Source organism: Desulfatiferula olefinivorans (assembly GCF_054657895.1).
This window is the reverse complement of sequence record NZ_BAAHXV010000008.1, coordinates 57,672-154,956: the sequence shown is the minus strand read 5'-3', so window position 1 is coordinate 154,956 and position 97,285 is coordinate 57,672. Positions and strand designations below refer to the sequence as shown.

Annotated in this window: 78 protein-coding genes and 3 riboswitches (1 of these 81 running past the window's edge); of the genes, 44 read left to right on the top strand and 34 right to left on the bottom strand. The window is 58.3% G+C overall.

The features are described 5' to 3' along the window. Nucleotides 1-435 precede the first annotated feature (435 nt). From rfbD to ACYQ11_RS08300, 5 genes are all read right to left on the bottom strand, one after another. Entirely contained in the window at nucleotides 436-1,326 is an 891-nt protein-coding gene (rfbD, locus tag ACYQ11_RS08320; RefSeq protein WP_459923314.1) for a dTDP-4-dehydrorhamnose reductase, read from the bottom strand. A 28-nt stretch (nucleotides 1,327-1,354) separates the two neighbouring features. After that, on the bottom strand, nucleotides 1,355-1,915 hold the full coding sequence (gene rfbC / locus ACYQ11_RS08315) for a dTDP-4-dehydrorhamnose 3,5-epimerase (protein WP_459923313.1): 561 nt from the start codon (nucleotides 1,913-1,915) through the stop codon (nucleotides 1,355-1,357). Further along, a complete protein-coding gene (gene rfbA / locus ACYQ11_RS08310; RefSeq protein WP_459923312.1) occupies nucleotides 1,912-2,793 on the bottom strand; it encodes a glucose-1-phosphate thymidylyltransferase RfbA in 882 nt (293 codons plus the stop codon). Before rfbA ends, rfbC begins: the two co-directional genes overlap by 4 nt. Then, nucleotides 2,790-3,869: a dTDP-glucose 4,6-dehydratase gene (gene rfbB / locus ACYQ11_RS08305; protein ID WP_459923311.1), complete on the bottom strand. Its 1,080-nt coding sequence runs from the start codon at nucleotides 3,867-3,869 to the stop codon at nucleotides 2,790-2,792. The genes rfbA and rfbB overlap by 4 nt, the downstream gene beginning before the upstream one ends. A 137-nt stretch (nucleotides 3,870-4,006) precedes the next feature. Beyond that, entirely contained in the window at nucleotides 4,007-5,572 is a 1,566-nt protein-coding gene (locus tag ACYQ11_RS08300; RefSeq protein ID WP_459923310.1) for a sigma-54 interaction domain-containing protein, read from the bottom strand. A 246-nt stretch (nucleotides 5,573-5,818) separates the two neighbouring features. Between ACYQ11_RS08300 and ACYQ11_RS08295 the strand changes: the two genes are divergently transcribed. The 3 genes from ACYQ11_RS08295 to ACYQ11_RS08285 all read left to right on the top strand — a co-directional run bounded on the left by ACYQ11_RS08295 (nucleotide 5,819) and on the right by ACYQ11_RS08285 (nucleotide 9,690). Beyond that, on the top strand, nucleotides 5,819-7,624 hold the full coding sequence (locus ACYQ11_RS08295) for an acyl-CoA dehydrogenase family protein (RefSeq protein ID WP_459923309.1): 1,806 nt from the start codon (nucleotides 5,819-5,821) through the stop codon (nucleotides 7,622-7,624). A 262-nt stretch (nucleotides 7,625-7,886) separates the two neighbouring features. Next, nucleotides 7,887-8,630 (top strand): enoyl-CoA hydratase/isomerase family protein, encoded by a 744-nt coding sequence (locus tag ACYQ11_RS08290; RefSeq protein WP_459923308.1) that lies wholly within the window; start codon nucleotides 7,887-7,889, stop codon nucleotides 8,628-8,630. A 79-nt stretch (nucleotides 8,631-8,709) separates the two neighbouring features. Then, nucleotides 8,710-9,690 carry a YheT family hydrolase gene (locus ACYQ11_RS08285; protein WP_459923307.1) on the top strand — a complete coding sequence of 327 codons (981 nt, stop codon included), beginning with the start codon at nucleotides 8,710-8,712 and terminating at the stop codon, nucleotides 9,688-9,690. Nucleotides 9,691-9,721: 31 nt separating this feature from the next. Here ACYQ11_RS08285 and ACYQ11_RS08280 read toward each other — a convergent pair whose 3' ends face one another. From ACYQ11_RS08280 to ACYQ11_RS08265, 4 genes are all read right to left on the bottom strand, one after another. Next, on the bottom strand, nucleotides 9,722-12,025 hold the full coding sequence (locus ACYQ11_RS08280) for an ATP-binding protein (RefSeq protein ID WP_459923306.1): 2,304 nt from the start codon (nucleotides 12,023-12,025) through the stop codon (nucleotides 9,722-9,724). Nucleotides 12,026-12,679: 654 nt separating this feature from the next. Further along, nucleotides 12,680-13,024, bottom strand: coding sequence for a DsrE family protein (locus ACYQ11_RS08275; RefSeq protein WP_459923305.1), 345 nt, complete (start codon nucleotides 13,022-13,024; stop codon nucleotides 12,680-12,682). A gap of 59 nt (nucleotides 13,025-13,083) precedes the next feature. Next, a complete protein-coding gene (locus ACYQ11_RS08270) occupies nucleotides 13,084-13,467 on the bottom strand; it encodes a type II toxin-antitoxin system VapC family toxin (protein ID WP_459923304.1) in 384 nt (127 codons plus the stop codon). After that, on the bottom strand, nucleotides 13,464-13,706 hold the full coding sequence (locus tag ACYQ11_RS08265; RefSeq protein ID WP_459923303.1) for a type II toxin-antitoxin system Phd/YefM family antitoxin: 243 nt from the start codon (nucleotides 13,704-13,706) through the stop codon (nucleotides 13,464-13,466). The genes ACYQ11_RS08270 and ACYQ11_RS08265 overlap by 4 nt, the downstream gene beginning before the upstream one ends. Nucleotides 13,707-14,152: 446 nt before the next feature. Between ACYQ11_RS08265 and ACYQ11_RS08260 the strand changes: the two genes are divergently transcribed. Both ACYQ11_RS08260 and ACYQ11_RS08255 read left to right on the top strand, forming a co-directional pair. Then, nucleotides 14,153-15,322, top strand: coding sequence for an exo-beta-N-acetylmuramidase NamZ family protein (locus tag ACYQ11_RS08260; RefSeq protein ID WP_459923302.1), 1,170 nt, complete (start codon nucleotides 14,153-14,155; stop codon nucleotides 15,320-15,322). After that, on the top strand, nucleotides 15,315-16,010 hold the full coding sequence (locus ACYQ11_RS08255) for a ribonuclease HI (RefSeq protein ID WP_459923301.1): 696 nt from the start codon (nucleotides 15,315-15,317) through the stop codon (nucleotides 16,008-16,010). The genes ACYQ11_RS08260 and ACYQ11_RS08255 overlap by 8 nt, the downstream gene beginning before the upstream one ends. A gap of 76 nt (nucleotides 16,011-16,086) precedes the next feature. On the opposite strand, the gene ACYQ11_RS08250 is transcribed toward ACYQ11_RS08255, so the two are convergent. Beyond that, complete coding sequence (locus tag ACYQ11_RS08250) at nucleotides 16,087-16,305, bottom strand: hypothetical protein (RefSeq protein ID WP_459923300.1); 219 nt, start codon at nucleotides 16,303-16,305, stop codon at nucleotides 16,087-16,089. Between the two features lie 488 nt (nucleotides 16,306-16,793). Here ACYQ11_RS08250 and ACYQ11_RS08245 point away from each other — a divergent pair, with 488 nt between their 5' ends. The 17 genes from ACYQ11_RS08245 to ACYQ11_RS08165 all read left to right on the top strand — a co-directional run bounded on the left by ACYQ11_RS08245 (nucleotide 16,794) and on the right by ACYQ11_RS08165 (nucleotide 39,154). Beyond that, a complete protein-coding gene (locus tag ACYQ11_RS08245) occupies nucleotides 16,794-19,433 on the top strand; it encodes a 1-acyl-sn-glycerol-3-phosphate acyltransferase (RefSeq protein ID WP_459923299.1) in 2,640 nt (879 codons plus the stop codon). Nucleotides 19,434-19,440: 7 nt separating this feature from the next. Next, on the top strand, nucleotides 19,441-21,171 hold the full coding sequence (locus ACYQ11_RS08240) for a sugar phosphate nucleotidyltransferase (protein ID WP_459923298.1): 1,731 nt from the start codon (nucleotides 19,441-19,443) through the stop codon (nucleotides 21,169-21,171). Beyond that, nucleotides 21,168-21,998 (top strand): dihydrodipicolinate reductase, encoded by an 831-nt coding sequence (dapB, locus tag ACYQ11_RS08235; protein WP_459923297.1) that lies wholly within the window; start codon nucleotides 21,168-21,170, stop codon nucleotides 21,996-21,998. Before ACYQ11_RS08240 ends, dapB begins: the two co-directional genes overlap by 4 nt. A gap of 196 nt (nucleotides 21,999-22,194) precedes the next feature. After that, complete coding sequence (locus ACYQ11_RS08230; RefSeq protein WP_459923296.1) at nucleotides 22,195-23,958, top strand: extracellular solute-binding protein; 1,764 nt, start codon at nucleotides 22,195-22,197, stop codon at nucleotides 23,956-23,958. A gap of 250 nt (nucleotides 23,959-24,208) precedes the next feature. Next, nucleotides 24,209-25,414, top strand: a complete 1,206-nt coding sequence (locus ACYQ11_RS08225) for a thiolase family protein (RefSeq protein ID WP_459923295.1) — start codon at nucleotides 24,209-24,211, stop codon at nucleotides 25,412-25,414. 337 nt (nucleotides 25,415-25,751) lie between these two features. After that, entirely contained in the window at nucleotides 25,752-25,958 is a 207-nt protein-coding gene (locus ACYQ11_RS08220) for a hypothetical protein (RefSeq protein WP_459923294.1), read from the top strand. After that, complete coding sequence (locus tag ACYQ11_RS08215; protein ID WP_459923293.1) at nucleotides 25,955-26,224, top strand: type II toxin-antitoxin system RelE family toxin; 270 nt, start codon at nucleotides 25,955-25,957, stop codon at nucleotides 26,222-26,224. Before ACYQ11_RS08220 ends, ACYQ11_RS08215 begins: the two co-directional genes overlap by 4 nt. Nucleotides 26,225-26,411: 187 nt before the next feature. Further along, nucleotides 26,412-27,059, top strand: a complete 648-nt coding sequence (locus tag ACYQ11_RS08210; protein WP_459923292.1) for a BPTI/Kunitz domain-containing protein — start codon at nucleotides 26,412-26,414, stop codon at nucleotides 27,057-27,059. Between the two features lie 123 nt (nucleotides 27,060-27,182). Further along, complete coding sequence (locus tag ACYQ11_RS08205; RefSeq protein WP_459923291.1) at nucleotides 27,183-28,370, top strand: cation diffusion facilitator family transporter; 1,188 nt, start codon at nucleotides 27,183-27,185, stop codon at nucleotides 28,368-28,370. A 13-nt stretch (nucleotides 28,371-28,383) separates the two neighbouring features. Beyond that, the gene (gene pepF / locus ACYQ11_RS08200; protein WP_459923290.1) at nucleotides 28,384-30,192 is read left to right on the top strand and encodes an oligoendopeptidase F; all 1,809 of its coding nucleotides are present in this window, start codon (nucleotides 28,384-28,386) and stop codon (nucleotides 30,190-30,192) included. Further along, nucleotides 30,189-30,893, top strand: a complete 705-nt coding sequence (gene tsaA / locus ACYQ11_RS08195) for a tRNA (N6-threonylcarbamoyladenosine(37)-N6)-methyltransferase TrmO (protein ID WP_459923289.1) — start codon at nucleotides 30,189-30,191, stop codon at nucleotides 30,891-30,893. The genes pepF and tsaA overlap by 4 nt, the downstream gene beginning before the upstream one ends. Nucleotides 30,894-30,900: 7 nt before the next feature. Continuing rightward, complete coding sequence (locus ACYQ11_RS08190) at nucleotides 30,901-31,518, top strand: RecX family transcriptional regulator (RefSeq protein ID WP_459923288.1); 618 nt, start codon at nucleotides 30,901-30,903, stop codon at nucleotides 31,516-31,518. 284 nt (nucleotides 31,519-31,802) lie between these two features. Beyond that, the gene (gene ilvD, locus ACYQ11_RS08185) at nucleotides 31,803-33,470 is read left to right on the top strand and encodes a dihydroxy-acid dehydratase (RefSeq protein WP_459923287.1); all 1,668 of its coding nucleotides are present in this window, start codon (nucleotides 31,803-31,805) and stop codon (nucleotides 33,468-33,470) included. A gap of 41 nt (nucleotides 33,471-33,511) precedes the next feature. After that, entirely contained in the window at nucleotides 33,512-35,206 is a 1,695-nt protein-coding gene (gene ilvB / locus ACYQ11_RS08180) for a biosynthetic-type acetolactate synthase large subunit (protein ID WP_459923286.1), read from the top strand. A 29-nt stretch (nucleotides 35,207-35,235) separates the two neighbouring features. Then, nucleotides 35,236-35,718 (top strand): acetolactate synthase small subunit, encoded by a 483-nt coding sequence (gene ilvN / locus ACYQ11_RS08175; protein WP_459923285.1) that lies wholly within the window; start codon nucleotides 35,236-35,238, stop codon nucleotides 35,716-35,718. A 286-nt stretch (nucleotides 35,719-36,004) separates the two neighbouring features. After that, nucleotides 36,005-37,597, top strand: coding sequence for a citramalate synthase (gene cimA, locus ACYQ11_RS08170; protein WP_459923284.1), 1,593 nt, complete (start codon nucleotides 36,005-36,007; stop codon nucleotides 37,595-37,597). An 18-nt stretch (nucleotides 37,598-37,615) separates the two neighbouring features. After that, entirely contained in the window at nucleotides 37,616-39,154 is a 1,539-nt protein-coding gene (locus ACYQ11_RS08165) for a 2-isopropylmalate synthase (protein ID WP_459923283.1), read from the top strand. A gap of 95 nt (nucleotides 39,155-39,249) precedes the next feature. On the opposite strand, the gene ACYQ11_RS08160 is transcribed toward ACYQ11_RS08165, so the two are convergent. Both ACYQ11_RS08160 and ACYQ11_RS08155 read right to left on the bottom strand, forming a co-directional pair. Further along, the gene (locus ACYQ11_RS08160; protein ID WP_459923282.1) at nucleotides 39,250-39,795 is read right to left on the bottom strand and encodes a chalcone isomerase family protein; all 546 of its coding nucleotides are present in this window, start codon (nucleotides 39,793-39,795) and stop codon (nucleotides 39,250-39,252) included. A 239-nt stretch (nucleotides 39,796-40,034) separates the two neighbouring features. Continuing rightward, on the bottom strand, nucleotides 40,035-40,955 hold the full coding sequence (locus ACYQ11_RS08155; RefSeq protein ID WP_459923281.1) for a dihydroorotate dehydrogenase: 921 nt from the start codon (nucleotides 40,953-40,955) through the stop codon (nucleotides 40,035-40,037). Between the two features lie 176 nt (nucleotides 40,956-41,131). On the opposite strand from ACYQ11_RS08155, the gene trhA reads away from it, so the two are divergent. Beyond that, nucleotides 41,132-41,785 (top strand): PAQR family membrane homeostasis protein TrhA, encoded by a 654-nt coding sequence (gene trhA / locus ACYQ11_RS08150; protein WP_459923280.1) that lies wholly within the window; start codon nucleotides 41,132-41,134, stop codon nucleotides 41,783-41,785. A gap of 31 nt (nucleotides 41,786-41,816) precedes the next feature. Here trhA and ACYQ11_RS08145 read toward each other — a convergent pair whose 3' ends face one another. After that, nucleotides 41,817-42,806, bottom strand: a complete 990-nt coding sequence (locus ACYQ11_RS08145; RefSeq protein WP_459923279.1) for a calcium/sodium antiporter — start codon at nucleotides 42,804-42,806, stop codon at nucleotides 41,817-41,819. A 72-nt stretch (nucleotides 42,807-42,878) separates the two neighbouring features. Beyond that, nucleotides 42,879-43,175, bottom strand: a complete 297-nt coding sequence (locus ACYQ11_RS08140) for a transcriptional regulator (RefSeq protein ID WP_459923278.1) — start codon at nucleotides 43,173-43,175, stop codon at nucleotides 42,879-42,881. A gap of 143 nt (nucleotides 43,176-43,318) precedes the next feature. Between ACYQ11_RS08140 and ACYQ11_RS08135 the strand changes: the two genes are divergently transcribed. From ACYQ11_RS08135 to ACYQ11_RS08110, 6 genes are all read left to right on the top strand, one after another. Then, nucleotides 43,319-43,717 (top strand): TA system antitoxin ParD family protein, encoded by a 399-nt coding sequence (locus ACYQ11_RS08135; protein ID WP_459923277.1) that lies wholly within the window; start codon nucleotides 43,319-43,321, stop codon nucleotides 43,715-43,717. Then, nucleotides 43,714-44,307: an ATPase gene (locus ACYQ11_RS08130; RefSeq protein WP_459923276.1), complete on the top strand. Its 594-nt coding sequence runs from the start codon at nucleotides 43,714-43,716 to the stop codon at nucleotides 44,305-44,307. The genes ACYQ11_RS08135 and ACYQ11_RS08130 overlap by 4 nt, the downstream gene beginning before the upstream one ends. A gap of 503 nt (nucleotides 44,308-44,810) precedes the next feature. Next, entirely contained in the window at nucleotides 44,811-45,920 is a 1,110-nt protein-coding gene (locus ACYQ11_RS08125; RefSeq protein WP_459923275.1) for an ABC transporter ATP-binding protein, read from the top strand. Further along, entirely contained in the window at nucleotides 45,917-46,765 is an 849-nt protein-coding gene (locus ACYQ11_RS08120) for an ABC transporter permease (protein WP_459923274.1), read from the top strand. The genes ACYQ11_RS08125 and ACYQ11_RS08120 overlap by 4 nt, the downstream gene beginning before the upstream one ends. A gap of 1 nt (nucleotide 46,766) precedes the next feature. Further along, nucleotides 46,767-47,564, top strand: coding sequence for an ABC transporter permease (locus ACYQ11_RS08115; protein ID WP_459923273.1), 798 nt, complete (start codon nucleotides 46,767-46,769; stop codon nucleotides 47,562-47,564). A gap of 44 nt (nucleotides 47,565-47,608) precedes the next feature. Continuing rightward, a complete protein-coding gene (locus ACYQ11_RS08110; protein ID WP_459923272.1) occupies nucleotides 47,609-48,631 on the top strand; it encodes an extracellular solute-binding protein in 1,023 nt (340 codons plus the stop codon). A 100-nt stretch (nucleotides 48,632-48,731) separates the two neighbouring features. On the opposite strand, the gene proA is transcribed toward ACYQ11_RS08110, so the two are convergent. Both proA and ACYQ11_RS08100 read right to left on the bottom strand, forming a co-directional pair. Beyond that, nucleotides 48,732-54,707, bottom strand: a complete 5,976-nt coding sequence (gene proA, locus ACYQ11_RS08105) for an anti-phage protein ProA (RefSeq protein ID WP_459923271.1) — start codon at nucleotides 54,705-54,707, stop codon at nucleotides 48,732-48,734. Between the two features lie 644 nt (nucleotides 54,708-55,351). After that, the gene (locus ACYQ11_RS08100; RefSeq protein WP_459923270.1) at nucleotides 55,352-55,897 is read right to left on the bottom strand and encodes a DUF6160 family protein; all 546 of its coding nucleotides are present in this window, start codon (nucleotides 55,895-55,897) and stop codon (nucleotides 55,352-55,354) included. A 189-nt stretch (nucleotides 55,898-56,086) separates the two neighbouring features. On the opposite strand from ACYQ11_RS08100, the gene ACYQ11_RS08095 reads away from it, so the two are divergent. Further along, on the top strand, nucleotides 56,087-58,456 hold the full coding sequence (locus ACYQ11_RS08095; protein ID WP_459923269.1) for a tetratricopeptide repeat protein: 2,370 nt from the start codon (nucleotides 56,087-56,089) through the stop codon (nucleotides 58,454-58,456). Here the strand turns inward: ACYQ11_RS08095 and ACYQ11_RS08090 are convergent. The 5 genes from ACYQ11_RS08090 to ACYQ11_RS08070 all read right to left on the bottom strand — a co-directional run bounded on the left by ACYQ11_RS08090 (nucleotide 58,416) and on the right by ACYQ11_RS08070 (nucleotide 64,732). After that, the gene (locus ACYQ11_RS08090) at nucleotides 58,416-60,824 is read right to left on the bottom strand and encodes a tetratricopeptide repeat protein (protein ID WP_459923268.1); all 2,409 of its coding nucleotides are present in this window, start codon (nucleotides 60,822-60,824) and stop codon (nucleotides 58,416-58,418) included. The genes ACYQ11_RS08095 and ACYQ11_RS08090 overlap by 41 nt on opposite strands. A gap of 98 nt (nucleotides 60,825-60,922) precedes the next feature. Further along, a complete protein-coding gene (locus ACYQ11_RS08085; RefSeq protein ID WP_459923267.1) occupies nucleotides 60,923-61,993 on the bottom strand; it encodes a hypothetical protein in 1,071 nt (356 codons plus the stop codon). A gap of 8 nt (nucleotides 61,994-62,001) precedes the next feature. Continuing rightward, nucleotides 62,002-63,312: a hypothetical protein gene (locus ACYQ11_RS08080; RefSeq protein WP_459923266.1), complete on the bottom strand. Its 1,311-nt coding sequence runs from the start codon at nucleotides 63,310-63,312 to the stop codon at nucleotides 62,002-62,004. 190 nt (nucleotides 63,313-63,502) lie between these two features. Further along, on the bottom strand, nucleotides 63,503-64,003 hold the full coding sequence (locus tag ACYQ11_RS08075) for a DUF6160 family protein (protein WP_459923265.1): 501 nt from the start codon (nucleotides 64,001-64,003) through the stop codon (nucleotides 63,503-63,505). A 180-nt stretch (nucleotides 64,004-64,183) separates the two neighbouring features. Continuing rightward, nucleotides 64,184-64,732 carry a hypothetical protein gene (locus ACYQ11_RS08070; protein ID WP_459923264.1) on the bottom strand — a complete coding sequence of 183 codons (549 nt, stop codon included), beginning with the start codon at nucleotides 64,730-64,732 and terminating at the stop codon, nucleotides 64,184-64,186. Nucleotides 64,733-65,240: 508 nt separating this feature from the next. Between ACYQ11_RS08070 and ACYQ11_RS08065 the strand changes: the two genes are divergently transcribed. From ACYQ11_RS08065 to ACYQ11_RS08015, 11 genes are all read left to right on the top strand, one after another. After that, entirely contained in the window at nucleotides 65,241-65,867 is a 627-nt protein-coding gene (locus ACYQ11_RS08065; protein ID WP_459923263.1) for a TetR/AcrR family transcriptional regulator, read from the top strand. 210 nt (nucleotides 65,868-66,077) lie between these two features. Next, entirely contained in the window at nucleotides 66,078-67,058 is a 981-nt protein-coding gene (locus tag ACYQ11_RS08060; RefSeq protein ID WP_459923262.1) for a hypothetical protein, read from the top strand. A 248-nt stretch (nucleotides 67,059-67,306) separates the two neighbouring features. Beyond that, nucleotides 67,307-68,104, top strand: coding sequence for a C39 family peptidase (locus tag ACYQ11_RS08055; RefSeq protein WP_459923261.1), 798 nt, complete (start codon nucleotides 67,307-67,309; stop codon nucleotides 68,102-68,104). A 69-nt stretch (nucleotides 68,105-68,173) separates the two neighbouring features. Then, nucleotides 68,174-69,262: a transporter gene (locus tag ACYQ11_RS08050; protein ID WP_459923260.1), complete on the top strand. Its 1,089-nt coding sequence runs from the start codon at nucleotides 68,174-68,176 to the stop codon at nucleotides 69,260-69,262. A 20-nt stretch (nucleotides 69,263-69,282) separates the two neighbouring features. Continuing rightward, nucleotides 69,283-71,016: an OmpP1/FadL family transporter gene (locus ACYQ11_RS08045; protein WP_459923259.1), complete on the top strand. Its 1,734-nt coding sequence runs from the start codon at nucleotides 69,283-69,285 to the stop codon at nucleotides 71,014-71,016. A gap of 80 nt (nucleotides 71,017-71,096) precedes the next feature. Beyond that, entirely contained in the window at nucleotides 71,097-72,620 is a 1,524-nt protein-coding gene (locus ACYQ11_RS08040; RefSeq protein WP_459923258.1) for a WD40 repeat domain-containing protein, read from the top strand. A 211-nt stretch (nucleotides 72,621-72,831) separates the two neighbouring features. Continuing rightward, a riboswitch (cyclic di-GMP riboswitch) is annotated at nucleotides 72,832-72,912 on the top strand. Then, nucleotides 72,913-72,989: riboswitch (cyclic di-GMP riboswitch) on the top strand. It abuts the riboswitch before it with no gap. A gap of 105 nt (nucleotides 72,990-73,094) precedes the next feature. Continuing rightward, nucleotides 73,095-73,175: riboswitch (cyclic di-GMP riboswitch) on the top strand. 26 nt (nucleotides 73,176-73,201) lie between these two features. Then, a complete protein-coding gene (locus ACYQ11_RS08035) occupies nucleotides 73,202-73,663 on the top strand; it encodes a hypothetical protein (RefSeq protein ID WP_459923257.1) in 462 nt (153 codons plus the stop codon). Between the two features lie 614 nt (nucleotides 73,664-74,277). After that, complete coding sequence (locus ACYQ11_RS08030) at nucleotides 74,278-76,386, top strand: chemotaxis protein CheA (protein WP_459923256.1); 2,109 nt, start codon at nucleotides 74,278-74,280, stop codon at nucleotides 76,384-76,386. Between the two features lie 49 nt (nucleotides 76,387-76,435). Beyond that, a complete protein-coding gene (locus tag ACYQ11_RS08025) occupies nucleotides 76,436-76,888 on the top strand; it encodes a YqaA family protein (protein ID WP_459923255.1) in 453 nt (150 codons plus the stop codon). A 178-nt stretch (nucleotides 76,889-77,066) separates the two neighbouring features. Then, complete coding sequence (locus tag ACYQ11_RS08020) at nucleotides 77,067-78,503, top strand: glycosyltransferase (protein WP_459923254.1); 1,437 nt, start codon at nucleotides 77,067-77,069, stop codon at nucleotides 78,501-78,503. A gap of 5 nt (nucleotides 78,504-78,508) precedes the next feature. Continuing rightward, nucleotides 78,509-79,378 carry an FkbM family methyltransferase gene (locus ACYQ11_RS08015; RefSeq protein WP_459923253.1) on the top strand — a complete coding sequence of 290 codons (870 nt, stop codon included), beginning with the start codon at nucleotides 78,509-78,511 and terminating at the stop codon, nucleotides 79,376-79,378. A gap of 388 nt (nucleotides 79,379-79,766) precedes the next feature. On the opposite strand, the gene ACYQ11_RS08010 is transcribed toward ACYQ11_RS08015, so the two are convergent. Next, entirely contained in the window at nucleotides 79,767-81,020 is a 1,254-nt protein-coding gene (locus ACYQ11_RS08010) for a CinA family nicotinamide mononucleotide deamidase-related protein (RefSeq protein WP_459923252.1), read from the bottom strand. A gap of 137 nt (nucleotides 81,021-81,157) precedes the next feature. Between ACYQ11_RS08010 and ACYQ11_RS08005 the strand changes: the two genes are divergently transcribed. From ACYQ11_RS08005 to ACYQ11_RS07995, 3 genes are all read left to right on the top strand, one after another. After that, on the top strand, nucleotides 81,158-81,568 hold the full coding sequence (locus tag ACYQ11_RS08005) for a hypothetical protein (protein ID WP_459923251.1): 411 nt from the start codon (nucleotides 81,158-81,160) through the stop codon (nucleotides 81,566-81,568). A gap of 121 nt (nucleotides 81,569-81,689) precedes the next feature. Beyond that, nucleotides 81,690-81,929, top strand: coding sequence for a hypothetical protein (locus tag ACYQ11_RS08000; protein ID WP_459923250.1), 240 nt, complete (start codon nucleotides 81,690-81,692; stop codon nucleotides 81,927-81,929). After that, a complete protein-coding gene (locus tag ACYQ11_RS07995; RefSeq protein WP_459923249.1) occupies nucleotides 81,916-82,296 on the top strand; it encodes a type II toxin-antitoxin system VapC family toxin in 381 nt (126 codons plus the stop codon). Before ACYQ11_RS08000 ends, ACYQ11_RS07995 begins: the two co-directional genes overlap by 14 nt. Before the next feature lie 6 nt (nucleotides 82,297-82,302). Here the strand turns inward: ACYQ11_RS07995 and ACYQ11_RS07990 are convergent, their stop codons facing one another. The 12 genes from ACYQ11_RS07990 to ACYQ11_RS07935 all read right to left on the bottom strand — a co-directional run. Continuing rightward, a complete protein-coding gene (locus ACYQ11_RS07990; RefSeq protein ID WP_459923248.1) occupies nucleotides 82,303-83,571 on the bottom strand; it encodes a Y-family DNA polymerase in 1,269 nt (422 codons plus the stop codon). Then, nucleotides 83,568-84,215 carry an HAD-IB family phosphatase gene (locus ACYQ11_RS07985; RefSeq protein ID WP_459923247.1) on the bottom strand — a complete coding sequence of 216 codons (648 nt, stop codon included), beginning with the start codon at nucleotides 84,213-84,215 and terminating at the stop codon, nucleotides 83,568-83,570. The genes ACYQ11_RS07990 and ACYQ11_RS07985 overlap by 4 nt, the downstream gene beginning before the upstream one ends. A gap of 253 nt (nucleotides 84,216-84,468) precedes the next feature. Then, entirely contained in the window at nucleotides 84,469-85,425 is a 957-nt protein-coding gene (locus ACYQ11_RS07980; protein WP_459923246.1) for a receptor L domain-containing protein, read from the bottom strand. A 37-nt stretch (nucleotides 85,426-85,462) separates the two neighbouring features. Next, complete coding sequence (locus ACYQ11_RS07975; protein ID WP_459923245.1) at nucleotides 85,463-86,245, bottom strand: substrate-binding periplasmic protein; 783 nt, start codon at nucleotides 86,243-86,245, stop codon at nucleotides 85,463-85,465. Nucleotides 86,246-86,601: 356 nt separating this feature from the next. Then, a complete protein-coding gene (locus ACYQ11_RS07970) occupies nucleotides 86,602-87,504 on the bottom strand; it encodes an EFR1 family ferrodoxin (protein ID WP_459923244.1) in 903 nt (300 codons plus the stop codon). Nucleotides 87,505-87,796: 292 nt separating this feature from the next. Beyond that, nucleotides 87,797-88,747 (bottom strand): SH3 domain-containing protein, encoded by a 951-nt coding sequence (locus ACYQ11_RS07965; RefSeq protein WP_459923243.1) that lies wholly within the window; start codon nucleotides 88,745-88,747, stop codon nucleotides 87,797-87,799. A 234-nt stretch (nucleotides 88,748-88,981) separates the two neighbouring features. Further along, a complete protein-coding gene (locus tag ACYQ11_RS07960) occupies nucleotides 88,982-90,196 on the bottom strand; it encodes a glycosyltransferase (protein WP_459923242.1) in 1,215 nt (404 codons plus the stop codon). A gap of 1 nt (nucleotide 90,197) precedes the next feature. After that, entirely contained in the window at nucleotides 90,198-91,211 is a 1,014-nt protein-coding gene (locus tag ACYQ11_RS07955; protein ID WP_459923241.1) for a hypothetical protein, read from the bottom strand. Between the two features lie 196 nt (nucleotides 91,212-91,407). Beyond that, nucleotides 91,408-92,652, bottom strand: a complete 1,245-nt coding sequence (locus tag ACYQ11_RS07950; RefSeq protein ID WP_459923240.1) for a hypothetical protein — start codon at nucleotides 92,650-92,652, stop codon at nucleotides 91,408-91,410. 182 nt (nucleotides 92,653-92,834) lie between these two features. Further along, nucleotides 92,835-93,860: a phage tail protein gene (locus ACYQ11_RS07945; protein ID WP_459923239.1), complete on the bottom strand. Its 1,026-nt coding sequence runs from the start codon at nucleotides 93,858-93,860 to the stop codon at nucleotides 92,835-92,837. Then, nucleotides 93,853-94,779, bottom strand: a complete 927-nt coding sequence (locus ACYQ11_RS07940) for a baseplate J/gp47 family protein (protein WP_459923238.1) — start codon at nucleotides 94,777-94,779, stop codon at nucleotides 93,853-93,855. The genes ACYQ11_RS07945 and ACYQ11_RS07940 overlap by 8 nt, the downstream gene beginning before the upstream one ends. Before the next feature lie 30 nt (nucleotides 94,780-94,809). After that, a protein-coding gene (locus tag ACYQ11_RS07935) for a putative baseplate assembly protein (RefSeq protein ID WP_459923237.1) crosses the window boundary here: on the bottom strand, nucleotides 94,810-97,285 show its 3' portion. The gene runs 1,052 nt beyond the window's last position; only the last 2,476 of its 3,528 coding nucleotides appear in the window; its start codon lies beyond the right edge, outside the window — the gene reads right to left on this strand; its stop codon occupies nucleotides 94,810-94,812.

Sequence of the window (97,285 nt, the reverse complement as noted above, 5' to 3'; positions counted from 1 at the left end):
GCGCCCCGGCTTTCGTTCGGAATTTACCGCTGTCGATTGCCGGGATGCTTGTCATTGTGGGTTTTACGTTCACCCCGATCAGCAACAAGCCTGGGTGTTATACTTGTGCGGCCTCCCCTTGTCAACACATAAATTCAGGCCAAAACAGATTTTGTTTTGGCTTGAGCCCATGCCTGTCTTATGGTATCGTCTAACCAAATGTTTTATTGAATTATTCTTCAATCTATCACCGTGGTTTCGTTATGACTGTAAAACGCGATCGATTCGATTTTGACATCGGACACATCACCAAGAGCCCCTGTCTCACGTGTCCTTCCCGGTTCAAGTTCCCCAAGTGCCTGGACCGCTGTGAAATTCTGGATGAACTCAGAACCATTCTGGCACGCGGGGTCTCCAGTTCCTATTCATCGTGTGACCCTTAATATATATAGGATCCTATCCATTACCCCTGAGCAGCTCATCGAGCATCAGGTCAAGACTTTGTTGCCAGGGCGTTGGCCTGATCCCGAAGGCCCGGTTGATTTTTTCACAGTCCAGAGCCGAGTAGACCGGGCGCTTCGCCCGGGTCGGATAGTCCGCCGTTGTGATGGCCGTAAGTTCTCTGAGTTTCAATGGGATGTACGTTTCGGCACGTTCAAAAACGGCCCGTGCGAAACCGTACCAGCTCGTCACCCCGTCTCCACAATAATGATAGGTCCCCCACGGGACATCCCTCTGTTCGAGAATTCTGAGGACCATGACGGCGAGGGCCCGGGCCAGATCCCTGGCCCAGGTGGGGCACCCGTACTGATCATCGACCACACGAATCGTCGGGTTCTCTTTGCCGAGGCGCAGCATGGTTTTGACGAAGTTCTGACCATGAACCCCGTATACCCAGGATGTCCGCACGATGAGATGACGATCAAGATAGGTCCGGACCTCATTCTCTCCTTGTGCCTTGCTCAATCCGTATACCCCGATGGGCCGGATCGGATCCTCTTCGACGTAAGGCCGCCTTGAGGTTCCATCGAACACGTAATCCGTCGACACATGAACCAGAGGGATCCCCGCTGACGCACAGGCCTGGGCCAATCGCGAGGGGCCCTCTCGATTGACATTGAACGCGGCTTCCTGTTGGGTTTCGGCCTGATCGACCGCCGTAAACGCCGATGCGTTGATCACCGCCGACGGTGTTTCCCGGTCGATGATCTCGCTGATCCGGCGGGCATCACACACATCATGATGCGGAAGATCAAGGCCCAGGGCTGAAATACCGTGAGCCTTAAAAACCCTGGTCAGCTCCCAACCCAGCTGCCCCGCCGAACCGTAAATCAAAAGCGTGGTCATGGATATCTCCTTGTGAGCATGACGCCTGTCATTTCACTGAATAGACGGGCAGAGATTCTATCCCAATGGCCTTTAAGACAGGGGCGATCCGATCTTTGTCCGACAAAATCGGTTTTTCTTCGGGCCAGGCGATGCCAAGGTCCGGATCCGACCAGAGCAGGCTGTACTCATCCCCGGGGGCATAATAGTCGCTGCATTTGTAATGAAACAAAGCCGTTTCACTTGTAACGACAAAGCCGTGGGCGAATCCTTGGGGAATGTAGAGCTGGCGGCGGTTTTCTTCGGATAACATCACACCGGCCCAGCACCCGAACTGCGGCGAACCCCTACGGATATCCACCGCCACGTCAAACACTTCCCCTTTGAGGACCTGAACCAGTTTGGCCTGGGGATGATCAAGCTGATAATGAAGCCCCCGCAGAATACCCCGCCTGGAGAGGGACACATTGTCCTGAACGAATGCAACGGAGATGCCCAGATCGCTGTATCGTTTCCTGCTGTAGCTTTCCATAAAAAAGCCGCGATGGTCCCCGAACACATCCGGTTCGATGATCAGAACACCGTCAAGATCGGTTGTCACAATCTTCATAGAGGCATTTTCCCATAGTTCAGAATGTCCATCAGATACTTGCCGTATCCGTTTTTCATCAATGGCCGGGCCAATTTTTCGAGCTGGTCCGCGTCGATGTAATTTTTGGAATAGGCGATTTCCTCGATGCACGCCACCTTGAGCCCCTGACGTTCCTCGATGGTTTCGATGAAATTGGAGGCCTGCATCAGACTGGCATGGGTGCCGGTGTCCAGCCAGGCCGTTCCGCGACCGAGCTTTTCCACATAAAGCTCACCCCGGGCCAGATAGGCCGTGTTGATATCGGTGATCTCATATTCTCCGCGCCGTGAGGGTTTGAGGCCGGCCGCGATGTCCAGCACCGCGTTGTCGTAAAAGTACAGACCGGTGACCGCCCAGTTCGATCGGGGCGACTGGGGCTTCTCCTCGATATCCACGGCCCGGCCGTCCGCATCGAAGGTGACGACGCCATAGCGTTCCGGGTCCTTGACCCAGTACCCGAACACCGTGGCCCCCGAAGGCCTCAGTGCCGCGTGTTCGATCTGACTGGTCAGACCGTGACCGTAAAAAATGTTGTCGCCGAGAATCAGGCAGACCGAATCGCTGCCCACAAACTCCCGGCCCAGGGTAAACGCCTGGGCCAACCCTTCGGGCCTCGGCTGTTCGCAATAAGAAAACGACAGCCCCCACTGTTCGCCGGTTCCAAGAAGGTCTTTAAACCGGGGCAGATCCATGGGCGTCGAGATCACGAGAATCTCCCGGATTCCGGCAAGCATCAGCACCGACAGGGGGTAGAAGATCATGGGTTTGTCGTAAACGGGCAGCAGTTGCTTGCTGACCACCTGAGTGATGGGGTAAAGACGGGTCCCGGATCCCCCGGCAAGGATGATGCCTTTCATGATTCTATCCCCTTTCGACTCTGATAGTTCTGTTCCACCCACCGCAGGTAATCCCCGCTCCTCACGGAATTCACCCAGTCCATATGATCGAGGTACCAGTCCACGGTTTGTTCGATGGCATCCTCAAATGCATAAGAAGGCGTCCATCCCAGCTCGCGTTTGATTTTTGAGGCATCGATGGCGTAACGACGGTCATGGCCCGGGCGATCCTCGACAAACCGGATCAGACGCTCGCTTGCCCGATTTCCGCTCCGCCCCAGCCGACGATCCATGATCCGGCACAGCAGGCGGACAATATCAATGTTCTTCGCCTCGGCATTCCCGCCGATGTTGTACGATTCTCCCGGTCTTCCCCCGTCGAACACCTTCAGGATCGCCTCGCAGTGATCGGCCACGTAGAGCCAGTCCCGGACATTTAGGCCGTCGCCGTAAACCGGCAAGGGTTTCTCCTCAAGAATATTCAGGATCATCAGCGGGATCAGTTTTTCCGGAAACTGGTAAGGACCGTAGTTGTTCGAACAGTTGGTCACCAGAACGGGCAGGCCGTAGGTCCGGTAAAAGGATTTGGCCACATGATCCGACGCCGCCTTGGACGCCGAATAGGGGCTCGAGGGATCATAGGGGGTGGTTTCGGTGAAAAAGCCCTCGGGTCCCAGGCTTCCGTAAACTTCATCGGTGGAGATATGGACGAACCGAAAATCCTTGGCGCTGTTCTTCCGAAAATGGCCGAGGGCGGCCTCGAGCAGCGTAAACGTCCCGTTGACATTGGTTTCGATAAAGGCCCGTGGACCGACGATGGACCGGTCCACGTGGGACTCGGCCGCAAAGTGGATCACTCCGTCGACATCATGGACGTCAAACAGTGCCGACACAGCGTCCCGGTCGCAGATATCCGCCCGGACCAGAGTATGCCGCCGTTTTGCGTCATCGGACAGATCATCGAAATTGGCGGGATTGCCCGCATAGGTCAGGGCATCGAGATTCACGATGGCCCAGTCCGTTCGTTCCATCAGGGCATGCCGGATAAAATTGGTTCCGATGAACCCCGCGCCGCCGGTGACCAGTATGGTTTTCATAGACAACTCTCGCGATTGATCCGCATCCGGCAGGTCCTGCCGTCAGGAATCCGTGTGTGTTTGTGGAGGCTCTGCCCGCCTGGATCCCGGGCGTGATCAGACAACGGCCCTCACCTTACAATCTTTGGCCGACCAATTCAAGCCCCTGACTCATCGACCGTAACGCGGATTCTAATACCGTATTTGCGCATGCGGCCCCTTAAGGTGGACGGATTCATGCCCAGTCGCCCGGCCGCACCGTACCTGCCGTCGATTCGCCCCTCACAAAGGATCAGGGCGTCTTTGATGTGCCGGATCACCATCTGGTCCATGGTGGGGAAATCGCCCGCAACAGACGGACTTGGCCCGAAATCCGTGCCCGCGGGCTGCCGGACCAGGGTATCAAAGGTCAGAGCCCCGCCCTTTCCCACGATCAGACCCCGTTCGATCACGTTCTGAAGTTCTCGAATGTTTCCGGGCCAGTCGTAAGCCATCAGCTGGTCCCTGGCCTGGACGGACAACTCAAGGCTCGGCAGGTTCATCTCCCGGGACTTGCGTTCGGCGAACCAGTGGGCCATGGCGGGAATATCTTCCTTTCGGTCCCTGAGCGGGGGGATGCGTATGGGAAACACGTTAAGCCTGAACCACAGGTCTTCCCTGAACTGCCGTTTCTGAACCATGGCCAGAAGGTTCCGGTTGGTGGCGGCAATGACCCGGACATCGGCCGGAATGGCCCGGCTTCCGCCCACCCGTTGAAATTCCATGGTCTGAAGCACCCGGAGGAACTTCACCTGGGAGGCCAGGGGCAGCTCGCCGATCTCGTCAAGAAAGATCGTGCCTCCGGAGGCCTGCTCGAAATATCCCCGTTTCATGCCGACCGCCCCGGTGAACGCGCCTTTTTCATGCCCGAACAGTTCACTTTCGATGAGGGATTCGGGAATGGCGCCGCAGTTGATACATATAAAGGGGCCGTCTTTGCGGGTGGATTCCTGGTGGATGGCATGGGCCACCAGCTCCTTGCCCACGCCGGTTTCTCCGGTGATCAGGACGGGACTGTGGGTGGGCGCCACATAACGAACCAGTTCCAGCACCTCTTTCAGACCGGTTTCCGCGCCGATGATCTGATGGTTTTTCACATGACCCAATCGCTTTCGAAGCTCGTCTTTTTCCAACGCCAGCCGCTCGTTTTCACAGACAATATTCCTATGGTTCACCAGATTCAAGACGGCCCCGGTCAGAGCACCGTCGAGCAATTTGAGCCGCGCGCGATGCTCGTCATTATACCGGTCCTTTCCACGGGCCACCATGGCAAATCCGCCTGCCAGAGGCATACCGATGTCCAGAACAATGCCCAGAGCCGAAAATTCCTCATGATCCTCGATCAAGGGCTTGCTGGTGTTTCGCCTGAAATGGGTAAAAATCTCCTGAATCATGTCACTGCCGGACTTGGTGTAGGTCCGGACGCTGCCCAGAGCATGCTCCCGAATTTCTTTTTTCGCCCGCTGGGACATCTTGATCTGCTCATCGATCAGAATCCCCCGCTTCTCCGTGGCCAGGGCCAGATAGCGAAAGGTATCCTGGGAAATATCGTAGATGAACATGTGTGCCAGGTCCATGGGGAAGAACGCCTTGAAATAATGAAAGGTCGAAAAGAGTGTCTTTTCAATGGTCAGGCTGCTGAACAGGCAATGGGTGGCCTCACGGATAAATCGATCGTCGTTCATGGCAATGTTCTCCGGATGAATCGCTATAAGCCGTCATATTTGACGAAACTTTCAAAACCGAGGTTATTCATGCCATATTTGGCGGATTCCGGCAAGGGCCGAGCGGTCATCTCCGGACAAAACACGCCGTTTCACCTCCGGCACACATTGTGAATGAAAACTATCGATCAGGACGCGACGGCGGTGGCCGCACGGTTTTTCCGGCCGCCCCCTCCGATACTCACCGCATAGAAAAGGGGAACCACCATGGCAAAAAAACAGGTCAGCATGAAAAACCTCCGCTTTCTTTTGAACGAGGTTTTCAAGGTTACCGATCTGAACCGGTCGCCGTATTTTGGGCACCACAACGCCACCACCTACAAAATGGTCCTTGACGAAGCGGCCAAGCTGGGTGATAAACTTCTTTATCCGATTTTTGAAGAGATGGACCGAAATCCGCCGGAGCTGGTGGACGGGGTGGTCCGGGTTCACCCGTCCACCAAAAAAATAATCCGGGAATTCGGGGCCAACGGCTGGATTTCCGCCATCTTTCCCGAATCCCTCGGCGGCGACCAGCTTCCCATGACCGTGGCCAACGCCTGCAACTTCGTCTTTGCCGCAGCCAATTATTCGGCCAGTGTCTACATGGGGCTCAGTGCCGGGGCGGTCAACCTGATCCTGACCTTCGGAGACGACACGCTGAAAAAAACCTATGCCGACAACATGATCAAGGGCCTCTGGCAGGGAACCATGGCCCTCACCGAACCCCAGGCGGGCAGTTCCCTGGCCGACATCACGACCACCGCAAGGCCCGACGGCAACGGCGGCTACACCCTGACCGGCCAGAAGATTTTCATCTCCGCCGGAGACCATGACGCCGTGGACAACGTGATCCATCTGGTGCTGGCCAAAATCGATGGTGCGCCGGCCGGGGTCAAGGGGATCTCGCTGTTTGTGGTTCCCAAAAAACGCCCGGACGATGACGGCAAGCTGGTGGACAACGATGTGACGGTGACCCAGGTCTTCCATAAAATGGGCTACCGGGGAGCACCGATCACCGAGCTGTCCTTCGGTGAAAAAGGCGACTGTCGTGCCTTTCTGGTGGGCGAGCCGAACCGGGGACTGGCCTACATGTTCCAGATGATGAACGAAGCCCGCCTGGGTGTGGGCCTGGGCGCCACCGCCATCGCCTCGGCGGCCTACTATGCGGCCCTGGACTATACCCAGAACCGCTGCCAGGGCCGGAAACTGTCGGCCAAGGATCCGATGTCTCCCCAGATCCCCCTGATCGAGCATGCCGACATCAAGCGCATGCTTCTGTTTCAGCGGGCCGTGGTCGAAGGGTCACTTGCCCTGATTCTCCAGTTGAGCTACTACGAAGACATGAAGCACGTCTGTCCGCCCGAGGAAAAGGAGCACTATCATCTGCTGCTGGATCTTCTGACCCCGGTGGCCAAGTCCTACCCGGCGGAAATGGGCATCCTCGCCACAAGCCAGAGCATCCAGTGTTTCGGCGGATACGGATACTGCGAGGACTTCCCGGTGGAACAGCATTTCAGGGACATGCGTATCCACACCATCCACGAGGGCACCACCGGTATTCAGGGCATGGACCTTCTGGGCCGGAAGGTGGTGATGCACAACGGCAAGGCCTTCTTCCTGTTTATGGAGGAAGTCCGAAAAACCATCGCCGAAGCCCGGTTCAACACGACGACCGAACCCCAGGCCCAGGCACTGGAAGAGGCCCTTGCCTCGCTGGAAAAGGTCACGTCCCACCTGATCGTCCAGGCCCAGACCCAGGGGCCGGAAACCATGCTTGCCGATGCGGTGCTTTACCTGGAACTGTTCGGCATTATCACCATGGCCTGGCAGTGGCTGAACCAGGCGCTGGTCGTCCAGTCGGCCCTGGCCGGCAGCCTGTCCAAGGCCGACCGGGCGTTTTACGAGGGCAAGCAATGCACCTTCCGGTACTTTTTCGCCTACGAGCTTCCGAAAACCCTGGGACTGGCCCGACGCTTGACCGACAACGACCCCGTGACCCTTTCCATGACGGCGGACGGGTTTAACGACTGATGGCTTCGTAAATAGCCCGATTTCTGCGTTGCGCGTCATCCCTCGTCACTGCGGAGTACCCCAAGTACGCCTCATTCCTCGGGATTCGCGACGCCTTGAACTCGAACTTTTTTCTTTGCCATCATTTGATGACTTTTTACGAGTTCATCAACGACTGATCGATAAAAACACGCAACAGGTGGACGGCACCTGCGCGGCCAAGCCTCGCGCCGGTCCGTCCCAACCATCAACCCGTTTTATCAAAAACAACCAAGAGGACACCATGAATCGACTGCTATTCAGACAGGAAGGACGACTGGCCTATCTTACCTTGAACCGACCGGACAAGTACAACGCCTTTGACATCGAAATGGTCGACGAATTCGAAAGCTTTCTCCGGGAACGCATGTACGACGACAGCATCGGCGTGATCATCCTGGACGGCGGCACGGCCAAGGGATTTTGCGCCGGGCTCGACATGGAGAGTTACGGTCCGGCCATCCTGGCCATGAAACCCGTGGAGGCCTACAACGCCCAGGCCCGGATGTCCCGACTGTTTCTTGCCATGCGACGGATTCCCCAGCCCATCATCACCTGCGTGCACGGTGCGGCGGCGGGCATCGGCTTTTCCCTGACCATGGCCTCGGACATCCGGATCATCAGCGAAAACGCCCGGTTTTCCGCCGCCTACATCAACATCGGCCTCGGCGGGGCCGACATGGCCTCCAGCTATTTTCTGCCGCGGCTGATCGGCTCGGGACGTGCCAACGAATATCTTCTGACCGGCAACTGGATGAATTCGGAAGACGCCGTGAATCTGGGATTCGCCAGCCGCAGATTGCCCCAGGACCAGATGATGGCCGCCGCCGAAGAACTGGCCATGACCATGCTCAGCAAGAACCCCATGGGCATCCGCATGACCAAGGAGGCCATCAACGCCAACATCGACGCCGGCGGCATGGAAGCCTGCCTTCAGATGGAAGACCGGAATCAGATGATGATTGCCTACTCCTACAGAATGTCATAATATCACGGCTCCACGGAGCGAGAGACGCTTCGTGGAGTTTTTTCACGGTCATACCTTATATATAGGGACGTCAAACGCCATGCACCCGTTCACACCTCCCCGACTGTTTCGAAACAGACACCTTCAGTCCATCGCAGCATCCGTTAAACTGCGGCGTCCGCTGGTTCGCAAACGGGCCAGGGCCCTGCTCCGACAGAGCCGGGAAGTACTGGTCGATGGCGGCGACGGCGTCCGGCTCCAAGGTTTTTATTCGTCCCACCGGGACCGGCCCCGTGATCTGGTGATCCTGCTTCACGGCTGGGAGGGCAGCAGCGACTCCATGTACCTTCTCTCGGCGGCGGGCCATCTGTTCAACCGTGGGTTCGATGTGTTCCGTCTGAACATGCGGGACCACGGAACCAGTCATCATCTGAACCAGGGCCTGTTCAACTCCTGCCTGATCGACGAGGTGCTTCATGCCGTCGGCCGGATTCAGGCCGAGTTTGCCGGGGGTCAGAAAACCTTTCTCTGCGGGTTTTCTCTGGGCGGAAATTTCGCCCTGCGCATCGCGGCCCGGGCCCCCCGGGCCGGATTCACCCTTGACCGCGTGGCGGCAATCTGCCCGGTACTCCATCCCCCCGCCACCATGGACGCCCTTGAAAACGGTTTTTTTGTGTACAACACCTACTTTCTCCGGAAATGGAAAAAATCCCTGCTCAAGAAAAAAGCCCTGTTCCCGGACATCTATGATTTCGATGATCCGAACGTGTTCAAAAGCCTGGGGACCATGACCGAATATTTCGTCACCCGCTACACCCATTTTGAAGACGCCGACACCTACCTGAACGGCTACTCGCTGACGGGGGACGCGCTCCGCGACCTGACCGTTCCGGCCCACATCATCTCAAGCCTGGACGACCCGGTGATTCCTTACCGGGATCTGGAACGCCTGGCCAGACCGTCGAGCCTCTCCGTGACCCTCACGCCCTTCGGCGGTCACTGCGGGTTCATCACCGGAGCCTCGATGAAAAGCTGGGTCGACGGGGTTCTGGCCGATCTTTTCTCCGGGGTGGCGGGCTGACGTTTTCCCGGATCATCCAAAGGGTTCGCTCTTACGCTTGCCTTCCGTTTTTCCTCACCATATGCACAGCGATGCATTCCGCAAGATTTTTGGGCTTTATCGGTTTGGTCAGATAGTCGTCCATGCCGGCGGAAAAACATTTTTCCCTGTCCCCTGTCATGGCGTGGGCGGTCATGGCGATGATAGGAACATCATGGACCCGCACAGACGAGTTCGGATCACGTATGATTTGAGTTGCCCGAAGCCCATCCATGACGGGCATCTGAACATCCATAAGTATGAGATCGAACGTCTTTTCGGCCAGGACAGCGACCGCCTGACTTCCGTCACAGACCGTTTCGCTTGTATGCCCGAGTTTTTTAACCAGTATTTCCGCCAATCGTCTGTTGGCGGCATTATCTTCCACAATGAGAATATGAAAAGGCGTCCGTTCGTCCAACTCGCGCACATCAGGCAAAAAACTCCCCCCGGTGTCATGCTCCGGCGTTTCATCGGCAACCGGCTGAGAGACGGGAAACGACAGCGTAATCCGAAACTCCGTCCCCTGGCCCGGCAGGCTGGAAAGACCGATCGTCCCCCCCATACGCTCAACAAGAAATTTTGAAATCGCAAGGCCCAGACCCATCCCCCCGTATTTCCGGGACATGGACACATCCACCTGAAAAAAAGGATTGAAGAGGCGTTCCATTTTGTCAGGGGGAATGCCAATGCCCGTATCACGGACAAAAAAGGTTATGACCTCGAAGGTCTCCCGGATTTCTTCGGGGACAAGACGGATCGAAACGGACCCTTTTTCCGTAAACTTGACGGCATTGCCCGCAATATTCAAAAGGACCTGCTTCAGTCGATCGGCATCTCCCGTGACCGTCGTTACGATATCCGGATGGATGTGATATGAAAAATCGATCTGCTTCTCCCGGGCTCTGTTTTGTAACATGAAATACACGCCCTCGAGTACGTCATTCAGATCAAAGGTCAGGTGTTCGATATAAAGCTGGCCCGATTCTATCTTGGACAGGTCCAGGATGTCATTGACAATGGTAAGCAGAAGCGATGACGAGGACCGTATAATATGAACATACTCTTTCTGACTGTCATCAAGGGCGGTTTCCCGGATCAGCTCCGTCATTCCGATGACCCCGTTAAGCGGGGTTCTGAGTTCATGACTCATATTGGCAATAAACTGATTCTTGGCTCGAATCGCCCCTTCCGCCGCATCCTTGAGCATTTCGATGGTATCAAACGCCTTGGAAAACCGTATTGAAATCACAAAGGCCTGGGAGAGCAACAGGGCAAACATGCCAAACGGAACAAAAAAACGGGTCTGAATCACGTTATTCTGATGGAGAATATCATTGATCACGGTGGCAAAAAGCACCAGAAAGCCGATAAGTAAGGCGATGGCCCCGGCCCGATTGCGAATGACGGCCATCACGATAACGTAGAGGGTGTAAGACGAGAAAATCACGGTTGCGATCTGAAACATGACAAGCGGACGCCCATACACAAGAGGAGGCGTTGCAATGACGAAAAACGTATAGCCCAGTGCGACCCCCACGATGAGAGTATGACATTTTTTATTGAACTCGGCCGGAAAGACCCTGTGGATAAACGAAAAAAACACGGCAACGGCAAGGGTAAACGTGAGATATTCGATTTTGTGAAAAGCCGTCCAGTCAAATGACGGCCACAGACTGAGAACGTACCGTTCATGGGTGAAAACGATCCGGACGGCGATCAAAAAACAAAGCATGGAAAAATAAAAGGGTGACCGGGACTGGGGCCTTAGAACAAACAGCCAGAAATGGTACAAACCCATAAAAAAAACGGCTCCGAAAATCAAAAATTCAAGGCTGTTCCGTCTTTCCCGGATGTCACGGAGATCGCTTTCCCGGCCCAGACTTACAGAATCCCAGATGCCCCCGTTCATCTCATGAAAATTGGCCACATCGATACACACCTCCATGTCGCAACATGATTCGGAATCAATACGAATGATTTGGGGTTTGTACTGGGGCCGGGTCGACTGTTTATCGGTTCCGGGGACCCCGGCCCGGCCGAGCGTTACCCCGTTGACACGGCATGAAAAGGCACTTCCGATATTTTTAATATGCAGAGCCATGGGAACGGGCTGGGGTCGCGCACGAACGGTGAGGCGATACGTCCCATAGCCCCCCGTTCCGGTCCTGCCCCAGTTCCCGGGGACGGCAATCAGCATCTTCTTGTTTTGAAGCTCGGGATGACCTTTGTCCCAAAAGGCATTTCTGTAGAATTCCCACTGACCGTCCAGCGCCACGGGGCCCCGGGCCTGAAAATCATAATCCCGCAGATCCATAACCCCGCCTTCGGCCCGGGGAGCCCTGTTCATCGCGTCATAAGGCCGGCTACATCCCCATAACAAACATAAAAGACAAACAGTCAACATTCTGAGCATAGCCGTCATAAGTCTCTATCACCATGAATGACATACGAATGAATCGCCCTGATATGAAAAAATACGCGAAAACACACGGCATGCCCTCTTGCAACTGCCTGACCGGAGGATTCATGACCGCCGTTCACGCGAAATCAGGAAAAGGCCGAATGAACACAGGTAAACACACGTTATGGTACTGATGAGAAAGCAACAATGATGGGCTTACAAAAAACGAGGCTCACTCAGGGTACGCCGCAGTGGCGAGAAATGACGCGCAGCCCGAAAATCGAACGTTTTCCGAAGCCGTCAAAAACGGATGACAACCATTCACCCGGTCGTAATCATAAATCGTTCACGATGAGAACTGAGAAAATCGCCTTAAATATATCATAACGCCTCGGACCTGATCAACGATTAAGGTTTCTTTCATACCGGCCATCCGCCTCATCGCCCGGCAACAGAAATCGGTTCGGAGCCGATCACCGGCCTCAACTCCACAGGGGTAATCCGGCCCGGCTTGTCGCCGCGTTTCAGGAGACTCTCGCTGTCCTGACGGTTGGCCGGCCAAAACCATCAGGGTTTGATGTAGGCAAAACCTCTTTTCTGACACTCCACCAACGCGACAACCCCCGCCGGTACGATCTCGCATTCCGGACAAAGCCGATCGGCCGAAAGATCGAAGTGCACCAGGGCATTGTTGCAGACCCGGATTATCACCCCCAGGCCATGGATCATCCTGATTTTTTCAGCAACCTCGGCGTTCTCCCTAACCAGATGCAAAACCCCCGGTCCGTTGACCACCAGCACCAGCTCGGCCGCCCGTCCACCCAGGGCCTTGTGAAAATTGACGATATTGTTGACGGCAATATCAAGACTCACACGCTCGTTATCGACATGAAACACGGTATCGTAATTCATAGGGTCTCCTTAAAAAAATGACCGTTGGTTCAGAGAAACGTATGGAATATGGAGAACACTTAAAACACAACATCGACTCCGTATTCCTTGAATCGGGCGTCTGATGTAACCACCGGCATATCCAGTGCCAAGGCGGTGGCAATGATGAATCGATCACAAGGATCTTTATGGATCTTAGGCAGTTCGGTGGCCCGAAGGCAAATGGTAAGACTCAGGTCTATGGGCTGGAGATGATGAAAATTCAGCACGGCATCAAACCACTCTGCCGAATTGACAGGAAGGATCAATTTACCGGTTTTCGCTTTTGATCCGATTTCAAAACCTGATACGGCTGAGACATAAACAACCGGTGTTTTATTGATCCGATCGAGCACGTGGGCGGACAGTCGATTTTCCGGTTCCCCTTCAGCGATCCATAACAATGCGCATGTATCCAGTATCATTCGATTTCACCCCATTCGTCGTCACTCAGATCTTCTGTTGGATCATAATTGATTTGAATCCTGCTCATGACAGGGTGCTTTCCCAAACGCGACCCCACACCCTTCTTGACCGGTGACAGTTCGGCGACGGGGGTGCCGTTGCGGCAGATTAAAACCGTACTGCCGGTTTGCTCGATTTGAGCCAGGATTGCCGACAAATTGGTTTTTGCTTCATGGATGTTCAATTTTAGAATTGGCATGGACAAATCCTTCAATTGCGAACGAATTAGTTTAGCTTAGTTTACCTATAGACGAATCAGTTGTCAACCCGGGTGCCCTCAAGGCAATCGCTTGGATGTGTCCGGTTGAAGTCCTGTCGGTATCGGGATCGCTATCGTTATCGATATCCATACCGTTCGATAGCGATAACGATCTCGACCGCGGGAACGTGAACGATTGTGGTGGCCGGACGTGCCGGCCCTTCATGAGCGTCGTAGGCAATCCGTTCGCGGGAGAACGTCCATATTTTCCGTGTCGCCACGTCGCGCTCGTCTTCCTTGTTTCCGGCCTTGCCATAGGGGCTGAAATGGTCTATCTGGTTATGCACACGGTTCGTATGATTCGCTCTCTTTGACCATTCGTTTCCAAAAGGGGCTTAGGATCATGCATTCAGTCAACACCCCATCAAGGGAAAGATGTGCTATCCATGGTAAAAACCGGCCTTGAAAATCTTGTGGACAGCCCTCCGGAGTTTCTTTCGGGAAAACGGCTGGGGCTTCTGGCGAATCCCGCGTCGGTCCGTCGGGATTTCACGCATGCCCGGGACCTCGTTCATCACCGCTTCGGCGATCGGCTGACCTGTCTGTTTTCGCCCCAGCACGGTTTTTTTGCAGACAAACAGGACAACATGATCGAATCGGACCACATGAAAGATCCGAAGCTGGGCATTCCCGTGTTCAGCCTGTACGGCGAGACCCGCAGGCCCACGGAAGCGATGTTCGAGCACCTGGACGTCCTTGTGGCGGACCTTCAGGACGTGGGCACCCGGGTCTACACGTTCATGTACACCCTGTCCTACTGCATGGAGGCGGCCAAAGCCTTCGGCAAAACCGTCGTGGTGCTGGACCGGCCCAATCCGGTGGGCGGGGCGGCCGTCGAGGGGCATCTCTTGAACGAGGCGTACCGATCCTTCGTGGGGCGCTACCCCCTGCCCATGCGCCACGGCCTGACCATGGGCGAACTGGCCCTTTTGTTCAACGACCATTTCGGCATCGGCTGTGATCTTCACGTCATTCCCATGACCGGCTGGACGCGGAATCTGTATTATCATCAGACCGGCCTGCCCTGGGTGGCGCCGTCACCCAACCTTCCCACGCCGGCCTCGGCCTTGGTGTACCCGGGGCAGGTGATCTTCGAAGGCACCAACGTCTCCGAGGGTCGGGGAACCACCCAGCCCTTTGAACTTTCGGGGGCCCCCTATGCGGACCCTGCGGCCCTGATCGCCGGCGTCCCGCCGGAACTTCAGGGCGGAATCCATCTGCGGCCGGTATGTTTCGAACCCACGTCCAACAAATGGCAGGGCCAGACCTGCCGGGGCGTTCAGATCCATGTGCTCGACCCTGAAAGATACCAGCCCTACGCCCTGTCCCTCTCCCTGCTCAAAGGATTCATGGACCAGGGCGGCGACCGCTTCGCCTGGAAAGAGCCCCCTTACGAATACGAGTACGAGAAGCTGCCCATGGATCTGATCCTGGGCGATTCAAAAACCCGCAAACGTCTGGAAGACGGAGAAAGCATCCAAAGCATCCGGGCGTCCTGGCAGGAGGACTGCGCCGCCTTTAACCGGCTCAAACAAAGGTTTCACCTGTATGATTAAAGAACACGAGGGTGCCCACTGGATCCGAATGAGTTTCAAGGGCAACAAGGTCTGGGCGGAAACCGACGGGGCCGGGGAGTTTCTGACCGATGACACGGGCAAGGTGAGAATCAAGTACAATCTCAAGCAGGATTATGAATACCGGGTCCATCCGGACAGCCTGAAATCCGCCGATCCGGAAAACCTGGTGCCGAAAAAGACCGATTCCAAAAAAAAGGCCCCCGGCCCGGCCACGGCAAAAAAAACCGCCCCCCATCCGGAAAGCCTGGCACAAAACCATGACGAGGCCGGGGTGATCCATGTGTTCACCGACGGCGCCTCCTCGGGCAACCCCGGCCCCTCGGGGATCGGCATTTTCTTTCGGTACGGGGATCATGAAAAGGAAATCTCGCGGTACATCGGCCAGGGGACCAACAACATCGCCGAACTGGAGGCCATCCGGACGGCCCTGTCGGAAATCAAAAAGCCCGAGCTGCCGGTGCGTCTGTACTCGGACAGCAGCTACGCCCTGGGCCTTCTGACCCAAAACTGGAAGCCGAAAAAAAACGTGGAACTGGTGGAATCCATCAAGGCCCTGATGAAACGGTTTTCGAACCTGACCCTCATCAAGGTCTCGGGGCACTCGGGCGTTGAAGGCAACGAGAAGGCCGACCGCCTGGCCACCTCGGCCATCGAGCGCGAACGATAACCGGTCAGGCCCAACGCAAAAAGCCCTGCATGACATCATGCAGGGCTTTGATCAGATCCGAAAAAAAGCGTATCGGTTACTCTTTGTCTTTTGCCTCGTCGGCAGGGGCGGCTTCTTCATCCTTTTTCCAGGAATCCTTGAGTTCGTCGAAACCCAGGTACAGAGCCAGACAGCCACCGATCAGAAGAACGGGGGGAATCGTTGCGGCCAGAAGCTGCATCAGCGGACCAAACCACACGGCGATACCGATCAAACCCAAAGTAGCTGCAATCGCGCCACCAATCAACGTCTTCATAAAACTTCCTCCTTTAGCTTGAATTCGAATTTTTTTTAATCCGTCCCCTGAGGGGGTAATCGTTTTTTATTGCCTGCGGCGGCCGGAAGCAGGCCCGGTTCGCGGGATGAAACCGACACGCACGCCTTAGTAACGCTGGTCATTCGAACAAGATCAACACGAAGATGTTCCACCAAGGATCAATCAACACGCCGTCATTCATCCAAGCGGAACATTTTAATCTACGGAAGCTACCATATCAAATCCGTCAAAGCAACCCAAAAAAAACCATGGGCTTACAATATTTTCATGGCCGCGATCACGCCCCCGATCGGAAAAAACACGGATCGGGCCTTGCACTCCAAAACAAACTATATTATGGATGATGAACCATGCATGTCGTATATTAAAAAACCGCGGCATTGTCAAAACCTGCGGTCTTTTTTTTGATCCTCAGACCCCAACCCCCTGTCCCGGACAGGGTGTCGATACCCATGTGAGACTTCCCGATGAACGAGACCCGAACAAATCCCATCCGCCGATGGACCCAGCGTTTTCAAAAAGCCTTTGTCAGAAACCTGAAGCATCCCGCGATCCATTACAGCTCACACCTGCCGATCCGATCGGGATTCGTTTCAGCGGCCCTTCGCAACTTTCTTTTCCGGAACATCCGGTTCAACCCCAGACAGCTTGACCGTCTCCGCAGTCTGCCCGAAAACAGCGTGATCGTCTATGCCTCCAAATACCGCAGCCATTTCGAGTATCTGTTCTATTTCACGCGATTCCAGAAAATGGGCCTGCCCTACCCCAGCATCGGGTTCGATCACAGCTTCATTATCTGGCAGCCCGCCGTCCACCTGTTCAAGATCATCTATTCGCACACCCATCACCTTCTCCGGCGCTTTTCCTTTCCGGACCCCTTTGAAAGCGGTCATATCCGCGATCAGCTGCTCGGGGGACGGTCGGCCCTGATGACCCTGATCAGCAAAGAATCCTTTTACAATCGTTTTGTCAAACAGAAAACTGACCCCATCCGTTACCTGATCGACATCCAGAACGCCACGGACCGGTCGGTCTATATTGTTCCCGAACTGATCTTCTTCAGCGCCAAGCCCCAAAAAATGGGCCTTTCACTGGTCGATCTCTTGTTCGGAACCCAGGAGCGCCCCGGAAAGCTCCGCCGCCTTGTCATGCTGCTCGGCAACTCGAAAAACAGTTTTGCCGAACTCGGGGAACCCCTTTGCATCAAAGACTTCCTGGCACGGGACGCCGTCCGGGATCTTCCGGCCCTCGAGCAGGCCGACCGGCTGCGCCGGGAACTGATCAACCGCGTCAACCGCCATCGACAGACCATCACGGGTCCCCTCCTCAAATCCCGCGAAGAACTCAAGGAAACCATCCTGACCAGTGACGCCCTCAAACAGTTTCTTCAGGAGCATGCCCAAAAAAACGAGCTGACCCTGCGGGAGGTCAACAAAAAGGCCGACGCCTACCTGGAAGAAATCGCCGCCAATTACAGTTCCAAATGGATCACGGCCTTCAAGATCGTTCTCGACTGGCTGTTCAAAAATCTGTTCGAAGGCATCACCGTGGATCACGAGGGCCTTTCCAGGGTCAAGGAGCGGTCCATTGAAGCGCCCCTGGTTCTGGTGCCCTGCCACAAAAGCCATCTGGATTACCTGATCCTCTCGTACATCTTTCACATCAACAACATGCCCTGCCCCCATATCGCCGCCGGCAAGAACCTCTCGTTCTGGCCCATGGGAACCATTTTCCGGGGCGGCGGAGCGTTTTTCATGCGACGGACCTTCAAAGGCGCCGAGCTTTACGCCAAAATCTTTTCCGAATACATGAAAAAACTCCTGTCCGAAGGATTCAACATCGAACTGTTCATCGAAGGCACCCGCAGCCGCACCGGCAAGCTGCTGCCCCCCAAATTCGGACTGATGTCCATTCTCATCGACGCCTTCCGCGACGGCGCCTGTGAGGACCTGTTGTTTGTCCCGGTTTTTTTCGGCTACGACCGGGTTCTCGAAGAGGACGCCTACCTCCACGAGGTCGAAGGCGGTGAAAAGGAACCCGAAAGCGTGGGGCAGATCTTCAAGGCCCGACGTGTTCTCAAGCGCCGCTACGGAAAGGTGTATGTCAACTTTCACGAACCCTTATCGCTCAAGGCCTTTCTTGAAACACGGGGGGAAGACATCGCCGCCCAGAACCGTGACCAGCACAACGCCCTCTGCCGATCCATGGGTTACCGTCTGATCCAGTCGATCCAGAAAGTATCTCTGGCCACGCCGTACGGCATCGTGGCGAGCGCCATCCTGAACAATCCGCGCAAGCGCTTCACCCACGAGCAGCTGATGCACGACATCGACATGTACATGACCTACCTGACGTCCCAGAACATCCGTCTGTCCGACACCCTGTCCCAGAACCGGACCTGGGCCGTCAACACGGTCATCGCCAACTACACCCAGCGCAAATTCATCGATATCAACACCGACGACCAGACCGAGCCCACAAGCAAAACCATTTATAAGGTCAACACCGCCAAGCGGCCCCTTCTGGGATACTATAAAAACAACTGCATCGGCTTTTTCATTTCCGCCGCCTACACCGCCCTTGCCGTCCTGGGACGCCGCTCGTTTCAGTTCAGACACGTTGATCTGGTCGAGGGGTACAACCGCCTCAAACAGATGTTCGACCAGGAATTCACCTACGATCGGGAAACACCGGCGGAATTTCTGATCCGCAAGGACATCAAAGCCTTTATCAACGACGGCATTCTCACGCCCCACGCCACCTTGCCCGACACCTACGACATCACCCCGGAAGGTTACCGAAAGCTGAACTGCTACGCGAGCTTCCTGAAAACATACATGGAATCTTATCTGGTGGCGCTGCATTTTTTCAAGCGTTACCCGGAAAACAGCTTCGAAGGGAAAACCGCCGTGAAGAAAATCCTGGCCCTGGGACGCCGCATGGCCAAAAATCATGAAATCGATCTACCCGAATCCCTATCGGAGATCAGTTTCAAAAACGCCCTGACCTATTTCACCGGCCAGGGCCTGAACGAGCCCGGCTCCGAAGACAAAGCCCGGTATTTCATGGCCGTTCTGAGCGACCACATCGCCCTGATTCAGATGTAGACTCACCATGAAGGCCCTGATTCTCGCCGCCGGGTTCGGTACACGGCTCAGACCCCACACGGAGATGCTGCCCAAACCCCTGTTTCCCCTGGGAGGACGGACCATCCTCGATACCACCATCGAGGCCCTGATCGCGGCCGGCTGCACCGGCATCGTCGTCAACACCCACCATCTGGGGGAAACGATCGCGGCCCACATCAAGGCCGGCCGATACGCCGTGCCCGTCATCTCCCGCCATGAACCGGACATCCTCGATACCGGCGGGGCCATAAGGAACGTGGCCGACCTTTTGGGCGATCAGCCCTTTTTCGTGGTCAACGGGGACATTGTCACCGATGTGGATTACGCCGCAGTATATCGGTTCCACACCGCCCACGGCCGTCTTGTGACCCTGGTGCTCCACGACTTTCCGGAATTCAACTGCGTGACCACGGACCGGACGGGCTTTGTCCGGGGGTTCTACCTTGACGCCAAACCGGAAGGCTGCCTGCCGGATCTGGCTTTTACCGGCATTCAGGTGGTGGACCCGTCGGTCATCGGCCGCATCCCCCCCGAGGGGCCCTACGGCAGCATCGCCCTCTACCGGGAGCTGATCGCCCGGGGACCCCATGTCAAAGCCATGATCCTCGATCGGCCCTACTGGATCGACATGGGCACCCCCGAAAAATACCTGGACGCCTGCCGTGACAGGACCGCACCCAGGGTGTTCGACCGGGTGTTCGGCCTCGATCCAAACCGGCCGATCCGGGTGAGCCCCCTTGCCGGAGACGGCTCGGACCGCCTCTACCGTCGCCTCTGCCGGGATGATCACAGCCTGGTGGTCTGCGACCACGGCATCACCATGAACGCACCCCGGTCCGAAGCCGCGGCCTTTGTCCACATCGGCCGTCATCTTGCAGGCAAGAACATTCCCGTTCCCACCATTCTGGAGGCCGATCTGTTTTCCGGTCAGGTGTTTCTCGAAGACCTGGGGAACGTGCACCTGGCCCAGGTGGTCCGGGCCGCCGCACCCCAGACCCGCCTCGCCCTGTACGGCGAGGTCCTTCAGATCCTGGCCCGCATGTCGGTTCATGGGGCCGAGGGGTTCGACCGCAGCTGGACATGGCAAAGCACAGATTACGACCGGGATCTGATCATCCACCGGGAGGGCCGATATTTCGTCAGCGCCTTCGTAAACGGGGTGCTGGGCATGGATCTTCCCGTCGACGCTCTGGACGAAGCCTTCCACGCCCTGGCCGACCGGGCCCTGGCCCACGGGGCCATCGGCTTCATGCACCGGGATTTCCAGTCCCGGAACATCATGGTCCACGAGGGGAGGTGCCGCATCATCGACTTCCAGGGCGGGCGCATGGGACCGGTCCAGTATGACCTGGCCTCTCTTCTGATCGACCCCTACGCCGACATCGATCCGGACACCCAAAACCTTCTGCTGGATGACTATCTCAACATCCACACCGCCCTTGTTCCCCTCGACCGGGCCGCCTTTTGCGACGGTTACCGTTACCTCCGCATCTGCCGAAACCTCCAGATGCTGGGCGCCTTCGGCTTTTTAAGCCGGGTCAAAGGCAAAGCCGGATTTGCCGACTTCATCCCCGCGGCCCTTGGCACCCTTATGCGAAACACCGGGGATCTGGACGGTCCGGCCTTCGGCGAATTCAAAAAAATCATGGAAAAAATACGGTCGTTGGGCTACTGTCAGGCTCACACTGACCCACACCAACACAAGGATACGCCATGACCCCCATCGCCCTGATGATCAACGGCCTTCCCGGCAAGGTCGCCGAGACCATTGCCCGTCACGCCGAAACCGACGGCCGCGTCCGTCTGCTTCCCTGGTCCCTCACCGGACCGGATATCGTCGAGCCCACCGTGCGGGTCGGATCGACCGACATCGCCCTGATCCGACCCGATGCCCGTGAAACGAAAATCCCTGAGCTGATCACCGCCCACGGCCCCTTTATCACCGTGGACTACACCCATCCCAGCGCCGTCAACGACAATGTGGACTTCTACTGCCGCCACGGCCTGCCCTTTATTCTGGGCACCACCGGCGGCGATCGGGAGGGCATTCGCAAGCGGGTGACCGAATCGACCATCCCCGCCGTGATCTCGCCCAACATGGCCAAGCAGATCGTGGGAATCATGGCCATGGTCGAATACGCCGCCAAAACCTTTCCCGGCCTTTTTAAAGGTTTCCGGATGGAGGTTCGGGAAAGCCACCAGAGCTGGAAGGCCGACACCAGCGGCACGGCCAAAGCCATGATCCGCTATTTCAACGATCTGGGGGTCGATTTCACCGAAGACCGTATCCACAAGGAGCGGGACCCGGAGGTTCAGAAACGGGAATGGCACATCCCCGAGGAGCACCTGGACGGCCACGGCTGGCATACCTACACCCTGACCGCGCCGGACGGATCGTCCCAATTCGCCCTCACCCACAATATCAGCGGCCGGGACATCTACGCCGGGGGCACCCTGGACGCCGTGGCGTACCTGGACAAAAAAGTCCGCGCCGGTATCACGGGCCGGGTCTTTTCCATGATCGACGTAATGACAAACGCATAAAAAAATCATCCGGCGGCCCTGCCGGGGGCCAAACGTTTGAAACGTTTGACAAACAGGTATGTAAACGCCTATATTCCGTCACACTCAAATCCCATTTGTCCAGATTTTTAAAATCTGGTCCCCCGGAAGGGCCGCCGGAGGCATTGATTACAACATCATATCAGAGGGCTTCGTAACACGTCCGAAGGAGCTATGTATGAAACACGGATGGATCGTTCTGACCCTGCTCGTCGCCCTGATCGCCCGGGCCGACGCCGACCAGACCTTTCCCGGCAAAGACTATTCCCCCTCACCGGACCCCATCGCCGGCCTTGACGCCGAAATCGGCGGCGAGCTGGCCATTTTCGGCGGTCAGTATTCCAAGAGCTTCAACTACTACCTGGACAACAATTCGCTGACCGCCGAAATCTTCGGCTCCATGTTCGAAACCCTTCTGGGCATGGATTCGGTGACCCTCGCCTACGAACCGGGCCTGGCCGACCGCTGGACCATCTCAGACGACAAAAAGACCTTCACCTTCCACATCGACGACAAGGCAAGGTGGAGCGACGGCGTTCCCATCACCGCCGAAGACGTGCGCTTTACCTTCGACGCCATCATGGATCCGAAACACATGACCGGCCCCCACAAGGTCAGCCTGGAGCGGTTCAAGCCGCCGGTCATCGTGGACAAGCAGACCATCCGCTTTACGGCCGACAGCGTCCACTGGCAGAACCTGGGCGCCGTGGGAGGGTTTCACATCCTGCCCAAACACGCCTACGGATCGATGGATTTCAACAAGCTTAATTTCGACTTTCCCGTGGTCTCGGGCCTGTACCGCATGGGCGAACTCAAGGAAGGCATCTTTCTGACCCTCACCCGCCGGTCCGACTGGTGGAACAAGGACGCCCCCGGCGCCCGGGGCATCGGCAACTTCGACACCCTGAAATTCCGTTTCTACGCCGACCGCATCAACGCCTTCGAGGCCTTCAAGAAAGGCATGATCGACCTCTTCCCCGTATACACCTCACGGCTCTGGGTCAATGAAACCGGCGACGACCTGTTCGTCTCGAACCGCATCGTCAAGCAGAAGGTCATCAACCATCAGCCCGTGGGATTCCAGGGGTTCGCCATGAACATGCGCACCTTCCCCTTCGACGACCTTAAGGTAAGAAAAGCCATGGCCCACCTTCTGGACCGGGAGAAAATGAACCACACCCTGATGTACGACCAGTATTTTCTCCACCGCTCCTATTACGAAGATCTCTACGACGCCGAGCACCCGCTGGAAAACCCGGTCTTTGACATGAACCGGCAGAAAGCCCGGGCGCTTCTGACCGAGGCGGGCTTTGTGGTCAATCCGAAAACCGGCTTCCTTGAAAAAAACGGACGGAAGTTCTCGTTTAAATTCCTCACGAGGGATCCGTCCTCCGACAAGTTTCTGGCCATCTACGCCGAAGACCTGAAGGACGTGGGCATCGAGCTGATTACCGACAAGAAGGACTGGGCCGCCTGGGCCAAGGACATGGACGAGTTCAACTACCAGATGACCTGGGCCGCCTGGGGCGCCGGGGTGTTCAAGGACCCGGAAAGCATGTGGTCGTCCAAAGAGGCCGACCGAAAAGGCAGCAACAACATCACCGGGTTCAAGGACCCCGTGGTCGACGCCCTGATCGAGGAACAGAAAAGCATCTTCGACGTGGAGAGGCGCAACGCCATCGTCCGGAAAATCGACCGCATCCTCTGCGACAACGTGCCTTACGTGCTGTTGTGGAACGTGAACTACACCCGGCTTTTATACTGGAACAAATTCGGCACACCCCCCACGGTCCTGTCCAAATACGGCCGTGAAAGCAGCGCCTACGCCTACTGGTGGCTGGACCCCGACGCCGAAGCCGACCTTGCCCGGGCCATGAAAACCGGCGCCACCCTCCCCGCCAAACCCGCCGCCATTGATTTCGACCAGGTGTTTGCGCCCTGATGGTTTGGTATGATTGTTCAGGAAAGAATGGTGTATTTTTTTGCCTCCGGCGGCCCTTCCGGGGGACCGGATTTTAAAAATCCGGGCAAATGGGAATGGAAAACCATCGACATTTTTCATCTATACAGATCAGACGTTTTACGGTATGTATAGGATTTCATTTTGCCGGGCGCATGGGGTGGTCTGTGTTCGCAACATCGCTTTTTATTTGATGATTTTTATATATTTCACATTTTAGGAGGATCGAACAATGACAGTTAAAAACGTGGTGATGGTCAGCGCCTGCCGTACGGCCATCGGAAAATTTCTGGGAACGCTGAAAGACACGCCCGCCCGGGATCTGGCCATTGCCGTGGGCAAGGAAGCGGCCAAACGTGCAGGCATCGATGCGAACATCCTTGACGAAATCGTCATGGGCCAGTGCCTGCCAGGCCTTCAGGGCTCTCTGCCCGCCCGTCAGGTGTCCAAACGCATCGGGTTTTCCGATGAAAGCAGCGCGGTCCTGGTCAACCAGAACTGCGGTTCCGGCATGCGTGCCCTTGAAATCGCCGCCCACAACATCATGCTCGGCAAAACCGACAGCGCCATGGTCATCGGTGTGGAAAGCATGACCAACGCCCCCTACATGCTGCCCAAGGCCAGAAGCGGCTACCGCATGGGTCAGGGCACCATCGAGGACAGCATGCTCCACGACGGTCTGGTCGACGAACTGGCCGGCGGCCACATGGGCACCACCGCTGAAAACGTGGCTGCCAAATACGGCATCACCCGTGAAGAGTGTGACACCCTGGCCCTGATGAGTCACAGCCGCGCCCTTGCCGCCATCGAAGCCGGAAACTTCAAACGAGAGATCGTGCCCTTTGAAATCCCCAGCCGTAAAGGCGCCATCATCTTCGATACGGACGAGCACCCCATTCCCAACAGCACCATGGAAAGCCTGGGCAAACTCAAACCCGTGTTCAAGAAAGACGGTGTGGTCACCGCCGCCAACGCCTCCGGCATCAACGACGGAGCCGCCGCCGTGATCCTGATGTCCGAAGAAAAGGCCAAGGAACTGGGCGTGAAACCCCTGATGAAACTGATCAACACCGCCTGCGCCGGCGTGGCCGCCGAAGTGATGGGCTTAGGGCCCGCCGTGGCCATTCCCAAGTGCCTCAAACAGGCAGGGATGACCTTCGATCAGGTGGACTACTGGGAAATCAACGAAGCCTTCGCCGCCCAGTTCATCGGCGTGGGCCGCATGCTCAAGGAAGACTTCGGCATCGACCTCGATCTTGACAAGGTCAACCACAACGGTTCCGGTATCGCCCTGGGCCACCCGGTGGGCTGCACCGCCCTGCGCATCATCGTCAGCCTCTACTACGAGATGGAACGCCTGAATCTGACCGTGGGCGGCGCCTCCCTCTGCGTCGGCACCGGCCCGGCCATCGCGTCATTGTGGACCCGGAACGTCTAGCCTGAGCGTTTTCTTTAAGATGAAATGAACGGCCGGGTGCCTGAGCGCCCGGCCGTTTTTTATTGTTGCCTCCGGAGCAACCGTCTCCTGATGAAAATAACCACGGGATCAATGTTTACTTGCGATTGAACGGCGTTGCTGATATGGTCTATTTAATCCCTTTATGTTTGATATCATTGTATTTTGTCGTGAACCCACTGTATTTCAACAGACATTGAAGAAATTGAGAGCTTACCGTAAAAGGACAAGCGGGTTCATACAAACCGGCTTGATGCAATTATCAAAAAACATACATTTGAGTTATTGGCTCACAGTTGTTTTTTAAAAGGAGCATAAAATGCAAACGGAATTTAACGAAAACATTTTAAAACAAGTATTTAAAGAGGCTCTTCTTGAAATGATTGAGGAAAACCGCAGTGTTTTTCAGGACATTATCGTTGAGGCCTTGGAAGATATCGCGTTAGGCCATGCCATTGATGAAGGGAAGGACAGCGAATCGGCTAGCAGACAAGAAATCTTTTCCATTCTGGACGGCCACTCGTGAAGACGACATTTAAAAAGAGTTTTGCCAACGACTTAAAAAAACGATCTCAAAACAAACGCCTGTTATCGCAGGTCGCCCAGGTCATCCAGGCCGTAGAGGCCGCCCAATCATTGCAGGACATCAACAACCTGAAAAAGCTTAAAGCCAATGACAATGCATTCCGAATAAGGGTTGGCGATTACCGGCTGGGCTTGATCATCGAAAATGATACCGTCTGTTTTGTCCGCTTGCTCAGCAGAAAAGAAATCTATCGATATTTCCCGTAACAATCAAAGACGGGGATTTAACAATCATATTCAATCCCCTTTATTATCATGTCACCATGCCCCTTATTAGGATAAGTGTTTGCGTTAACGGCCGGAGGCCCGGCTGTTATGCCGACATCCTGATTTGATCAGGGCGGACCCTTGATATGAGGTACATGCCTTTAACCCCAACCATGAAAGGCGGCGTATGAAACAATCGGCAGGCGGATTCATGATGGTGATTCTGATCCTTGGTTCGGTTTTTGGGACAGCCCTTGCCTCAGACCAAAACCCCTGCACCTTGAAACCCGATCCGGGGCCGTGCAAGGCGTTGTTCACGCGGTATTACTTCGATGCCGAACGCGGCGCGTGCCGGTCTTTTTTCTGGGGCGGCTGCGGGGGCGTGGTGCCGTTTGAAACCTTGGGCGCCTGCGAGGCGGCCTGCGGGGCCGGAGCCAAAACGGTCGGGCCGCCCGCGCCATCTGACACCATCTGGAAGGGCAGCGCGTCACATCAGAAGGAACCCTTTATTGCCGTGATCACCTCGTCGGAGGCCTGGACGGATCTTTGGAAGCGGGCCTTTGACGCGCCCGCCCCGGACGTCGATTTCACGAGGCTTGAGGTGGCCTGCGTCTTTTTGGGCCATTCCGCCGACGGGTTTTATGCCATCGGATTCGGCCGACCGTTCATGCGGGACAACCACCGGGTCATACCCTATACCCTGGCGGACATCGTGCTCGAATTATCCGAACCCTTTCAGCCAAAGGGCCAGTATCTGATGCAGGTCATAGACAAAACCCCGGGGGTCGAAACGGTTCTGGAAGAAAATGATCCCCGTTATCCAAGGCGGGAGTGATGCCCATGATGATTTGGCTTTGAAAAAACCGGGCGGTTTGTGCTATCGTGGCGGTCATTGAAAAAACCCCGTCGGCGCGGGCCGACACCTTCAAAGACCACCTGAAAACGAGGGGCCGAAATCGTGAAACGCCTGTCCTTGTTCATTGCATCCTGGTTTATCCGCCGAAGTGATCCGATTTCCGACCCCGGTGTCCGGGCCCGGTACGGCCTGCTCGAAGGCTGGGTGAGCATCATCGGCAACACCCTGTTGTTCGCCGTCAAACTCTATGCCGGACTCCTGGTCCACAGCGCGGCCCTCATCGCCGACGCCTTCCATACCCTGTCCGATTCGGCCACGTCGCTGGTGGTGATCGTCGGATTCAAGATGGCCCAGAAGCCTTCGGACAAGGAACATCCCTTCGGCCACGGCCGGTTCGAACCGGTGGCCACCCTGATCATTTCGGTGCTTTTGTTCGTGGCCGGCTTCGAACTGCTGCAATCCTCGATCGAGGCCATCATCCGGCCCACCACCAGCCGGGCGGAACTCTGGGTCATCGCCCTGGTGTCGGGCACCATTGTCATCAAGGAGCTGATGGCCCGGTTTTCCTACCATATCGGGGAGCACATCGATTCGGCCACCCTCAAGGCCGACGGTCTTCACCACCGCAGCGACGCCCTGTCCACCCTGCTGGTGGTGGTCGCCCTCGTCGCCTCACGCTACGGCTACACCATGGTTGACGGCATCATGGGCTGTCTGGTGTCCGCAGCGATTTTTATTTCCGCCTACATGATCATGAAAGACGCCATCCATCCCCTTCTGGGCCAGCCCCCGCCACCGGAACTGATTGCGGCCATCGAGAAACTGTGCATGGCCCGTCCCGGCGTGCTGGGGGTTCACGACATCATTGTTCATACCTACGGCCAGACCAGCATCACCTCGATGCACATCGAGGTCTCCCACAAAAAAAGCGCCTTCGCCCTCCACCGGATCGCCGAGGGCATCGAGGACGCGGTCGGTAAAAAAACCCGGGGGATGGTGGTGGTGCATATCGATCCGGTCAACCGGGATCACCCCGCCTACCGCAGGATCGAGAACGTCCTCACCGAGATCGTCGCAGACCATGACCGGGTTCAGTCCTTTCATGACCTTCGGATCGTGGGCGACCAGCCCGACGGCGGCACCGTTCTGTTCGGCATCGCCCTGTCCGACGAGGTTCCCGAATCCGACATTCACCAGGTCATTGCCGACGTCAACGACAGCGTCCGTTTTCACTTTCCCCGGATGAAGGTGGTGATCAAGGCGTCACCCAAATACAGCTACAAACCCTGACCAAGGAGTTTTCATGGCACACGATAAACTGCCCGAACGCAGCGAGATTCCCCAAAAAGACCAGTGGGACCTGACCCCGCTTTTCCCCTCGGACGAGGCCTTTGAAACCTTGTTTGTCGAGGTCGGCGAGCGCATTGCCGGATATGCCGCTTTCAAGGGCCGCCTGCACGAATCCGTCGACCTGTTTAAAGCCTGCCTGTCCTTTGACGACGCCGTCAGCAGGGACGTCGACCGGCTTTACACCTTCGCTCACCTGAAAAACGACGAAGACACCCGCAACCAGCATTACAACGGCCTGTACCTCAAGGCCATGAACCTCCATGCCCGGCTGGCCGATGCGGCAAGCTTTCTCGTTCCCGAAATCCAGAGCCTGGACACAACGGTGATCGAGGCCTACCTCCGCCACCCGGATCTTGCGGACCACCGGTTCACCCTGGAAAAAATCCTGCGCAGCAAACCCCACACCCGCAGCGGTGAAATCGAGCAGATTCTGGCCATGGAAAGCGAGGTGTTCCAGAGTTCCCGGCAGATCTTCAGCCAGATGGACAACGCCGACTTCCAGTTCGGAACCCTTGAGGACGAGACCGGCCGGACGGTGGAACTGACACACGGCAACTTCATCGCCTTTCTGTCCAAACCGGACAGGGATCTGCGCAGGCGGGCCTTCCACCAATATTATACGGTCTACGACACCCACAAACACGGCCTTTCCGCCACCCTGGCCGCCTCGGTAAAAAAAGACGTGTTTCTGTCCCGGGTCCGCCGCCATGACAGCTGCCGAAAAGCCGCCCTGTTCGCCGACCGCGTGGATGAGCGGGTGTACGACAACCTGACGGCCACGGTCAAAAACAACCTCTCGCCCCTGTTTGACTACCTTTCGTTCCGAAAAGAGGTCCTTGGCCTGTCGGATCTGCATATCTACGACACCTACGTGCCTCTATCGGGCGATGTGTCTTTTCATATGGACTACGACGAGGCCGTCACCACCTGCATCGAAGCTCTTTCCCCCCTGGGCCGGGACTACACCGAGACCCTGGGAAAGGGCCTTCGCGGCGGCTGGGTGGACCGCTACGAAAACCGGGGCAAACGCAGCGGAGCCTACTCGTCGGGCTGTTACGATTCGCCGCCCTACATCCTTTTGAACTATGAGCCAAGCACCCTAAGCAGCCTGTTCACCCTGGCCCACGAAGCCGGACATTCCATGCACAGCTATTACGCGAAAAAACATCAGCCCTACCCCACCCACGGGTACACGATCTTCGTGGCCGAGGTGGCATCGACCCTCAACGAAACCCTGCTTGGCCGTTACCTGCTCGAAAAAACAGATGATCCGGCGATGAAGGCCTACATCCTCAACCGGGAGATCGACAACATCCGGGGCACCCTGTTCCGCCAGACCATGTTCGCCGAATTCGAAACCCTCATCCACAGACGGGCCGAACAGAACGAATCGCTGACCCTGTCCCGGTTCCGCAGCGACTACCGGGACCTCCTTGACATCTATTTCGGGAACGCCCTTGTCATCGACGAAGAACTCAGCCTGGAATGTTTCCGTATTCCCCATTTCTACTCACCTTTTTATGTGTACAAATACGCCACCGGCATCTCGGCGGCCCTGTCCCTTGCCGCCGACATCCTTCAGGAAGGAAAGCCCGCCGTGGACCGTTATCTGTCCTTCCTGGGCCTGGGCGGCAGCATGTTCCCCATCGACGAGCTGAAGGCGGCCGGGGTGGACATGGACTCCCCCGAGCCGGTCCAGAAGGCCGTCGACCATTTCGCCAGTCAGGTGTCGGCCCTGAAAAGCGCCCTGGGATTTGCATGATCTACGGCATGAACGTCATCGGCAGGGTACACACCTGCTTCAGGGAAAAATTCGGAACGCCCCGCCAGGCCGGTCTGGTTCCGGACGCGCCGGGCACCCTGGTGTTCGAGCCCGACTATGCCCGGATCAACGCGGTGCGGGAGCTTGAGCGCTTTTCCCACCTGTGGATTCTTTTTGTCTTCGACCGGGTGAAAAGCGATCACTGGCAGGAGATGGTCCGGCCGCCCCGCCTGGGGGGCAACCGCAAGGTGGGGGTCTTCGCCAGCCGGTCGCCCTTCCGGCCCAACCCCATCGGAATGTCCGCCGTCCGCCTGATACGCGTGGCCGTAACAGATCAGGGCCCGGTGCTTCATCTTGCGGGGGTGGACATGGTCGACGGCACCCCGGTTCTGGACATCAAACCCTATCTGCCCTACGCCGACATCGTGGCCGGCGCATCGGGCGGATTTGCCGATACGGCGCCGGAGCCCGTGTTTCCGGTCTGTTTCACCGAAGAGGCCGAGCGGCAGATCGACGTCCTGTCCGGTCAGCGCCCCCATCTGAAAACCATCGTCACCCGGATGCTCGAACTGGACCCCCGGCCCGCCTACAGCGGGGATGACGGCAAAACCTACGGCGTCCGCCTGTTCGACCGGGACGTGAAGTGGCGGATCGAGGACGGAACCATCCGGGTTCTGAGCCTTGACCCCGTGAAAGCCTGAGGCCCTTTTGGATCACACCATCACCCAACTGACGGTTCAGAAGAACAACAAACACCGGGTCAGCGTGTACCTGGACGACCGGTATGAATTCAGCCTGGGCATCCTCATAGCAGCCCGCCTGAGCACGGGAGGCATTCTGACAGACGAGGAGGTCACGGCCATCAAGCGGGAGGACGAGGAGGCGCGGGCCTATGATGCGGCCGTCCGCTTTCTGGGCCGGCGGGCCCGAAGTGTCCGGGAAATGCGCCAGTACCTGAGCCGAAAAGAATTTCCGCCCGAATGCACGGACCACGTCATTCAACGGCTTGAAGACAAGCGTTATCTGAATGACCGGGACTTTGCCCGCCTGTGGATCGAGGACCGCCTGAGGCTCAATCCCAAGGGCGCTTTTGCCCTTCGCCAGGAATTGCGCCAGAAGGGCATCGACGAGGTTCTGATCGACGAGGCCCTTTCCGGTTACGATGAGACCCGGGCGGCCATGAGCGCCCTTGAACCCAAACTGCGGCAATGGGAAAACGCCGACCCGGACACCCTGAAAAAGAAAATCTACGCCTTTTTGAGCCAGAGGGGCTTTTCCTACGACACCACCCTTGCGGTGGTCGAAACCGTGCTCAATCCGCCTTAGGGTCGGAATCATTTATTTCATTCCTGGAAATTTTAGGCTTGACAAACTTGGTCTATAGGTATATTTATCCAAAATTACAATAAATTCAAGGTATTTTAAATGAACCGAATTTCAGTCATTAGCAACATCATCGTCGTACAGATTCCCGTGACCGTCGTCACTGTCGTGGGCGTCGACCTACTTCCGAGAGGTTGATAATGGCTTGATAAAAAACATTAATTTTCACCATAAAAGCCGTTATCAGCCTGAAAACTGATAACGGCTTTTTTAATGGAGCGATCACTATGAAGAGCAGCAACGTCAAAAAAGGAATCGAGAGAGCCCCCCATCGCTCACTGTTCAAGGCCATGGGTTACACGGACACCGAAATCAACCGCCCCCTGATCGGCATCGCGAACTCGGCCAACACCATCGTGCCCGGCCATGTCCATCTGAACCGGATTGCCCAGGCCGTCAAAGCCGGCGTCTACATGGCCGGCGGCACCCCCATCGAATTCGGGGTCATCGGGGTCTGTGACGGCATCGCCATGAACCACACGGGCATGAGCTACTCCCTGGGCAGCCGCGAGCTGATCGCCGATTCCGTGGAAGTGGTCGCCACCGCCCACGCCTTCGACGCCATCGTGATGATTCCCAACTGCGACAAGATCGTTCCGGGCATGCTGATGGCTGCGGCGCGCCTCGACATTCCGACGATTTTCATCAGCGGAGGACCCATGCTGGCCGGCCGGCATCCGGAAGATGCCGGCCGCAAGGTCGACCTGATCTCCGTGTTCGAATCGGTAGGCGCCGTTCTGTCCAATAAAATGACCGAAGACGAATTAAGAACCATCGAAGACGCGGCCTGTCCCACCTGCGGGTCCTGCTCGGGCATGTTCACGGCCAATTCCATGAACTGCCTGACCGAGGCCATCGGTCTGGGCCTGCCCGGCAACGGTACCATTCCGGCAGTCATGTCGGCCCGGGAACGGCTGGCCAAGGAAGCCGGCATGAAAATCATGGACCTTCTGGCCAAAAACATCACGCCCTCGAAGATCCTGACGCCCAAAGCGTTTGAAAACGCCCTGGCCGTGGACATGGCCCTGGGCTGTTCGACCAACACGGTACTCCATCTGAAAGCCATCGCCCACGAGGCCAAGGTGCCGGTGGAACTGTCGACGATCAACGAGGTCAGCAAAAAAGTCCCGCACCTGTGCTCCCTGTCTCCCGGAGGCAAGGACCACATCGAGGATCTCAACGCGGCAGGCGGCATCCAGGCCGTGCTCAAGGTTCTGTCGGACCAGGGCCTGATCAACGGAGACTGCCTGACCGTCACCGGTAAGACGGTCAAGGAGAACATCGAAACCAGGCGGGTCTTGAACGAGAACGTGATCCGTCCCTTCGGCAACCCTTACCACACCGAAGGCGGCCTTGCGGTATTGTTCGGCAACCTGGCTCCCGAGGGCTGCGTGGTCAAGCAGTCGGCTGTTCTCGATGAAATGCTTCGCCATTCCGGCCCGGCCCGGGTGTTCGATTCGGAAGAAGCGGCCTCCCAGGTAATCCGGGACGGCGGCATCAAACCCGGCGACGTGATCGTGATCCGGTACGAAGGACCCATGGGCGGCCCGGGCATGCGTGAAATGCTCAGCCCCACCTCGGCCATCGTGGGCATGAAGCTCGACGACTCGGTGGCCCTGATCACCGACGGACGGTTTTCCGGCGGCACCAAGGGCGCGGCCATCGGCCATATTTCGCCCGAAGCGGCCCACGGCGGCCCCATTGCCGTTGTCCGGGAAGGAGACACGATCTCCATCGACATCCCGGCCAAGAAGATCACCCTGGAGCTGTCCGATCAGGAAATCGCCGAACGGCTCAAAACCTGGACCCGGCCCCAGCCGAAAATCACCACGGGGTACATGGCCCGGTATGCCAAACTGGTGTCGTCGGCCAGCGAGGGAGCCATCGTTAAATAACGTTTATCAATGACATCATTATATATAAAGGAAAGCGAATCATGAAACTTTCAGGTGCTCAGATCCTTATGAAGATCTTTGAGGAAGAAGGCGTAGACACCATCTTCGGTTACCCGGGAGGGGCGGTTATCGACATCTACGACGCCCTGGACCAGACCGACATCAAACACATTCTCGTTCGCCATGAGCAGGGCGCGGTCCACGCGGCCGACGGTTTCGCCCGGGCCTCCGGAAAAACCGGCGTCTGCCTGGTGACCTCCGGCCCCGGCGCCACCAACACCGTCACCGGTATCGCCTCGGCCTACATGGATTCCATTCCGATGGTAATCATCACCGGCCAGGTGTCCAGCCACCTGATCGGCAACGACGCCTTCCAGGAGGTGGACATCGTGGGCATCACCCGTCCCTGCACCAAGCACAACTACCTGGTCAAGGACATCGACAAGCTGGCGCAGACTCTGAGGGAAGCCTTCTACCTGGCCCGTTCCGGACGGCCCGGACCGGTTCTGGTGGACATTCCCAAGGATGTGTCCAACATGGTTACCAGGTTCGAGCAGCGCAAGGGCGACAGCAAGATCGAGATGCGGGCGTACAAACCCACGTACAAGCCGAACACCAAACAGCTCCAGAAGGTGGTCAACCTGCTGAAAAAGGCAAAAAAACCGATCATCTTCACCGGCGGCGGCGCGGTGTCCTCCGGCGCCCATGAGGCGCTGACGGCCTTTGCCCGGAAAGCCCGGATTCCGGTGACCGGGTCCCTGATGGGCCTCGGCTCCTTTCCCGGCACCGATCCGTTGTGGATGGGCATGCTGGGAATGCACGGCACCTATCGGGCCAACATGGCGACCTCGACCTGCGACTGCATGATCGCCGTGGGCGTGCGCTTCGACGACCGGGTTACCGGCAAGACCGACGTGTTCGCCAAACACGCCACCATCGCCCAGATCGACATCGACCCCACGTCGATTCACAAAAACATTCCGGTGGCCGTGCCCGTGGTCGGGGACTGCAAGATGGCCCTGGAGGAGTTGAACCGCCTGATCGACAAGGAGAACCTCGAGGATCTCTGCCAGGGCCGAGACGAATGGATCAGCCAGATCGCCGAATGGGGCAGCACCAAGCCCCTGGCCTATGACCAGAAAGACGTGATCAAGCCCCAGTACGTCATCGAGACCTTTTTCAAGCTGACCAGGGGCGAGGCCATCATCACCACCGAGGTTGGCCAGAACCAGATGTGGGCGGCCCAGTATTATCATTTCAACAAGCCCAACCACTTCATCACCTCGGGGGGGCTGGGCGTCATGGGGTTCGGTCTGCCCGCCGCCATCGGGGCCCAGGCGGCCTGTCCGGACAAGATTGTGGCCGATATCGCCGGCGACGGCAGCATCCAGATGAACATCCAGGAAATGGCCACGGCCATGCAGTACGGCCTGCCGGTCAAGGTCATCATCCTCAACAACCGGTACCTGGGCATGGTTCGCCAGTGGCAGGAGCTGTTCTATCAGCGCCGCTACGCCTCGACCACCCTGGACCACAATCCGGATTTCGTGAAACTGGCCGAAGCCTACGGCGCGCTGGGCCTTCGGGCCACGAAACCCGAGGAGGTTGAGGAGACCCTCAAAAAGGGTCTGGCCTCCCCCAAAACGGTGATCATGGAATTCATCATCGAGCGGGAGGAAAACGTTTACCCCATGGTACCGGCGGGCAAAGCCATCACCGACATGCTTCTCGTTTAGACGGGAAAGATGAGATAAGGACATGAACGATGAGTGAAAACAGACACATACTTTCCATACTGGTAGACAACGAACCCGGTGTCCTGTCACGGATCGCCGGACTTTTTTCAGGACGGGGCTACAACATCGAAAGCCTGTCCGTGGCCCCCACCCATGAACCGGAGGTCTCCCGGGTGACCATGGTCACCGTGGCCGACGACGACATCATGGAACAGATCAAGAAACAGCTGCACAAGCTGATCAACGTGATCACCGTCCACGACCTGACCGGCTCGAATTACATCCAGCGCGAACTGGCCCTGATCAAGGTCAACGCCAAGACCAACCGGGATGAAATCGTCCGCATCGTGAACATCTTCCGGTACAAGATCGTCGACGTGGCCCCCGACAGTTTCATCATCGAGGCCACGGCCAAGGGGGACAAGCTCGACGCGTTCATCAAGCTTCTGGTCCCCATGGGCATCAAGGAAATTGTCAAGACAGGAAGCATTGCTTTATTCAGAGGCAACTGATAATACAGCCGATTTGTTCGATCCTTGGACAAATCGGCATAACGCGGCGTCCCCCATAACCGGGAGGTTCGACACCAAGAACCGGACGCCGACATGTGGAAAGCAGGCGCGGCGGTTCCGGCCGTAAAACCCTGGAACCGTCAGTCTTGACCAACGACCGGTTTGATCGAAGCACTGCCTGGCTGATCTTCATTTTTGCGGACACAGGCAGTGTTTTTTTCCGGGTCCCGACTTGAATGACGCCCGGACGGCCTTATGTTCGGGAAACGGAAAAACGGAGACATCAATGAACAGAACCCTGATATTCGACACAACCCTGAGAGACGGAACCCAGGGTGAAAACATCAGTTTCACCCCGGAAGAAAAATTGCGCATCGCCCAGAAACTGGACGACATCGGCGTGCATTACATCGAATGCGGCTGGCCGGGGGCGAGCCCCGGGGCCATGGAATTTTTCAAACTCATCCAAGGCGTCACCCTCAAACAGACGGTGGTCACCGCCTTCGGCGCCACACGGCGTCCGGGCATCCGCCCCGAGGACGACACCAACCTCATCGCCCTGATCGACTGCATGGCCCCGGCCGTGACCCTGTTCGGCAAGACCTGGGACCTCCATGTGGTCGAGATCATGAGCAACACGCTGTCCGAAAACCTGGCCATGATCGAGGACAGCGTGGCCTACATCAAAAACCATGGTCGGGAACTGCTCTACGATGCCGAGCATTTTTTCGACGGGTACAAGGCCAACCCGGATTACGCCGCAGAAACCCTGATCGCCGCCCTCAAAGGCGGGGCGGACCGGCTGGTCCTCTGTGACACCAACGGGGGCAGCCTGCCCCACGAGATCGAGGCGATCATGGGCGAGGTCCGCACACGACTCGAAAGCCGTGGTTTTGCGAACGTTCCCTTCGGCATCCACGCCCACAACGACTGCGCCATGGGTGTGGCCAACGCCATTTCCGCCGTGCGGGCCGGGGCCGATATGGTCCAGGGCACCATCAACGGATACGGGGAACGATGCGGCAACACGGATCTGACCGCCGTGATTCCCATTTTGAACCTGAAAATGAACCGGCCCTGCATGGACCCGGACAACCTGAAAAAGCTCAAGAGCCTGTCCCGCTTCGTCAGCGAGACGGCCAACATGATTCCCCTGAACTCGAGGCCCTTCGTGGGCCGGAGCGCCTTTGCCCACAAGGCCGGTGTCCATGTGAGCGCCATCAACAAGAACCCCGTGGCCTACGAGCACATGGACCCGACCCTGGTCGGCAACAAACGCCGGGTCATCGTCTCGGACCAGTCCGGGAAAAGCAACATCGAATACAAGGCCCGGGAAATGGGCATCGACCTGGAATCCGACGCCTTCGACACCCGGCGTTTCGTCTCGGAAATCAAGCTGCTCGAACAGGACGGCTACCAGTATGATCTGGCCGACGGGTCCCTCAAGATCCTGATGGACAAGTTCAGACTTCAGTACAAACCGTGCTTCGAACTGGAATCCTTCCGGGTGACGGTGGAAAAAGACAAGGAGCGACCCTGCACCTCCCACGCCATCGTCAAGATCGCCGTGGACGGCAAAAGTGAAATCACCGCCGCCGAAGGCGCCGGGCCGGTCAGCGCCCTGGACAACGCCCTTCGCAAGGCGCTCTACAACTTCTATGGTGAGATCGCCGACATGCATCTGGTCGATTTCAAGGTCCGCGTGATCGACGGACGCGAGGGCACAGAAGCCAAGGTACGGGTTCTGATCGAATCCCGGGACCGGGAAGATCTATGGACCACGGTGGGCGTATCCGAAGACATCATCGAGGCCAGCTGGGAGGCCCTGGCGGACAGCTTCCAGTACAAGCTCGGTAACAAACAAAACACTCAACCCTAAGCACGGAGCGTTAGTTATATGGATGACAGAATCATCATATTCGATACAACCTTGAGGGACGGCGAACAGTCCCCCGGGGCCACCATGAACACCGCTGAAAAGATTCGCATCGCCTCCAAGCTCGAAGACCTGGGGGTGGATGTCATCGAGGCGGGATTTCCGGCGGCCTCCCCCGGCGACTTCGATGCCGTCCGTCAGATCGCCTCACAGATTACGCAATCCTCGGTCTGCGGCCTGGCCCGGGCCCTGCCCAACGACATCCGAACCTGTGCCGAAGCCGTCAGCGTGGCCAAAAAGCCCCGGCTCCACACCTTTGTGTCGACCTCGGACATCCATCTGGAATACCAGATGCGCAAAAGCCGGGAGGAAGTGCTCGAGATTGCCCATAACGCCGTCAGCCTGGCCAAAAGCCTCTGCGACGACGTGGAATTCAGCGCCATGGACGCCAGCCGTTCCGATCGGGACTACCTGTGCCGGGTCTTCGAGACGGCCATCGCCGCCGGCGCCCGGACCCTGAACATCCCGGACACGGTGGGGTACGCCATTCCCGAGGAATTCGCCGCCCTGGTGTCCTATGTACTCAAGAACACGAAAAATATCGACAAGGCCATTGTCAGCGTCCATTGTCACAACGATCTGGGACTGGCCACGGCCAATACCCTGGCCGCCATCCGGGCCGGGGCCCGTCAGGCCGAGGTGGCCGTCAACGGCATCGGGGAGAGGGCCGGCAACACCTCGTTCGAGGAAATCGTCATGGCCCTCCGGACCCGGAACGATCTGTTCAAGGCCGACACCCGCATCGACACCACCAAGATTTACCCGGTCAGCCGGCTGGTGTCGATGATCACCGGCATCATGGTGCAGCCGAACAAGGCCATCGTGGGCGCCAATGCCTTTGCCCACGAATCGGGCATCCATCAGGACGGCATGCTGAAAAACCCCAGCACCTATGAAATCATGCGACCTGAAGCCATCGGGCTTCACAGCAGCAAACTGGTTCTGGGCAAGCATTCGGGCAAGCACGCCATCAAAAACTATCTCAAGGATATGGGCTACAACCTGTCCGATGACGAGCTCCAGGGGGTTTTCGAAAAATTCAAGAGCCTGGCCGACCGGAAAAAGGACATCACCGACGAGGATCTCGAAGCCCTGGTCAACGAAGGCGTTCTTCGGAGCAGCGACCTGTTCGCGCTGGAATACCTGCATATTTCAAGCGGCACCACCGTGGATCCCATCGCCCATGTGAAGATGCTGATAAACGGTAGGTCCGCCGAGGAAAGCTGCCGGGGCAACGGCCCCATCGACGCGGCCTATCAGGCCATCGCCAAGCTGACCCGAACCTCGGCCACCCTGCTCCGGTTTTCCATCAGCGCCCTGACCGACGGAACCGACGCCCAGGGCGAGGTGACGGTGCGTCTGCGCGAGGGCGGCCTGGTGGCCCTGGGCCGCGGATCGGATCTGGACATCATTACCGCCAGCGCCAAGGCCTACATCAACGGCCTCAACCGGCTGGAGTACCTGAAGGCCAACCCAACCTCCGCGCCGGAAGCCATCTGACATCCTGACATGACGTCAAGATTCTCCAAAAGAAAAGGCAGCGCGGCCGAAGCCACGCTGCCTTTTTCGTTTAAACGGTCGGTGCGATCACGCGATCATGAACCGGCCAGGCTGCTTTTGAGTTTTTCCTGAACGGGGTTGTCGCCGATCCAGATGCCGAACAGGGCTTTCTTGAAGTCTTCGCCGGGGATCGTTTTGGCCAGGGTGCCGTTCTTGAAGATGTTGGTGCCCACGCCCGGTTCGTAGACCATGTCATAGATATCGTCGATCTTGATTTCAGAGCTGAACACGTTGATCATCTCATCGATCTTGGCCTGAATGGGGGCGGTGTTGCCGTTGGTGGATTTTTCAAATCCCTCGCGGGTGGCTTCGGACATTTTCTCGCTGGTGATCAGCTTGGAGATGATCTGCAGTTTGATGCCCAGCTTGTCTTCGCTCTGAAGCAGAGAGACCACGTCGTTGGTTTTCTGGGGAACATAGAGACCGGCCACATAAAGGTCGAGGAACATCTTGGTCCGAACGCCGGAACCGTTTAAAACCAGATCCGAATCACCGGCCTTGATCGTTCCGGGAAGGTCGGCATAGGCCGCGGAGACGGCAAACAAACTTACCATGAGCATAACCATCAGTCGTTTCATCATAGGGGACTCCTTGTTTTCTTGTGGTTTATCATTTGGATTCATACGGACTGCATCAACGTAACCGGTCACGGATCGGCGGTGCTTGCCCAGGCTTTCGCCTGTTGTGCGATCGGTGATCGGTAAGGGGAACACGATTCGAAGGACAAAACCCTTTCGAAGAGATAAACAGTGATATTCCGAGACGACGTCCTTGTCAACCCTTTTGTGCCATGTATTTTTCTTTTACATTTGCCTGTAAATTATAGAATCAATGACCCTCTCAGCTCACTGAGACGTTCGATCCCGTTGTCGATCATGTAGGCTTCGATGCCCGCGACGATCTCACCGGCCACCTTGGGATTCACGAAATTGGCCGTGCCCGTCTGGATGGCACTGGCGCCTGCGATGATGAATTCCAGGGCGTCTTCGGTGGTCATGATACCCCCGATACCCACCACGGGAATCTTTACGGCCCGGGCCACCTGAAAGACCATGCGCAAGGCCACCGGCTTGATGGCGGGGCCCGACAGGCCGCCCACCACATTGGCCAGCTTTGGCCTGCGGGATTTGACATCGATGGCCATGCCGGTCAGGGTGTTGATCAACGACACCGAATCAGCCCCTTCATCCTCCACACGCCTTGCCACCACGGTGATATCGGTAACATTGGGGGTGAGTTTGACCATCAGGGGCTTTTTCGTCTTTGCCCGCACCGCTTTGACCACCCCGGCCGCCGCGCAGGGGTCGACGCCGAAGGCCAGTCCGCCCTGGGTCACGTTGGGGCAGGAAATGTTGATCTCCATACCCGCGATCTTGGGCACGGCGTCGGCCAGTTCGGCCACTCTGGCATAGTCGTCTTCGGTTTTTCCGTAGACATTGATGAACACCGCCGTATCGTAGGCTTCAAGCTGGGGGATCTTGTCCCGGATAAAAGCCCGGATACCGATATTTTCGAGACCGATGGCGTTGAGCATGCCGCAGGCCGTCTCCACGATCCGGGGGGGAGGATTCCCCTTGGACGGCTCGATGGAAAGGCCCTTGACCACGATGCCGCCCACCGTGTTCAGGTCCACATAATCCGTAAATTCAAGGCCGTAGCCGAAGGTTCCCGAGGCGGTCATCACCGGGTTCTTCAAAACCACGCCCCCCACATCCACCCGCATGTCCGGTTTTATCGTCATCGAAAGATATCCTTATTCCTGCGTTATCAACGTTTTAAAAAATCAATCCCTCTTATTAAGTCATGCCCCCTGCGGTGACAAGTTTTTTCTTGGGCCGACGAGGGGGTTTACATTTCAGCGGGCCTTGGTTAAAGTAACGTCGTCATTCAATCCGCAACACCATAAAGGACACCTCTATGCTTCGTTATTTCCGGGACCCCGTCAGCGGGCTCACCCATTTCATCGGATTCATCCTGGCCGTCATCGGCACTGTTTTCCTGATCGCAAAAGGGGCGTCCCTGGGCGGGGCCCTGCATGTCTCGGCCTTTTCCATTTTCGGCGCAGGCATGATCATGATCTACCTGGCCAGCACCCTGTACCACTGGCTTCCCCTCAGCGAAAAGGGCATCGCTTTTCTGCGCCGTGTGGATCACATGGCGATTTTTTTCATCATCGCGGCCTCCTATACCCCCGTCTGCCTGATCGCCCTCAAAGGCCCCTGGGGCATCAGCATCCTTTCCTGTGTCTGGGCCTTCGCCCTGATGGGTCTTGGAATAAAGATTTTCTGGATGAACGCCCCCCGGAGGCTGTCGACGGTCCTTTATCTTCTGATGGGCTGGATCTGTGTGGCGGCGATCTGGCCCCTCATTGTCAATCTCGAGGCCGGGGCACTCATCTGGCTGGTGGCAGGCGGTCTGTTCTACAGCGTGGGGGCGGTGATCTACGCCGTCAAAAAACCCGATCCCTTTCCCCGGGTCTTCGGGTTCCACGAAATCTTCCATGTCCTGGTGATGATGGGCACGGCCTCCCATTTTGTCCTGATGTATGTCTACATCGCACGGATGACCTAAGGCCCCCCTTGCTTTTTTCAACCGGAAATCATCAAAAACCGATGATCCGGTAAACATGGTAGGACACGTAAAGCCCCAAAAGAAGCCCGCCCTCCCAGCGAACCAGACGCTTCTGGTCGGTGATGCAGATCATCAGCAAAAGAACGCTCAGGAAAATCATGACGGCCAGATCGAACATCCCCCCGGTGCCGGGCAGGGGAATGGTTTTGGTGGTCGAACTCAGACCGTTGATCAGCAGCAGGTTGAAGATGTTGGACCCCACCACGTTCCCGATGGCCAGATCGGTCTGCCCCTTGTACGTGGCCATCAGGGAGGTGACCAGCTCGGGCAGACTGGTCCCGATGGCCACAATGGTCAGGGCGATGATCACCTGGGGAATGCCCAGGGACTGGGCCAGCCCCGTGGCCGAGTCCACGGCGACCTTGCCTCCGGTAATGAGAAGCGCCAGTCCGGCAAGGGTCATCAGCAGGCTGATCAGGGTTTTCTTGAGGCTCCGCCTTCCGGACCGGGCCTCGGCCTGGATCATCAGCGCGTCCGTCTGCCGGTTCCGGAACACCTCGGCCACGGTATAATACATGAACACGCCGAAAATCATCAGAAGCACCAGGCCGTCGGAGCGGTCAAACCCGTCGGGGCCGTGGGCCAGCAGACGGTCGGCGGCCAGAATCAGGGTCAGCACCGAGGCCAGCACCATCATGGGGATTTCCCGGGTGATGATCACACTGGAGATGGTCAGGGGCCGGACCAGGGCTGAAATACCCAGGATCAGACCGATGTTGGCGATGTTCGATCCGATGATATTTCCAAAAGAAATATCCGAGTTGCCCCCGAAGGAGGCCAGGAGGTTCACCGAAAGTTCCGGCGCACTGGTGCCGAAGGCCACCACCGTCAATCCGATGACCAACGACGAGACACCCAGACTCTTGGCCAGATCCGAGGCCCCCCGGACCAGCACGTCGCCGCCCCCGAGAAGCAGGGCCAGACCGGCGATGATCCCGACACTATCCATGATATTGACCATAGGGTCCTCCTTGTGCGCATGGTTTCCGCCGCAGCCGTCGAATCTTGGCGGCAAGGGTTGATGATCAGGACGTCACTCGACCCGGAAAAGGGCGTGGTCGATCCGTCCCCGACGGCACTGGGGGCAGCGCCCCGGTCGGGTGTATTTTTTCCTGTCTTTGAATACGAATCCGCAATTCAGGCATCGGAACGGTTCCGTGTGCAGACGCCGGGACGAATGCTTCAGGGTTTTTTCGATAAAGGGAAGATGGGCGGTCACGTCCTTTTCCATGATGCCCAGGGACTGGGACAGGTCACGGATCGTTTTCGGCCCCTCGGCGAGGGCATCGATCATCGCCTGACGGATCGTATGATCCCTCTCCTTTTGCATCACGTCCCTCCTGAATTGTTTTTTTATGATTAAATGATCCCCCGCTGAAAGTCAATCTGCGGATTCACGTGAATCAAACCCTTGACCCGCCTGTAGCAATTTGCTACATTTGTAGCACAAGATCACTCAAGCAGGAGGTAAGTATGGCAAGTCCCCTGAGATTGGATGCGGCCCTGATCGCTGCGGCGGAGAGGGAAGCCGCCGTGCAGAAACGCTCGATTCCCAAACAGATTGAGTTCTGGGCGGAACTGGGCAAGGCCGTCGAACATGTGATCGGCATGGACGATGTGGTGGCCGTCACCCAGGGCCTCAAGCGCATCGAACTGGAAAACCTGGTCTCGCCCGCGGTGGACGCCGACGAGGTGTTCGCCGGGCTGGAAAAAAGCCGTGAAGAGGGCCGCCTGTCAGAGACCGTCACCACAGCCCCGGTATACTACGAAGCCAGCGCCCGCCGCCCCGGCCTTCTGGACCGGGTGAACGCGGCGACCGGTGCCCGGGACACCGGCCGGTTCGAAAACGGTGCATTCAGGCCGGCTGAATGAACGATCACAAACAGCTCTGGCTGCTGGCCGGAGGAAACGGGGCCGGGAAGTCCACCTTTTACCGGCTGTTTCTTGCGCCCCGGGGCATCAAATTCATCAACGCCGACCTGATCGCCCGGGACCTGGGCAGCCTGAAACCCGAAGACGCCGGATACCGGGCCGCCCGTCTGGCCGAACGGCTGCGGTCCGGCCTGCTTGAACAGGGCCTGTCCTTCTGCTTTGAAACCGTGTTCTCCCACGTGTCGAAAATCGACTTCGCGGCCCGGGCCAAGGCCCTGGGCTACGAGGTGATCCTGGTCTATATCCATTTAGACACCCCGGACCTCAACGAGGCCCGGGTCAGCCAGCGGGTCAGCGAAGGGGGCCATGACGTGCCCCCGGAAAAAATCCGATCCCGCCTGCCCCGGACCCTCTCCAACATCGCCCGGGTTCTCCCCCTTACGGATTCGGCCTGGTTGCTCGACAATTCGTCCCGTGACAACCCGTTCCGGCAGATCGCCACCCTGCGCCTGGGACGGGTCCGCCTGCTGGTGGACCGTTTGCCGGACTGGGCTGCCGGGATTCTGGCGGGGATGGGTGAGGTCGGGTAGCGTGGACGGGGTGGACGAGGTGGACGGAGTGGACATCGTGGACGGGTGACCCTGCGGGCGTGGTTCCCCTCGTTCCCAGGCTCCGCCTGAGAATGCCTTCCGCATGACTCCGGCCATGCCTGCCGCAAAGAACACCAGCGCACCGCATCACGCAAACCGACCCGCCCTGAGAAAACCCCACAAAAACCCGTTTGTCCGCCTTTTCAAAAGGCGGGCCCCCGGCAGGGCCGCCGGAGGCAAGGGCGCACGCAAAGAATCACCCGCAAATGAGACGCACGCCGTGCGTCTCTACACATCACACACAAGCCCACAAAAAACCGGCCCCCTATGAACACCCATTTTCTTTTTTCTCCGCGTTCTCCGTGTCTCCGTGGTGAACCCGTTTTTTTTTCTTCAGGCGATTCCGGCGCGGGTCAATCATTTCTTTTCCGACCCTTACAATTCAGTTGCTAAAAAACACGATATTCTATATAAATCCGCATCATTCCATGAGGAGCCGGCACATGATTGGCGGTACAGTCAAAGTCGATCGCATCACCAAGACCTTCGGGGGTACCCGGGTTCTGAAAAACATCAGTATGGACATCAACGCCGGGGAGTTCTTTTCGCTCCTGGGGCCGTCGGGGTGCGGGAAAACCACGCTGCTGCGGATTATCGGCGGATTTGAAAATCCCACGTCCGGGGATCTGCGTCTGGACGGGAAGTCGGTTCTGGGCATTGCGCCCAACCAGCGTCATGTCAATACGATTTTCCAGAACTACGCCCTGTTTCCCCATCTTTCCGTGTTCGACAACGTGGCCTTTTCGCTGAGGCTTAAAAAAGTCGACAAAAAAACCATCCGGAGCCGGGTGACGGAGTATGTCAGCCTGGTGCGGCTTCAGGATCATATCGACAAATATCCGGCCCAGCTCTCCGGCGGCCAAAAACAGCGGGTGGCCATCGCCCGGGCCCTGATCAACGAGCCCCGGGTGCTTCTGCTGGACGAGCCCCTGAGCGCCCTGGACGCCAAGCTCCGGCAGGATCTTCTGATGGAGCTGGACCGGATTCATGACATCATCGGCATCACCTTCATCTACGTCACCCATGACCAGGAAGAGGCCATGAGCGTCTCGGACCGGATCGCCGTGATGCATGACGGCAACCTGCTCCAGGTGGGCACGCCCCTTGAAATCTATGAAAGTCCCGCGGACATGTTCGTGGCGGATTTCATCGGGGCCTCCAACACGCTGATGGGCGAGGTGACCGACTGCACGGGGCGGTATGCGCGAATCCGCACCCCGAACCTGGGCGACATCCTGGTGGACATGGACAAGCCCCTTGCCCCCGGCGACGGCATCAAGGCGACCCTGCGCCCCGAAAAGATCCACATCTCCCGGAAAAGGCCCGAAACCCTCTCCGATTCGGACAACTGCGTGGAAGGCACCGTGTCCCAATACGTGTACACCGGGTCCCACACCCGTTTTCTGGTGGCCGCGGATCAGGGGCTGACCCTGAAAGTGTTCAAGCAGCATGCCCGGTATTTTACCAGTGAAGAGCCCATCACCACCGACGACCGGGTGTATGTCTGGTGGGATGCGGACGACAGCTTCATCGTCGAGGTGACCCGCCCATGATCAAAAACCTCGGGCAGCGGTACACCTTCCCCCTTCTGGTCTGGCTGACGGTGTTTTTCGTACTGCCCTTTGCCATCATCCTCGTGGGGAGTTTTCTCAAGAAAGGCCTTTACGGCGGGTTTGAACTCGAATGGTCCCTTGCCGCCTACAAGGCCCTGTTTTCGGACACCATGCGCAAGGTCACGATAAACACCATCATCATCAGCGTGGCGACCACGGTCATCACCGTGCTTGTGGCCCTGCCCACGGCCTATTACATCGCCCGCTCGCCCCACAAGGAAAAGCTTCTGTTTCTGGTGATCATTCCCTTCTGGACCAACTTTCTGATCCGGATTTTCGCCTGGATCGCCATCCTGGGCAACAACGGCCTCGTCAACAGCTTCCTGATCCGGATTGGCCTGTTCCACGCCCCGGCCCAGCTGCTTTACAACCGCTGGGCCATCATCTTGATCATGATCTACACCTCGCTGCCCTTCGCCATTCTGCCCCTTTACGCCATCATGGAAAAATTCGATTTTTCCCTGCTCGAAGCGGCCCGTGACCTGGGGGCCACCAAGTCCCAGTCCATGACCCGGGTTCTGATCCCCCTCATCGTCCCCGGCATCACCACGGCGGTTCTGTTCACCTTCATCCCGGCCTTCGGCAACTTCGCCATTCCCGACATTGTCGGCGGCACGGACATCCGAATGCTGGGCAACATCATCAACGAAAAACTGAAAACCGCGCGGAACTGGCCCGCGGCCTCGTCCATTTCCATGGTGCTGACCTTTTTCTCGGTGTTCATGGTTCTTATGTTCAACCGGATCACGGCGTCACGCCACGCCAAAACATCGATGAAGGCCTGACATGAAAGACGCCCGCAGCCACCATGCCCAGAAGCATTATTTTTCAGGATTCTTTTTCATCGGAACCATGATCTTTTTCTACGCGCCCCTTCTGATCCTGATCATTTTTTCCTTCAATGAAGGGCGGTCCATGCAGTTCACGGGCTTTTCCCTGAAATGGTACAAGGCCCTGTTCTTCGATTCCGCCAAATTGTGGGGATCGTTTTACAACACCCTCTTTATCGCGCTGATCTCGGCCTTTGTGTCCACGGTCATCGGCACCCTGGGGGCCATCGGGCTTTACTGGTATCATTTCAGGATGAAAAGGTACCTTGAAATCGTTTCCTTTCTGCCCATCATCCTGCCGGAGATAATCATCGGCGTGTCCATGCTGATGTTCTTTGCAGGGACCGGCATCCCCCTGGGGATTGTGACCATCATCATCGCCCACATCACCTTCAACATCCCCTATGTGCTGTTGATCGTCATCGCGCGGCTTGCCGAATTCGACTATTCGGTCATCGAGGCGGCCCACGACCTGGGCGCCCGGGAAATCGATACGCTTTTAAAGGTTATCATCCCCATGAGCATGCCCGGCATCCTGTCCGGATTTCTGATGGCCGCCACCCTTTCGATCGATGATTTTGTCATCACGTTTTTCGTCACCGGGCCCGGGGCCTCGACCCTGCCCCTGCACATTTATTCCATGCTGCGTTTCGGTCTGTCCCCCGTGATCAACTCCCTGTCCGTGGTGCTGATCATCGGCAGCCTGGTGATGGCGTTCACGTCAAGAAGGCTTTTCCGTTACATGTTCAAATAAAACCGTTTCATTACCCGAAAACCGTTTCAAAAAAGGAAAAAACCGTGAAAAAAGCTCTGATGGTCATCATGTGTGTCGTTGCCGTTTTTTGCGTATCAGGCTGTCAGAAGGAACAGCCGAAACTTTATATCTACAACTGGACCTATTACACGCCCGATGCGGTCATCAAGGGCTTCGAGGAAAAATTCGGCGTCACGGTCGTCTACGACGAATTTGCCTCGAACGAAGAGATGTTCGCCAAGCTCAAGGCCGGCGGAGGCGGATACGACATCGCCTTCCCCTCGGCGGACTATGTGTCCATCATGATCAAGGAAGGTATGCTTGAGACCATCGACCGAAGCCTGGTCCCCAATTTTGCCAACATCGATCCCGCTCTGGTCTCAGGCATCACCTACGATCCGGGCTGTGCCTATTCCGTGCCCTACATGAAAGGGGCCTCGGGCATCGCCGTGAACACGCAGTTTGTCTCGGATTACAAAAAAGACATGAGCATCTACCTGAAGCCCGAACTGAAAGGACGCATGACCCTTCTCGACGACATGCGCGAAGTGATGGGACTGGCCCTCAAAGCGAACGGCCATTCGGTGAACTCCGTCAACCCCGAGGAACTCGAGGCCGCCAAAACCCTCGTCCTTTCCTGGCGGGAAAACATCATGAAATTCGATGCCGAAGCCTTCGGCAAGGGCTTTGCCGCCGGTGAATTCTGGGTGGTCCAGGGCTATGAGGAGAACATCTTCTCCGAGCTCGACGACGCCGCCAGGGCCCACACGGACTTTTTCATCCCCGAGACCGGCGGACCCTATTACATCGATTCCATGGTCATTCTCAAGGGCTCGAAAAACAGGGAGCTGGCGCACCGGTTCATCAACTACATCCACAGCCCCGAAGCCTACGCCGTCTTCGTGGACGCCTTCGGATTCCCGTCGATCAACGTCCCGGCCCGGGCCATCCGCACCGGTAAACCCGTCTACACCGAAGAGGCCCTTGAAAACTGTGAACTCAAGCTGGATTTGGGCGACAAGCTCGAGATGTACAACGCGATCTGGGAAGACATTAAAGTAAACTAACGGGATCGGTCAAACACGGACACGGTGGACTAAGTGGACATTGTGGACGGCGTGGACAGATGACCACGCCGCCCCCGTCCACCCCGTCCACTTTTTCCCCTCACACAACAAGGGTGTTGTCGCCGTTTATCTTGCACGCGCCGGTTTCAAGCATCAGGGCCAGGCCGTCTTCGAAGGCGGCGCGGACCTTGGTGCCCAGCCGGGTGATGCCGAACACCCGGGCCGTTTCCCGGGCAAGGTCGTCGGGGCTCATGCTGATATGCTGCCGGAGCACCTGGGTCGCCGCATTGGCGATCTCTTCCGGACAGATTTCCATGGCCGTGCGGGGGCTTGTCTCGCCGACGTCGGGAACCCGGAACGTCGTAAAGGGGTTTTCGATCTGCTCCCGGGTCCAGACGAACTCGCGGTCTTTGGCAGCCCTTATCATAAAGCCGTTTTCATGCACCGCCCCACGCACGATGTCCCGGACCCGACTGCCCGCCCGGTGCAGGTTCCAGGCCGAGGCCACGGCCGATGAAAGCGCATCGAACAACAGGGGCGCTTCGGTCTGAACCATGTCACGGACCAGACGGGTCACGGCCGCCTTGTTGGCCGGATCATGAAGTTCTCCGCCAACGATGCCGGGGTCCGGCGTGAAGCGTCGATAGGCCTCCTGCCCCGGTAATTGGGCCGGGAGGGACGGAGGCAGGTCCGGCTGCGGATCCGGGGCGGCCTCCGCTTTGGCGTACCGCGCCGTCGCCTCATCATCAGGCTTGTCGGCCGCGACATCATGGGACGGAATGTTGGACGGCGGGCTGAGATCCGTATCGTCCAGGGTCGAGGCGCTTTTCAGCGCCCGCTCCAGGGCCTCTTCAAGTTTTAGGATTTCACGGGGCCGCTGAAGCCACCAGTCGGTGGACCAGATGCGGTAAAGACGCCATCCAAGGCTTTCCAGCACCGCCTGGCGGAGCCGGTCCCGGTCCCTGGCCGACGCGGCGCTGTGGTAATTGGCCCCGTCGCATTCCACACCGAGAAGATACCGCCCGGGACGCTCTGGATCACGAACGGCCAGATCAATCCGGTAGCCCGAGCAGCCCACCTGGGTATCCACAATCCAGCCCCGCTTTTTCAGCTCGTCCAGCACCGATTGTTCGAAAAAAGATTCCGTTTCGCCGCCCGTTCGGCCGGTCTCCCCGATGAGGGCCGAAGGCCCGCGTCCGGCGTAGTCGAGAAAGCGTCTCAGGTGATGCACCCCGGTGGCCTGGGTCCGGGACAGATCGATCTGATCGGGCATGAGCCGCGAAAAGACCAGAAGTTCCCGGCGTGCCCGGGTGACGGCCACGTTCAGACGCCGCTCGCCGCCCTTGTTGTTGAGGGGCCCGAAATTCATGCGAACAATCCCTTCGGCATCCGGGCCGTAACAGATTGAAAAAAGGATCACATCCCGTTCGTCACCCTGGACCGTTTCGAGGTTTTTCACGAACACGGGTTCCCCCACCGAGGTGAAATAGGGCTCGATCTCGGGGTATTCGCCCCGGGCGGCGTCGAGAAGGTCTTCGACCAGGGCCTGCTGGGCCTTGCTGAAGGTCACCACACCCAACGAACGTCCCTGCTCATCGGGATCACGGAGCCGCCGGACAATCTCGGCGACCACCGACTCGGCCTCCTTCCGGTTGGTCCGTGATTTTCCGTGGTCGTAGACCCCGTCGGGTACATCCAGCCGGCGCACCCCCAGCCGGGGATGCGCCGCAAGGGCCGAGGGAAAGGTGTGGAGCCTGTTCTCGTAGTACTGACGGTTGCTGAAGGCGATCAGGCTTTCATGGCGGCTGCGGTAGTGCCAGTCCAGGGTCAGGGAGCGGATGCCCGCCGCATCGGCTTCGTCGAGGATGCTCTCGAGTTCCTCGGGCAGATCGTCTTCGCTGTATTCCTCGTCGCCTTTCTGCCGTTCAAAGAAACTCGTGGGCGGAAGCTGACGGGAATCGCCAACCACGATCAGCTGCTTTCCCCGGGCAATGGCGCCGATGGCGTCATAGGTGGGCATCTGGGACGCCTCGTCGAACACGACCAGATCAAACTTCGGAAAATCCGCGCCGATGAACTGGGCCACCGACAGCGGGCTCATCAGCACACAGGGTTTGTACCGTGCGATGGCGTTGGGGCATTCACTGAAGATGCGGCGGATCGTCTTGCGCCCGCCCTGAACGAAGCGCTGGAGCTGTCCGGCCTCCGAACTGGCGGGCGAGCGCTGGGCGGTCTGTGCCATGCGGGGCATCGCCCCTGCAATGCGGGCAAAGGCTTCCTGCCGGGTCAGATCGGCGATTTTTACCTCCTGATCCCTGAACGCATCGATCTTCAGATTGTGCCGCTCGCCGATGAACCCGGATAGCGTCGGGATTGACGGCAGCAGGGTCCGCGCCCACCAGTCGGCAAAGGAGTGCTCAAAGGCGGGCCCAAGGTGATCGATGCCCACGCTCCCCTCTTCCAGGGCCTCCGCCAGGGGACCGAGGCCCAGCGCCGCAGCCGCCTTACGCGCCGCCTGATAGTGGGTCCATTCGCGAAGACGGGAAAGGTTTTTGGAAAGACTGTGGATCGCGGCCTCGCATCGGGCCGTCACCCGTTTTTCGGAGTCCTCGCCCCAGGCCGTTTGCCCGTTCAGGCAGAGAAGGCCGCCCAGGCGTTCCCGCCCCTGTTCCACGGCACCAAGCGCCTTCCGGAAAGCCTCGGCGGCCTGGGCGGCGGGCGTGCCGGAGGCAAACAAGCCCCGGCCTTCGACGGCGAAGCGGACCAGGGTCTGCCGGATGGCCAGGGTCTTGTCAAGGCTCTCGCCCCGGACCTGATCGAGGGCCGTACGGAACCGGTTCGTCCAGCGGGCCATGGCGTCAAGCGCATCCCAGTCCGAGGCAGGGCCCCCCACGGACGAGCCCAGGAGTCCGGCAAGGTTTTTCTCCTGAGTGTCCAGGGTCCGCTGATCCTCGATCACCCCCTGGGCCTGTTCCAGCTCGTCAGCCAGCATCGCAAGATCGCCCGGTTTTTTGCCGTCGGTTCGGACCGCCCGGACGGCTTTGCGGACAAAGACGCCCAGACGCCAGCGTTTAAAAAACCAGGCGGTATCCCGTGCCTTCAGTTTGTCAATCAAAAGAGGAATATCCAGGTCGAACAGGTCGTCGGTATAGGTGTCAAGCAAGGCCGACCGTCGTCCGGCGCAATCGCGCCCCAGCTCGATCAAGGCCGTCAGGTCGCGACGCGTCCGGGGCCAGTCCGGCACGGTCAGAAGGGCGGGGGAGACCTCCGGTGCGGCGACCAGAAGATCAGTCAGGTCGCTGACCGTCTTAAGATCTGAAAACGAGACGCTGTGGATATCAAAACCAAACTCCGGCAGCAGCGCGGCCCCCCGGTCGCCCAGATCTTTTTGGGCCGATTCAAGATCCCGGATCGCCCGGGCCGCGTCGTCCTCGATGCCCCATACATAGGCCGAAAGGCCCACCGCAGCCAGCGGATGGCCCGACGGATCACCGGAAACCCGGGCGGCCAGGGCCATTTCGCGCACAGCGGTCTCCATGGCCGCAAATTCCTCCGCCGACCGGCCGTCTGCGGCACCCAGACTGAGCAAAACCTTCGGATCATCCGCCCGGCCGATCAGCCGGGAGATGACCCAGTAGGCACTTTTGCCAAAGGCCCGGGGCTGGTGGAGATCGGCCACATAGGCATTCAGGAACCGGCGCTGGTCGGCAAGACGGTTCGCCTCGGCCTCCCACTGACCGCCGGCCCCCGTCCCGGCCACGTTCAAGGCCTCCCGGAGCTGGGCCCGGAACGATTCCCTGGTGGTCTTGTTCGAGTGAAGTTCGAGGCAGAACGGGCCGAATCCCACATCGGCCAGCCGCTTGTGCACCACATCCAAGGCCGCCCGTTTCTGGGCGACAAAAAGCACGCGCTTGCCCACGGCCAGGCTGTGGGCGATGAGGTTGGTGATGGTCTGGGATTTTCCCGTACCCGGCGGGCCCTGCAAGACGAAGGTCCGCCCCTCCGCCGCCGCGTAAACGGCGCGCAGCTGGGATGAATCGGCAAGCAGGGGACAGAAGGTGTTCGCCGGGGCATAGCGTTCATCGAGGGTCGCAAGATCGGGAAAGACGGCCTCGGGTTCAAAGGTCTCGGTCGCACTCTCGACCAGATGACGGACCACGCCGTTTTGTTTGAGTTCTTCGGCATTGGCCTCCAGGTCCAGCCACATCAGAAACCGCGAAAAGGTCAGGATGGTGAGGCAGGCCTCATCCTCCACCCGCCAGCGCGGCTCCCGCTTGACGGCGTCCCGGAGGGTTCTGAAAATCGTCGGGACATCGAGGCCGGATTCGTCCTCGGGCAGAGGGTCCAGGCCCTCGATGACCATGCCGAAATCCGATTTGAGTTTCTCAAGCAGGGTGATGTTGATCCGCGATTCCTCATCGATGCGCCGGATGCGGAAGCCCTCGCGTACGGCCTTTCTTTCGATGCTCATCGGAACCAGAAGAATCGGCGCCCGGCGCTCGATTTCGCTGTCCGCCGACTCGGTCCAGACCAGAAAGCCCAGGGCGAGAAACAGGGTGTTGGCCCCGCCCTCTTCCAGCCCCAGCCGGGCGGCGCGTTCGATGTCGACGAGGCGAGCGGCCAGATCGCTCTCGGTCACGGCGGCGTGGAGACGCTTCTGTGCCATCTCCTCCCGCAGATACACGGCAAGGGGGTGATCCCCCGTCCGGGCCTGATACAAGGCGGCATCCCGGGGATCCGTCGTGCCCCAGGCCTCGGGCCTGGGCCTCACGCGAAAGGCGTCGCCCTTGGCCAGGGCGTCCTCCAATCCTGGAATATCCGGGCACATCAGAGGGATGGTTTTTTTGGACTCCCTGAAATTCAACAGGCGATTTCGAAGCGTCAAATCCAGAAGGCTGTTTTTCCACCGGGACAAGCGATCGGCGGAGCTTTCCTGATCCCGGGGCGGCTTGCGGTCGATCTCCGTCAAGGCCTCCGGTGCGATCACGTCTTCAAAGGCGTCCCCTGCGCGGCCCGCCTTCTGCCCGCCCTTGTCTGTCGCGGCGCTTTCCCCACCCTCGACCAGCGACAAGGGGCGGATCCCCATGGTCCGGGCGGACCGGATATCCACGGCGAAACGAAAGGAGTCATCGCTTTTCAGTTGGGCACCGGCCTGATCGAGGGCGGTCTTGAAACTCAAGGGGGGCGTTTGGGTGATACCCGTGGACTCGATGACCAGAAATTCTCCCAGACTGATCCGGTTCAGAAGAATCGACCCGTGAACGGTCACGGTGTCGTCAAAAGCCTTGTCCATCAGCCACACGCCGACCAGGGCGTGCCCCGCGATGAGGACCGGAACCGGCCTGAGTCCCGCCTGTTCGAAACAGGCCGAAAGAAGCACGGCCGTATCCAGGCAGGTGCCGAGCCTGCGTGTGATCAGGTGCTCCGGTGTTCTGATTTTCTGACCGGTCGTTTCAAAACTGGCCGGCGGATTGCTGTAGCGGATGGCCTGCCGTGCTGCGGCGTAATAAATCGCGGCGGCCTGGGCATAGGCCCGCCTCGGATCCCCGCTCTGATATCCGGACAGCGAGGCGTCCCCGGTTTTTTCCAGAAGCAGCCCGGACGCTGCGGCAAGGATCGTCTCCACGGCGGGATCGTTGGGCAAAACGTGGGCGGCCAGGATCTCGGGCAGCGTCGATACGCCATACCATTCGTTGCAGGCCAGGACCCACAGGGGATAAGGCGTTTTCACCGGCAGGATGCCCTCGGCCCGGGCCTCGACCCAGAGGTGACCCTCTTCGCGCTCGGACTGTTTGCGCAGCATCTCCCGGATGAGCGTCAGGGATCGATCGGAAAAGTCGCAGGTCTCACCGGAGGCCATCGCTTCGACCCGCAGGATTTTTTCGACGATAACCGGAGGATCGCTCCACAGCCGGACAACCACCCCCGTCACCGCCCGGTCGGCCTGATTCTTCACCGACAGGGCCCGAACAAGGGGGACGCCGTTCTGCTGCATGGCAAAATTAACAAAGGGTTCATACGCCATCATAACGGAAAGGGGGACGTCTCCCCCGGGCTGCCTCGATGTCTCACTCATGGCCGGACCTGCCTCCTGAAATGGATTTCCCATGGAACCCGGGCCGCCGTCGTTCAAACACCCCCGAACGACCCGTGTCTTATGGATTCGCTGTGTTAGACAAATTCAATTGTGCGCTGCCGACATGCCCCAAAAACATCTTGTCTTTCATACCACGGCCCTGGGACTTTTTCATCTATCTTATTTATTCCTCTTGGCACCACCCCGTGCCCGTGCTCGAAAAAAGCGTATTCACCACGGAGACACGGAGGGCACGGAGAAGGAAAGGAAAAAATGAGGGCCTCCGGCGGCCCTGCCGGGGGCCAAACGTTTGAAACGTTTGACAAACAGGTTTTGGGAGAAAAAGGGGGGGGGGGGGGGGGGGTTGTGTTTGATGCCTTCCATCGAACGATCGTCTTCGACGGGCATGTGTTTGTCGACCTCGGTGGGGGCGAGGTCGTACCCGCCGTCAACGTCGTTTTGTGCCGTTATATATTGAGGGCTCCGCCCCAAACACCTATGGTTTCATAAAAAGAGGGTGACCTTCGAAACGTGAAACCGTCTGCCCCGTTGTTCGTCACCTGATTGCCCCCAGACAAAAAAGCCGCCGGTCTTCCATGGAAGACCGGCGGCTCGGCTTTCACGACGGCCCTGAGGTCAGATGCTCAGTGTCCGTAGATGTACAGTGCCGTGGGGGTGCTGTTGAACTGAATCTGAAGATCGCGCATGCGGATTTCACCGAGGTAACTGGCCCCGTTTTTCGAAAATTCGCTGTTCACGTACATATGATAGCCCGACGCGAGAAAGGTGTTGACGGCGATGTTGTCCGGCAGACCGAAGCGCACGAAGGAGGTGTAGGCGGGGATATCGGGACGGCTGTCCCCGATGATGTCATAGCCGTCGGCCTCGGTGGAGGCCACGTCGATTTCGATTTTCGCGTCGTTCAAGGACACTTCCATGGCCGAGGTCTCGCCGCCGCTGTCCAGAATCAGCCAGCCCGCGCCGGTCACGCCCCGGATGCCGTCGTCATCGCCCACACCCATGTTGGTGAATTCCTGGGTGACGGAGATCTTTCCTTCGAGAAAGATCGTCACCCCTTCCCGGGCCGTCACCGTGTCGAGCTGGTCCTCCGAAAGATTTTCGATGGCGAAGGCGGACATGGGCAACACCGTCAGCCACAGGATGAGGTTGATCGTACGCAGCAGTTTCATACACGCCCCTTGACGATTACGCTAAAAATGAATTAGACACATAAACATTGTTCATGTTTACCCTTTTCTAACAAATATTATCCACATGGTCAACAAAAATATTTTCTCGCCTGACCGCTTGAAATCAGTGTCGATCCGTGTCAACATGCTTGGCATTATTACCCCGTCAACCAAGGTCCCGACACGCCCATGACACAAGCCTTCATCACACGGCTGAAAACCGACGTTCCGATCCTTTGTCTGCTTGTGGGCCTGGTCACCCTGATCTACGGCCAGACCCTTTCCTTTGATTTTATCAATTTCGATGATCCGGTGTATGTCACGGACAACACCGCCGTCACGGAGGGCCTGACCGCAAGGGGTCTGGCCTGGGCCTTTACGATCCACAGCGATATCGGCATGTACTACCAGCCGCTGGCCTTTGTCTCCCACATGATCGACTGCCATGTGTTCGGCCTGGATCCGGGAGGCCACCACCTGACCAGCCTCGTGATTCACGCCGCCAACACGGCCCTGTTGTTTCTCGTGCTTCAGGCCATGACAGGGGCGAGGTGGCGAAGCGCCCTGGCGGCGGCGATCATTGCCGTTCACCCGGTGAACGTGGACGCCGCGGCCTGGATTTCCGAACGCAAAACCCTTCTGTGCGCCCTGTTCTGGCTGCTGGGCACGGCGGCCTACCTGGCCCATGTCCGGACGCCGTCGAGGCTGCGGTATACCGCGGTGATGGTCTTTCTTGCCCTGGGACTTCTGACCAAACCCGTGATGATCACCTTTCCCTGCGCCCTGGTTCTTCTCGATATCTGGCCCCTGGCCCGGGCCGGAGAGCCGGTATCCGGTCGCATGCTCTTTGTCCGCATCCGCGAGAAAATACCCCTGTTCATCCTGACGGCGCTCTGGTTCGTCACGCCCTTTCTGTCCCGCAGTCTCATGGCCCAGGAAACCACCCCCGACCTGATTCCCCACGGCCTCCGGCTGGCCAACGCCCTGGTCGCCTATGCAACCTACGTGACCCAATTCGTTTGGCCCCGGGATCTGTCGATCCTCTATCCCTACCCGGACAGCATTCCCATGGGGCGGACCCTTGGGGCCCTGATCTTTCTCGCAGCCCTGACCGCCGTCTTCGTTTACCGGTTCAGGCGCTCGCCCGCCCTTCTGATCGGCTGGCTCTGGTTCTGCGGAACCCTGTTCCCCACCTCCGGCCTGATCCTCGGCACCCTCTGGCCCGAGCGGGCCGACCGCTGGGCCTACATCCCCTATATCGGCCTGGCCGTGGCCCTGGCCTTCAGCCTGCCCGGTTTGTCCCGATTACGATCACGGTGGGTTCCGGTCATCGTATCCCTGGCGACCGTTTATCTCGGCGTTCTGACCTTTACGGCCCGGTCCCACACCGCCCATTACCGGGACAGCATTCATATTTTCGAAAAGGCCCTGTCGGTCATCGGCTACCACGCCCTGCCCCACCAGAACCTGGCCGCGGCCCGAATGGGAAAAAAGGACTACGACCGGGCCATGCACCATTTGTCCGTCATTCTTGAGCACGAACCGGACCATGGGCCCGCCTCGTACAACATGGGCCTGTGCCTGGCCGAGACCGGACGGTCGGAAGAGGCGCTTTCATACTTCGAAACGGTCATGGCCCTTGATCCGTCCGATACACGGGCCCGTCTGATGGCGGCCCGCATGATGACGCGCCTGGACAGGCCGGAAGGGGCCCTGGCCCTTTATGAACAGGGCCTTGCCCGATCCGACAACAATGCCGACCTGCTGTACGATCTTTCGATGTTTCTGGTGAATCAGGGTAGAAAGGACGAAGCCGAACAGCGGCTCATCACCCTCGTATCGGTATGGCCCGGCCATGGTGACGGCCATGCCGCCTATGCAGCCCTTATGCTCGATCGGAAACATCATGAAAAGGCTTTGACCCACGCCCAGAAACTTGCGGCCCTGGAGCCGGACTCGATCCGCAGCCACAGCCTTCTGGGCGTCTGTTACGCCCGGCTGGGCCGTTACGACGACGCAATCCTGCATTTTGAAGACGCCCTGAGCCTGCAGCCCGGGAACCGGGAAACACGGCTCAATCTTGAAACGGCCCGGGCCGACAAGGCGGCCCGGGACCGCTGTCTTGAACGATTTCGAATCCTCTTGCCCGGCGGCCCGATATTATCCCGGCCCGAGGACATCGAACAGCGGTTGTCTGAACCTGAAACCGCGCTGGACCAACCGGGCCGTATACAGGCCGCGGCCTGCCTGGCCACCCTGTACCGGCTTCGGGGGGATTACGACAAGGCCCTTGACGTGCTGGAATCGGCCTTGGGGCCTGCTGCCGAATACGAGCCGCGCATCCGATACAACATGGCCTGCCTGAACGCCCTGATGCTCCGCCCCGACGAGGCCGTCGCCCAGCTGAAGAAAGCCCTTGCGGCCGATCCGGGCCTCCGGCTTACGATCGATACCGACCCGGACTTCGACGGAATAAGACGATCCCCCGCCTTCCTCAGCCTGGAACCGCCCAAGGCCCTCAATCCTCCGCAGGAAGAAAAAACCCCACCCGGTCCATAAACGCCTGAAACCTTAGGTCACGACGAACCTTTTCCAGACGGGAATCCACGGCCAGACGGTGCCAGTCGGTAAATCCGGCATCGGCTGCCCGCTTCAGAAACGAAAGCCCGTCGTCCAGACGCTCATCCAGCACACTTATACAGGCCAGGGCATAATAGGCCTCACCCCGCAGATCATGATGGTGATCGGCCAGCCGGGCGTAAAACACGGCCGCGTCCCCATACCGGCCCCGGGCCTGGGCAAGGGCCCCCAGTCCGGAAAGGGCCATGGGGTGATTCGGCATCAATGTCAAAACGTCGGAAAACAGGGACTCCGCCTCCGAAACGCGTCCCAGGGCGGCGGCCAGAGCAGCCGCCCGAAGTTGTTTTTCCGGGTCTTCGAAATCGGCGTCGCGGCCTTCCACAGCCCGGTTATACTCGGCTTCCAGCGTGTTTTTTTTCGCGGCGATCAGCGCCAGATTGTCCAGAGCCGCGGTATTGCCGGGATCGATATCAAGCACCCGGCGAAACAGGGCTTCGGCCTCGACGGTGCGGTTTGTGGCGGCATAAACCACACCCATGTCGTTCATGGCCATGATGTTGCCGGGGTCAACCGTCAGAACCCGTGAAAAACACATCAACGCCGCCTCGACCCGGCCGAGGTCAAACAGGGTGTTGCCCAGATTGGCCAGGGCTTCCAGATGATCGGGTTTGTAACGGACCGCCTGCCTGAAGTGCTCCGCGGCCTCCTCCGTCAATCCCTGACGAAGGCGCATCACCCCCAGATTGTTGTGGGCCTCGGGGAAATCGGGCTGCTGCGCCAGGGCCTTGAGGTACCAGGACACCGCATCGTCGATGCGCCCGTCGTTTGCGGAAAGGGCGCCCAGGTTGTAAAGGGCCTCGGGAATGTCCGGATTGGCGGAAAGGGCGGCCAGAAAATGCTCCCGGGCGAGGGCCGTGTCCCCGGCCTTGAGACGGTTCAACGCCAGGTTGTGATGGGCCCTGCTGTAGCCCGGCTTGGCCCACAGACACAGATAATACTGTTTCCTGGCCTCGTCGGTGCGTCCCGCCTCATCATAGGCCACCCCCAGGTTATGGTAGGCCAGATAATTCCGGTCGTTGAGCGCAAGGGCCCGGGTGTAAAGGGTTTCATTACTCTTCCAGTAAGCGGCCTGCCGGGCGGTCAGTGCGGCAAAAAAACACACCGGAACGACCACGGCCGGCCAGGCGATCCGTGGTCCCAGCCGAAAATAACGCATGAGATCAAAGCCGCCCCAGGCAACGATCAGATGAATACCGATCAGAGGCAGGTAGGCAAACCGGTCGGCATGGGCCGGCCAGACCGCCCCCTGGACCAGGCCAAGGAAGGGAAACAATACGATCAGGTAGAAAAACCAGCCCACCGCCAGATAGGGCAAACGCCTGAAAGATCGAAGGGCAAGGACGGAAATCCCCAAAAGCCCGACCAGGGCCGCCAGGGCTCCGGCGGTGTTGACCTCATCGGGATAGGGATACAGAAAGGACAGGTCCAGAGGCCACACATACTGTTTCAGATAGACAAAACAGGACAAAAGGGCGTTTTTCACCCGAAGCCCCATGGGCACCACAGCAAGGGGAATGTTCTTGGCCGTCACATGCTCGGCCAGAAACGGGGTCACGGCCCAGAGCCCCACCAGGATCGATAGGGGGATCTTTTCGAGCACAAGGTCAAAAAACGACCGACTCTCACAGCGGAAGAAGGGATTTTCAGGCAGACACGCCGCCGTCCGCCGCCACCGGTTCAGGGGCCAGATATCCACCAAAAGGAGAACGGCGGGCAGGGTGACGAGAACGGGCTTGGACAAAAGACCGGCGGCCAGCGCAAGACAGACAACCAGATAACGGGTCAGTCCCGGCGTTTTGGCATACCGGGTCCAGGCCAGAAGGGAAAGAAGAAAAAACAGGGCCGACAGCAAAGTCTTTTTCTGGGCGATCCAGGCCACCGAATCCACACCGATGGGATGAAGGGCAAACAAAAAGGCGACCAGGGCGCTTCGCCTCACGGCCCCGGTCATACAAAAAAGAAGGGCATACAGAAGAAGGCTGTTGACCATATGGAGGGCCAGGCTGGACAGGTGGTGGGCCCCGCTGTCGGTGCCGAACAGCCGGCAATCGATCATGTGGGCCACATAGGTGAGAGGATGGTAGTAGGTCAGGTCGTTGTCCCGCAGGGAAAAGGCCCAGGCCAACGAGGTGACGCTAAGGCCGTTTCGGATTTTTTCATGGGTCACATAGTCCTGATCGTCGAAGTTGATGAATCCGTGACGGCGGACCTGACCATAGACGAGCAGAAGCATCGAAAGCAGAAGCGCCGCGACGAGGGCATGTTTTTTGATGTGTGAATCAGGCATAGACGTCAACCGGTTTCGTAAAATAAAAAACGCCCCTTTTCCCAAAGGCGGCGTTTTTTTATACCGTGTTTTCAAGCGGTTTGCAAACGGAAGGGTGCCTAGTTCCCTCCGGACGTGGTCGGGCCGTGTTCGTGGGAATTGGCCTGGGTATTGGTCTGGGTGGCGTAGGGATCCCGCATGGGACCGTCGAAGGCCGCCACGGGGGACCAGTCCGGATCCCACAGGGGAATGGATTTGAGCCCTTCGGTGTACGAGAAGTCGATGGCGTTTTCCGGAAGACCGGAGATCAGTTCGAAGCCCACATGGTCACCCTGAAAATTCATGACCATCCAGAAGCCCGTATCACGGTCTTCCACGTTGAACACGTTGATGCCGAAACACTGAATGTAGGAGTCGCGCACCATCTGCATGGTCCCGGTGGTGTATTCATAAGGATCCGCCACGCCCAGAGACCGGGCCGCCGTGTGGGCTGTGAGCATGGGATTGACGATGCCGGTGTAGCGGTGGTAGTTGGCGTACAGGTTGCCCTGCTGGTCGTTGGTGCCGACGATCAAACGTTTGAGATGGGGATTCCCGTTGACCACATCACCGTCGAATTCCAGCCGGATGATCTGGCCGTTCATGTACACCGGTTTGTCCGGGCTTTCACCGAAGCGGAAGTTGTCGATCCAGATATCCCAGTCGTAATAGTTGCAGTTCGGGGTCAGGGAGCCCACGTCGCCCTGGTAACCGCCGTTGCCCCAGGGTTCGAAGGTATCGCTGCCCTGGGGAGCCAGGGTGTTGAAGTTGGATTCGATTTTGGCGAAGTTGAAGTAGGCCCCGTCGTTAAGGTCGCCTGCGTATTTCTGGACATCGTAAAACCCGTGAAAGCCGGACAGGCCGATGTCGGCCATGTTGGTCCGCATGCTGGACGCGGGTCGATAGTAGTAACCGGCCCGCACCGAATCGATGGTGCCGTAGAGTTCCTGGTGCAGATCCATGAAGATGCGGACCGTATCGTTCTGCTGATAAAAGGAATCGATGGTGATCGTGGAGAACTGGCCGTCCAACTGCGCCAGTTCGTCATCGCTCATGATTTCCATCCCGGCCCGGGAGGCATCGGCCAAGACCAGGGCAAGGGCAAGGCCCGTAAACCAAACAAAGACGATGTGATGAAGCCGTTTCTTCATGGGTTATCCTATTGCCAGTATGTATCAAACGGAGCGTCGTACCGGGGCGGCTCCAGCTGCGGGTCCGGATAGGGCCGGGGAATAGAGTTGGGCGTGTCCCCGTATCCGTAGCCTGGAATCTCCGCGTGAATCTGGAGATTGATGCCGTCGACGATCAGGATGTCCCCCCCTGCTTCACCGATGCGCAGCGACCCCGTCACCGGGGCGTCCATGGAGATATAGGCCTTGCCGAACCGGGGATTCTTGACGGGATGGTAATTGGTGCCGTCCTTCACATAGTTGTCCTTGCCGTCACGCCAGCCCCGGGCGTCGCTGAACAGATCGCCGGACACCGGTTCGTACCATTCGACCCGTTCGTCCTGGGTGGGTTCGCCGGACAGAATGTCGTAGGGAAAGGGAATAAACTCGTTTTGGTCCACGGTAAAATCCATGCGCATGGGGTTGCCGTTTTCCACATCCCCGATCTGAAGCACCCCGTGGGGCACCCAGGAGGCCGGATCGGGCACCCACCGGTTGGCGGCCAGCAGTTTCTGTTTGAGGGCTTCATCACCGTTGGCATACTCGGTGGCACGCTGCTCGGACCAGATCCCGGGGGTTTCGGTGTAGGCCAGGGGCAGGGTACTGTCGTAGGCCGGTTCGGACCCGGTAAAATACCCGGCCACCATGATATTCGTAAAGGTCACCGGGGTATCCGGGGTAACGGCAAGGTGCCGGAAGGCATCGATGGTCAGACCGTCGATCCGCATGGCAAGGTCGATCTGACCGGCCACGCCGGTGTTGGTGGTCGATGCGCCCAGGGTGGCGGTCATCCGATCGACGGCAAGCCCGTCGATGTGCATCCCCCCAAGGTCGGCCGGCGTCATGGCCAGATTGGCGGCGGGATCAAGGGGCGAGACGGCGATGTTGTCCACATCGATGTCCATGGTGCCGTCGATGTTGTACAGATCGAACCGGGCATAATTGTAGCCGGTCTCACCGAGAGACATGCTGTAGATGTCCCAGTCCAGACTGGCCGAGAGGATCACGGGATTCCGGTTCCCGTCGCTGACGGTCAGGGTCTGAAAATCGATGGAACCCCGCTGATGATCGGGTTTGGGATTGGCGGGAGCAGGTGCCGTGGGATCATCGATATGGGTGGCCAGGTACTGGACCCCGGGGCTGGTCAGATAGAAATCGAAATTCTGGAGGATGAAGGTCGCCCCATCCTGGCCGCTGATCTCGCCCAGTTCCTGCTCGGACAGGGGCTGGACCGCCAAAGCGTTCATGGACAGGCCCAAAACCAAACCGAAGAGCGCCAGGATCATGATCCGTAATTTCATATGCCGTTCCAAGGAGTTAGGGTAAAAAAAATGCTTAACGTCTTATATCCGGATTCCTGCCCTCTCCCGCCCTGGATCCGGATATAACACCTTAAGCCCATATGCCCTTCTCATGTGTCAGTCAAACCACGGACCGAAAACAATCGGAGGCCGGCAGGGTCTCCGATTGTTTTCGAGTCATCACATCATCTTAATGTGCGTAGATGTAAACGGCGCCGGAGATAGATGAACTTCCGGAATCCTGATACAGGGTACCCAGAGTCTGGGCTCCTCCAGCCGCTGCAGCTACGTCTGCACCAAGGCTGATTTCCATGGTTTTAGCGGAAGCGGCCTGAGACACGCTGGGAAGACCGATTTTCACGAAGGTCGTACCGGTGCCGATGGTTTCAGTACCAACAACAACGTCACCATCAGCGGTGGCCACGTCGATGGTCAGGCTGTCGGTAATGGTGGTGACGGTTGAACCGCCCTGGGCAAGATAAACCGTACCGCCTGTGGTACCCACGCCATCGCCGTCAGAATCGGACCAGGCCATATCGGCAGCCGTCTGAGTAATGACAACATTGTCAAAGGTAATGGTCACCCCTTCCTGGGCGGTCATTTCATCCAGGGCCGAATCATTCATGGCGTCAAGAGCAAGGGCCGTAAAGGGCATCATCATCATGACCGCCGTCAGAACCAGTTTTTTCATACTCTCCTCCTCATCGATTAACGTTGGTTGTTAGTCATTCGTTCCAGAGGCAACCCGGCTGTCCTGAATCACGGACCCTTGAGCTTTCCGCACCCCGACGTCGGGGATTGGCTTTTTCACTGGAATCACCATCAGTCGAAAGACTGATCGCTGTTCACCCATCGCACCTTAAAAAAACCATCAGTGCGAATAAATATACATTTTGGCATCGTCACTCTTGATCGTCACCGTGGACCCGCTCAAGGCGACGTTACACACCGTATCGGAAAACACCGTGACCCCGTCCCCCTCGTTTCCCCGCGGGTTGTTGGCGAACTTGAGGGTCAAACGGGCATCGGTCATGTTCACATGGAAATAGGCTTCACCGAAATCGACCAGGGCGGCGGTCCTGTTTGCGGGGAGGGTATCCCCGTGGCGGCCCACAGCGAGGCCGTCGGGCCCGGTGGTCAGGGCGTCGAAGTCGATGGCGCCGTTTTCGACGACCAGTTCGCTGGTCCGGGTGCTGTCGAGCACGAACCAGGCTCCGTCGGGCACGGCGGGAATGCCGAGTCCGTCATCGCCCCCGATGGCCGTCAGGCCGGTGTGGGTGGTGACCTTGAAATCTTCCAGAATGACGGTCACCCCCTCCTGGGCGGAGACATCGTTCAGGGCCTGATCGGTCAGGGGCTCCAGCGCCTGGGAAAAACCCGGAACAAGAAGGAAGGCGGTAAGCACGATCAGACGTTTCATGAAATGGGTTCACCTTTTTTGGTTTGGTGTCGACACACAACTCGACGCCATGTTTCATGCCTGCAAACATGCAAGAAAATAACAACCGAAAATATGTCGAACATTGTTTACGAGTACATTTACATATCGACAGGTATTTGTCAAGTGTATAATAAAATTTTTTTACCGTCCGCTAATTCCTCCTGAATCCGTCTGAAACCACCATTGATCGGACTTGAAATATCGGTTGGGAAATCGCATGGATGATCGATTTCCTGCGGGACGGATTCATGCCGTTCACGTTTACGCTCAGGAGCACGCACACGTTCACGATGGCGGCCGGCGAAACGCTAACACCGCCGCATATGGTTCAACCGGCGTGGGACCAGACGTCCGAATAAGCCTCGGCCTGCCGTGCTCGTGAACGAAGATACATGCGATTGCCCCGGGCAACATTGGTAATAACTGTTGTTTATCCGGGTAAACTATGTTATTGTCCCCTTTCTAACCCACAAAAAAGGATAACGCCGTGTCAAGTTCAATCCTCAAACAACTCCGGGAAGATGAACGCGAAGCCCGAAAAAGCCTGATTCTCGATGCCGTCCTCAAACTGTTCGAACGAAAGCCCTTCGACGAAATCGGCATGCGGGACATCGCCGCCGAAGCCGGTGTCTCCCCGGCCGCCATTTACCGCTATTTCCCCAGCCAGGAAGAACTGTTCATGGAGGCCTTCATCAAGGATCTGTCGTCCATCCGCACAGCGTTCCAGGAAAGCCTCAACGATGTGAGCCGTGCGCCCGCATCCGTCGAACCCCTGGAAGAAATGGCCCGGGCCATCGTCGACCATCTGATCCACAACGAGGCCACCTTTCAGATGATGAGTTACCTGATGATCAAGGGCAACATGCCCGACTACCTGCTGACCCGGTTTCAGGCTCTCCAGACGGCCTTCATCGACAAGATCATCCAGGTGTTCAAGCTGTCCGGCATCGAGGACCCTGACCGGACATTGTCCCATGCCTTCATCTCATCGGTGATGGGGACGCTGATGACCTTCCGGAATTATCCCGGCAAAGACATCGACAACGCCGAAGAACACATCCACCTGCTGGCCGGGCGGATCGCCCGGATATTCAAGAAAGGCATTACCGACTGATCATCGCACCCGAAGCCGGCCGGGCCATGACCGCTGTACCTTATATATAAACGACCGTTTTTCCGGCAGCGAATCATCCAGACTACGGAAAACACGCCATCCTATTTTTTTATTGACCGTATAATTTGACTCTGCTACCATCCGATAAACATTGTTTATTTCCCAAAATTTCTTTAAGGATCATTCGTGGTCTGACAACCGGGAGCTGGAATGAAGCGTTTTATCTTTTGCATGATGTTTGTTTTTTCCGTTTGCGTCACCTCGATCCCGGCGCTTTGTCTTGAGATCCTTTCGAACGAGTCGCTGGCGGGCATATCCGGCCAGGCAGTCAGCGACAATCCCGCCTTTGACGTCCTGCCCGAGGTGCCCTTGCCCAGCATCATCATCAAACAGGAACTCAGAGCCTTTTCACAGAACAACGCCGAACTCAATAATACCGTGGCCGTGGATTTCATCGGCTATGATGCCGTGGATCCCTTCGGCAACACCTACCGTGAAAACTTCTCGGCCACCGTCGAAGCCGAAAACGTGGTGTATCAGAACAAGTTCGAAGGAAACGACGGTCCCTATGGCGATTATCGGGATCACCTGCTCAAAGACACTTATTCGTTCGCGGTTTTTGAAGGCGTCCTCACGGGCATGGCCGTGGTGCCCGAATATTATGACAATGATCCGGCCCTCCGCCACAAAACCCTGACCATCTCCCGCTCGCGCATCGATCTTCCCGACGGCCTTACCGGCAATTACCTGTGCAGCTACCAGGGCAATCTTTTTTCTCACGATGACATCTCCGACCAGGATCAGTCCTTCCTGATCTACCCCAACCGGCAGACCATCACCACCGGCAGGGCCGAGGACGGCAATCTGGCGGTACTCGTTCCCTCGGGCGAAGACGGTCATACCGTCTGGAAGCCCCTGATCAAGCACAGGGACCCCGAAACCGGCCGCGTGGAGTACATGGTCGTTCCCGAAGGAGAGACCTATATTCACATCTCCCTCAACCAAATGATCACCCGGACGGATCTCCGGTTCAAGGTCAGACTGGGCCATGGCCCGACCCCCTGGAAAGCCAATGACGACGACCATCTGCCCGCAGACATGGGCCAGACCCTGGGCTCTTTCTGCATGACCGGCGGCAGCATGGCCGTCAGCGGCGGCAGCGTTCTGATCACGACCAACGATACCCTTTAACAAGCGTCGTCTGCCGGGGCAACCCGTTGAGCCGGCGAAATCGCATGCGCCACGGGCCTCCTCCCCATTTCGATGATCGGTACCATTCACACATAATTCCTCATTTTCACCCATTTTTACTTTACAATCGTTCAAAACACTGATATTGAACTTTTAAACATTGTTTACATAAATCAATTTGATTCCTATAAATAACCGGCACTTTGTCCTACCGATCCATGACGGCAGTGCCTTATCGACTGAACTGCATGGCGACCGCCCGCGCCCTGCGGATCGAAAGTCCCGGAGCACCGACCATGCATGTGCTTGTTGCGTTTATCATCGGCATAGCCATCTTCACCAGCTTCTATCCCGAGAGTCCCTCACCGGACGGGCAGTGGATCATCGAGACGGCCCAGGACCCCCAATTCACAACGCGTCATGCCATCACCCCCCTGTCCGAATTCCAGACCGACCGCATTGTCAAACAGGCTTACGATTACAGTTGCGGATCCGCCGCCCTGGCCACCGTGCTTCGCTATTACCTGGGTGAAAATTTCAATGAAATGCAGGTGATCCACGGCATGCTCGAATACGGGGATCCGGAACGCATCAAAGCAAGGCGTGCCTTTTCCCTTCTGGACATGAAAAAATTTGTCAACGCTCTGGGTTACGAGGCCAACGGATACAAGGGGAGCATCGAGGATCTGTCCGATTCGGAGTTCTGGCCCTGCATTGTCCCCATCAAGATCTTCGACTACCGGCACTTTGTCGTGGTCAAAGGCATGCACAAGGGGCACATTTTCATTGCCGATCCCTGGCGGGGCCACAGCAGTTACACCCTGGCACAATTTGAAGATATCTGGTTTGAAAACGTCATGTTCGTGGTGTCGGCCGATACAAGGAAGCCCCACCATGCCCTGACCCTCAGGAAGGAGGACCTGCTGTTTATCGATGAACAGACGGCGCTCTCCTTCATTCATCCCGAAATCTTCGACCGGACACCCCTTGACATCGACCAGGCGCTCAAGGAAGTTCCTGAATCCAGGCAATATTATAAACCATGATGCGTTGGCTCCTCATTCATGACAACCAGACGGCATTGCATCGATAATTTTCTGTTGGAGGACATGTAATTGGCTGAACACATTCTTAAAATCATGTTGGTTTTCCATCTGGCCCTGATACCGGCAACGTCCGCGTGGGCCGAAGACGCCTCGTTTGCTCAGCCTGAGGGTGCGACGATGACCATGCAGGAATTGAGCGAACAGATGCAGGTCCTGCAGAAAGAAATCAGCCGTCTCAGGGACGAGGCCGACGTCCGGAACAAGCTCGAAGCCACCCTGGAAGAACAGACCGAAACGGAAAAGGAAATCCTGACCGCCGCCGGCCAGGATTACGCCCTGTCCCGTGAAGGCGCCCTTGAGCTGACCTACGGGTTCACCTACAACTACAATTCAACGGATATTCTCGAGAGCCTTTCTCCCCAGGTGGATCATTCGAGCAACCACAACCTCACCAACTCGTTGATCATGAAGTATGCCCTCCGGAACAATCTGACCCTCAACGGCACGGTGCCCTTCGTCTATAAAAGCGACCAGCGTTCCACCTCCAACGAGCGCAACGCCACCGACATCGGCGACCTGTCCTTCGGCCTTCTCTGGCAGCCCAAACCCTCCGACGGACGAAGCCCGACCGTCATCCTCAACAGTTCCGTGGTGATCCCCTCGGGGACCAGCCCCTACAAAATCGACGTGGACGAGGCCCTGTCCACCGGCTCGGGCTTTTATTCGATTTCCGCCGGCGCTTCGGTCAGCAAATCCCTGGATCCGGTGTTCGTTTTCGGCAGCGGGTCGGTGTACTACCCCCTGGATGCAGCCAGCCTCAGCCAGCGCAGACCGGGACCGACCAGCAGCGAGACGGTGCTCAACAAAGTCGAGCCGGGCAAAACCATCGGCCTGTCCCTGGGCATGGCCTACGCCCTGTCCTACACCGTATCGCTGAACACCAGCCTCAGCTATTCCTATTCGACCAAATACACATATCGCTGGAACAGCGGGGCCACATCCACAAGCGGAACATCCACGGCGGCGGTGCTGAACATCGGGACGGGCTGGCGCGTATCCCCGCGCAGAACACTCAGCACCTCCCTGGGGATCGGGTTGACCAATTCGGCCTCCGATTTCACGTTCTCATTCAGCATCCCCTTTGACTTCAAACTTTGAGAAAGAAAATGGGCCTGTGTATGACGTTTTTTTCCGTGTTTTTCCGCAGCTCCCGCCGCCGCGCGGCCATCTTGCCGGCCCTGGGTCTGTTTTTTCTGATATCCGCATTCGTCAATCCGGCCTTTGCCGTGTTTCATGAGCAGATGGCCATTGCCACCCGGGGTATTTCCCTTGCGAACACCTGTACGGCCGACCCTCCGGGTATTCTGTCCATTCATTACAACCCGGCGGGCCTGTCCCGATTAAACGACGGCAAAACCTTCACCCAGGCCGTTTCCCTGCCGGTCATCCTCATCACCACCGGGGTGGAAGCCGACCCGGACGCACCGAATTTTCTGGGAGACTATGGTCCCAACGCCGAAGATCCGGCCAAACGGGACCCCCTGGCCGGCACCGAAGGCACCACCGGCCCCCTGATGTACATCCCCATCTACAACGATACCATTCCCTTTCTGGTGGGGCCCACCATCGGCCTGTCCACCCGGGAGCCCGATTCCAAATGGACCTTCGCCGTGGCGTCCTACGCACCCTTTGCCGTGGGTCTGACCCACGAAGACAGCGACGACCCCCTGCGCTTCGCCGCCAAATCGGTGGTCCAGCAGCACCTGATCTACGCGGCCCCTTCGTTCAGTTACAGAATCGACGATCAATGGTCCGTGGGTTTGTCTGTGGGCATGGGGCAGACGGCAACCTACGCCACCATGGACATGCGTTCCCCCAGCGACATGATCGCCCTGACCCGGGTGCTGGGCGAATCCACCGAGGGGCTCGAAATTCCCATCATTTCCGAAATGACCCTGCCCTCGCCCTGGTTTGGCGGCGGGGTGGCCCCCTATGACAAGGTCGGTCAAATATCCCTCAAGCTCCGGGACGATTTTTCCCCGTCCTACAACCTGGGCCTTCTGTGGGAACCCAAAAACTGGTTCTCCCTGGGGATCTGCTATCAAAGCGAAATCAAGCTGGAAATGACCGGCCGGTACTCCATGCTGCACAGCCCCCAGTTCTCCGCCATGATGAACTGGCTGAGCCAGGGCGTGGTGCTGCCCGTCTCCGCCGCCATGCTCAACCTGCCCACCAGCGGCGAGGACCAGTACGGATACGTCACCTCCACGTCATTCACCTATCCCCAGCGCGTGCAGCTGGGTATCAAACTCCAGCCGTTCAAGCAGCTCAAATGGCTGATCGATCTCCACTGGGCCGAATGGTCCGTGGTCGAGGAGGACAGGTTCACCTTTGACCAGCCTCTCAGCCTGCTCCGGTTCGTCAATATCATGGGCTACGGTGAAGAGCCGGATCAGATGGTTCTCAAGCGTGACTTCGAGAGTACCCTGCACTGGAGCACGGCACTTGAAATCATGCCCACGGACGCACTGACCCTGAGGCTGGGCTATGAATTCCGCCCCACCTCGGTTCAGGACAAGTATTATGACGGCCTCTATGCCCTGCCGGACCTGCACAACATCGGCACCGGTCTTGGCATCAAGATGGATAACGGCATCGAACTGGATCTGGCCTTTGCCTATATTTTCAACGAATCCTACACGGTGCCCAACAACTCGAGCCTTCAGATGAACTCGGACGACTGGACACGGCCCGTGTACAACCCTTTTACAGGCCTTGACTATCATCAGGAAACCAAGGTATACGTCGGATCCATCAGCGCGACCATGCCCCTTGAGCATATGGTCGAAACCACCCGGCACGGGATCGATACCGTCAAAAGACTAATGGGAAAACTCTATCCTTTTGACTGACCGCCCGACCCCGGCCCGTCAACGGAAAAACGATACCTCGGAGCCGGATCACTCACGCGTTCTTTCGAGGTGTCTCTGTGATGTCACGCATCGTTTCCATCGTTGTCACCGTCCTTATCGTTCTTGGGACACACGCCCATGGGGCCCAGACCCCGAATGCCCTGACCCTCACCGACGAAAAAACATCCGTCGGCATGCTCAAAGACGGCCTTATCCTCTATCCGTCCACCGTCACCACCAACCCTCCCCTTCTGGACACGGTGGCGTTTGCCGTCAAGGTTCCCGGGCCGCCGCCGGGCATCGCGATCTTCTGCAACGGCACACTGGGCCCCGTGTTCGACACCATCAGCACCCTGGGCCCCCGATTCAGCCCGGACGGCAGACGCCTGGCCTACATCGCCCGGAAAAACAAGGCCGCCCACGCGGTAATCGACGGGAAAATCAGCGAACCCTTCGACGCCATCGCCAACCTCGTGTTCAGCCCCGACGGGAAAAAAATCGCCTATCCGGTACGGGACCGCGAAAAGCGTTATTTTGTTGTGATCGACGGAACGCGCGGCCCCAATCACTCCGGCATCAACGGCAACGGTTATCCCCTTTTCAGCGCCGATTCCTCACGGATGGCCTACCCGGCCTATGACAACGCGGCCTGGTCCCTGATCGTCGACGGTAAGGCTTCCCCTCCCTGCCGGGAGATCAAGGGCGCATTTTTCAGTCCGGATTCACGAAAAATCTGTTATACGGCAAAAACGGATTCCGGCTGGTCCCTGGTGCAGAACGACTCGGCCGGCCCCGCATACGATGACATCCTCTCCGCCGGCTTCAGTCCGGATTCCAAACGCATCGCCTATGTGGCCCGATCCGGCGAGCGTCACACGGCCGTCATCGACGGCAAACCCCAAAAATCCTACAAAGCCGTCAGCCTGCCCCTGTTCAGCCCGGATTCCGGAAGGTGGATGTATTCTGTTTTCAACGGCAAAAAAAGCCGGATCATCGTCGATGACGCCCCCGGCCCCTGGCTTGCCAACATCGGGCCCTATCATTTCAGCCCGGATTCCAGGCATCACGGCTATGTGGGCGCGAACGACGACGGTTCCTTCGTGGTCGCCGACGGGAAACGCGGCAAAACCTACCAGTCCGTCTCCGTGCCCATCTACAGCCCCGACGCCAAAACCCTTATCTACAAAGCCAAAGACAAGGACCTCGAACGGCTGGTGGTCAACGGAACCGAAGGGACGTCCTACGAATCCATTTCCTTTTTCGCCTTCAGCCCGGACAGCCGACATCTGGTCGCCGTCGCCAAAGACGGCGCATCGACCATCGTGATTTTAGACGGCGCGGAACTGGCCCGATACGATAAAATCGGCATGGTCGCCTTCAGTCCCGACAGCCGGTATCTGGCCTTCCAGGCATGCCGGGACGAAAGGTGGATGATCGTCGTGAACCGCAAGGAATCCACGGCAAGGTACCAGGGTTTCGTCAAAAACGCCCCTCTGACATTCATCACGCCCACCTGCGTTCAGACCCTGGGCCTGGGATCGGAAAACGGCCCGGAATTTTTTGTCGTCAAGGTCCATATCGACCAGACCGACGCACAGCCCTGAGGCCGATCCGGACAGCCGTCTTTCTTTTTTTACATCTTCAAAAAAATCGACGTATCCCCCTTCAGTTCCACCCCCTTTTGACCGATAAGATTGATGTACGGCAGATCGTCCGCCCCATGCGGATGTCTGCGCGATCTTTGACAACGGGGTCAGCCATGCACGGTCTTTTCAGGCCAGACGAACAGGCCGGGCATGGGTAAAAGAGTGACGAAGCGCATTTTGCCAAACCAGAGGTAACTCTGGGACGGAAAGCCACGGGTCCTTTTTCGTCAAGGACAGCCGGGCTGCCTCACACCACGCCAAACCAGGGGTAACCCTGGGACGGAAAGCCACGGGTCCTTCATGGTGAAGGACAGCCGGGTCGCCTGTTCCATGTTTTTTTTCATGAACTGTCAATGAGTATATTAGGCCAAACCAGGGGTAACCCTGGGACGGAAAGCCACGGATCCTTCATCGTGAAGGATGGCCGGGTCGCCTCCTATGCGCCAAACCAGGGGTAACCCTGGGACGGAAAGCCACGGGTCCTTTCTCGTAAAGGATAGCCGGGTTACCTGTTGAAATAATACAGAAAGGAGTTCGCCATGATTAAGCTTCGTTTATTTGCAATCATTCTATGTCTTGTGTGCGTATGTGCACTGCCTTCATCAGGTTTCGCGAAGATGACCCGGATGTCTGACACGGAATTGGACCAGATCACTGCCCAGGCCGGTTTTTCAGATATGCTGGGCATCATGCACATCAACCATGATCAGGAAACCGGAACGTACTACTTCGGTGGGAAAGAAGGGGGATACCTCAGTCTTGCCGACACGTCTTACGAAGGGACCATCGGAATCGATCCTTCCACGACGACCAGGATTGTGACAACCAACGGTGCAACAGGTTTCGAATGCGATCTCAACGGACCGGTCGTGAATATCAGAAATTTTCAGACCACCGTCCGGCTGGGAACCGACATCGGCGCTGGACAAACCCTGGGCACCCTGTACATAGAACGTCTGATTGTCGATGTTCATGGCACCATGCGTGTCATGGCCCGTTAGCCGTGACACGTCGCTCTTTTACCCTCTTTGTCAAAAAACGGCCCCCTCGGGGGCCGTTTTTTTTGTTTTTCCCTTCGCACGCGGTTCATTCACGGACAATCACGGACGGTGTGAGCACTTTTTTCATCTGGGCGCAGATAGCCCATATCTACTGAAACGCTTGGAATTCCGCGATCATGAAAACAGTGATTCCAACGTTTAGTGATGCCCACCATCGCGTGCCTGGCCCGCTCCTTCATAACCTTTTGACATTCACCGAGAATTGCTGAGGGCGTTCCATGGGACTTTACATTGCCCCTGTCATTAATTATAATACCGGCATTATACAAAAAACCATCGCTCCGAGCGATTTCAGTCGAGGGCGCATTCAACCGTTTTCCTGACCTTACATTCATGATGAACTCGTAAAAAGTCATCACATGACGGCAAAGAAAAAAGTTCGAGTTCAAGGCGTCGCGAATCCCGAGGAATGAGGCGTACTTAGGGTAAGCCGCAGTGACGAGGGATGAAGCGCAACACAGAAATCGGACTTTTTACGAAGCCGTCATTCATCAATCACCTGATATTATCAGGAGTCACCCTCACACAAGCACGCCAAGATCGGAACCAACGCCATGGATCATGAGCACCTGACCCGCACCATCGACGATATCGCCCTGGCCTTTGTGCTCATCGATCCCGCCGACACCGAAGAACTCGCATCCATCCTCGAGGGATTCAACCGGATGCTTCCCTGGGCCCGAAACCATGACCAGCCGGTGCTCGAACAGGCCCTGCTCCGGCTCACGGCCATGATGGCCGACGCCCTGGCCGAAGAGGCGCCGTTTCCCGACCCCCTGTTTGAGCTCATCGGCCAAAGCATCACGGTCATCCAGAACCATGCCCGGCTCTCCTACGATTTCAGTGCGGCCCGGTTTCCCTTTGATGACGAAAATGACGCCGATGCAGCGGCATCCGCCGGGCACGACGAGGCGGCCGGTTCCAACGAAAACGTCCCGCCGTTCGATTCGCCTGACGAACCGCCTGCCGCCCCATCACCGGGGGCCCAGGCCGCACCGCAGGGGCTGAGACATCCCGGCGTGTTGCCCGGCCATCTGGACATGGACCTGTTCGCCGAGTTTCTCTCGCTCCAGCCCCCGATCCTCGACACGATGGAAACCCTGCTTCTTTCCAACGAAAAGGCCTATGACCCCGACTCAATCTCCCGGATACGGCGGCTGATTCATACGAAAAAAGGCGAGGCGGGCTTTCTGAACCTGAAGGATGTCGAACGGCTCTGTCACGCCACCGAGGACATGCTCGAAGCGGCCCCGGCTTTCCACGACACGGACCTGTTGTTTGCCGTGGTGGACTGGCTCCGCCATGCCTACGGCTGGTACGGCGGGGCCTTCACCCAGCCCCCTCCGCCGGTGGACGACCTTCTCGAGGCCCTGGACCGGATCAACACACGGGCCGCCCTGGGCGAGGAATCGTCGAAAGCCCAAAGCGTCACCGAGGGCGGTACCCCGGAAGACACCCAGGCACCCGCCGCCGCCTCCACGGGAAAACCGGTCAAGGACTCCATTCTGGTCGACACCGAACGCCTGGACCGCATCATCGACATGATCGGCGAGCTGGTCATTGCCGGGTCCATGATCATGCAGTCCGAGGAAATCCGGAACATCACATCCCGGGAACTGAACCGGAACCTGGCCCTGATGGATAAAATCACCCGGGGCCTCCAGGAAGCGGGACTGTCCCTTCGCATGGTGCCCATCCGGTCCACCTTCCAGAAAGTGGCCCGTCTGGTCCGGGATATCTCGAAAAAATCCGGCAAACGCATCGCTTTTTCCATGCAGGGTGAAGAGACGGAGCTTGACAAAACCATCGTCGACAAAATCGGCGAACCCCTTCTGCACATCATCCGAAACGCCATGGACCACGGCATCGAACCCGATGAAGCCCATCGCCTGGCCCAGGGCAAACCGGCCGAGGGGCATATCGTCATCCGGGCTTTTCATAAGAGCGGCAACATCCAGATTGAAATCGAGGATGACGGCCGGGGCATCGAAACGGCCCAGATCCTTAAAAAAGCCCACGCCACGGGTCTGCCGGTCGACGACAATCTGTCCGACCGGGAGATCATCAACCTGATTTTCGAGCCGGGGTTCTCCACCGCCGAAACGGTGACCGACCTGTCCGGGCGCGGTGTGGGGATGAGCGTGGTCAAAACCGCCATCGAAGCCCTGCGGGGTCAGATCGACGTCCGGTCGGCAAAGGGCAAAGGCACCACCTTCATCATCCGGATCCCCCTGACCCTGGCCATCATCGACGGCATGATCGTCCGCGTCGGCAGCCATCGGTTCATCATTCCCACCCTGTCCATCGTCACCTCCACCCGGGTGCCGTCCGGCGACATCAGAACCGTGTCCGGAACGGGCCGCATGGTAAACATCCAGACCCGGCTGATTCCTTTTTTCGATCTGGAAGATCTGCTGGGCATGCCCCGAATCGACCGAGACGACGACGCCCACCTGATGGTTATCGTTGAAGGAAGCAGCCGCCGCATCGCTCTCGGGGTCGACGAACTTTTGGGCAAACAGCAGATCGTCATCAAAAGTCTGGGGGAAAGCATGGCAAGCGTCCCGGGGATCTCCGGTGCGGCCATCATGCCCGACGGACGGGTGGGGCTGATCGTCGACGTCGACCGGCTCACGGAAATCCATCAGCGGAACCCGGCATGAGCGGTTCACACGGGTCGAAAGCCATGAACCCCATCCGGAAAACCCTGTCATGATTCCCCTGCCCGACTGGATCATCGCCAACGACACGGCGTATCTGTTCACCGTCGGCTTTCTGGCCGCGACGCTGATCCCCTTAGGTTCGGAATGGCTGCTGATCGCCCTGCTTCCCCATTCAGACTCACCGCTCTTTCTGGTGGCTGCGGCCGGCGCGGGGAACGTCCTGGGAGCCCTGACCACCTATGCCGTCGGCCGATACGGCGGCGAGGCCCTTTGTGAACGGTTCCTCGGCATCTCGGCCCGTGACCGTGAGCGGGCCGGTGCTTTTTTCAAAACCTACGGGTCCTGGTCCCTGCTGTTTTCCTTTCTGCCCGTTATCGGCGATCCCCTCTGCCTGATCGGCGGTCTCTTCCGGGTGCCCCTTCCCCTTTTCTTCATCCTGGTCTTCACCGGAAAAAACCTGCGCTACCTGCTCATTTTTCTGAGCATGCGCCCGTTGATCTGAATCCGGCCGCGACCCTTTTTTACGGGGTAAAAAAAAGGTTGCATAATTGGCGTTTATGGTCGAAACATAAGCGACATGGGCCGTTCAACGCCATGGACTCAAAACCGCCCATCAGGGTCTTAAGAGAACGGCAGGAACCGGCCCCATTGGACCCTAACCCGGAACACCCGACGACGGTATGATTTCAGCGGAACGACAGTACAGACAGCAGCGCATGGAAAGCTGGGACAGGGCCTCGGCCTTCCGCCTCAGCCCCCTTCGGGCCGGGGCCTATTACGCAAAGCAGCTCCGGCACTATTACCGGTTTTTCGTACCCCCCGGCCTCAGGGTCCTGGAGCTGGGATGCGGCCACGGGGATCTTCTGGCCGGTCTTTCCCCGGGCTTCGGCCTGGGCATCGATTTTTCGGCGGAGATGATCAGGCAGGCGAAACGCAAGCACCCTCACCTGTCCTTTGTCCGGGCGGACGCCCATGAGCCGGCCATAAACGCCGTCTTCGACGTAATCATTCTGTCGGATCTGGTGATCAACCTCTGGGACGTCGAGCGGGTTCTGGAGCGGGTCCATGCCCTGTCCCATCCCGCCACACGCATCATTTTGAATTTCCCCAACAACCTGTGGCGGATTCCCATGGACCTGGCCCGGCGGTTCAAGCTCACGGCCGATTATCTGGAGCAGAACTGGTTCGCGCCCAACGACATCGTAAACCTTTTAAACCTTTCGGGATTCGAAACCATCAAGCAGAGCCATCTGATTCTTTTGCCCCTTCGGGTTCCCCTGCTGTCGCGACTGTGCAACCGCTTTTTAACGGCCTTTCCCCCCTTCAGCTGGTTCGCCCTGACGACCTTCGCGGTGGCCCGCAAAGAACCGCCGCCCATCGACACCGATCCCTCGGCCCGGCCCCCGGTGTCGGTGATCATCCCGGCCCGGAACGAAGCCGGAAACATCGAGGCCCTGCTCCGTCGAACCCCGCTGATGGGCAGTCGCACCGAACTGATCTTTGTCGAAGGGCATTCCCATGACGAGACCTATGAAACCATCCGGGCCCTGATGGCCCGCTACCCGGAAAAAAACGTAAAACTGTTTCGCCAGACCGGCAAAGGCAAGGGCGACGCCGTCCGCCTGGGCTTTGCGCAGGCCAAAGGCGATGTGCTGATGATTTTGGACGCCGACCTGACCGTGGCCCCCGAAGACCTGCCCCGGTTCTACAGGGCTCTGGTCTCGGGCCGGGGCGAGTTTGTCAACGGGGTCAGGCTGGTATATCCCATGGAAAACCAGGCCATCCGCTTTGTGAACATGGTGGGCAACAAATTCTTCAGCCTTGCCTTTTCCTGGCTTCTGGGCCAGCCGGTCAAGGATACCCTTTGCGGGACCAAGGTGCTTTACAAAAAGGATTACGACACCATCGCCAAAAACCGCTCCTATTTCGGCAACTTCGATCCCTTCGGCGATTTCGACCTGCTGTTCGGTGCGGCGAAGCTCAACCTCAAGATCATCGACCTTCCGATCCGCTACCGCCAGAGGCGGTACGGCACCACCAACATCAAACGCTGGCGCCACGGCTTCATTCTTTTGAAAATGGTTGTGTTCGCGGCCCTGCGCATCAAATTCATCTGACCGCCATGACCCTCACGGCCCGCCTTCAACACCGTCTGCCCCTGACCCGGATCAAGCTTCTGATCGCCGGGCTGATCTATGTCCTGATCCGACCCTTTCTCACATCAGGCCGGGTCCGGGTCCGCCGCCGGGGCATCACCTACCGGCTGGACCTGTCCGAGGGCATCGATCTGGCCGTCTTTCTGTTCGGTCGGTTTCAGGGCGACCTGATCCGGAAAAGCCTCGCACTCCTGCCCGAGGACGCCGTCATTTTCGATGTGGGTGCCAACCTGGGCAGCATGGCCCTGCCCCTGTGCATGTCCCTGCCCCGGAGCCGCGTCCATGCCTTCGAACCCGCCGACGAAGCCCATGCCAAGCTGTTGACCCATCTGGCCCTGAACCCCGCACTCGGTGCCCGGATTCATCCGGTCAAACGCTTCGTTTCGCATACCGAAGCCGGCGTCTCCGACGTCCCCGCCACGGCCAGCTGGAAAATCAACGACTGGGTCTCGCCCCGGCATCCGGTCAGCGGCGGCATGGTCGCCCCAAGCACCGGGACCTCGGTCCTGTCCCTGGACGGCTACTGCCGCAGCCAGGCCATCGACCGACTGGATCTGATCAAAATCGACACCGAAGGAAGGGAGCTGGACGTGATCACCGGGGCGCAGGCCTGCATCGCCCGGTTCAGGCCGCTGATCATTTTCGAAGCGGGGGGCTATCTGATGAAAGAAAACGGATATGGGTTCGACGATCTGGCCGACATCCTCGGCCCCTTGGGATACCGGTTCTTCCGGCTCAGCGATCACAAAAAAATCACGCGGAAAAACGCGGGGCGCCTGATCCCGCGGCTGTCCACCATCGACATCCTGGCTGAGGCCTCGATGCCGTCACGGTGAATCATCCGGCCGGCTCCAATGATGGGCACACTGCGCTTTGCCCATCACGTAACAAAGGCACATTTTTTAAGTAAACGGCATTGAGTGATAATTAAAAAATCCGGTTATGCACTTCCCTCAAGTTGGAGGTGAACTTTATTGTTAAACCACCCGTTCGCGTTGCTCACTGAAGGGCACGAAGAGCACGAAAAAGACCGTAAATCGTGGGCTTTTCTTCGTGGCCCTTCGAGTTCTTCAGTGAGCGCAGCGAACGGGTGGTTAATAAGCCTGTGGCTTCTCTCAAGGGGGAAAGCCCATCACCTTCCAATGTCATTATCTTAAGACCATGATGGGCAGGTGGGCTTTGCTTTGCCCATCAACGGGTCAACGATAGTATTTTGAGAGGCCCTCACGACGCGCAAGTCCCGATGTGACGCCTAAGGTAGTCCAGGGCCGATACCGCGAAGAGGGTTTTGTTTTTCAGGCGGTTTTTCATGTCCCGGCACAGCCGGAAAGCCCGGGTTCCGGCGTCGTCGGCAAGCCCGATAAAGACCGTGCCCACCGGTTTGTCGGCGGAGCCGCCCCCCGGCCCGGCAATGCCGCTGACGGCCAGGCCGATCCCGGCCCCGGACACACGCCTCACGCCCTCGGCCATGGCCCTAACCGTCTCCTCACTGACCGCCCCCGCCCGGGCGATCAGAGCTTCGGGCACCCCCAGCACCCGGATTTTGGCCTCGTTGGCGTAGGTCACCGCCGAAAGCAGAAAATAATCCGAACTCCCGGCCACATTGGTCAGCATATGGGCGATCAGCCCTCCGGTGCAGCTTTCGGCCACGGCCAGGGTTTTACGGCCCTGCCGCAAGCCCTCGCCCACCTCTTCGGCCAGACTTCTGCCCCGGGTTGAAAACACATGCTCACCGACGGCCCCCATCACCCAGTCCCGGGCCTGATCCAGACGGCGCTCCGCGGCCTCGGCATCGGTTCCTCCGGCGTAAAGCGTGATGTCAATCACGGGAAACACGGCCCGGAGCCCCAGGCGTACACCCGGAAAAACCGTCTCCATATCCGCCAGACGGCGGTCCACCTCCGCCTCAGGCAGGCCGAACAGCGACAGGGTCCGGGACCGAAAGATCTCCCGGTCCGACCCGGCCATCACCGAAAGCCGGGGCAGCACGTGCCGGTCCAGCATCACCCGCATTTCCCCCGGAACACCGGGCAGAAAGAAGAACCGGCTTTTCCCCGTGTCCAGCGTAAACCCCGGCGCCGTGCCCACCGGATTGTCCAGGCATTCCGACCCGTCCGGCAGCCGCATCTGCTTCCGGTTGGACTCCGGAACGGCCATGGTCCACCGCTCGAAAAACGCCGTCACCGACCGCTCCGCCGCCTCGTTGTGAATGATCGGCATGCCAAAGGCCCGGGACGCGGCCAGAACGGTCCGGTCATCCACCGTGGGGCCCAGGCCGCCGGTGACGATCACCGCCCGGGCCCGACCGTCGGCCTCGGCAAACAGGGCGACCAGGTCATCCAGGTCATCGCCCACGCAGCCGTGCCGGCCAACGGAAAACCCAAGGGCCGTCAGGATGCGTGCCATATAGGCCCCGTTTTCATCGGCAATGACCCCGCGAACGACTTCCTCGCCGGTGGATATTAATTCGATATTCATATTGTTCCTTTATTTTTTTGACGATTGGTTATATGATTTCGGCCTTAAACCTGCGTTTCCAGACGGCGCGACCCCGATAAAGATAAGACAAATCGTATCTGAACCCCTGTGTTCATGCATCATTGGAATTTATGATCATGCGACCGACAACATTCACATTTATGCTTCTTTCCGGCCTCATCCTCTTTGGAGCATCGGCCTGCACCGTGCTGAAATACACCGGGCCGGACGCCCCCGAGTGGGCCGTGGGCACCCTTCGCGTGGAAGACCCGGCCGTGCTCCGCATCGCCGAAGTAAACGGCAAGACCGCCACCGGCACCCTGAAAGGCGAGACCGCCTACGAACTGCCCGACACGGTGACCCTGCTCCCCGGCAGCCACAGCATCACGCCCTGCCGCCTCAACCCCCGGGGCGTCATCTACGGCGACCCCGTCTCGTTCTATGCCCAGGCGGGCAACGAATACATCCTCCGCCACAAGATCAAATGGGACAAATCCGTCCGATACCGGGTGGAATGCAACGGCGTGGACATCACCACGGAAAACTGAAACAGACTTGTTTGGATGCCTTTTTCCGAATGCGCCCAAAATGAGTCGAACCACATTTTTCTTGATCGCACGCCCTCTGTCAATGTATAGTTCAAGCATACATTTAAACAAGGAAAACGCGATGAAAGCCAGCATTGTCGATTTGAGATACAAAATGAATGATGTGCTCAAGGCTCTGGACCGGAATGAAAACGTGACGGTCCTGTACCGGGGCAAGGTCAAAGGGATTCTGATTCCTGCGACGCAGAAAAAAGCCGTGAACATGAAGGACCACCCTTTCGTCGGCATGGCCAAGGATTCCGACACGCCGGTCTCCGACATCATGAACACATTGCGCCAATCCCGCTATGACGATCTTTGACACGGACATATTCATCTGGGCCCAGCGGGGCAACGAAAAAGCCGTCGCCGTCATGGAAACGGCGGAGGAACGCCATCTTTCCATCCAGACGTACATGGAACTGCTTCAATGCGCCCAGAACAAAAACCAGCACGCACATATCAAGAATTTCCTGTCCGCCTTCGATTTTTTTGTCCTGCCGCTCACTGAAAACATCGGGCACCGGGCCTCCATCTACATTGAAGAGTACGCCCAGGGCTCCGGCCTCCGATCCGGTGACGCCATCATCGCCGCAACGGCGGTTGAAAACAATCTGCCCCTCATGACGAGCAACGTGAAGCATTTCAGGATCATCAAGGACCTTTCGCTGATACCGTTTACGCCCTGATTCCGATCAGACCACCAAAGGCAGCTGGTCCCAGCGGGTGGTCCAGGCCGGGGATCGGTGCCGGAAGACGGTGCGCCAGGACTGATCGGCCGACAGCCCCGCGGCGGCATAGCGCAGGGTATCGCGCCCCATGCGGGTGTTGATGTGGTCCAGGGACGCCATCAGACAGTCGCCGCGTTCCCGGTCCACCGTGTCGAAAAGGCCCCGCTGCACCATGGCTGAGGTTCCCAGTTCCTGAAAAAAAATCCCCGCTTTCTTGTACAGATAACCCGGAACGTACATGGCTTCAAAACCGGCCAGGGCCGCGCGAATCAGGTCCGGACTGTGGTGGGTGGGAACGGCCAGCCTTATGGTTTCCGTATTGTAATAAAACTGCTCGGGCCGGAAGCGGTCCGTCATCAGAAAGACCGTGACCACACCGGCCACCTGATTTTCGCGGCGGAGTTTTTCGCCTCCCCGGACCGCGTAGCTTGCCAACGCTTCCCGGAGAGCCTCCGGGTCAGAGAGGGGCGCGTTGAAGCTCCGGGACACGGTGATATTCTTTTTCGGGGCGGGATGATCATCCAGAGCAAAGCAGCTTCGCCCGGCAAGTTCGTCCATCAGGCGCCGCCCGTTGATCCCCATTTTCTTCCGGATCAGGGAAGGGTCCGCATCACGGAGCTGTTTTGCGGTGGTGATCCCGTATGACCGGAGAAACCGGGCGTAGCGCCGTCCCACCCCCCAGACATCCTCCACCGCCGTCATGGCCAGGGCCCGGTCATGGTGACGGGCATCGGTCAGGTCCAGCACCCCGTCGGCCCGGGGTGATGTTTTGGCGATCCGGGCCGCCAGTTTGGCCAGGGTCTTGCTGGGCGCCAGCCCGACGGAAACGGGAATGCCCGTCTGCTTCCGCACCGCGGCCCGGATGGTCCGCCCCATCTCCGTCAGGTTCCAGGCGGCCATGCCGGACAGATCGAGAAAGCATTCATCGATGGAATAGACCTCCATGGCCGGACAGAACCCGGACAGCACCTGAACCACACGGCGGGACATGTCCCCGTAAAGGGCATAGTTGGAGGACAGCACGACGATGCCGTGACGCCGGATTTTCTCCTGCTCCTTGAACACCGGGGCCCCCATGGCGATGCCAAGCTGCTTGGCCTCGTTGGACCGGGCCACGGCACAGCCGTCGTTGTTGGACAGAACGATCACCGGCCTGCCGTTCAGCCGGGGATTGAACACCCGCTCGCAGGAGACGTAAAAATTGTTGCAGTCCGCCAGGGCGAAGACCGTCATACCGTCCCCCATCGCCGGGCCAAAGCGTCCCGGACATCATGGAAATCCTCCCAGCGCAGGTAGGGCCGCCCTTCTTTGTCCAGAAACTCGGCCAGGTGTCTGCGGGCGAACACCAGCGACGCGGACAGGGCCATGCCCTGATCCGTGACCCCGTCGCCCAGGGCCACGGTTTCCCGGGAAGGATAGGTATCCATGATCTTCTTCTTGTTGACCAGTTCGCTGCCGTCGGCGAAGGGCGAGACCACCCGCAGGAACTCCCCGTCCGTATCCACGTCCGCCGCGTACACGTCCCGGGCCCGCCGGACCCGGTCCCCCAGCTGACGGTGCACCAGCCCCAGAAGACCGCCGGAAATCACCACAAAGGGCACGCCCCTGTCATCGAGAAAATCCAGAAACTCGTCGAAGCCCGGCCGAAGCGGCGTGCCGTTCACGAAATCCAGCATCTCCGGATACCGGGACGAGGCAATGGACTCCACAATGATCCGGATGCCCTCCCGGAGGGTCCGCCGCCCCTTGAAAACATCCCGCAGCATCCCGTCCACCACCTCTTTGGCGGCAAAATGACGGCAGACCTTGACAAAGGTGTCCTCCACCGTGATGGTACCGTCGAAATCACAAAATACAATCGTATCCAATGCCTGCATGATCCTGTCCTGTCCAGCCGTCCTGACGGCGCCGCCTTTATCGCCGGGACCATCCCGGCAAAACAAAAAACCGTTTGTCCCGCGTTTCAGCGCCCGACCCCCGGCAAACGGCATGAACGCCCCGTCCGACCCGGGGCTCATCCCAGGGGAAACCATACTATATGTCGGAGCTGATGTCGATGATTCAGCGGTTCCGATGAAGGGCCAGGGCATGGGCGGGACGGGGTGGGCGGGGCAGGTTTTCGTCGTTATCCTAATCGGCGGTCGCTGATCCGTAAAACCGAAGTTGAAACACCCGGCCGCCTTCCAGAGTGTCCCCAAAGATCAATGCCCAGCTTTCTTTGGATGAGCGCGGGGCACAGGGATAATCCCCGCCCGGCGAGAACACGTCGATCGACATATCCGCAGACGCCACGTCGCCGTCTTCGATGATCTGATCGATCACCCGGTCTGCGGGGGTGAGCGTAAGCAGGCTTTGACCGAGAGGCGGGGTGATGTAAAAAAAATCCGTCCCCTCATCCGCCCAGGGATGATCCCCGACCGGCTGAAGGGCATGGCCGCTAAGTGTCAGATGATAGTCAATGGACGGGTCGTGTCCTACCCGGATTCCCAGCGTTTCGAATTCCCGGACGGTAAAAACAGACAGGAAATCGGTGTCATGGTCGTCGATCCGGTCCTCCACGCAAACCATGCAGGCACTAAAATCCACATAGCCGCCGATACCCTCACGCCCTCTCAGCTGCTCCCTCAAGGCAACGGCCCGGGACGCGCAAAGCACCGCATTGTCCTCGACTCGCAGACATCCTCCGATCCGCACAAGGGCCGGCAGGGCCATATCGGCCAGGTTTTCGTTGAATACAAGGATCAGATCGCCCCCAATCCGGGTCAATGCGCCAAGGCCGGTCAGATCAACAAGCGCATCATTCCCAACCATGGTGACGTCCCCGGATATCCTGACCAGACTGGTCAGGGGATCAAGCGATACAACAGGATCATCCACCGACCGCGACGACACAACAAGGTCCCCGTCAATCATCGCATACCCCCAAAGGGAGTCGACCGTCGCCTGCGTGTCCGCCAGGAAATCCCCGTTCCAGACCGTCCCCGGCCTAACCGCCTGCCCCCCGTCACCACAGCCGCCAAGAAACACCTGAAAAAAAAGAACGCACAGGGGGACAATGATCGCACTGTATCCTTGCCTCATTTTCATTACCGTATAAATCTCCACAAGCATCTATGATGGCGTATTAATAGTACTTATTCATAATCCTTTTGTGAGTGCCGTCAACTTTTATACTTTTTAAAGCCTGATCAATCTTTTCCACCTGATTTTCATTCATTGATTTTTTACTGAACATAAGGAATGAAGAGGCCTCTTCCTCACCATATAAATATATCAGTTTATGAATGTTACCTTCGAGTCCAGCCTCTTTAATTACAGCCTTACCGGCAAATTCTCCACATAAAAAACCATCAATTCGGCCAACAGCCAATTTTTTGATATTTTGAATATCCTGAGGGACCGCCTGAATCTTTTTCATCAAGGCGTTATTCTTTTTCAATTCGTCATATTCATTAGAGTACGATGCACCTATTTTAACACCGAGATTAACATTGTAATTCAGGAAATCTTTTAAGGTTTTTACGGATTGATATTTTTCGGCGTCTTCGCTTCTCACATATAAGCAATTATATGCCAGTTTAAAAAATGAATCAGAGAAATAAACGTATTCTCCTCTTTCAGAATTTTTTGAGGCAGACATTGAAATGTCAATTTCTCCTGTCTTCAGATACACCAATTGCCGAGGCCAGGGAAGCATGTGAAAGGAAACGTCAAAACCCGCCCTTTTCAAAACCTCGGATATCAAATCGATATCTATACCTGAAGGTTTTCCATCGTTCCCTTCAATCTGGTGAGGAGGCCATGTATCCCAACCGACCTTTAGTGTCTCTGCGTAAGAATTACGTATCAAAGCAAACGCGTTGATTATAAAAAAACAAAGAAGAATTCGGTAAACAACCGTTTTCATAAGCTCACCATAGTTTGACAAAACATTGATTCCATTGAAGAATATTATTCTTAACCCAATGAGACCAATTCTATCCTATTTTTGCATATAACCTCAAGCCACAGTTTTGATTGATGATAATTTTCCATCAATTACGCTGTTTGGAAGGATCACGGGCATTTGTCGGGTTTCGTGCCTCAACCCGATGGGCGGTGGTTTTTGCGGGACGGTGGTGAGGGGATGGGCCGTTTTTCATGGGGGGGTATGGGGCGGTTTGGGGATGGGCGCACGCCGTGCGCCCCTACATTGCCTGTGGCAAAAAACAGCGCCGCACCACCCTGAGAAAAGCAAAATAACCGTTTGCCCGCTGCCTGTCGCTATGCCGTGTCATTTGTTGAAACGGAATCGATGCCGGGTGTCTCCAGCCGCTTGACGCGTCCTTTCTCATGAACGACCCGGGCATGGTTCACGGTCGGATCAGTTCGCGCCTGCCAAACGTTATACGCCATAAACGGCGCGAACAGCGGCGTACTCAAGGGTGAGACAATGGCTTCCGCAGGGCACTTCATCTCGCAATACAGGCAAAGAAGACAGTCACGACCCCAGACCGGTCGGTCATTTTCATCCGCAGTGATATTTCCCATGGGGCAGAGCTTCATGCACAAGCCGCAGCCCGTACACCGATCCTTTTTGACACGGAACATCCGGCTGTAGATCCACCTCGTAAACCACCGATTCGATAAAAACCGCTCCAGGCGATACACGCAGGGGGGTGGGGCATCATCTTCAGGGCTGATCCAATCACCACGTTCAACCCGATCCGCCATCGTTTCGCCAAACACCCGGGCATGCTCAAGATCCTCAGACGCCGGTTTTTCCGGTGAAAAAAGATACCCACGCTTGAGATAACCCAAAAAATAGTCTTCACCTTTTGTGGTAAAAAGGCCCATGTCACGCCCGCCCTTGTCACGCAGCAGCGTTCGGATCACGGTGCCCACATCGCCCAACCGTGTCCCGTAAAGCACAAAAACAAAGACGGGCAGGCCCTTCAAATCCGGCAGCTGAGAAAGAACATCCATGACGTTGAACGGCGGCCTGAAATAGTACACAGGCAAACCGACACCCAGAAGGTCGAATCCATCCGGGTTCAGGGGTTCTTTTCCGGCCATGGCATGAAACACCACCTCATGGCCCTTCGAGGCAAAACCTTCACCAATGGCCTTCGCCACCCTGGCCGTTGTCCCCCCCTGCGAGAAGCAGGTAATCAATGTTTTAGGCATGTCGCAATCCTTTTCTATGGTGAGTACAGGGTGTCAGGATGGAATGAAACATTCACGATATCACCCTCGGGTTTTTCCAAATATACCCCTCGGTACCGAACGGGTACAGCAAAAAAATCGCCGATGATAGATGCAGGAGTGGGCGCCCGCCGTGCGCCCCTCGATTGTCTGCCGCAGCGCACACCACAAACCGAACCACCTTAAGAAAACCCAAAAAACCCGTTTGTCCGCCTTTTCAAAAGGCGGGCCCCCGGCAGGGTCGCCGAAGGCTTATTTTTCCAGAAACACCCGATCAATCAAAATCCAGATAAGAGCAGGCGACCCATTTTTCGTTGGGGTCGATGCGACACCAGGAGCGGCGGCGTTCGTAGACGGTGACCGGGGTGTGTTCGACAAGGGTGGTGAGAATGGCGAAGGCGGTGCCGGGGCCGGAGCGGACGTTGAGGGCGCGGGTGCCTACCCGGGCAGTGTCGATGGGGGTCAGGTATCGGGAGGCGACCCAGCGGGAGGCCGAAGGGCTGATGCGGGACCAGCCGGAGCGTTCCTCGTAAACCGGCACCGTGGCTCCGGCATGGACCAGACCGTCTTTGGGATTATTGACGCCGGGGGCGGTGCGGATGTTCAGGTACGCGGCCAGGACCAGACGGTAGAACAGGGGCGTCTCGGGCGGCGGGGCCGGACGGGCGATCGCCTTGAGCGCTTCGGCGATCAGAGGAATGAAGTGGGCCTCGGCCGCCTCGCGGGTGTTTCCGCCGAAAAAGGCCGTGCCCGGACAGGTTTTGCTGTGAAAAAAATGATGATAGACGATGCTTTCGGTGGAGGGTGTGAGGCCAAATTTTTCGAGGAGCACGGCATTCAGATGGATGATGGCCCGTCGATGGGCCTCGGTCATCGTGTCTTTGCCCTCGTCGAAATTGCCCAGATGTTCGATGCAGACGGCCCGGGCGTTGTGGCCGGATATCCCGGCCGGGATCACGGACAAGGGGCGACAGACCGCCACGGTGCCGTCGGGAAAGGTGGTCAGGTTCTGGGCGATGTCGCTCCAGCCGTTGTTGACCACATGATGGTTTTTCATGGCTGCCAGAAGACGCATGTGGTCCGGTCGTGCGTTGAAGGTGCCGTAGTCGGGCAGAAAGGTGTGATGGTTCTGGATCACCCCGACGACTCGGTTGACCGGCAGGGCCAACAGGTAGTCCCGGACCTCATCGGGTGAAAGAAGAATAAAACCGCCGTGTTTTTTCATGATATTTCTCCATGGAAAAGGGTCGATTGCGCCTCGGCCTGTCGTGAACGGGCCATGCGATTGTTCAGGGGATCATTGCCTCCGGCGGCCCTTCCGGGGGACCAGATTTTAAAAATCTGGACAAATGGGATTTGAGGTCCGCGTCAAACGTCAACATTCTACAAAGCCGTCAAACCTGTTTGTCAAACTTTTCAAAAGTTTGGCCCCCGGCAGGGCCGCCGGAGGCATTCATTTCTAAGGGGCGCGACGACCTATAACCCTGTCGATCAGGTCCAGGTAGGCGGCGGCGCTCTGTTCGACGGAATAGCGGGTCCGTATGGTTTTCCGGGCGGCCCGGCCCAGGCGGGCCGCTTCGGCCGGATGGTCCAGAAGATAAAGGCTCAGGCCCACCAGGGTGTCCCGGTCTTCGGGATCGACCATCCATCCGTTCACGCCCTGGTCGATGACCTCGGGGACGAAGCAGCGGTCCGAGGCGATGACGGTCAGGCCCGAAGCCATGGCTTCGAAGAGCCCCCAGTTGGCCGCGCCCTCGAACTGGGGGAAATAGAACAGATCCATGGCCTGGAGGTGACGGTGGTAATCGTCATGGGTCAGATAATCCTTGCATACGATATCGCCGTCGCCAAGGCCCGCGCGATCCAGCGCATGGCGCTTGAAGCTCGTTCCGTTCAGATAGGCCGGCTCGTTGCCGTAGACCGTTTCCTCGGACCCGATGACCAGGATGTGAAGATCCGGGCGGAGGGCTTTCAGCCGGGCCGCCACCTCCGCAAACACATCGAAGCCCCGCACCGCCTCCAGGGTCCTTCCGGCGAAGCCCAGGATCGGCCCGGATTCGGGAAGCCCCAGTGCCCGCCTCAGCGCCGGTTTGTCCGGATAAAGCGGCGGGAGGGAAAACCCTTCCATGCACACATGGACCCGGTCCTTGAGGGCGTCGGGAAACCCCTTCCGGGCATGGGCCGAGGGCACCACCACCGCGTCTGACATCAAGGCCCCGGAAAACACCAGGGATTGAAACGCCGTGTTGAGGACACGGTGTTCGTCAAGGGCCGGGTACTCCCGGCGGGACCAGGCCATCTGGTAGCCGGGCAGCTCCACGTAGGAAATCACCGGAAGGCCGATCATGTCCCGGATATAAAAGGTGGTGCCGAAGGAGGCATGGCCGATGACCAGATCGGCGGGAAATTCGTTCAGCACCGCAGGCAGGGTGTCGACCACCCCCCTGCCCTGCCTCAGGGCCTCTTCGTAGCCTTTCAGATACCAGCAGGCCCCGTCGGCCCGGCCGTCTGCCTCGTAACCGAAATAGGCGATGGGCACGCGATCCTGACGGATCCGATCCGCCTGGGCCATGTCCGTCAAAAACGCGGTTTCAACCCCCTCGACCCGGCAAAGTTCATGGGAAAGGGCCGTGAACTGGTTCGGATAGGCCGGGTGAATGAACAAAATTCTCATCTCAGCCCAAAAGCTCCCGGGCGTTGTCGATCAGCACCCGGGCCCGGCTCACGTCCTGGTAGCCGAGAATCCGGGCCACCCGGGCAGCATCCGCTCCGGCCAGGTCGGCCACCGTGGTGATGCCGCCTGCCGTCAGACGATCGGACAGGGTCGCACCCACCCCGCGCACCGAGGTCAGGGTCAGGCCGCCTCCGGTGACGGGCCGGGTCACGGTGGGAATCGTTACCGTGGGCCGGGTGACCGTCGGACGAGTGATCGTCGGAATCGTTACCGTGGGAATGGTCGCCGTCGGACGGCTGATCGTCGGAATGGTGGCCGTGGGGATGGTCACCGTCGGACGGGTGATCGTCGGAATCGTTACCGTGGGGATGGTCACGGTCGGACGGGTAATGGTCGGGATCGTGGCCGTGGGCCTTGTGATGGTGGGGATCGTCACCGTGGGCCGCGTGATCGTGGGGATGGTGATGGTCGGGGTGATGAGACCCCGGACCGTGAAGGTGATGTCCCTGGAATGGACCACGCCCGAAGGGGTGGTCACGGAAAAGGTCCGAACGCCGGTGGCGGCGGCGGCGTCAATGCTGATGTCGATCCTTAGCCCCTCGTCGCTGCGGTCCGTGATCACGGCGGTCACGGTCCGGTCCGGGATGTTCAGGCGTGTCGGGAGGTCCGGCAGCGTCGGCAGGGTCGGCAGGGTCCGGGTGGGCAGCGTGGGCCGGGTGGGCCGGGTCACCGTCTGCTGCGTGTAAAAGGTCACGCCGTCGGCGTCGGCCAGCCCTGTTCCGCTGATGCGGGCCGACACGGTCCGGCCCTGGTATCCCGTAACGGGGTCGATGCCCGTGATCACGGCGTCCGGGAGCTCTTCCCGCTCAACGGTCACCACCACGGTGTCCGGCAGGCTTCTCAGTCCGGCGCTGTCTTCGACCACCAGTTCCAGCACATGGGTTCCGACGGGCAGGATCACGTCAATCTGGGGCTGATCCGTCTCAAAGGGGAAATCGTCAAGTGTATAGGCCATGGTTTTATGCTCCTTCGTTTACGGTAAACGATTGATGTTCCGTATTAAGTGTCATTAACTTAAAGGCATTTCCGTTGTCCGGATGATGGGCACGCTGCGCGTTGCCCATCCTACAGGCTACGGGCGACACAAGGCAGGATGGGCAAAGCAACGCGTGCCCATCAGGGTCTTTCCTTAATGACGGTGGTTCCGTATCTTATCCGTCGCGTCGCACCGACCAGTGATAGCGGACGATGCCCTTGCCGCCGTATGCCCTCGACCGTCCGGCGTCCAGAACAACTGCCTGGTCTTCGGTGGTGGTGAACACCGTGTTGTCCAGCCCCGAGTCGGCCTGGGGCAGACTGTGGATGTCGGCAAACCGCCAGTGATACCGCACGATGGCCCGGCCTCCGTAGGCCCTGGAGTTCCCGGCGTCGATGGCCGCCACCCGTTCATCGCCCGGCCCCGTGACGGTAAAATCCGGTCCGGCGTCGGCTTCGGGCAGTTGAAGGACTGCCTCGGCCAGTTCCCGGGCCGCCATGCCCACCTCGTCCTCACGGGTCAGAAGGGTGTCGGGATCCAGCCCTTCCTGAATGGCGTAAAGCAACGCCGCCACCCGCTGCTGATAGACATCGTACTCGATAAGACGGCTGACCGGAGGATAGCGGGCCTCGATGTCCTGGGCCAGGTCCAGTTCAACGGATCCCAACGAGGCCAGGATGCCGGAAAGGGACGCCTGCGGGATCCCGTCGGTGCGGGCCAGCATTTCGACGGTCATGGCCCCGTGGCGGACATCGGCGGCGGAGGGTACGGGGAACCGCATGTCCAGGGAGGCGAAATCCTTTCTGATCCGCATCATCAGATGGATGATCCGCTCCCGCATCACAGAGGGCATCCGGTCCGGTACAAGGCCCACGGCTCCGGCAAAAACCACGAAACGCCGGTCAATCTCGTTGCCGCCTGGGGAAAGGGGGTCTGTCGGGTCCGACACCCGGACCACGCCCTCCTGGAGATGGATCCGGGCCAGTTCGATGGCGCTGTGGTTGTCCGGGCGTTCGACGGTAAGCTCGATGCGGGGGTCTTCGCTAATCCGGGTATGCCCGCTGTACTGGGGGGTTTCCATGTTCTGGACATACTGGGCCGGCCTTTCGTCATAGACCGCCCGGACATAGACCGTTTGGGGCAAGGCAAAAAGGACCGGGTTGATGGCGAGAATCCGGGGCTCGGCCAGATAAATCTCGTTGCCCTCGCCGTCGACGGCCGCGCCGGGCATCACGGTCAGCGTCAGATCCCCGGTTGCGATGACCCCGAGGTCCGATCCCTCCCCGGCCACGATGCCCGGGGTGTGAAGCCTGCGGTTGTGGAGCCTGCGTTTGAGGACATGGTAGTCCTGGCCCTCGTTCCAGTCCCGGGCCGTGGTGAAGAACCCGGTGAAAAAATTCATTCTGCTGGTTATGCTCATATCACTGTCCCCTTCGCTGTTCTTTTTGACGGCGTCGAACCATGTCCGATCTCTGCGTTACGCGTCATCCCTCGTCACTGCGGCGTACCCCGGGTGCGCCTCATTCCTCGGGACTCGCAAGCCTTGATCTCGACCATGTTACGACGCCGTCTGATATTCTGCGTTTGACGAAACCATCCATTTCAACCCGGAACCGTATTGATACCGATGTCCGATGTCACTTCGATCTGCATGGGGCGAAGAAATTCACGGTCTTCCACATCGGTGAGTTTCAGGTAGTAGACCGTGTGGGCGGGTTTTTCCAGATCCACGATGGCCCGGACCTTGTCCAGTGTCACCTGGTTCCTTTCACCCGGCGGGATTCTCACGTCGACGATAAAATGATAAGGCATCGTGTCGTCATCCCCTGTTTCATCGATCAGCACCGTATCGCCCCTATATTGCGCGGATATGTCGGGGCCGTCCGGATCCGGCCGTCCGGAAAGGAGGTGGATCTCGTCGATCAGGTGATCCCTTCGGCTGATCACGGCCGGTGAAAAGCTCATCACCGCACCGGTTGTGAGGATGATGTCCACCTGGGGCAGCCCCCCGGCAAGGGTCACGGCCACCGAGCGAACCACCGATGGATCGGCGGAAAGGTAAAGGGTGGCGGGCTGCCGGCCGGGGTCGATCAGACCGGGAGGGCTGATCCGGTCCGCCGGATCGCAGGCAAGCATGCGGACCACATAATAATCCCGATAGAGTGGCTCACAGCGCGCCAGCGAAACGATGGGGCCGATGTCCGGAACGGCGGCGTCGGCCGGAGCCCCCTCATACACAAGCCCGCCGATCTGCGAGGCCACCCCGATCTGCATGCCCCCGGGCTGGCGCCATTCACGGATCTCGGGTTCCATGCCGGTGTAGATGTTCAGATACTGCCTGAGCCCGCCCACGGTTCCCCGGCGGCGATACAGGTCCACGGCCCGGGCGATCAGCGTGCGGCGCTTGTTTTCCTGCCATTCGGGGTCAAGGGTCAGGGCCACGAAGGATGAAAGCCAGGGCAGAAAGTCGCTGTCCGTCGTAGCCGGGTCCACATAGCGTGCGATGTCGTCGATGATCCCGTTCAGTTCATCGAGTCTGCGCTCGAAGGGCAGAAGGAATTTCCCCAGAAAGGGGTGCTCCCTGAACAGGGCCGGAAGATAATCGAGATATCGGCTGGTCTCACTCATAGGCAGTCACGATCCTGATTCGGCTTGAGGGATGGGCGGCCTGATAATCGACCAGGCCGTTGACCCCGATATCCAGACAGGTTCCCCCGTCTTCAACGGTTCCGCCCTCGCTTTTGAGAAGGGTCAGGCCTGTCACGTAATCCACACCGGAAACGGCCTCGATGACCTGATACACCTCCGAGGCATACACCGGACGGCCAAAGGGCCACCCCTTACCGTTCTCACCGCCTGTGAGGGGATGGAAAAACCCGGCCAGGGCCGTTTCCACGGACCGGCCCAGATCCTCGCGCCGTTCCATGGACAGCGGCACCACCTCCGCCTGAACCGCCACCTTGACGTACACCGGCGCCGCCACATGGACCCGGCTGGTGATCAGCCGCCTTTCATCGAGAAAATCCGCCGCGGCGGCGATCAGTTCAGGCGACGGCACCGGGGACGGTCCCGGTTCGTCGGGCACGAGCATCACGCTCACATGGCCGGTCCGGTGCCGGAAGGGATCGTCGGCCGTGAGGTCAAGCCCCGGAAGGCAGACCGCCCGGGCCGCCCGTTGATCGCCGAAGGGCCGGGACAGAACAAGGGACGCATAGTCATCGGCCGTGACGGCCCGAAAGCGTTCGTTAAGGTCACGAACCGTAAGGGCCTGGGCCTCCTTGAACGAAAGTCCCGTCATATCCGGGGCCCGGCCGTCAAGACGCCCGCTGAGAAGTCTGAAGAAACTTGCCGTGGACGCCTCGGGGATGCGGTTCAGACGGTAGATCAGGGCCTCGGTCAGCCAGGCGAACAGTTCCACCAGCATGATGCCGGGGTCCGAGGCATTGTGATCGGTCCAGCCCGGGGCATACCGGGGAATCAGGGCCAGCAGTTCGTCGACCAGATCCTCGTAGCGTCTGTCATCGAGATCGGGCAGGGCAATGGGCATAACGCTCTCCTTCATCGTTCGCATGGGGGATCATTCCAGCACCATGTCGATGTCGTGGTCACCCGGATAAACCAGACAGGTTTTCGGAACAAACACCCGGGATACTGCAGGTTCCACCCGATCCAGGGGAATGAATTCCAGGGCCGGGTCACGGAGGGTGCCCCGGACCAGGCAGACCCGATCCCCCGGCTCAAAGGTCCGAACGATCAGACCGGCCACCCGGCCGTCCTCATGGGTGATCACATTGTCTTCCGAGGCAAGGGGCAGTTTCAGCCGCCGGTCCGCCGACACCAGGGCGCAGCGCCGTTCCCAGTGAAGGGGGGCTTCGAAGGGAACCGTAAACCCGATGCGGGTATCGGATACCGAGGCGATCACCAGCTGTTCCCGAAGACAGATCCCGGCGTCATCGACCACGGCCACCGTGTCATCGGTCTTGAACCCGTAAACGGTAAGGGCGCGGATCCCCCGGGACACGGCCTGGTCCGTGGTTCTCACGCCGTCGGCCAAAAGAAGGCAGATCCGCTCATCGAAGGTGGCCGCCCGGCAGTCCGGCGACAGGTCGTAGGGCAAAATCCGGTACGCGCCGTCTTCCACGGCCGGGTAGAGGGTGTACTGCTGAAGGGATCCAAAAACGGTCAGGGACGCCACATGGTCCACCCCCGGGACCGCCTCGATCTGGGCGCTGATTTCGGACAGAAACACATCCCGGCCCAGACGCCGCACCGTTTGGCCTGGATCGCCGTTCAGGGGGTTCAAAAAAGCATCCAGCCGGCTTAGGATATCCAGTTCGACCCGGTCCGCCGAATCAGGGGACACCGGCACCACCCGGGCTTTGACCGTGCAGGACACGTAATCGGGCCCCTTCACGTGGATGCCCCCGTCCCGGTGAAGGTTCAAGAGGGCGTGGGTCTCGAGAAAGCTCCGGACCCGCCGGATCAGAGCGGGGCCGGGGGCGGGCTTTGCCGCCCTGCTTTCGGGGATGATGACAACGGTCACCTCTCCGGCCCGGTGTCGTCCCAGGCTGTCGGTCACGGGAAAGCAGGCGGCGGACCGGATTTCACTGCCCGCTTCCCGGGCCAGCCATTCGTAGTCTTCCCAGGTAACCGCCCGTTCCCGGTGCTTGAGGCGCTGTGGCCCCCGTTCACGGATGGCCTCAAGACTCTCTCCGTCCGACCCCCCGGTTGCGGCCTCGGGGTTGGTCACGCTGTCGATATGGGCAAGCACCCCGCCGGGATTCTGGACGGCCGTCACCGCATGGGGACCCACATTACCTTTGGCGCCGTTGTGACGCCTGAACGAAAGGGCCTTGACATTGTTGATCCCGGCCGGAGGGATGGCGCCCCTTGTCCCGTCGCCGAACCTCACCTGTCCGGTCACGGGGTCCACGGTGAAATGACGGCTGTCCGTCCGGGACGAAAAGAAATCAGAAACCTCGATCCAGCGCACCCATCGCCGGATAGTCCCATCTCCCCCCGTTTCCGTCAACACCGCAGGCGTCCCGGCATCGGTCCGTGCCAACTCCTCGCCATGCCGTTTCAGTTCCTCATCGGGCGGAATGTCCGGCTCGGACACCACGAGTCTCACCCCGGCGTGCACCGGCGTCCTCGGCAGTGAGAAACACTGGTCGGCCTTGCCGTCCGACGATCCCAGAATCAGATCCTTCACCGTCTCGGCATTGGTGGCCGGAACGGTGTTGAGCCTTATGGTGTGAAGGGCGGGCGTGGCAAACGCCTCTGCGGCCTTGTCCGGAACCGCCCGGATGAAGTGGGCCGTAACGCCGAAAACGGTCCCGGCCGGATGGTCGTCCGGCGCGAAAAAACCCAGATACCCCGTCCGGGTCAGGTGATCGGTGCCGTCGGATGTCCGCAGCGGACAAAAGCCTTTTCCGGTATCGTATTCCCAGACCAACGGCGGGGTTTCTCCGTCCTTTACGGCGGTGTCATCCACCTCGATATGGATCTGAATCCATTGCCCGGCTGGAAAAACGCGGGCCAAGCCCAGATAGAAGGCGGGCCCCTCTTCCCGGGCTTCAAAGGGAGCCACGGAAAGGCCCCGGGTGAGATCGGCGGTGAGATCACGCACCCATCCGTCCGCTGCGCCCAGCACCGACGACAGGGGCCGTACTGGACTCGCGTCCGTCCGATAGGTCAGGGTCAACGTCAGATCGGCGATGATCGGCGCGTAGAACCGCGGTGATACCCAGTTCGGCAGGATCCGGTCCCCCACGGTGACCTGGTCCAGATATCCGGGACTTTCGAACGAGCCTGCGGTGATCCGGGCCCTGATCCAGTAGCCTGTTTTTCCGCCGACCGAAACGGCCCGGATATCCTCGGGGGTGGTAAACCGGCTGGTCTGACGGCCCGGCCGGGTGAAATCGATGGGGGTGATGCCCCGGTTCGCGGCCGTGTCATAGATCGGCGACCAGCCGTCGTTCCCGAAGTATTCCCAGATGACCGTCACGACAAGACCCGTCGGTGTGTTGTCCGGCGCATGATCGACGGCCATG

Coding starts and splice junctions, on each gene's coding strand:
- ACYQ11_RS08145 (WP_459923279.1), bottom strand. CDS start 42,806: ATGGTCAATATCATGGATAGTGTCGGGATCATCGCCGGTCTGGCCCTG.
- ACYQ11_RS08120 (WP_459923274.1), top strand. CDS start 45,917: ATGATCAAAAACCTCGGGCAGCGGTACACCTTCCCCCTTCTGGTCTGG.
- ACYQ11_RS08030 (WP_459923256.1), top strand. CDS start 74,278: ATGGATCATGAGCACCTGACCCGCACCATCGACGATATCGCCCTGGCC.
- ACYQ11_RS08245 (WP_459923299.1), top strand. CDS start 16,794: ATGAACGAGACCCGAACAAATCCCATCCGCCGATGGACCCAGCGTTTT.
- ACYQ11_RS08115 (WP_459923273.1), top strand. CDS start 46,767: ATGAAAGACGCCCGCAGCCACCATGCCCAGAAGCATTATTTTTCAGGA.
- ACYQ11_RS08165 (WP_459923283.1), top strand. CDS start 37,616: ATGGATGACAGAATCATCATATTCGATACAACCTTGAGGGACGGCGAA.
- ACYQ11_RS08060 (WP_459923262.1), top strand. CDS start 66,078: ATGAAGCGTTTTATCTTTTGCATGATGTTTGTTTTTTCCGTTTGCGTC.
- ACYQ11_RS08285 (WP_459923307.1), top strand. CDS start 8,710: ATGCACCCGTTCACACCTCCCCGACTGTTTCGAAACAGACACCTTCAG.
- ACYQ11_RS08015 (WP_459923253.1), top strand. CDS start 78,509: ATGACCCTCACGGCCCGCCTTCAACACCGTCTGCCCCTGACCCGGATC.
- ACYQ11_RS08160 (WP_459923282.1), bottom strand. CDS start 39,795: ATGATGAAACGACTGATGGTTATGCTCATGGTAAGTTTGTTTGCCGTC.
- ACYQ11_RS08005 (WP_459923251.1), top strand. CDS start 81,158: ATGCGACCGACAACATTCACATTTATGCTTCTTTCCGGCCTCATCCTC.
- ACYQ11_RS08070 (WP_459923264.1), bottom strand. CDS start 64,732: ATGAAACGTCTGATCGTGCTTACCGCCTTCCTTCTTGTTCCGGGTTTT.
- ACYQ11_RS07955 (WP_459923241.1), bottom strand. CDS start 91,211: ATGGCCTATACACTTGACGATTTCCCCTTTGAGACGGATCAGCCCCAG.
- ACYQ11_RS08255 (WP_459923301.1), top strand. CDS start 15,315: ATGATTAAAGAACACGAGGGTGCCCACTGGATCCGAATGAGTTTCAAG.
- ACYQ11_RS08260 (WP_459923302.1), top strand. CDS start 14,153: ATGGTAAAAACCGGCCTTGAAAATCTTGTGGACAGCCCTCCGGAGTTT.
- ACYQ11_RS08040 (WP_459923258.1), top strand. CDS start 71,097: ATGTCACGCATCGTTTCCATCGTTGTCACCGTCCTTATCGTTCTTGGG.
- ACYQ11_RS08010 (WP_459923252.1), bottom strand. CDS start 81,020: ATGAATATCGAATTAATATCCACCGGCGAGGAAGTCGTTCGCGGGGTC.
- rfbA (WP_459923312.1), bottom strand. CDS start 2,793: ATGAAAGGCATCATCCTTGCCGGGGGATCCGGGACCCGTCTTTACCCC.
- ACYQ11_RS07985 (WP_459923247.1), bottom strand. CDS start 84,215: ATGCAGGCATTGGATACGATTGTATTTTGTGATTTCGACGGTACCATC.
- ACYQ11_RS08080 (WP_459923266.1), bottom strand. CDS start 63,312: ATGAAATTACGGATCATGATCCTGGCGCTCTTCGGTTTGGTTTTGGGC.
- cimA (WP_459923284.1), top strand. CDS start 36,005: ATGAACAGAACCCTGATATTCGACACAACCCTGAGAGACGGAACCCAG.
- ACYQ11_RS08090 (WP_459923268.1), bottom strand. CDS start 60,824: ATGCCTGATTCACACATCAAAAAACATGCCCTCGTCGCGGCGCTTCTG.
- ACYQ11_RS08250 (WP_459923300.1), bottom strand. CDS start 16,305: ATGAAGACGTTGATTGGTGGCGCGATTGCAGCTACTTTGGGTTTGATC.
- pepF (WP_459923290.1), top strand. CDS start 28,384: ATGGCACACGATAAACTGCCCGAACGCAGCGAGATTCCCCAAAAAGAC.
- ACYQ11_RS07950 (WP_459923240.1), bottom strand. CDS start 92,652: ATGAGCATAACCAGCAGAATGAATTTTTTCACCGGGTTCTTCACCACG.
- ACYQ11_RS07960 (WP_459923242.1), bottom strand. CDS start 90,196: ATGAGAATTTTGTTCATTCACCCGGCCTATCCGAACCAGTTCACGGCC.
- ACYQ11_RS08275 (WP_459923305.1), bottom strand. CDS start 13,024: ATGAATTACGATACCGTGTTTCATGTCGATAACGAGCGTGTGAGTCTT.
- ACYQ11_RS08220 (WP_459923294.1), top strand. CDS start 25,752: ATGCAAACGGAATTTAACGAAAACATTTTAAAACAAGTATTTAAAGAG.
- ACYQ11_RS07990 (WP_459923248.1), bottom strand. CDS start 83,571: ATGACGGTCTTCGCCCTGGCGGACTGCAACAATTTTTACGTCTCCTGC.
- ACYQ11_RS08265 (WP_459923303.1), bottom strand. CDS start 13,706: ATGCCAATTCTAAAATTGAACATCCATGAAGCAAAAACCAATTTGTCG.
- ACYQ11_RS08155 (WP_459923281.1), bottom strand. CDS start 40,955: ATGACGATAAAACCGGACATGCGGGTGGATGTGGGGGGCGTGGTTTTG.
- ilvD (WP_459923287.1), top strand. CDS start 31,803: ATGAAGAGCAGCAACGTCAAAAAAGGAATCGAGAGAGCCCCCCATCGC.
- ACYQ11_RS08280 (WP_459923306.1), bottom strand. CDS start 12,025: ATGGATCTGCGGGATTATGATTTTCAGGCCCGGGGCCCCGTGGCGCTG.
- ACYQ11_RS08300 (WP_459923310.1), bottom strand. CDS start 5,572: ATGAACGACGATCGATTTATCCGTGAGGCCACCCATTGCCTGTTCAGC.
- dapB (WP_459923297.1), top strand. CDS start 21,168: ATGACCCCCATCGCCCTGATGATCAACGGCCTTCCCGGCAAGGTCGCC.
- ACYQ11_RS08085 (WP_459923267.1), bottom strand. CDS start 61,993: ATGAAGAAACGGCTTCATCACATCGTCTTTGTTTGGTTTACGGGCCTT.
- ACYQ11_RS08225 (WP_459923295.1), top strand. CDS start 24,209: ATGACAGTTAAAAACGTGGTGATGGTCAGCGCCTGCCGTACGGCCATC.
- ACYQ11_RS08025 (WP_459923255.1), top strand. CDS start 76,436: ATGATTCCCCTGCCCGACTGGATCATCGCCAACGACACGGCGTATCTG.
- ilvB (WP_459923286.1), top strand. CDS start 33,512: ATGAAACTTTCAGGTGCTCAGATCCTTATGAAGATCTTTGAGGAAGAA.
- ACYQ11_RS08100 (WP_459923270.1), bottom strand. CDS start 55,897: ATGAAACTGCTGCGTACGATCAACCTCATCCTGTGGCTGACGGTGTTG.
- ACYQ11_RS08270 (WP_459923304.1), bottom strand. CDS start 13,467: ATGATACTGGATACATGCGCATTGTTATGGATCGCTGAAGGGGAACCG.
- tsaA (WP_459923289.1), top strand. CDS start 30,189: ATGATCTACGGCATGAACGTCATCGGCAGGGTACACACCTGCTTCAGG.
- ACYQ11_RS08045 (WP_459923259.1), top strand. CDS start 69,283: ATGACGTTTTTTTCCGTGTTTTTCCGCAGCTCCCGCCGCCGCGCGGCC.
- ACYQ11_RS08055 (WP_459923261.1), top strand. CDS start 67,307: ATGGCGACCGCCCGCGCCCTGCGGATCGAAAGTCCCGGAGCACCGACC.
- ACYQ11_RS07970 (WP_459923244.1), bottom strand. CDS start 87,504: ATGCCTAAAACATTGATTACCTGCTTCTCGCAGGGGGGGACAACGGCC.
- ACYQ11_RS07940 (WP_459923238.1), bottom strand. CDS start 94,779: ATGCCCATTGCCCTGCCCGATCTCGATGACAGACGCTACGAGGATCTG.
- ACYQ11_RS08095 (WP_459923269.1), top strand. CDS start 56,087: ATGACACAAGCCTTCATCACACGGCTGAAAACCGACGTTCCGATCCTT.
- ACYQ11_RS07975 (WP_459923245.1), bottom strand. CDS start 86,245: ATGAAAACGGTTGTTTACCGAATTCTTCTTTGTTTTTTTATAATCAAC.
- ACYQ11_RS07995 (WP_459923249.1), top strand. CDS start 81,916: ATGACGATCTTTGACACGGACATATTCATCTGGGCCCAGCGGGGCAAC.
- trhA (WP_459923280.1), top strand. CDS start 41,132: ATGCTTCGTTATTTCCGGGACCCCGTCAGCGGGCTCACCCATTTCATC.
- ACYQ11_RS08210 (WP_459923292.1), top strand. CDS start 26,412: ATGAAACAATCGGCAGGCGGATTCATGATGGTGATTCTGATCCTTGGT.
- ACYQ11_RS08295 (WP_459923309.1), top strand. CDS start 5,819: ATGGCAAAAAAACAGGTCAGCATGAAAAACCTCCGCTTTCTTTTGAAC.
- ACYQ11_RS08075 (WP_459923265.1), bottom strand. CDS start 64,003: ATGAAAAAACTGGTTCTGACGGCGGTCATGATGATGATGCCCTTTACG.
- ACYQ11_RS08140 (WP_459923278.1), bottom strand. CDS start 43,175: ATGCAAAAGGAGAGGGATCATACGATCCGTCAGGCGATGATCGATGCC.
- ACYQ11_RS08020 (WP_459923254.1), top strand. CDS start 77,067: ATGATTTCAGCGGAACGACAGTACAGACAGCAGCGCATGGAAAGCTGG.
- ACYQ11_RS08125 (WP_459923275.1), top strand. CDS start 44,811: ATGATTGGCGGTACAGTCAAAGTCGATCGCATCACCAAGACCTTCGGG.
- ilvN (WP_459923285.1), top strand. CDS start 35,236: ATGAGTGAAAACAGACACATACTTTCCATACTGGTAGACAACGAACCC.
- ACYQ11_RS08240 (WP_459923298.1), top strand. CDS start 19,441: ATGAAGGCCCTGATTCTCGCCGCCGGGTTCGGTACACGGCTCAGACCC.
- ACYQ11_RS07965 (WP_459923243.1), bottom strand. CDS start 88,747: ATGAAAAAACACGGCGGTTTTATTCTTCTTTCACCCGATGAGGTCCGG.
- rfbD (WP_459923314.1), bottom strand. CDS start 1,326: ATGACCACGCTTTTGATTTACGGTTCGGCGGGGCAGCTGGGTTGGGAG.
- ACYQ11_RS08035 (WP_459923257.1), top strand. CDS start 73,202: ATGATTAAGCTTCGTTTATTTGCAATCATTCTATGTCTTGTGTGCGTA.
- ACYQ11_RS08230 (WP_459923296.1), top strand. CDS start 22,195: ATGAAACACGGATGGATCGTTCTGACCCTGCTCGTCGCCCTGATCGCC.
- rfbC (WP_459923313.1), bottom strand. CDS start 1,915: ATGAAGATTGTGACAACCGATCTTGACGGTGTTCTGATCATCGAACCG.
- ACYQ11_RS08290 (WP_459923308.1), top strand. CDS start 7,887: ATGAATCGACTGCTATTCAGACAGGAAGGACGACTGGCCTATCTTACC.
- ACYQ11_RS08130 (WP_459923276.1), top strand. CDS start 43,714: ATGAACGATCACAAACAGCTCTGGCTGCTGGCCGGAGGAAACGGGGCC.
- proA (WP_459923271.1), bottom strand. CDS start 54,707: ATGAGTGAGACATCGAGGCAGCCCGGGGGAGACGTCCCCCTTTCCGTT.
- ACYQ11_RS08135 (WP_459923277.1), top strand. CDS start 43,319: ATGGCAAGTCCCCTGAGATTGGATGCGGCCCTGATCGCTGCGGCGGAG.
- ACYQ11_RS07980 (WP_459923246.1), bottom strand. CDS start 85,425: ATGAAAATGAGGCAAGGATACAGTGCGATCATTGTCCCCCTGTGCGTT.
- rfbB (WP_459923311.1), bottom strand. CDS start 3,869: ATGAAAACCATACTGGTCACCGGCGGCGCGGGGTTCATCGGAACCAAT.
- ACYQ11_RS07945 (WP_459923239.1), bottom strand. CDS start 93,860: ATGAGTGAGACCAGCCGATATCTCGATTATCTTCCGGCCCTGTTCAGG.
- ACYQ11_RS08000 (WP_459923250.1), top strand. CDS start 81,690: ATGAAAGCCAGCATTGTCGATTTGAGATACAAAATGAATGATGTGCTC.